108 protein-coding genes and 1 pseudogene (2 of these 109 only partly in view) are annotated in these 107817 nt (G+C 67.1%); 40 read left to right on the top strand and 69 right to left on the bottom strand.

Annotated elements, in window-relative coordinates:
• Positions 1-891 carry the 3' portion of a spermine/spermidine synthase domain-containing protein gene (locus tag ACYVB7_RS14590; protein WP_460508990.1) on the top strand. 579 nt of this gene lie to the left of the window's left edge, so the window shows 891 of its 1470 coding nt (coding positions 580-1470); its start codon lies off the left edge, out of view; it ends in the stop codon at positions 889-891.
• Here ACYVB7_RS14590 and ACYVB7_RS14595 read toward each other — a convergent pair.
• Together ACYVB7_RS14595 and ACYVB7_RS14600 are read right to left on the bottom strand one after the other, a co-directional pair.
• Positions 885-2885, bottom strand: coding sequence for an acyl-[ACP]--phospholipid O-acyltransferase (locus ACYVB7_RS14595; protein ID WP_460508992.1), 2001 nt, complete (start codon positions 2883-2885; stop codon positions 885-887). The two genes, ACYVB7_RS14590 and ACYVB7_RS14595, sit on opposite strands and share 7 nt — an antisense overlap.
• 25 nt (positions 2886-2910) lie before the next feature.
• Positions 2911-3714, bottom strand: a complete 804-nt coding sequence (locus ACYVB7_RS14600; RefSeq protein WP_460508994.1) for a hypothetical protein — start codon at positions 3712-3714, stop codon at positions 2911-2913.
• A 92-nt stretch (positions 3715-3806) separates the two neighbouring features.
• Between ACYVB7_RS14600 and ACYVB7_RS14605 the strand changes: the two genes are divergently transcribed.
• On the top strand, positions 3807-4553 hold the full coding sequence (locus ACYVB7_RS14605; protein ID WP_460508996.1) for a helix-turn-helix domain-containing protein: 747 nt from the start codon (positions 3807-3809) through the stop codon (positions 4551-4553).
• Here the strand turns inward: ACYVB7_RS14605 and ACYVB7_RS14610 are convergent.
• The 4 genes from ACYVB7_RS14610 to ACYVB7_RS14625 all read right to left on the bottom strand — a co-directional run bounded on the left by ACYVB7_RS14610 (position 4547) and on the right by ACYVB7_RS14625 (position 11202).
• On the bottom strand, positions 4547-8287 hold the full coding sequence (locus ACYVB7_RS14610) for an AAA family ATPase (RefSeq protein WP_460508998.1): 3741 nt from the start codon (positions 8285-8287) through the stop codon (positions 4547-4549). The two genes, ACYVB7_RS14605 and ACYVB7_RS14610, sit on opposite strands and share 7 nt — an antisense overlap.
• A gap of 111 nt (positions 8288-8398) precedes the next feature.
• Positions 8399-9655: an NAD(P)/FAD-dependent oxidoreductase gene (locus ACYVB7_RS14615; RefSeq protein WP_460509000.1), complete on the bottom strand. Its 1257-nt coding sequence runs from the start codon at positions 9653-9655 to the stop codon at positions 8399-8401.
• Positions 9656-9668: 13 nt separating this feature from the next.
• Positions 9669-9992 (bottom strand): 2Fe-2S iron-sulfur cluster-binding family protein, encoded by a 324-nt coding sequence (locus tag ACYVB7_RS14620; protein ID WP_460509002.1) that lies wholly within the window; start codon positions 9990-9992, stop codon positions 9669-9671.
• Positions 9993-10026: 34 nt separating this feature from the next.
• Complete coding sequence (locus ACYVB7_RS14625; RefSeq protein ID WP_460509004.1) at positions 10027-11202, bottom strand: cytochrome P450; 1176 nt, start codon at positions 11200-11202, stop codon at positions 10027-10029.
• A 210-nt stretch (positions 11203-11412) separates the two neighbouring features.
• On the opposite strand from ACYVB7_RS14625, the gene ACYVB7_RS14630 reads away from it, so the two are divergent.
• Positions 11413-12234: a helix-turn-helix domain-containing protein gene (locus tag ACYVB7_RS14630; protein WP_460509006.1), complete on the top strand. Its 822-nt coding sequence runs from the start codon at positions 11413-11415 to the stop codon at positions 12232-12234.
• A 141-nt stretch (positions 12235-12375) separates the two neighbouring features.
• Here the strand turns inward: ACYVB7_RS14630 and ACYVB7_RS14635 are convergent, their stop codons facing one another.
• Positions 12376-12999 carry a cation diffusion facilitator family transporter gene (locus tag ACYVB7_RS14635; protein WP_460509009.1) on the bottom strand — a complete coding sequence of 208 codons (624 nt, stop codon included), beginning with the start codon at positions 12997-12999 and terminating at the stop codon, positions 12376-12378.
• Positions 13000-13054: 55 nt separating this feature from the next.
• Between ACYVB7_RS14635 and ACYVB7_RS14640 the strand changes: the two genes are divergently transcribed.
• Entirely contained in the window at positions 13055-13495 is a 441-nt protein-coding gene (locus tag ACYVB7_RS14640; RefSeq protein ID WP_460509011.1) for a Cd(II)/Pb(II)-responsive transcriptional regulator, read from the top strand.
• Between the two features lie 15 nt (positions 13496-13510).
• On the opposite strand, the gene ACYVB7_RS14645 is transcribed toward ACYVB7_RS14640, so the two are convergent.
• Together ACYVB7_RS14645 and ACYVB7_RS14650 are read right to left on the bottom strand one after the other, a co-directional pair.
• Complete coding sequence (locus ACYVB7_RS14645; RefSeq protein ID WP_460509013.1) at positions 13511-14380, bottom strand: LysR family transcriptional regulator; 870 nt, start codon at positions 14378-14380, stop codon at positions 13511-13513.
• Between the two features lie 93 nt (positions 14381-14473).
• Entirely contained in the window at positions 14474-16129 is a 1656-nt protein-coding gene (locus tag ACYVB7_RS14650) for a DNA glycosylase AlkZ-like family protein (protein ID WP_460509015.1), read from the bottom strand.
• A 192-nt stretch (positions 16130-16321) separates the two neighbouring features.
• Here ACYVB7_RS14650 and ACYVB7_RS14655 point away from each other — a divergent pair, with 192 nt between their 5' ends.
• On the top strand, positions 16322-16696 hold the full coding sequence (locus ACYVB7_RS14655; RefSeq protein ID WP_460509018.1) for a protocatechuate 4,5-dioxygenase subunit alpha: 375 nt from the start codon (positions 16322-16324) through the stop codon (positions 16694-16696).
• A 22-nt stretch (positions 16697-16718) separates the two neighbouring features.
• The gene (locus ACYVB7_RS14660; RefSeq protein ID WP_460509020.1) at positions 16719-17567 is read left to right on the top strand and encodes a class III extradiol ring-cleavage dioxygenase family protein; all 849 of its coding nucleotides are present in this window, start codon (positions 16719-16721) and stop codon (positions 17565-17567) included.
• Positions 17568-17578: 11 nt separating this feature from the next.
• Here ACYVB7_RS14660 and ACYVB7_RS14665 read toward each other — a convergent pair whose 3' ends face one another.
• Together ACYVB7_RS14665 and ACYVB7_RS14670 are read right to left on the bottom strand one after the other, a co-directional pair.
• The gene (locus ACYVB7_RS14665) at positions 17579-18880 is read right to left on the bottom strand and encodes an NAD(P)/FAD-dependent oxidoreductase (RefSeq protein ID WP_460509022.1); all 1302 of its coding nucleotides are present in this window, start codon (positions 18878-18880) and stop codon (positions 17579-17581) included.
• Between the two features lie 94 nt (positions 18881-18974).
• Positions 18975-20090: an alkene reductase gene (locus ACYVB7_RS14670; protein WP_460509024.1), complete on the bottom strand. Its 1116-nt coding sequence runs from the start codon at positions 20088-20090 to the stop codon at positions 18975-18977.
• 215 nt (positions 20091-20305) lie between these two features.
• Here ACYVB7_RS14670 and ACYVB7_RS14675 point away from each other — a divergent pair, with 215 nt between their 5' ends.
• Genes ACYVB7_RS14675 through ACYVB7_RS14690 form a run of 4 tightly spaced genes read left to right on the top strand, consistent with a single transcriptional unit; the run spans position 20306 to position 23235 of the window.
• On the top strand, positions 20306-20770 hold the full coding sequence (locus tag ACYVB7_RS14675) for a Spy/CpxP family protein refolding chaperone (protein WP_460509026.1): 465 nt from the start codon (positions 20306-20308) through the stop codon (positions 20768-20770).
• 10 nt (positions 20771-20780) lie between these two features.
• Positions 20781-21101, top strand: a complete 321-nt coding sequence (locus ACYVB7_RS14680; RefSeq protein WP_460509028.1) for a hypothetical protein — start codon at positions 20781-20783, stop codon at positions 21099-21101.
• Positions 21098-21802 (top strand): response regulator transcription factor, encoded by a 705-nt coding sequence (locus ACYVB7_RS14685; RefSeq protein ID WP_460509030.1) that lies wholly within the window; start codon positions 21098-21100, stop codon positions 21800-21802. Before ACYVB7_RS14680 ends, ACYVB7_RS14685 begins: the two co-directional genes overlap by 4 nt.
• Positions 21799-23235 carry a sensor histidine kinase gene (locus ACYVB7_RS14690; RefSeq protein ID WP_460509032.1) on the top strand — a complete coding sequence of 479 codons (1437 nt, stop codon included), beginning with the start codon at positions 21799-21801 and terminating at the stop codon, positions 23233-23235. Before ACYVB7_RS14685 ends, ACYVB7_RS14690 begins: the two co-directional genes overlap by 4 nt.
• 48 nt (positions 23236-23283) lie before the next feature.
• Here the strand turns inward: ACYVB7_RS14690 and ACYVB7_RS14695 are convergent, their stop codons facing one another.
• The 42 genes from ACYVB7_RS14695 to ACYVB7_RS14900 form a co-directional block, all read right to left on the bottom strand.
• Entirely contained in the window at positions 23284-24141 is an 858-nt protein-coding gene (locus tag ACYVB7_RS14695) for a hypothetical protein (RefSeq protein WP_460509033.1), read from the bottom strand.
• Between the two features lie 343 nt (positions 24142-24484).
• Positions 24485-25933, bottom strand: coding sequence for an ATP-binding protein (locus ACYVB7_RS14700; protein WP_460509035.1), 1449 nt, complete (start codon positions 25931-25933; stop codon positions 24485-24487).
• Positions 25934-25948: 15 nt separating this feature from the next.
• The gene (locus ACYVB7_RS14705) at positions 25949-27397 is read right to left on the bottom strand and encodes a nickel-dependent hydrogenase large subunit (protein ID WP_460509316.1); all 1449 of its coding nucleotides are present in this window, start codon (positions 27395-27397) and stop codon (positions 25949-25951) included.
• Between the two features lie 82 nt (positions 27398-27479).
• Entirely contained in the window at positions 27480-28496 is a 1017-nt protein-coding gene (locus ACYVB7_RS14710) for a hydrogenase small subunit (RefSeq protein ID WP_460509037.1), read from the bottom strand.
• A complete protein-coding gene (locus tag ACYVB7_RS14715) occupies positions 28493-29989 on the bottom strand; it encodes a sigma-54-dependent transcriptional regulator (RefSeq protein ID WP_460509039.1) in 1497 nt (498 codons plus the stop codon). Before ACYVB7_RS14715 ends, ACYVB7_RS14710 begins: the two co-directional genes overlap by 4 nt.
• Before the next feature lie 10 nt (positions 29990-29999).
• Positions 30000-31070, bottom strand: coding sequence for a HypE family hydrogenase expression/formation protein (gene hypE, locus ACYVB7_RS14720; protein WP_460509041.1), 1071 nt, complete (start codon positions 31068-31070; stop codon positions 30000-30002).
• Positions 31071-31117: 47 nt separating this feature from the next.
• Positions 31118-31417, bottom strand: coding sequence for a helix-turn-helix domain-containing transcriptional regulator (locus tag ACYVB7_RS14725; RefSeq protein WP_460509043.1), 300 nt, complete (start codon positions 31415-31417; stop codon positions 31118-31120).
• A gap of 9 nt (positions 31418-31426) precedes the next feature.
• Entirely contained in the window at positions 31427-31717 is a 291-nt protein-coding gene (locus ACYVB7_RS14730) for a type II toxin-antitoxin system RelE/ParE family toxin (RefSeq protein ID WP_460509045.1), read from the bottom strand.
• Positions 31718-31759: 42 nt separating this feature from the next.
• The gene (hypD, locus tag ACYVB7_RS14735; protein WP_460509047.1) at positions 31760-32899 is read right to left on the bottom strand and encodes a HypD family hydrogenase formation protein; all 1140 of its coding nucleotides are present in this window, start codon (positions 32897-32899) and stop codon (positions 31760-31762) included.
• On the bottom strand, positions 32896-33144 hold the full coding sequence (locus ACYVB7_RS14740) for a HypC/HybG/HupF family hydrogenase formation chaperone (RefSeq protein ID WP_460509049.1): 249 nt from the start codon (positions 33142-33144) through the stop codon (positions 32896-32898). The genes hypD and ACYVB7_RS14740 overlap by 4 nt, the downstream gene beginning before the upstream one ends.
• Positions 33135-34445, bottom strand: coding sequence for a carbamoyltransferase HypF (locus ACYVB7_RS14745; RefSeq protein ID WP_460509051.1), 1311 nt, complete (start codon positions 34443-34445; stop codon positions 33135-33137). The genes ACYVB7_RS14740 and ACYVB7_RS14745 overlap by 10 nt, the downstream gene beginning before the upstream one ends.
• Positions 34442-35446: a P-loop NTPase family protein gene (hypB, locus tag ACYVB7_RS14750; RefSeq protein WP_460509053.1), complete on the bottom strand. Its 1005-nt coding sequence runs from the start codon at positions 35444-35446 to the stop codon at positions 34442-34444. The genes ACYVB7_RS14745 and hypB overlap by 4 nt, the downstream gene beginning before the upstream one ends.
• 22 nt (positions 35447-35468) lie before the next feature.
• Entirely contained in the window at positions 35469-35816 is a 348-nt protein-coding gene (locus ACYVB7_RS14755; protein WP_460509055.1) for a hydrogenase maturation nickel metallochaperone HypA/HybF, read from the bottom strand.
• Positions 35809-36951, bottom strand: a complete 1143-nt coding sequence (locus ACYVB7_RS14760) for a hypothetical protein (protein WP_460509057.1) — start codon at positions 36949-36951, stop codon at positions 35809-35811. Before ACYVB7_RS14760 ends, ACYVB7_RS14755 begins: the two co-directional genes overlap by 8 nt.
• Positions 36948-37559, bottom strand: coding sequence for a [NiFe]-hydrogenase assembly chaperone HybE (gene hybE, locus ACYVB7_RS14765; RefSeq protein WP_460509059.1), 612 nt, complete (start codon positions 37557-37559; stop codon positions 36948-36950). Before hybE ends, ACYVB7_RS14760 begins: the two co-directional genes overlap by 4 nt.
• Complete coding sequence (locus ACYVB7_RS14770) at positions 37549-37794, bottom strand: rubredoxin (protein WP_460509061.1); 246 nt, start codon at positions 37792-37794, stop codon at positions 37549-37551. Before ACYVB7_RS14770 ends, hybE begins: the two co-directional genes overlap by 11 nt.
• An 8-nt stretch (positions 37795-37802) precedes the next feature.
• Positions 37803-38690: a hydrogenase expression/formation protein gene (locus ACYVB7_RS14775; RefSeq protein ID WP_460509063.1), complete on the bottom strand. Its 888-nt coding sequence runs from the start codon at positions 38688-38690 to the stop codon at positions 37803-37805.
• Between the two features lie 22 nt (positions 38691-38712).
• Positions 38713-39189 (bottom strand): thioredoxin domain-containing protein, encoded by a 477-nt coding sequence (locus tag ACYVB7_RS14780; RefSeq protein ID WP_460509065.1) that lies wholly within the window; start codon positions 39187-39189, stop codon positions 38713-38715.
• 59 nt (positions 39190-39248) lie between these two features.
• Positions 39249-39572 carry a HypC/HybG/HupF family hydrogenase formation chaperone gene (locus ACYVB7_RS14785; protein WP_460509067.1) on the bottom strand — a complete coding sequence of 108 codons (324 nt, stop codon included), beginning with the start codon at positions 39570-39572 and terminating at the stop codon, positions 39249-39251.
• Between the two features lie 2 nt (positions 39573-39574).
• Positions 39575-40237 carry a HyaD/HybD family hydrogenase maturation endopeptidase gene (locus ACYVB7_RS14790; RefSeq protein ID WP_460509318.1) on the bottom strand — a complete coding sequence of 221 codons (663 nt, stop codon included), beginning with the start codon at positions 40235-40237 and terminating at the stop codon, positions 39575-39577.
• Between the two features lie 31 nt (positions 40238-40268).
• A complete protein-coding gene (locus tag ACYVB7_RS14795; RefSeq protein WP_460509069.1) occupies positions 40269-40634 on the bottom strand; it encodes a HigA family addiction module antitoxin in 366 nt (121 codons plus the stop codon).
• A gap of 8 nt (positions 40635-40642) precedes the next feature.
• On the bottom strand, positions 40643-41389 hold the full coding sequence (cybH, locus tag ACYVB7_RS14800; RefSeq protein WP_460509071.1) for a Ni/Fe-hydrogenase, b-type cytochrome subunit: 747 nt from the start codon (positions 41387-41389) through the stop codon (positions 40643-40645).
• A 16-nt stretch (positions 41390-41405) separates the two neighbouring features.
• Positions 41406-42020 (bottom strand): HupE/UreJ family protein, encoded by a 615-nt coding sequence (locus tag ACYVB7_RS14805; RefSeq protein WP_460509073.1) that lies wholly within the window; start codon positions 42018-42020, stop codon positions 41406-41408.
• 38 nt (positions 42021-42058) lie between these two features.
• Positions 42059-43918 carry a nickel-dependent hydrogenase large subunit gene (locus ACYVB7_RS14810; RefSeq protein ID WP_460509075.1) on the bottom strand — a complete coding sequence of 620 codons (1860 nt, stop codon included), beginning with the start codon at positions 43916-43918 and terminating at the stop codon, positions 42059-42061.
• An 88-nt stretch (positions 43919-44006) separates the two neighbouring features.
• Positions 44007-45080 carry a hydrogenase small subunit gene (locus tag ACYVB7_RS14815; RefSeq protein WP_460509077.1) on the bottom strand — a complete coding sequence of 358 codons (1074 nt, stop codon included), beginning with the start codon at positions 45078-45080 and terminating at the stop codon, positions 44007-44009.
• Positions 45081-45348: 268 nt separating this feature from the next.
• Complete coding sequence (locus ACYVB7_RS14820; RefSeq protein ID WP_460509079.1) at positions 45349-45672, bottom strand: DUF2834 domain-containing protein; 324 nt, start codon at positions 45670-45672, stop codon at positions 45349-45351.
• Between the two features lie 38 nt (positions 45673-45710).
• Positions 45711-47180 (bottom strand): c-type cytochrome, encoded by a 1470-nt coding sequence (locus ACYVB7_RS14825; RefSeq protein ID WP_460509081.1) that lies wholly within the window; start codon positions 47178-47180, stop codon positions 45711-45713.
• Complete coding sequence (locus tag ACYVB7_RS14830) at positions 47177-47878, bottom strand: c-type cytochrome (protein ID WP_460509083.1); 702 nt, start codon at positions 47876-47878, stop codon at positions 47177-47179. Before ACYVB7_RS14830 ends, ACYVB7_RS14825 begins: the two co-directional genes overlap by 4 nt.
• A gap of 141 nt (positions 47879-48019) precedes the next feature.
• Positions 48020-49135, bottom strand: a complete 1116-nt coding sequence (locus ACYVB7_RS14835; RefSeq protein ID WP_460509085.1) for an ATP-binding protein — start codon at positions 49133-49135, stop codon at positions 48020-48022.
• Positions 49136-49186: 51 nt separating this feature from the next.
• Positions 49187-50323 carry an FIST N-terminal domain-containing protein gene (locus ACYVB7_RS14840; RefSeq protein WP_460509087.1) on the bottom strand — a complete coding sequence of 379 codons (1137 nt, stop codon included), beginning with the start codon at positions 50321-50323 and terminating at the stop codon, positions 49187-49189.
• A gap of 100 nt (positions 50324-50423) precedes the next feature.
• Complete coding sequence (locus ACYVB7_RS14845; RefSeq protein WP_460509089.1) at positions 50424-51308, bottom strand: sugar phosphate isomerase/epimerase family protein; 885 nt, start codon at positions 51306-51308, stop codon at positions 50424-50426.
• Positions 51309-51318: 10 nt separating this feature from the next.
• Positions 51319-52221: a 4-hydroxyphenylpyruvate dioxygenase gene (locus ACYVB7_RS14850; protein WP_460509091.1), complete on the bottom strand. Its 903-nt coding sequence runs from the start codon at positions 52219-52221 to the stop codon at positions 51319-51321.
• A gap of 16 nt (positions 52222-52237) precedes the next feature.
• Positions 52238-53068 (bottom strand): shikimate dehydrogenase family protein, encoded by an 831-nt coding sequence (locus ACYVB7_RS14855; RefSeq protein ID WP_460509093.1) that lies wholly within the window; start codon positions 53066-53068, stop codon positions 52238-52240.
• A 19-nt stretch (positions 53069-53087) separates the two neighbouring features.
• Positions 53088-53567, bottom strand: a complete 480-nt coding sequence (gene aroQ, locus ACYVB7_RS14860) for a type II 3-dehydroquinate dehydratase (protein WP_460509095.1) — start codon at positions 53565-53567, stop codon at positions 53088-53090.
• Positions 53564-54574: a TRAP transporter substrate-binding protein gene (locus tag ACYVB7_RS14865; RefSeq protein WP_460509097.1), complete on the bottom strand. Its 1011-nt coding sequence runs from the start codon at positions 54572-54574 to the stop codon at positions 53564-53566. The genes aroQ and ACYVB7_RS14865 overlap by 4 nt, the downstream gene beginning before the upstream one ends.
• A gap of 72 nt (positions 54575-54646) precedes the next feature.
• A complete protein-coding gene (locus ACYVB7_RS14870; RefSeq protein ID WP_460509099.1) occupies positions 54647-55924 on the bottom strand; it encodes a transporter permease in 1278 nt (425 codons plus the stop codon).
• Between the two features lie 18 nt (positions 55925-55942).
• On the bottom strand, positions 55943-56476 hold the full coding sequence (locus ACYVB7_RS14875) for a TRAP transporter small permease (protein ID WP_460509102.1): 534 nt from the start codon (positions 56474-56476) through the stop codon (positions 55943-55945).
• Between the two features lie 95 nt (positions 56477-56571).
• Positions 56572-57246: a TetR/AcrR family transcriptional regulator gene (locus ACYVB7_RS14880; RefSeq protein WP_460509105.1), complete on the bottom strand. Its 675-nt coding sequence runs from the start codon at positions 57244-57246 to the stop codon at positions 56572-56574.
• A 55-nt stretch (positions 57247-57301) separates the two neighbouring features.
• Positions 57302-58270, bottom strand: a complete 969-nt coding sequence (locus ACYVB7_RS14885; protein WP_460509107.1) for a Gfo/Idh/MocA family oxidoreductase — start codon at positions 58268-58270, stop codon at positions 57302-57304.
• A 2-nt stretch (positions 58271-58272) separates the two neighbouring features.
• A complete protein-coding gene (locus tag ACYVB7_RS14890; RefSeq protein WP_460509109.1) occupies positions 58273-59142 on the bottom strand; it encodes a class III extradiol ring-cleavage dioxygenase family protein in 870 nt (289 codons plus the stop codon).
• A 2-nt stretch (positions 59143-59144) separates the two neighbouring features.
• Positions 59145-59612, bottom strand: a complete 468-nt coding sequence (gene ligA / locus ACYVB7_RS14895; protein WP_460509111.1) for a protocatechuate 4,5-dioxygenase subunit alpha — start codon at positions 59610-59612, stop codon at positions 59145-59147.
• 2 nt (positions 59613-59614) lie between these two features.
• The gene (locus ACYVB7_RS14900; protein ID WP_460509113.1) at positions 59615-60541 is read right to left on the bottom strand and encodes an amidohydrolase family protein; all 927 of its coding nucleotides are present in this window, start codon (positions 60539-60541) and stop codon (positions 59615-59617) included.
• 250 nt (positions 60542-60791) lie between these two features.
• Between ACYVB7_RS14900 and ACYVB7_RS14905 the strand changes: the two genes are divergently transcribed.
• Both ACYVB7_RS14905 and ACYVB7_RS14910 read left to right on the top strand, forming a co-directional pair.
• A complete protein-coding gene (locus ACYVB7_RS14905) occupies positions 60792-61094 on the top strand; it encodes a putative quinol monooxygenase (RefSeq protein ID WP_460509115.1) in 303 nt (100 codons plus the stop codon).
• Positions 61091-61621 carry a GNAT family N-acetyltransferase gene (locus ACYVB7_RS14910; RefSeq protein ID WP_460509117.1) on the top strand — a complete coding sequence of 177 codons (531 nt, stop codon included), beginning with the start codon at positions 61091-61093 and terminating at the stop codon, positions 61619-61621. The genes ACYVB7_RS14905 and ACYVB7_RS14910 overlap by 4 nt, the downstream gene beginning before the upstream one ends.
• Positions 61622-61660: 39 nt before the next feature.
• Here the strand turns inward: ACYVB7_RS14910 and ACYVB7_RS14915 are convergent, their stop codons facing one another.
• Entirely contained in the window at positions 61661-62185 is a 525-nt protein-coding gene (locus ACYVB7_RS14915; RefSeq protein WP_460509120.1) for a glutaredoxin family protein, read from the bottom strand.
• Positions 62186-62230: 45 nt separating this feature from the next.
• On the opposite strand from ACYVB7_RS14915, the gene ypfH reads away from it, so the two are divergent.
• The 4 genes from ypfH (at position 62231) to ACYVB7_RS14935 (ending at position 66318) form a co-directional block, all read left to right on the top strand.
• The gene (gene ypfH, locus ACYVB7_RS14920; protein ID WP_460509123.1) at positions 62231-62875 is read left to right on the top strand and encodes an alpha/beta hydrolase family protein; all 645 of its coding nucleotides are present in this window, start codon (positions 62231-62233) and stop codon (positions 62873-62875) included.
• Positions 62876-62946: 71 nt separating this feature from the next.
• Positions 62947-63201: a FitA-like ribbon-helix-helix domain-containing protein gene (locus ACYVB7_RS14925; protein WP_460509126.1), complete on the top strand. Its 255-nt coding sequence runs from the start codon at positions 62947-62949 to the stop codon at positions 63199-63201.
• Positions 63201-63617 carry a type II toxin-antitoxin system VapC family toxin gene (locus ACYVB7_RS14930; RefSeq protein ID WP_460509128.1) on the top strand — a complete coding sequence of 139 codons (417 nt, stop codon included), beginning with the start codon at positions 63201-63203 and terminating at the stop codon, positions 63615-63617. The genes ACYVB7_RS14925 and ACYVB7_RS14930 overlap by 1 nt, the downstream gene beginning before the upstream one ends.
• Positions 63618-63666: 49 nt before the next feature.
• Entirely contained in the window at positions 63667-66318 is a 2652-nt protein-coding gene (locus tag ACYVB7_RS14935) for an HD domain-containing protein (protein WP_460509130.1), read from the top strand.
• Between the two features lie 16 nt (positions 66319-66334).
• On the opposite strand, the gene ACYVB7_RS14940 is transcribed toward ACYVB7_RS14935, so the two are convergent.
• The 5 genes from ACYVB7_RS14940 to pobA all read right to left on the bottom strand — a co-directional run bounded on the left by ACYVB7_RS14940 (position 66335) and on the right by pobA (position 71355).
• Positions 66335-67312, bottom strand: coding sequence for an NAD(P)-dependent oxidoreductase (locus ACYVB7_RS14940; protein ID WP_460509132.1), 978 nt, complete (start codon positions 67310-67312; stop codon positions 66335-66337).
• Between the two features lie 44 nt (positions 67313-67356).
• The gene (ligK, locus tag ACYVB7_RS14945) at positions 67357-68040 is read right to left on the bottom strand and encodes a 4-hydroxy-4-methyl-2-oxoglutarate aldolase/4-carboxy-4-hydroxy-2-oxoadipate aldolase (RefSeq protein ID WP_460509134.1); all 684 of its coding nucleotides are present in this window, start codon (positions 68038-68040) and stop codon (positions 67357-67359) included.
• A gap of 299 nt (positions 68041-68339) precedes the next feature.
• Complete coding sequence (locus tag ACYVB7_RS14950) at positions 68340-69368, bottom strand: amidohydrolase family protein (RefSeq protein ID WP_460509319.1); 1029 nt, start codon at positions 69366-69368, stop codon at positions 68340-68342.
• 57 nt (positions 69369-69425) lie between these two features.
• Positions 69426-70130 carry a substrate-binding domain-containing protein gene (locus ACYVB7_RS14955; protein ID WP_460509136.1) on the bottom strand — a complete coding sequence of 235 codons (705 nt, stop codon included), beginning with the start codon at positions 70128-70130 and terminating at the stop codon, positions 69426-69428.
• A gap of 10 nt (positions 70131-70140) precedes the next feature.
• Complete coding sequence (pobA, locus tag ACYVB7_RS14960) at positions 70141-71355, bottom strand: 4-hydroxybenzoate 3-monooxygenase (protein WP_460509138.1); 1215 nt, start codon at positions 71353-71355, stop codon at positions 70141-70143.
• 143 nt (positions 71356-71498) lie between these two features.
• On the opposite strand from pobA, the gene ACYVB7_RS14965 reads away from it, so the two are divergent.
• Positions 71499-72401, top strand: coding sequence for a LysR substrate-binding domain-containing protein (locus tag ACYVB7_RS14965; protein ID WP_460509141.1), 903 nt, complete (start codon positions 71499-71501; stop codon positions 72399-72401).
• A gap of 59 nt (positions 72402-72460) precedes the next feature.
• Here the strand turns inward: ACYVB7_RS14965 and ACYVB7_RS14970 are convergent, their stop codons facing one another.
• Positions 72461-73456 (bottom strand): helix-turn-helix transcriptional regulator, encoded by a 996-nt coding sequence (locus ACYVB7_RS14970; RefSeq protein ID WP_460509143.1) that lies wholly within the window; start codon positions 73454-73456, stop codon positions 72461-72463.
• Positions 73457-73498: 42 nt separating this feature from the next.
• Here ACYVB7_RS14970 and ACYVB7_RS14975 point away from each other — a divergent pair, with 42 nt between their 5' ends.
• Positions 73499-73684: a hypothetical protein gene (locus ACYVB7_RS14975; protein ID WP_460509146.1), complete on the top strand. Its 186-nt coding sequence runs from the start codon at positions 73499-73501 to the stop codon at positions 73682-73684.
• Positions 73685-73690: 6 nt separating this feature from the next.
• On the opposite strand, the gene ACYVB7_RS14980 is transcribed toward ACYVB7_RS14975, so the two are convergent.
• Positions 73691-74230 carry a cytochrome b/b6 domain-containing protein gene (locus ACYVB7_RS14980; protein ID WP_460509148.1) on the bottom strand — a complete coding sequence of 180 codons (540 nt, stop codon included), beginning with the start codon at positions 74228-74230 and terminating at the stop codon, positions 73691-73693.
• 16 nt (positions 74231-74246) lie between these two features.
• Positions 74247-74498 carry a PepSY domain-containing protein gene (locus ACYVB7_RS14985; protein WP_460509150.1) on the bottom strand — a complete coding sequence of 84 codons (252 nt, stop codon included), beginning with the start codon at positions 74496-74498 and terminating at the stop codon, positions 74247-74249.
• Positions 74499-74612: 114 nt separating this feature from the next.
• On the opposite strand from ACYVB7_RS14985, the gene ACYVB7_RS14990 reads away from it, so the two are divergent.
• The 14 genes and pseudogenes from ACYVB7_RS14990 to ACYVB7_RS15055 all read left to right on the top strand — a co-directional run bounded on the left by ACYVB7_RS14990 (position 74613) and on the right by ACYVB7_RS15055 (position 91261).
• Entirely contained in the window at positions 74613-74915 is a 303-nt protein-coding gene (locus ACYVB7_RS14990) for an ATPase with chaperone activity (RefSeq protein WP_460509153.1), read from the top strand.
• Between the two features lie 68 nt (positions 74916-74983).
• Positions 74984-76414 (top strand): MFS transporter, encoded by a 1431-nt coding sequence (locus ACYVB7_RS14995; protein ID WP_460509320.1) that lies wholly within the window; start codon positions 74984-74986, stop codon positions 76412-76414.
• 191 nt (positions 76415-76605) lie between these two features.
• Complete coding sequence (locus ACYVB7_RS15000; RefSeq protein WP_460509155.1) at positions 76606-77382, top strand: crotonase/enoyl-CoA hydratase family protein; 777 nt, start codon at positions 76606-76608, stop codon at positions 77380-77382.
• 52 nt (positions 77383-77434) lie between these two features.
• Positions 77435-79378 (top strand): feruloyl-CoA synthase, encoded by a 1944-nt coding sequence (locus ACYVB7_RS15005; RefSeq protein WP_460509157.1) that lies wholly within the window; start codon positions 77435-77437, stop codon positions 79376-79378.
• 30 nt (positions 79379-79408) lie between these two features.
• The gene (locus ACYVB7_RS15010) at positions 79409-80674 is read left to right on the top strand and encodes a thiolase family protein (protein ID WP_460509159.1); all 1266 of its coding nucleotides are present in this window, start codon (positions 79409-79411) and stop codon (positions 80672-80674) included.
• A gap of 91 nt (positions 80675-80765) precedes the next feature.
• Positions 80766-81551 carry a Rossmann-fold NAD(P)-binding domain-containing protein gene (locus tag ACYVB7_RS15015; protein WP_460509162.1) on the top strand — a complete coding sequence of 262 codons (786 nt, stop codon included), beginning with the start codon at positions 80766-80768 and terminating at the stop codon, positions 81549-81551.
• Between the two features lie 38 nt (positions 81552-81589).
• Positions 81590-82009 carry an acyl-CoA thioesterase gene (locus ACYVB7_RS15020; RefSeq protein WP_460509164.1) on the top strand — a complete coding sequence of 140 codons (420 nt, stop codon included), beginning with the start codon at positions 81590-81592 and terminating at the stop codon, positions 82007-82009.
• Between the two features lie 61 nt (positions 82010-82070).
• Positions 82071-83204, top strand: coding sequence for an ABC transporter substrate-binding protein (locus ACYVB7_RS15025; protein WP_460509167.1), 1134 nt, complete (start codon positions 82071-82073; stop codon positions 83202-83204).
• Between the two features lie 23 nt (positions 83205-83227).
• Positions 83228-84268 carry a branched-chain amino acid ABC transporter permease gene (locus tag ACYVB7_RS15030; protein WP_460509169.1) on the top strand — a complete coding sequence of 347 codons (1041 nt, stop codon included), beginning with the start codon at positions 83228-83230 and terminating at the stop codon, positions 84266-84268.
• Position 84269: 1 nt separating this feature from the next.
• Entirely contained in the window at positions 84270-86054 is a 1785-nt protein-coding gene (locus ACYVB7_RS15035) for a branched-chain amino acid ABC transporter ATP-binding protein/permease (RefSeq protein WP_460509171.1), read from the top strand.
• Positions 86055-86067: 13 nt separating this feature from the next.
• Positions 86068-86583, top strand: a pseudogene (locus ACYVB7_RS15040) (ABC transporter ATP-binding protein); the annotation flags it as partial.
• A 582-nt stretch (positions 86584-87165) separates the two neighbouring features.
• Positions 87166-88947 (top strand): acyl-CoA dehydrogenase family protein, encoded by a 1782-nt coding sequence (locus tag ACYVB7_RS15045; RefSeq protein WP_460509173.1) that lies wholly within the window; start codon positions 87166-87168, stop codon positions 88945-88947.
• Positions 88948-89194: 247 nt separating this feature from the next.
• A complete protein-coding gene (gene boxB, locus ACYVB7_RS15050) occupies positions 89195-90631 on the top strand; it encodes a benzoyl-CoA 2,3-epoxidase subunit BoxB (protein ID WP_460509322.1) in 1437 nt (478 codons plus the stop codon).
• 75 nt (positions 90632-90706) lie between these two features.
• Positions 90707-91261 carry a MarR family winged helix-turn-helix transcriptional regulator gene (locus ACYVB7_RS15055; RefSeq protein WP_460509175.1) on the top strand — a complete coding sequence of 185 codons (555 nt, stop codon included), beginning with the start codon at positions 90707-90709 and terminating at the stop codon, positions 91259-91261.
• Between the two features lie 18 nt (positions 91262-91279).
• Here the strand turns inward: ACYVB7_RS15055 and ACYVB7_RS15060 are convergent, their stop codons facing one another.
• The 7 genes from ACYVB7_RS15060 to ACYVB7_RS15090 all read right to left on the bottom strand — a co-directional run bounded on the left by ACYVB7_RS15060 (position 91280) and on the right by ACYVB7_RS15090 (position 98532).
• Positions 91280-91975: an RNA ligase family protein gene (locus tag ACYVB7_RS15060; RefSeq protein ID WP_460509177.1), complete on the bottom strand. Its 696-nt coding sequence runs from the start codon at positions 91973-91975 to the stop codon at positions 91280-91282.
• 11 nt (positions 91976-91986) lie between these two features.
• Positions 91987-92523 carry a hypothetical protein gene (locus ACYVB7_RS15065; RefSeq protein WP_460509179.1) on the bottom strand — a complete coding sequence of 179 codons (537 nt, stop codon included), beginning with the start codon at positions 92521-92523 and terminating at the stop codon, positions 91987-91989.
• Positions 92520-93806: an AAA family ATPase gene (locus tag ACYVB7_RS15070; RefSeq protein WP_460509180.1), complete on the bottom strand. Its 1287-nt coding sequence runs from the start codon at positions 93804-93806 to the stop codon at positions 92520-92522. Before ACYVB7_RS15070 ends, ACYVB7_RS15065 begins: the two co-directional genes overlap by 4 nt.
• Positions 93807-93878: 72 nt before the next feature.
• On the bottom strand, positions 93879-94739 hold the full coding sequence (locus ACYVB7_RS15075; protein ID WP_460509182.1) for an alpha/beta fold hydrolase: 861 nt from the start codon (positions 94737-94739) through the stop codon (positions 93879-93881).
• A 39-nt stretch (positions 94740-94778) separates the two neighbouring features.
• Positions 94779-96362 (bottom strand): acyl-CoA synthetase family protein, encoded by a 1584-nt coding sequence (locus tag ACYVB7_RS15080; RefSeq protein ID WP_460509184.1) that lies wholly within the window; start codon positions 96360-96362, stop codon positions 94779-94781.
• Between the two features lie 79 nt (positions 96363-96441).
• On the bottom strand, positions 96442-97998 hold the full coding sequence (locus ACYVB7_RS15085; protein ID WP_460509186.1) for an aldehyde dehydrogenase family protein: 1557 nt from the start codon (positions 97996-97998) through the stop codon (positions 96442-96444).
• 66 nt (positions 97999-98064) lie between these two features.
• Entirely contained in the window at positions 98065-98532 is a 468-nt protein-coding gene (locus ACYVB7_RS15090) for a 4-hydroxylaminobenzoate lyase (RefSeq protein WP_460509324.1), read from the bottom strand.
• Positions 98533-98622: 90 nt separating this feature from the next.
• Between ACYVB7_RS15090 and ACYVB7_RS15095 the strand changes: the two genes are divergently transcribed.
• The 8 genes from ACYVB7_RS15095 to pcaF all read left to right on the top strand — a co-directional run.
• Positions 98623-99549, top strand: coding sequence for a helix-turn-helix transcriptional regulator (locus ACYVB7_RS15095; RefSeq protein ID WP_460509188.1), 927 nt, complete (start codon positions 98623-98625; stop codon positions 99547-99549).
• Positions 99550-99659: 110 nt separating this feature from the next.
• Positions 99660-101330 (top strand): 2,3-epoxybenzoyl-CoA dihydrolase, encoded by a 1671-nt coding sequence (boxC, locus tag ACYVB7_RS15100; RefSeq protein ID WP_460509190.1) that lies wholly within the window; start codon positions 99660-99662, stop codon positions 101328-101330.
• A gap of 64 nt (positions 101331-101394) precedes the next feature.
• On the top strand, positions 101395-102822 hold the full coding sequence (gene boxB / locus ACYVB7_RS15105; RefSeq protein ID WP_460509193.1) for a benzoyl-CoA 2,3-epoxidase subunit BoxB: 1428 nt from the start codon (positions 101395-101397) through the stop codon (positions 102820-102822).
• 22 nt (positions 102823-102844) lie between these two features.
• The gene (gene boxA, locus ACYVB7_RS15110) at positions 102845-104182 is read left to right on the top strand and encodes a benzoyl-CoA 2,3-epoxidase subunit BoxA (RefSeq protein WP_460509196.1); all 1338 of its coding nucleotides are present in this window, start codon (positions 102845-102847) and stop codon (positions 104180-104182) included.
• Entirely contained in the window at positions 104182-104997 is an 816-nt protein-coding gene (locus ACYVB7_RS15115; protein ID WP_460509198.1) for a Clp protease/crotonase-like domain-containing protein, read from the top strand. Before boxA ends, ACYVB7_RS15115 begins: the two co-directional genes overlap by 1 nt.
• Positions 104994-106568: a 3-hydroxyacyl-CoA dehydrogenase gene (locus ACYVB7_RS15120; protein ID WP_460509200.1), complete on the top strand. Its 1575-nt coding sequence runs from the start codon at positions 104994-104996 to the stop codon at positions 106566-106568. Before ACYVB7_RS15115 ends, ACYVB7_RS15120 begins: the two co-directional genes overlap by 4 nt.
• Before the next feature lie 52 nt (positions 106569-106620).
• A complete protein-coding gene (locus ACYVB7_RS15125; protein ID WP_460509203.1) occupies positions 106621-107058 on the top strand; it encodes a MaoC family dehydratase in 438 nt (145 codons plus the stop codon).
• A 44-nt stretch (positions 107059-107102) separates the two neighbouring features.
• On the top strand, positions 107103-107817 hold the 5' portion of the coding sequence (gene pcaF, locus ACYVB7_RS15130) for a thiolase family protein (protein ID WP_460509206.1). Its footprint extends 491 nt past the window's final position; only the first 715 of its 1206 coding nucleotides appear in the window; it begins with the start codon at positions 107103-107105; its stop codon lies beyond the right edge, outside the window.

Raw genomic sequence — 107817 nt, forward strand, 5'->3', positions numbered from 1 at the left:
TTGTTTAAGCATGATCCGCACGGGATGATGAAGGCGCTGACATACTCAACTGGTGAAGATGTAATTCTGTATTTTAATGAAAATAAGTATGGGGTTGTCCATACATTTCGTGATGAAGAGGGGGGGGATGTTGTATATGGTGGTAATGTGTATGATGGGCGTATAAATATTGATCCTGTATCAAATGCTAATCGCATAGATCGACTATTGCTGCTTTCAGGTATGCATAATTCTCCGCGTCGGGTGCTTGTAATTGGCTTGAGTGGGGGGGCTTGGCTAAGGGTTATTTCAGATTTTCCTGAGGTTGAGTCAATTGATGTGGTTGAGTTAAATTCTGCATATCTTGGATTGATTGGGCAATATCCTGATATACGCGCCGCCCTGAAAGATCCTAGGGTTCGCCTCTATTTTGATGATGGGCGCAGATGGTTAAGCCGCTCGAGCGAGTCTGGCTATGATCTTGTGATCATGAATACGACATTTCATTGGAGATCGTATGCGTCGGGTTTGTTGTCGTTTGAATTCTTTTCTATTGTAAAGTCGCATCTGCTGGAAGGTGGTATTCTTGCATTTAATGCAACAGGATCTCCGGATGCATTGTTTACTGCGTCAAAGGTATTTAATTTTTCATTTAGAAGAGATGATGCAAACTTCGTCTATGCGAGTGATAGGGATTATTCAAGCTTGCCAGTGAATTGGGGGGCGGTGGAAGCGGTAGCGCTCCGACTGACCGGTGGAGACCGTAAGCAGGATGTAAAAAGGCGTGTCAATTCGATTGCTGCACATCATTGGATTTCTGCCAATGAAGAGGCGATTATTGCCAAGAGGCCTCTCGAGCTCATCACAGATCAAAATATGCTTACCGAGTACAAACGGGGTAGGTCTCACTGATGTCGGTGTTTAGTGAAATTGGACACCGAGCTTGTCTCAATGCTGATGCATGCCAAAACCCGCCCCCTCAATCCCTCAGGCGTGACGTTTTCTCCGGCCACCGGCTCGCCCACATTCAGCCCCACGCGGTTGAACATCCCTCGCCGAAAGGGGCGAACCATGGCCACGGCTTCTCCGTTGCGGACTTCCGCCCGGCTGAAAAATGAGCCCCACAGTTGGGTGAGCGCCATGGGCACCACGGGTACTTGGAGTCCGTCGGCCTGAGCCTGTTCCAGCACTTTCATGATGCCGCCCTTGAAGGGTTGCAATTGCCCATCGCGGGTGATGCCGCCTTCGGGGAAGACGCCCAGCAAGTCGCCCTCGCGCAGCGTTTGAGCCGCGGCGGCAAAAGCGGCTTCGTAGGCCGCAGCATCTTCCTTTTGTGGGGCAATGGGAATGGCTTTGGCCAGTCGGAACAAGGCGCCCAGCACGGGCACCTTGAAAATGCGGTGGTCCATCAGGAAGCGGATGGGCCGGGGGCTGGCCGCCATCAGCAGCACGGCATCCACAAAACTCACATGGTTGCAGGCCAAGATGGCCGGTCCGGTGGTGGGGATGTGTTCATCCCCTTGCACCCGGTAGCGGTACACCAGCCGAGACAGCACCCAGGCCACAAAGCGCAGCAGGTATTCGGGCACCAGCATGAAGATGTAAAACGCCACCACGGCATTGGCCAGACCCATCAGCAAAAACAGCTGGGCAATGCTGAATCCTGCGTGCAGCAGCGCACCGGCCAGGACCGAGCTGGCAATCATGAACAGGGCGTTCAAGATGTTGTTGGCGGCAATGATGCGGGCCCGGTGAGTGGGTTGGCTGCGCATCTGGATCAGCGCATACATGGGCACGCTGTAGATGCCGGTGCACATGGACAGCAAAGTCAGGTCCGCCAGCACACGCCAGTGGGCAGGTTCTGCCAGAAAAGTGGCCAATGTGAATGCCTGAGTGGGAGGCAAGCCTTGCGTGGCCAGGTACAGGTCCACGGCAAACACCGTCATGCCGATGGCGCCCAGGGGAACCAAGCCAATTTCCACATGCCGGTGGCTCAGCAGTTCGCACAGCAGTGCACCCACGCCAATGCCCACCGAAAACACCACCAGCAACAGCGAGGCCACTTGCTCGTTGCCGTGCAGCACGTCGCGGGCAAAGCTGGGAAATTGGCTGAGGAACACAGCGCCAAAAAACCACATCCACGAAATACCCAGCAGCGAGCGGAACACCACCAGGTTGCCATGCGCCAATTGCAGGTTGCGCCAGGTTTCGGTGAAGGGGTTCCAGTTGATGTGCAGGCCTGGATCAGTGGCGGGAGATGTGGGGACCCATTGCGCCAGACCCCGGCCCAGCAGGGCCAGCCCCACGCAGGCCGCCGCCACATACATGGCCCCAATGTCTGGCACCGCAATCAGCAGCCCACCGGCGACGTTGCCGAGCAATATGGCCACAAAGGTGCCCATTTCCACCATGCCATTTCCGCCGGTGATTTCCCGTTCGTTCAGGTGTTGTGGCAGGTAAGCAAATTTGACGGGGCCAAACAGCGTGCTGTGCAGGCCCATGAGAAACACACAGCCCAGCAGCAGGGGCACGTTGTGTTGCACAAAGCCCCAACCGGCCAAGCCCATGATGGCGATCTCCAGGCTTTTGACAAAGCGGATCAGCACCTCTTTGGGGTATTTGTCGGCCAGTTGTCCCGAGGTGGCGGAAAAGAGCAGGTAGGGGGAAATGAACAGGGCACCAATCACCAACCCGGCCAGACTGGGGGGCAGCCAGCTCACCTGCAGTTGGTACGTGACCAGCACGGTGAAGGCGAACTTGAACACGTTGTCATTGCCCGCGCCTAAAAACTGTACCCAGAAAAACGGTGCAAACCGTCGCTGTGTGAGCAATGCAAACTGGCTGCTGTGTTCAGCGCCATGCGAGGGGGCTTGGGGGGTGTGGGTGGCCGTGTGAGGGGCGGTCATGGTGGAAAAGTCTCCAAGCGCAGGGTTAGCGGGGGATTCTGCCGCAGCCCTTCACGGCGCCAAGCACCGGCAGCACTGCGGCAGCGGCAACAACGTGTTTGAGGGTGTGGCCGGCCACACCCTGGTGGCTGAGTTGCCAGACATCGGCATCGTGCAGCTCCAGCAGTTTGGCGACACCGTAAGCCAGCACCACCCAGCCATAGGACACCGGCAGGATGGGTTGCAGTGTCCGAAGGGCAATGGCCACCCAGGCCAGCCACAGCACGCCCCCAAACTGCAGCACCAGCCACGGGGCCATGTTGCCGTTGACGAGGGGCAGCGTAGCCGATGCCAGCCCCACGCCACACAGCGCAAGCCGCGCCCCTTGGTGCCACACGTCGGTTTGTGATGCCGACCCGGTGAGGCTGAGCATGCCGGCAAAAGCAATGGCCATGCCCATGCGGTCTGCCACCAGCGTGGCCACCGATGGGGCCCAGTGGTAGCAGGCCGAACCCGCCCCCGTCAGAACCATGCCCCACCACAGCAGGCGAAGCGAGGCCTGGGTGGACGCTGGCATCAGGGCCTGCCGGGTGCGGGCCAAACCCCACAGCCCCAGCAGCACAAAGGGGATGTTGCTCAACACGTCCATGGCATTGGGCACCCCCCACAAGCGGCGATGGTCGGCAAACGGGTGCGCAGGGTCTGCGGGGTGCTCGGCGGGCAGGTTGTGGCCGTGGACATCCAGGTGGAGGCCCAGGTGGGGCAGGAGGTCGGCTCCGCAGACCCAGGCGAACAACCACAGTGCGACCCAAAGGCCCAGGAACGTGCGGAAATGGAAGAGGTGTTTCATGCCGCCAGTGTGGTCAGCAGGCGGTGTTGAGAGAGGCAAAAATCAGCACTTACTGCAAATTGAGCGCCATGAGGTATCAAAATACGGTACTTATGAGCACCTCCATGGAATTGGTCAAAGTCATCAAGCACGAGCTGAAGCTGGCGCACATGACCTATGCCGACTTGGCCGCGGCACTGGGTTTGGCCGAGTCCACCGTGAAGCGCCTGCTGGCCAAGGGCGACATGCCCTTGTCCCGTGTGGACGACATCTGCCGAGCCCTCAAGCTGGACTTTTCAGAGTTGGCCCGCCGTGTGGCAGATGCGCAGCCCCTGCTGCAATGCATGACGCTGGAGCAGGAGCGGGCGGTGGTGGCCGACCGCAAGCTGTTGCTGGTGGCCATCTGCGTGCTCAGCCAGTGGACGCTGGAGCAAATCACGCGCGCCTACCGACTCTCGGAGGCCGAGTGCGTGCAGCGTTTGGTGCAGTTGGACCGCATCGGCATCATTGAGCTGCGCCCGCTCAACCGCTACCGCCTCAAGCTGGCCAAGGCCTTTCGTTGGCAACCCCAAGGCCCGGTGATGCAGTTCTTTCGGGAGCACGCCCTCTTGGACTATTACGCCGACGGCTTTGACGGGGATGGAGAGGGCTTGATGCTGGTCCATGGCTCCATCAGTCGGGCGCTGGCCCCGTTGTTCGTGGAGCGCTTGCACAAGGTGGCGCAAGACTTTGCGCATCAACACCAAGCCGACCAGAAGCTGGCCGAGCAGGCGCGTGAGGGCTACACCCTGCTGCTCGCCATGCGTCGGTGGGAGTTTGAAGCGTTCGCACAGCTCCGCCGCAGCGGATCTGGTCAATGACCTGCCGAGCCCAGGTCCCGGTCAATTCGCTGCACCAGCAGCAATGCGCCTTGGGACATGGCCAAAGCCCGCGCTTGCTCCAATGTGGCGCAAGTCCGCAAACCGTCTGTCTGGCCCAACGAACGGTGGCACAGTGCCTGAACACGGAGGAACTCCGCTTCCAGGTAATGGTCCTCGTTGCGTTGGCAGGCTTGCAGCAGGTACTTGGCACATTCCAGTGCTTGAAGGTGCAAGCCCAAATGGTGCAAGGCGTCCAGCAGGAATGAGCCGTAGGTGGTTTCGATGGATCGGTGGGCAGAACTGCCCGCCCCGGCCCCTTGCTGCACCAGGGCCAGGGCATCGGCTTGCCCCAGGCGGACACGCGCCCAGCCTTCCAGCATGGTGGCACTGGCGGCCCACTGGCCCAGCCGGTGGCGTTGGGCCAACGAAACCACGGCCTGGGTGTGGGTCAGCACCTTGTGTGGTTCGTCAAGGTGGCGGTGCAACACCGCGGCGAAGGTGAGTGCAAAACAAAGGGTGTGGACGTGCTCATTGGCGTGTGCTTGTCTGAGCGCCTGCGCCATGTGGTCTTGCGCCGCATCCCCCTCCCCCAGGAAGCACAGCGTCCAGGCCAGGAACGAACGGGCCAGGACCTGGGTGTCTTCGCCGGTGATGGGCATCAACGACGCGGACGTCACCCCGGGATGGTCCGCCGCTGCCTGCTGCAAATGGTGGCGAGCCTGCTCGAAGCGCCCCAGCCAAAACAGGTTGTTGCCATAGGCGTAGTGGGTGACGATGCGGTGCTCTGCTCGCCCGGTGGCTTGCGCCAACTTGTCCAGCAACGCCACCATGTCCAACGATGCCAGCGCGTGTTGGTTGGACGCACCGCCCAACCAAAGGCCGTATTGCGCGGGAAACACCTCGGTGGGGCTGGTCGCCCAGTTGGCCAGCGCCATGGCTTGCACAAAGCACTGGTGGGCTGAGGCTGCGCCATATCCCTCCAAGGCGACCAGGGCCTGACCCTTGAGCTTGTGCACCGAAAACGCCAGGCGCTGGCGCACCGCCTCGTCGGCGATGTGGGGCAGCAACGCCGTGGCGGCGTTCAGGTGGCTGAGGGCTTCGGTGTGGGCACTTTGCTGCATCGCCTGGCGACCCGCCTGCAGCCACAGTTCCAGGCTGGGTTCCAGGTCGTCGGCTTCGCGCAGGTGGAGTGCCAAGACCTCGGGTGCTGCATGCGGCCCCTGGGGGCGAATGTCCGACAAGGCCTTGGCAATGGCTGCGTGAGCCACCTTGCGTTGGCTGCGCGTCTGGGTTTCGTAGGCAGCAGCCTGCACCAGCGCATGTTTGAACTGCCATTGGTGTGGGCCAAGGGGCTGCAGCAGCCCGTGCGCTTGCAACACGGACAAGTGTGTGCCAATGGTTTTCTCGGGGGCGTCAGCTGCGGCAACCAGCACGTCCTGGGCAAAGGTCCGTCCCAGCGTGGCGGCCAGCTGAGCCGTTCTTCGCGCCTCACCGACCGCGTCGAGCCGACTGTGCAGCAGGTCTTGCAGGCTCAGGGGCAACGAAGGCGCATATGCCGACGGGCGTGTTTGGGGCTGGTGGGCCATCAGCGCCAGCTCTTCCGCGAACAGGGCGATGCCATCGGCCCGGGACACGATTTGCTGCACCGTCTCCTCGGGCAGCGCGCCATGGGCTTGCACCAAGGTCGCCATGGCGTGTGTGTCCAGGGGGGCAATGTCCCACACCTGGGCGGGGGCCACGGCCTGCACCGTTTTCGTGACGGGACGGGAGGTCAGCAGCGTCATGGCCTGCCCGTGGGTTTGCGCAATGACGTGTTCCTGCAGCCACTCGCGGGTGGATGGGTCGCACCAGTGCAGGTCCTCCACCAACAGCAGCCCTCGACGTCCGGTGTGGTGGTGCAGCAATGCCGTCAGGGCTTCAAACACAGAGGTTCGGTCCCTGATGGCGGGGGGCGAGTGGGGGGGCTGGTCGGGGTTTTCATGCAGCCACTCGGCCAACGCTTGTGCCGAGTCGTGGCCTTGCAGGGCCGATGTTTGCAGGGCCTGCGCCAAGCGGCGGCCGGTGTCTTCCAGCGACCCAAGGGGATGCACGTCCAACCACCGTTGCAGCCAGGTCCGAACGGGGTGCAAGGGCGACTGGTCGTGTTCCGCGCTGCATTGCAGTTCCACCACCGGCACGCCAGCCACGGTGAGCGTGTGCGCAAATGCCCGAACGAGTCGGGACTTTCCAATGCCGGCCTCGCCTTGCAGCAGCAGGGTGCGGGGGCTGTCAGGGTTGGGGTCCTGCCAGAGCGCATGCAGGCGCACCAGATCTGCCTGACGCCCGATCAGGGGCGTGCTTTGCGGGACGGCGTCCAGCCGGGTTTGCGCCCCGCTGGCCCGCCGAACGCCATAGAGCCGGGGGACTTGATTTGCGCCTTGGGCGGGTGGAATGGGGTGGGGCATCACCTCAAAGTAGCCCCGGACAAGGTGTTCGGTGGCCTCGGTGATGAGCACAGACCCTGGCGGCGCATCCTGACGGATGCGGATGGCCACACCCGAGGTGACACCGGCCACATCAGGGCTTGGTGCATGCGGATGGACCACCATGAATCCACTGTGGATGCCGATGCGCAGGCCGAGGCCCGTGGGCAGCGAATCGCGAATCCGCAAGGCCGTGCCCACCGCCATGTGCGCGGCGTTTTCGCGGGCCAGGGGGTAGCCAAAGTACGCCAGCACCCCCCCGCCGTGGCGCTGGACCACATGCCCTCCCCGTTGTTGAATCAGGGATTCCGCGTGGGCTTGGGGGACATGCAGTGCTTCGGCAATGGTCTCCAGGTCGTCTTCGCCGGGCAGGCTGAGTTCGACATACACCACCGTCACCAGCCGCCGCTCCGCGACTTGAGCGGGCCAGGTGGCAGGGCTGGGCGCGGGCTCGGTGGCGAGGGCGTTCCATTCTCCCGCCTGGATGCGTTGACACAGCTGACGTGTGGCGTCTTGCGGATGGACGCCGAGGTCGTCGAGCAAGCGCTTGCGGAAGGCGTCGAATTGCGCCACGGCTGCGGCGGGTTGGCCCTGTCGGGCCAGCAACTGCATCAGGTGGCGCTGGCCCGTTTCGTTCCACGGGTCCAATGCCACCACCTGGCGGGCGTGCGTCAGCGCCTGCATCAGGTTGCCGGACTGTTCGTGCCCGCGGCACAGCTGCTCGTGCAAGCCCACGGCATGCAGCTTGAACGTTTCGCGTTGGCCCTGGCACCAGTCTTCAAAGTTGGGGGCCCCCGGAAGGTCCAGTCCGCTCAAGAACTCGCCTTGATGGCAAGCGGCTTGGGTGGCCAGCCGTTCCAGACAAGAAGGGCACCAGGCCTCGCGGGCGTGGTGAGGGCAAGGGGGGAGCGGGCAGGACAGCTCGTTCACATCGGCCCACAAGGCCGCATCGGGGTGGAGGCGGATGCGGGCGCCATCCACCTGCAGGAGTGGGGGGGCTCCAGGTGTGTCCAACGCCTGTCGCAGGCTGGACAACAACTGGCGCAGATGCCCCGCCGATCGGATGCCCAGCAAGTCGGCCAGGTGGGCGCGGGCATGCCACCCTTTTTCCACCAACAGGTAGGCGAGCAGCCCCCAGGCTTTGCGGTAGGCCAGCCCAGGCAAGGTGACGCCCTGGCGCTCCAGTCGAAGGCCCCCCAGCAGCCAGACCTCGGTCAAGGGTGGCGTTGCGGGGGCATCAACATCTGCAATCAGGGCGTTCGAACGACTCACAAGCCATTGCTTTCCGAAGGGGGGAGGCAATGGTAATTCGCCGTTCATGCACGCGGGGGCAACCCAGCATGCGGCCTTCGCGTTCGTCGCGCAGATGCCACGACAAGGCACTCAGCCCAGCAGGGTGCCCAGGTCAAATCCCAGGTCCTGGGCCTGCTCTGGGCTGGGGTGGCGGCCTGCGTCCAGCAGCTTGCGGGCCTGCAAATGGTCTTTGGCGGCGTTCACGCTGTCCACGGCCACCAGGCGGCCGCCGTTGAAGTGGTACACGCTGAACGACGGGCCGCCCAGTTCACCACGCACCACCCATTGGTCGGCCCCGGCACTCAAGCCCGCCATTTGCAGCTTGCGGTCGTACTGGTCGCTCCAGAACCAGGGCGTGGCGGTGAAGGGGCGCTCCTGCCCCAGGATGGCCGCCGCCACGCTTTTGCCTTGTTCGGTGGCGTTCTGAACCGACTCCAGCCGAAGCAGCGCGCCGTCGGGCAGCCGCCGTGCGGTGCAATCGCCCGCGGCAAACACGTGCGGGTCGGTGGTGCGGCCACAGGCATCGACCACGATGCCCCGTTCGCAGTCCAACCCGGCGGCCTGGGCCAGTTCGTCATTGGCCACCGCGCCCACGCCCATCAGCACCAGCCCGGCGGGGAGCACGGTGCCGTCGGCCAGTGCCACGCCGTTCACCCAGCCATCAGCGTTTGCGGTGAGGTGGGTGGTCTGCGCACCCAGCACCAGCTGGACGCCGTGGCCGCGGTGCAGTTGGGCGTACCAGTCGGACAGGGCCGGGGCCAGCACGCGCCCCAGCAGCCGGGGGGCGGCTTCCAGCACCGTGACCGCCAGGCCTTTTTTGCGGGCGGTGGCGGCCACTTCCAGGCCGATGAAGCCACCGCCCATCACCACCACGGGCAAACCGAGTGCGGCACAGCGGGCCAAGCCGTCGCTCAGGGCACTGGCGTCGTCCCGGGTGCGCAGGGTCAACACCCCGTGCGCGTCTGCGCCCGGCAGGGGCAGGCGGCGGGGGCGCGAGCCGGTGGCCAGCACCAGGGCGGTGTAGGGCAGGGTGCTGCCGTCGGCCAGTGTCACGCACCGTGCGGCGCGGTCCACGGCCGTCACCCGCGCATGGGTGCGCAGGTCGATGTGCTTGCGCGCCAGCATCTCGGGGGCGCGCATTTGCAACTGGCCCGCGTCCATCTCCCCCGACAGCCAGGCTTTGGACAGCGGCGGGCGGTGGTAAGGGCCGGTGGGCTCGTCACCCAGCAGGGTGATGGGGGCGGTGTACTGCGCGGTGCGCAAGGCCTCGGCCGTGGACAGGGCCGCCTGACCGGCCCCCACGATGACGGTGCCTGCGTCAGGCGTCTGGGGCGCGGTGGCGTTCATGGGGTCCCCAGCGTCACTCTTGGGTTTCGGGCAGGTGCACCACCAACCCCTCCAGCGCCGGGCTGGCCTTGATCTGGCACGCCAGGCGGCTGTTGGGGCGGCGTTCGGACGCCACGTTGTCCAGCATGGCCAGTTCGGCCTCGCTGGCGGGCAACACCTTGGCCAGGAAGTCGTCGGCCACGTAGCAGTGGCAGGTGGCGCAGGCGCACGAGCCACCGCATTCGCCCAGGATGCCGTCCACGCCATTGGCGGTGGCGCCCTGCATCAGGTTCCAGCCATCGGGCAGGTTGACGGTGGTGGCTTGTCCGTTGGCTTCGACGAAGGTGATGTTGGCCATGGGTGTCTGTCTCTTTCGGTGGTTTGCGTGTGCTTCAGGTGCGTGCCAGGGTCAGCACCAGCGGGCTGCGGAAGGTGGACGAGGGCATCCAGGGCAGTTGGTCGGCCACCCGGCGGTAGCTGGGCACCACCTTGTGGAATTCCTCGAACGCGATTTTGACCGCCAAACGGGCAATGGCCGTGCCCAGGCAGGCGTGCACGCCACCGCCAAAACCCAGGTGCCCGCGGGGCTTGCGGCCCAGGTCGTACACGTCTGGGTTGGGGTACTGGCGTTCGTCGCGGTTGCCGCTGCCGTAGGCCAGGCACACAAAGTCGCCTTCTTTCATGGTCTGGCCGTGCAGGGTCACGTCCTTCATGAGGCGGCGGCGGAAGCGTTGGGCCGAGGTGTTGAAACGCAGGCTTTCCTCCACGGCGTCGGGCAGCAGTGCGGGGTTGGCCACCACGGCGGCCTGGGCGTCGGTGAAGGTGGCCAGGTTGTAGGCCATCATCATCATGAAGCCGCCCAGGCTTTCCACTCCGGCCATGATGAGCGTGGTGGTGGTCAGCAGCACCTCGCGGTCGTCCAGTCGGTCGCCGTCGATTTCGGCCATGGCGAAGTGGCTGATCAGGTCGTTTTGCGGGTTGGCGCGGCGCAGGGCAATGACCTTGCTGGCGTAGTCCTGCATCCAGTTGTACGCGGCGATGTGCTCGGGGCCTTTGGCGCGGGTGCGGGCATCGCTTTGCACCATCAGCACGGCGTTGTCGCGCACCTCCTGCTCGGGCACCAGGGCGTCGGCCCCCATGGGCAGGCCCAGTGCGGCCATCAGCACTTTCACGGTGAACTGGGACGACACCTCCTTGAAGTCGAACTCGTCCACGCCGTTCAATTGGCCGAACACCTGCTTGGCCACGTCGCGGATGGGTTCTTCCAGCGCCAGCAGGTTGCGCTTCATGAAGGCGTGCTGGATCAGGCCACGCAGGCGGTCGTGCTTGGGTGGGTCGGAGCTGCCCAGCGTGGCCCCGGCGCGGCCTGGCAGTTCGGTCATGAGGTTGCCGCTGGCGCTGGAGTAGGTTTGCCAGTCGTTGAGCGCGGTCACGATGTCGCTGTAACGCGACAGCACCCACATCTGGGCTTCGGCGCTCCAGAAGCAGGGGAACTCGTCGCGCAGGCGCTTGTAAAACGGGAACGGATCGGCGTCCACCGCCGGGGAATACGGGTCGAAGGCGAACATGCTTGTCTCCTGTTGTGGTTTGGGGTGGGTGGACTTTAGGTTTCCAGCCCCTGCGTTGCACGGTACAAATGCCTGTTCAATCGGGTACTTTTGGTTCATTCTTGGGGCATGCGCCAAACGCCTTCACCTCGCCGTTCGGGTATACCCGCAGCCCCGCCCGCCATTCCGCGGTTTGACCTGTATGGAGAGGTCGCTGGTTCAGCGCCTGAATTGCTGCACGTTGAGGAGGTGCAGGCCCGCAGCAGCCAGTACCAGTGGGAAATCGCCCCCCACCTCCACCAGGGCCTGTACCAGGTGTTGTGGGTGCGGCAGGGCTCGGTCACCGTGGCCTTGGACGAACAGCGCACGGCGCTGCCCGGGCCGGTGGCCATCGTGGTGCCCCCGGCGGTGGTGCACGGGTTCCAGTTTGCGCCCGGGACCGACGGCTGGGTGCTGACGCTGTCGAGCCGCTTCCTGTCGGAAGGGGACTTTCAAACCGTGGGGGCCGCCTTCGAAACCCTGTTTGCCGCCCCGCGCGTGCTGGACATGCGCGACGATGCCGAGGGCGCCCAGCGCCTGGACGCCCTGATGCGCGAGCTGGCGGCGGAGTTCGCTTGGGGCGGCCTGGCGTCCAACCCTTCTCCCACGCCCACCTGGCTGGCCCGGGCCTTGTTGTGGCGTCTGGCCCATGTGCAGGACGCGCAAAGGCCGCACAAGGCCGGGCACCCGCGGCAGGCCTTGTTCACCCGGTTTCTGGCCCTGGTGGAAGCTCACCACCTGGCGCACTGGACGGTGGCGCAGTACGCCCAGCGCCTGGGGCTGAGCACCGCCCGCCTCAACCGCCTGGTGCGTGCCGCCAGCAACCGCAGCGCCCAGGCGCTGGTGCACGAGCGCCTCACCCGCGAAGCCTGCCGCCGCCTGCTGTACGTGGCCGCCCCCGCGGCCAGCCTGGCGCTGGAGCTGGGGTTTGACGACCCGGCCTACTTTTCGCGCTTCTTTCGTCGGCAAACCGGCCTGAGCCCGCAGCAGTGGCGTTTGGCGCAGCGCCGCTGAGGGTGTATAGGTTGCTATATTTGCGATAGCTGCTCACGCTTTATTCATAAGCGCTGAGTGCCATTTTTCTTTGATTTTTCTGCGCAAAGGGGCGACTGTCAGGTCACGGCTGGGGCAGGCACACGCGCCGTGGGGCGGGGCTTACATCTCTTGTCGCGCCTGCCGCCACACCGCCCAGCCGCCTTGCAGGGCCAAGGCGGCCATCAACCCGGCCACCAGCAGGTCGGGCCAGGCCGACCCGGTGCCGAACACGCCCAGCGCGGCCAGCATCACGGCCACATTGCCAATGGCGTCGTTGCGCGAGCACAGCCACACGCTGCGCATGTTGGCATCACCCTCGCGAAAGGCGTACAGCATCACCGCCACCCCCACGTTCACGGCCAGTGCCAGCAGGGCCACCACACCCATGGTCAGCGCGTTGGGGGGCGTGCCGTGCCACAGCGACCACAAGGCATTGCCCAGCACGTACACCCCAAACCCCATCATGGACAGGGCCTTGACCGCCGCGGCCTTGGCGCGAAAGGCCAAGGCCGAGGCCAGCACCGCCAGCGACACGCCGTAATTGAGGGCATCGCCCGCGAAGTCGATGGCATCGGCCAGCAACGACAGCGAGCCCGCCTGTGCACCCGCCAGCAGCTCCACAAAAAACATGGCCGCGTTGAGGGCCAGCGCCGTCCACAGCACGCGGCGATAGCGGTTGAGGTTGACGATGGATTCAGCGGGCGGCGCGTCGTGGCAGCACTGGCCGTGGCAGTGTTCGGACATGGGTTTCTCCTTCAATGCCGCCATTGAAAACCCTGGAGTCGCTACAGTGTCAAGCATGCAAATCAAAGACTTGGCGCGCCGCACCGGCGTGGACGTTGAAACCATCCGCTACTACGAAAAGCAGGGCCTGCTGCCCGCCCCCGCCCGCCGCGACAACGGCTACCGCGACTATGGCGACGCCCACCTGGAGCGCCTGTCCTTCATCCGCCATTGCCGGGCCTTGGACATGCCCCTGGCCGACGTGCGCCAGTTGCTCGGTTTTCTGGACCAACCCGCCGAGGGCTGCCTGGACGTGGAGGCGTTGGTGGACGACCAACTGGCCCGCGTGCGGGCGCGGCTGGCCAGCATGCAGGCGCTGGAGAAACAGCTGCTGCAGCTGCGCGCACGCTGCAACGGCGGCCATGTGGCGGCCAACGGGCAGCGCCACTGCGGCATCCTTGACGAGCTGGTGGCCGCGGCGCACGGCGAGGCTTGCGCTTGCCACGCCGATGCCTGAATCCCGGGCCGGAGGTCAGCCCGCCAGCAGCCCCCGCAGCCAGCGGTGCGCCTCGTCGTGCTGGTGGCGCAGGTGCCAGATCAGGTACATGGGCAGCGGCGGGGTGGGCAGCGGCGGCTCGGCGCTGGCCAGCTCGCGCAGCAGGTGCTGGCCCAGCAGGCTGGGCGCGGTCACCAGCAACGGGCTGTGGCGCAGAAAGGCCGCCACCCCACCAAAGCCGGGCACCGTGGCCACAAAGCGGCGCTGCACGCCCTGCTGGGCCAGCAGGGTGTCCAGGCTCAAGGGGCGCTGCGCCTCGTACAACACGGTGATGTGGTCGCTGGCCAGGTAGTCGGCCAGGTCGGCGGGAGCGCTGCGCTGCGCCGGGTCCCAGAACACGCGGTAGCGGTCCTCGAACAGGCGCTTTTGCACGATGTCGCTGCCCTCGGGCGGGCGCGGGCTGATGACCAGGTCGCACTGCCCACTGCGCAGCATGTCCACGCTGGGCACGTTGGACGGCAGCACCCGCAGCGTGACGCCCGGGGCCTCGGTGCGCAGCCGCGCCAGCAGCGGGGGAAGCAGCACGTCGCGCTGCAAATCGTTGGCGGCAATGGTGATGTGGGCCTGCCAGTGCGCCGGGTCGAACGCGCCCAGGTGGGCAAACGCCTGCAGGCGTTGCAGCAGCTCGCGGGCCTCGTCGGCCAGCCGCACCGCCCGCGCCGTGGGCACGATGCCGCGCCCGTTCTTGACAAACAACGGGTCGCCCGTCAGGCGGCGCAGCTTGTCCAGTTGGTGGCTCACCCCCGACTGCGTCACCCCCAGCGCCACCGCCGCGCCGGTGATGCTGCCCGCATCCACCACCGCCACCAGCAGGCGCAGGGCGTGGGTGTCGAGGTGGTCAGCCATGCGCGTGGATCCGATGATTCAATGGATGGGATGGATCAAAAACATCCAAAAACATCCAAAAACATCCATAACCGTTTCCCATGCTTTCCTCGGTTACTTATCCGCGGTGTAGTAGGCCGACCTGCGCTCACCATGCTGGATCAGGGCACCTCGGGCCTTGAGTTTCTTGATCAGTTCCTTGGCCTGTCCCTCGCTGAGCCTGCACAGACCCATCACGTCCGCCCGTTTGATTTGTCCGTGTTGGCGCACGTAGTTCAGCACCAGTTGCTCGTTTTGAAGAGCGGTAAAGCCCGCCTGACGGGTGTAGGCTGCCCGGTTGCCTTGCTGCTGGTACACGGAGGCTGACAACGTGTAGCTGCGCCCGCGTGCTGTGCCGTGTGCTTCCACCAGCCCGGCTTCGGCCAGGGCTTCCAGCGTGCGCTTGGCGTTGGCTGCGTCGCGCTGGATGCGTCCGGCCAGTTCATCGGTGGTCACGCGTTTGAGTTCGCGTACCGATGCCAGCGCAATCAGGCTGTCAATGGGCAACTCACCACTGCGACGGCGCTCTTCTTCCACCACCATGCGGCGAAAGTCCAGGTCTGCGGCATCGGTGGGCAGGCGCACCACGACATTGCCACTGTCGGTTCGGCCGTAGTCCGGTGCCGGTCGACCGAACTTGAGCATGCCTCGGTAAATGGTGTCTACTCCCCGGCCCGAGCGCTCCACCAAGCCCACGCGCTTCATGGCATCGGCCAGTGCACGGTTGCGTGGGCGTGGTTCGGTGGTCAGCAGGTTGGCCAGTGTGACGCCGTCGACCAGACCGCCGGGGTTGCTCACCGTCAGTCCCGTGTCGTCGAGTCTCACGTGCACGGCACCCAGACGGTGGTAGTCGCGGTGGATCAGTGCATTGGCCACCGCCTCGCGGTAGGCCCCCATGTCCACCATGGGCACTGGCACCCGGAACAGGCCCACCTGAAGCTCTTGTTCAGGGTTGTAGGGGCGAAAGTTGGTTTCCAGCCAGTCCAGCGCCTTGAGCAGCGGAAAACGCCTGAATTCGTTGAAACGGACCGCTTCCCGCTCCAGCACTTGAAAGGCAAACTCGTGCGTGGGAACCCGTTCGCGCAGCGCGGACTCGCGCCCCACCATCAACAGGCCGCACAGTGTGGGTACGCGGCTGCCGTCGGGTTGGCGTGTGGTGAAACCCAATGCTCCGTCCAGCGCCTCGTCGTCCAGTTCCAACAACACGCGATCGCCCCCGTATTGCTGCACTGCTTGGCGCAGGCGCTCGCGTTCCAGCGGGTCGAAATCGGCCAACGTGGCATCTGCAACAGGCTGAGCCGACGTGTCGGCCAGTCCCAGGTGGGCGCGTCGGCTGGCGCGGTCGTGCGGCAGCATGGGGGTGCACTCAGGCGTGCCGTCGTGCCTGAGGCGGCGGCGCAGGTACACGCCCGCGGCGGTGGACACCTCGGTTTGCGCCTTGGGTACGGCGATGCGGGCCACCCGAGTGGTGCCCAGATCCACAGGGGTCACCTTCACTGACACGGCGGGCGAGGTACGCGCGGCCACCAGCCCAGGCAGGCCAGCCAGCAACCGATGCTCGGCATGCAACCCCGTGGGGGTGCCGTCATCTTCCACCCCCAGCCAGATTTCGCCCCCTTCGGCGTTGGCCAGGCAGACCACCGCGTCAATCAACTCTGTGTCGGACAGGCGTTTGCGGTCGCTTTTGAACTCGACGGTCAGAGACTCAGAGGGCGGCAGGTGAGGGATCATGCGGCAGCGGTTTTGAAGGTATGGCGTTGCGGCCAGGGCCGACGCTGGGCTTCGGATGATTCTAGGTTTCTGGCTGAGCTCAATTCGAAAAACTTCATGCATCAAATGATGAATCCGCTGTTTATCAGATGCAAGCCTTTCGGAATACTCCGCGGCCAGTCCCCCATTCAAACGCCCACACAGGAGACAACCATGGCCTTGAAACCCCACTCAGACGGGCATGCCCCCATCCCCGGCACCGAACCGTTTGACGACACCTGGGCGCGCAAGGGTTATGCGCTCAACAAGATGTGCTTCTCGTTCAACGACGCCGCCAACCGCGAGGCCTTTGTGGCCGATGAAGAGGCCTACATGAGGAAGTACGGCCTGAGCGACGAGCAGGCCGCCGCCATCCGTGCCCGCAACGTGCTGCAACTGCTGGCGGCAGGGGGAAACGCTTACTACCTGGCCAAGTTCGCCGGCATCTTCAAGCTGGACATGCAGGACATCGGTGCCCAGCAGACTGGCATGACCAAGGACGAATTCAAGGCCAAGCTGGTGGCCGCCAACCAACAACCCGGCCTTTGAGCCATCCCACGGAGACAAGCACATGGCACAACTCATCGGCGGCCTCGGCACCTCGCACATCCCGGCCATTGGCGGCGCCATCCACCGCGGCGACCAGCAAACCCCGTACTGGAAGCCCTTTTTCGACGCCTTCCCGCCCATCCACCGCTGGCTGGGGGAGAAAAAGCCCGACGTGATCGTGATCTTCTACAACGACCACGGCCTCAACTTCTTCCTCGACAAGATGCCCACCTTTGCCGTGGGCGCGGCACCGCAGTACGTCAACAGCGACGAAGGCTGGGGCATCCCCTCGCTGGAGCCGCTGCGCGGCGAGGTGGACCTGTCGTGGCAAATCATCAACCACTTGGTGGACCAGGAGTTCGACGTGGTCACCTGCCAGGAGATGCTGGTGGACCACGCCTGCTCGCTGCCGCTCAAGCTGTTCTATCCCGAAGGCAACTACCCGGTGACGGTGGTGCCTGTGTGCATCAACACCGTGCTGTTCCCGCTGCCCAAGGCCAGCCGCTGCTACGCGCTGGGCAAGGCTGTGGGCGAGGCCATTGCCCAATGGGACAGCGACAAAAAGGTGGCCGTGCTGGCCTCCGGCGGCTTGTCGCACCAGTTGGAGGGCGAACGCGCCGGGTTCATCAACAAGCGCTTTGACTTGCAGTTCTTGCAGAGCCTGGAAACCAACCCCGAGTGGGCCACGCAGTTCAGCATCCACGAAATTGTGGAAAAGGCTGGCACCCAGGGCGTGGAACTGCTGATGTGGCTGGCCATGCGCGGGGCCCTCACGGCAGCGGGCTCGGGCGTGAAGAAGGTCTGCGCCAACTACCACATCCCCATTTCCAACACCGCCACCGCGGTGGCCGCGTTGGAGGTGGCGGACTGAGAGGTCGTGCCTCAGCGAAAACGCTGGGGCAGGTAGGGCGTGGGGTCCACCACCGTGGGTTGGCCGGTCAGCTGTTCGGCCAGCAGCCGCCCCGACACCGGGCCCAGCGTGAAGCCCTGGTGCCCATGCCCGAAGTTGAACCACAGGCCCGCTTGCCCGGGCACCGGGCCAATGGCGGGCAGCATGTCGGCCATGCAGGGGCGGTTGCCCAGCCAGGGGGCGTCGTCCACCGGGCGGCCCAGGTCCAGCAGCTCGCGGGCGCAGGCCTCAGTGCGGGCCAGTTGCACCGGGGTGGGCGGGCTGCCCAGCCGGGCCAGTTCGGCCCCGGTGGTCAGGCGCAGGCCGCGGCGCATGGGGGCCAGCACGTAGCCGCGTTCGGCGTCCAGCAGCGTCAGGTTCAGGCGCTGCGGGGTGTCGTAATGCTGGTGGTAGCCGCGCTTGACGAACAGCGGCACCGGCCAGCCCAGGCGCTGCGCCAGGTCGCCCGACCAGGGGCCCAGCGCCACCACGGCCTGCTCGGCCTCCAGCGGCCCTTGCGGGGTCTGCACCCGCCAGCCACTGCCGTGCTGGTGCAGGGTGGTGGCATCACCTTGCACCAGCAGGCCCCCCCGTTGTTGGAACAGGCGGGCGTAACGCGCCACCAGTTCGCCGGGGTCGCTCACGCTCCAGGGCTCGGTCCAATGGATGGCCCCGACCAGCGGGGCATGCAGCGCTGGTTCGGCGCGCTGAAGGGCGGGGCCATCCAGCACCTGGAAGGGCACCCCAAAACGTTCCCGGTTGGCCGTGGCCTCGCGCACCGCGTCGTCCAGCCCCCGGGCACTGCGGTAGCCAAAGCGAAAACCCTGGCGGCTGACCAGATCGTTGGCCCCGGCGGCCTCCACCCAGGGTTGGTGCTCTGACGTGGCGAGCGCCACCAGGCGGCTGTAGGCCTGGGCAATGACGGCGTGGTGCGCGGGCAGCGAGTGCCACACATAACGCAGCAGCCGCGGCAGCAGCGCGGGCAGGGCGGCGGCATGCCAGTGGATTTCGGGGGCGCGACGCAGTGCCACGCCCCACAGCAGACCCGCGTCGAACGGGAAGGCATAGGGCGCCACCGCCTCCTGCTGGATGATGCCCGCGTTGCCGTGTGAGGTTTCCTGCCCCGGCCCGCGCCGGTCCACCAGGGCCACCTGCACACCCCGCGCTTGCAGGTGCAGGGCGGTGCACACCCCCACCATGCCCGCCCCCAGCACCAGCACCTGCGGGGCGGATGCGACCCCCGGTGGGTTCGGGGTGGCGGAGGGCGGTGCGCCGGGTGTGGTGGGCTGGATCATGGTCACAATTTACAAGCTTTTTTGAACTCCTGCGCTTTTTCTGGTTGGCCTGTTTGCTAGCAATTCAGGACTGTGCAGCTCAGGGCGGTGCGACTCAGGACAGCGTGGGGTAATCGGTGTAACCCACCGCGCCGCCGCCGTAGTAGGTGGCGCGCTGGCCCTCGTTGTAGGGGCCGTTGCGGCGCAGGCGTTCCACCAGGTCGGGGTTGGCAATGAAGGGCCGCCCGAACGACACCAGGTCGGCCCCCGTGGGCAGCGCCGGGTCGGCCACCACGGCGTCGGCCAGCTCGCGGGTGTAGCCGTTGTTCACCATCCAGGCCGCAGCCCCGCCGGCGGCCCGGTAGGCGGCCTTGGCAGCGGCGTAGTCAAAGGGGCGGTCGGGCAGCTCGCGCGGGCCACCGGTGGAGCCCTCGATCACGTGCACAAACGCCAGTTTGTGGGTGGCCAACTGGCGCAGCACATGCTCGAACAGCGGCTGCGGGTCGGCGTCCACGATGTCGTTGGCCGGGGTGACGGGCGACAGGCGGATGCCGGTGCGTTCAGCCCCGATCTCGTCACACACCGCGGCCACCACCTCCAGCAACAGGCGGGCCCGGTGCTCGATGGGGCCGCCGTAGGCATCGGTGCGCTGGTTGGCACCGGTCTTGAGGAACTGGTCCAGCAGGTAGCCGTTGGCGGCGTGGATTTCCACACCGTCAAAACCGGCCTCCAGGGCGGCACGGGCGGCACGGCGGTAGTCGGCCACGATGCCCGGCAACTCGTCCAGCGCCAGGGCGCGGGGCACCGAGGTGGCCTCGAAGCGTGGCACGCCGTGGTCCAACAGCACCGTCTTGGTTTGGGCCGCAATGGCCGACGGGGCCACGGGCGCGCCACCCCCCGGTTGCAGCGAGGTGTGCGACACCCGGCCCACATGCCACAGCTGGGTGACGATCTTGCCGCCTGCCGCATGCACCGCCGCCGTCACGGCCTGCCAGGCCTGGACCTGCTCGGGCGTGTACAGGCCGGGCACGTCGGCATACCCCTGGGCCTGGTGGCTGATGGCCGTGCCCTCCGAAATCAGCAGGCCCGCCGTGGCCCGCTGCGCGTAGTAGGTGGCGGTGATGGTCTGGGGCACCGCGCCGGGCGAGCGGTTGCGGGTCAACGGGGCCATGGCGATGCGGTTGGCCAGCGACCAGGCGCCCACCTGGATGGGGTCGAACAGAGAAGACATGGTGAGGAGCACTCCACAGTGGAACAGTGGCGGGCATTGTGGGCACCCGGGCCGCGCCCGGCAGTCACCTGGGCGCATGCTGGGCGGTGGCATGGGGCTTTGAGGCTGGGGGTGAAACAAAACGAAAAAAACCGCTACAGCCTCGACACCCGCCCTGGGGTGGGGCTGGGCACCATGAAGCCCATGTTCAACACCGTTCCACAAGGAGCCACCCCATGAAACCCTGGATCAAGCGCAGCCTCATCGGCCTGACCTCCATCACCGTCGTCCTGGGCGGGCTCACCGCCTGCGGCACGCACCACGCCCGCGGTTGGAGCGACGAGCGTGTGGCCGAAGTGCGCGGCAAGGTGATCGACAAGATCACCGACAAACTGGACCTGACCGCGCCCCAGAAACAGAAGCTCGGCGTGCTGGCCGACGAGGTGATCGCCTCCCGCAAGGCCCTCAAGGGGGGGACCACCGACACCCGTGCCGACCTCCAGACCCTGATCGCCGGTGACACGTTCGACCGCGCCCAGGCCCAGGCCCTGCTGGACCAGAAGACCCAGGCCGTGCAGGCCAGCGGGCCCAAGGTGCTGGCCGCGTTTGGCGACTTTTACGACAGCCTCACGCAGGCACAGCAAAAACAGTTGCGCGACAAGCTGGGCCAGCGTGGCCACGGCTGGTGGGGCCGGGGCTGAGGGGCGCGTCATGAACCCCCAGCCCACCCGCCCTTTGACACAGGCCGGGCGCACCCACGCCCCGGCGCTGCTGCAAGGCTTGGACGACCCCCATGCCGAGCTGCTGTCCCTGGTGTGGGGCCCCCGGTTCGACCGCGAACATGCCCTGGGCCTGTGGGCCCGGCTGTCCCAGCAGCAGCCCACGCGGGCGGCCCCTCTGCTGCCCGTGCTGCTGTCGGCGGCCGACCATTTCGACGCCCTGGGCGGCCCCGGCCAGCACCGCGTGCGCCGCCTGATCCTGCGCCACCGGGCCCGGTGTCTGGAGGGTGGGCTGTCAGAATCCACGCCATGAACCGCATCCTGCTGATCGACGACGACGAGCAGCTGGGCCCGCCGCTGGCGGCCTACTTCCAGCGCTTCGAGCTGCAACTGGAGCACGCCACCCGGCCCAGCGAGGGGCTGGCGCAGTTGCGCCGCGGTGGGTTCGACGCCGCCATCCTGGACGTGATGCTGCCCGAGATGGACGGCTTCGCCCTGTGCCGCACCATCCGCAAGGACAGCGACATCCCCATCGTCATGCTCACCGCCCGTGGCGACGTGATGGACCGTGTGGTGGGCCTGGAGCTGGGGGCCGACGACTACCTGCCCAAACCCTTCGAGCCGCGTGAACTGGTGGCCCGGGTGCAGACCGTGCTGCGCCGCCGCCAACCGACCAGCGTCAACGGCACGGCGGCCACCGCATCGGTGGGAGACGCGCTGCGCTTTGAGGGCCTGACCGTGGACCCCACCCGCCGCAGCGTCACCCGGCAAGGGGAGACGGTGGAGCTGACGGGCACCGAGTTCGAACTGCTGCTGATGCTGGCGCGGGAGCCCGGCAAGGTGTTCAACCGCGACGACATCCTCAACCAGCTGCGGGGCCACGAGGCCGAGCTGTACACCCGCGCGGTGGACATCGTGGTCAGCCGCCTGCGCCGCAAACTGGAGCCACTGGACTGCATCAAGACGCTTCGCAACGCAGGCTACTCGCTGGCCTTGCGCCCGGTGGGCCCATGACGCGCGACACCGACCCCTACCCCCGGCATTCCCCGGCCCACCAGGCCCACCAGGCCCACCAGGCTCTTTACGCCCGCCATTCGGCATGGCGGCGTGCCCGCCACCGGCTGGCGCACTCCATCAAGCTGCGCATGGTCATCGTGTTCATGCTGCTGGCCGCGGGCATGACCTTCGTGCTGGTCTCGGGAGCGCAAAAAATGTTTTCGGTGGGCTGGCGCGAAGCCGCACGCCCGCTGCTGATGGACTATGTCGACCACCTGGCCGCCGAGATCAGCCCCGATGCCAACGCCCCCCCCAGCATCGCGGCCGCGCAGGCCATCACCCAGCGCCTGCCCATCACCATCGACATCCAAGGGCCGGTGGTCCACTGGCAGTCCCACCCTGGGCAGATCCGGCCCGACTGGCATGCCGACAACCCCAACGGTGCGCAATGGGCCGCTCTGCTGCAGCGGCGCACGGCCGATGGTCACACCGTGTCCTTTGGCTTGAGTGAAGAGGCGTTTCAGCGCCGCCCCCGCATGGTGGGTTATGTGTTGACGGCCCTGCTGTTCCTCACCCTGCTGGCCTGGCTGTATGTGCGCCGCCTGCTCAAGCCGCTGGACGCCATTGGCGAAGGGGCCCGGCGCTTTGGCTCCGGCGACTTCAGCCAGCCCATTCCCCAGCGCTGCCTGCACGGCCCCGACGAACTGGGCGAGCTGGCCGCCACCCTCAACACCATGGGCGACGACATCCGCCAGATGCTGGACGCCAAACGCGCCCTGCTGCTGGCCATCAGCCACGAGCTGCGCAGCCCCCTCACCCGCGCCCGCCTCAACACCGAACTGCTGCCCGAGACCGCCGAGGTGCTGCCCCAGCGCGAGGCCCTGCTGCGCGACCTGCAGGAAATGGCCCACCTCATCGCCGACCTGCTGGAAAGCGAGCGCCTGGCCGGACGCCACGCCGCCTTGCAGCGCGAACGGGTGGCGCTGCCCGCCCTGGCCCGCGAGGTGCTGGCGGACCTGCAATCCCGCCATGCCGGGGCCAGCGCGGTGGCGGTGGTGGCCGACCCCGCCCTGCCGGTGTTGTGGCTGGACGCGACCCGCATGCGCCTGCTGCTGCGCAACCTGGTGGACAACGCGCTGCGCCACAGCAGCCAGGCCAGCCAGCCGCCCGAGGTGCACCTGGCACGGGCCGCAGACGGCACGGCCCCGGGTGTGGCGCTGACCGTGCGCGACCACGGCCCCGGCGTGCCCGAGGACCAGCTGCACCGGCTCACCGAACCCTTCTTCCGCCCCGACACCGCCCGCACCCGCAGCCAGGGCGGCGTGGGGCTGGGGCTTCACCTGTGCAAGCTGGTGGCCCAGGCGCACGGCGGCACGCTGACCGTGCGCAACGCCCAGCCCGGGTTGTCGGTCACGGTGTGGTTGCCGACAGACGGGGCAACTTCAGCGTGAACTCCGCCCCGCCGTCCACGCGGTTGTGGGCGCAGGGGGCGTTGCCGTTCAATCCGCAGGGGCGGTTTTGCTCGTGTCGATTTTGGGGCTCTTGGGGTTGTCAAGCCATTGCCCATTTCGGTAAGCCGGGATGAGCAGGGCGGGGTCGTCTTGCATGCCAAACAGCTTGGTGCTGCTTTTGATTTGGGTGGCGATGTAACCCAGGCCCATGCTTGCGATTTGTGGGGTTCTGATGTCCCAGTTGTCATTGTCAGGGTCTTCCGCCCGGTATATTTTTTTTGCGATCTGGGAGACCATTTCTTTGACTTTGATGGCGCCATCCATTTGGCTTGCCACGTTGTAAAACGTTTTGTTGTATTCCCGCTCGGTGAACTCGTTTCTTACTTTTGAGCTGTAGTTGCCCGGTTTGGTCTCGAAATAGGCGCTGGCCGCTTGGTGGAGGGTGGTGACGGCGTTGACCAATTGGGTGTTTTGGTTGAGGACTGATTCCATCCATGCCTTGTCTTGGTCGGTCAGGTTGTCGCCTGTCACAACCAGTTTTCCGTCTTTCAGGGCGAAATCCCATTCGGAGGCGGGAATATCTGGTCGTGCGGCTGATATTTGTTTGGTTATCAACTCTGTTTGTTTTTTGATTTCCAGAAGTGACTCGCTTGTTTTGACTCGGGGTTGTCCGACGAATTCAATATCATCCTTCAATTGGTCTCGTGGATTGTCGAGATCCATCGAAATGAACTTATAGGCTTCATCCAAATATTGGGTGGTGGACGTGTCGAAGGGGTTGCGTTTGGGAATGGGCAGGTTTTCCGCGGAAAGGGCGGGGGCATTGACCTGACGGGCGGGTGCTCGGTTTTCGGGGGCGGCAACCTGCACCGTTGGGGTGCCCAGCGTGGAATTGAACAGTTTCATGATGGCTCCTTGGGGTGGGGGAGGGATGCCTGGGAGCAGGGTTGAATACCTTGTCGCCCAGGCGGTGTCATATGAGGGAAAGCCGTGGGGCGTGGCATGGCCATGGCGGTGGGCAAAAGCCTGCCGCCCCGGTGTGGGTGAATGTGGTGTGGTTGGCCAATGGCCAGATTCAATGCATTGAACCTTCCTCCCCGCATGAGCCGCATGCCCCTTGAACACGGGTGCTGCGGTCTGATTTATGTGAACAAAAACTAACTGCTGGGCACTCTAACGCATTCAAACAAGGCGTCAAGCCCAGGATGTTTCGGCAGCGTGCTTAAAGGTGCTATCGGCACTTGGCGCTTTAACTTGAAGTGTGGGCCGCTATCGAATTGATATTGCTCAATCGGGGCAACTCCAACGTGAACTCCGCCCCACCGTCCACGCGGTTGTGGGCGCTCAGACGGCCCTGGTGCTGCTCCACGATGCCGTAGCTGATGGACAGGCCCAGCCCCGTGCCCTTGCCCACGGGCTTGGTGGTGAAGAAGGGGTCGAACAGGCGGCCCAGGTGTTCGGGCGCAATGCCCGGCCCGTTGTCGCTGACGTGCACGCGCACGGTGTGGGCGTCGCCCGTCACCACCACCTGCACCTGAGGGTCTGCCGGGCTGCGGGGGGATGCGCCGGGCTGCACGGCGTCCAGCGCGTTTTGCAGCAGGTTCATCAGCACCTGCTGCAGCTGGCCTGCGCTGCCGCGCACCAGCGTCTCGGGCGGCGCCATGCAGTGGATGGGGATGGACTGGCCCGAGCCCTTTTGCACCCAGTGGATGGCCCGTTCCACCACGCCCACCAGGTTGACGGTGGTCTGGGCCTCGCTGTCGCGGGCTGAAAACCGTTTCAGCCCCTGCACGATGTCGGCGGTGCGCTGCGCGCCCTCCAGCGTGCCGTCCAGCAGCGAGGGCAGGTCGGCCAGCAGATGGGCAATGCGCAGTTGCTGGCCCAGCGCCTGTACCTGTTCGGGCGGCTGGCCCTGTTCGTGTGCGGCCAGGTACTGCTGCAGGCGGGTGCAGTACTTGCGCAAGGCGTGCACATTGCCCAGCACGAAGCTGATGGGGTTGTTCAGCTCGTGGGCCACCCCGGCCACCAGTTGGCCTAGCGAGGCCATTTTTTCCGAGTGCACCAGCTGCTGCTGGGTGCGTTTGAGGGCGTCGTGGGCGGTTTGCAGCTCGCGGTAGGCGCGTTTGAGTTCGCCCATGGGCCGCCCCACCCACACCGTGCCCATGCGCCGCCCTTGCGCGCCCACGCGGGGGGTGCAGTTGGCCTCCACCGGCACGGGTTGGCGCTGGGGGTCCAGCAGGTTCAGTTCCACCGCCTCGGCGGCGCGGCCGCTGCCAATGCGGGCCATGGTGTGGCCCACGCGACGGGCGCTGTCCTCGTCGGCCATCAGGCTGTGCAGCGAGCGCCCCCGCAGGGATTTTTCGTCCAGGCCCACCAGCTCGCACAGCGCGGCGTTGGCTTGCTCGATGTGGCCGTCCTCGTCGCACACCACCAGCACGTCGGACATGGACGACAGCACGCTGATGATGAACTGCTGCGACTGCTCCAGCTCGGTGTTCTTTTGCTCCAGCGCCACCTCGTCGTCGATCAGGCGGGAGTACACCTCGTCCATCTTGTGGATCACGTCCAGCCAAGTCGATTCGTCCACCCCGTCCAGTGTGTGCTGCCCACCCAGCAGCGCCGCCCCGGGCGGCACGGGGGTGGGCGCAGGCCCCTCGGTGCCGGGGGGCGGTGGCGGTGGGGCGGAACGCGGGGCCATGGCGGTGGGTTGGGCTCAGTGCACCGTGCAGACCATGCAGGGGTCGAACGAGCGCACCACATGCTGCACGGCCACGGGGTTGCGGTCGCCGTCGGCCACGGGCACGCCTTGCAGGGCCTGCTCCAGGGCGCCCGGGGTGCCCTCGGCGTCGCGCGGTGAGAAGTTCCAGCTGGTGGGCGCCACGATCTGGTAGTTGGCCAGCTTGCCCTGGTGCACCGTGAGCCAGTGGCCCAGCGCCCCCCGGGCGGCTTCGGACAGGCCCGCGCCCTGGCCCTCGTCGGGCAGGGGGGCGGGGTGGCAAAAGGGGTCGTCCGGGCGCAGCTCGGCCAGCCATTGCTCCATCAGCGGCACCACACGGGCCAGCTCCAGCAGGCGGGCCAGCACCCGGGTGTAGACGGTGCCACCGTGGCGGGCCACCGCATCCAGCACCAGCGGGTGGCCGCTGAGCAACTGGCGGGCAATGGCCCCGGTTTCCACCACCTGGCCACCCAGGCGGGGGGCCTTGTTCCAGGTGTAGGCGTCGGGCTTGTCGGGCTGCGGGTCGGTTTGTCCCTGCCAGGGGTGCAGGGCACCGGGGCCGTCGGCCAGCCAGGCGTGGGTGGCGTCTTCGGCAATGGCGCTGGCGTCCAGCGGCTGGGCCTGCCGCGTGGCGGCGTCCCACAGGCCGCGGCCCAGGGCAGGCGTGCCGTCGGCACCGGGGTAGGCCCCAAAGCTGAGGTAGCGGCCCGGCCCAGCCCCCAGGCGGTGCAGGCCGGTGTCGTGCGCCACGGTCAGGAACAGGCGCAAGGCCCCGCCGTGGTGGGCCGGGGCGCTGGCGTGCCAGGCCCACAGGGCGTCTTCGTTGTGCAGGGCGTTGATGGCCTCCAGCGGGGCGGCAAACAGCCGGTCTTCCAGGTAAGCGCGGAACTCGCGCACCCGGGCCAGCAGGCGGATGCGCTCGCCCGCGTCGATGGCGCGAGAGGTGCCCCCGGGCTCCAACGACTGGGTGTGGGGCCACTTGCCGCCCAGCGTGCCCATCAGCGTGAACCAGCGCTGGCGGGCGGCCAGCGCGGCGCGCACCTGTTCGCCCTGCTCGGGTTGCCACTGGCGCAGCACCTCGGCAAACCAGGGGCGTTGCGCGTAGTCGGCCCGGCAGAAGTCGGCCATGAAAAAGACGTGGAAATGCGTCAGGTGGTCGGCCATGTTTTCCACGGCCAGCATGAGGTTGGTGGCCCGCTGCCCGTTGGGGGGCGGCTGCACCCCGGCCAGGTCGGCCAGCGCCCGGGCCGCGGCCACCGACTGCGACACCGAGCAGATGCCGCAGATGCGCGGCACAAACACCAGCGCGTCGTGCGGGTGTTTGCCACGCAGGATCTGCTCGAACCCCCGGTACATGGGCGCATTGACGTGGGCGGTGGCCACCGCGCCGTCGCGCACGTCCAGGTGCACCTCCAGGTCGCCCTCCACGCGGTTGAACGGCCCCATCAGCACGCGGCGGCTGGCGCTGGGCGCAGGCGGCGTGGCGGGGGCTGGTGGTGGGGCGCGTCGGGAGGGCATGCGGAGGCGGTCAGCTCAGGCGGGTTTTGCGGATGGCGGGTTTGACCACCAGGTGGTCGGCCGCGGCATTGACTTTGACGCGTTTGGGCGTGGCGCTCTTGGACAGCGAGGCCAGCGCCACGAACCAGGCCTTGGGCATGTCGGTGGGCAGGCCGATGGGGATGCCGGCCAGCTTGGGCGTCTGGTGAAACGGGTGGCCAGGGCTCTGGAAGCCCGGTTCGGTGCAGGCAATGCAGGCGTAGCCGCCCTGGGTGCACGAGCCGTCGCCGTTCCATGAGCGGATGTTGCAGTCGGCATGCACCTGGGTGCCCTTGCAGCCCATGTGTTCCATCATGCAGCCCAGGTCAGAGGGCTTTTCGGAACTGGCCTTGAACTCGTAGTACTCGTTGCGGTTGCAGCCGTGGTGCACCAGCTGGTCGGCATACGAGCGGGGGCGGTGCAGGGCGTCCAGGTCGTCGGGGCCGAAGGTGTGGGCGGCCAGGGCCATCAGGGTGTCCAGCACCCACTGGGGGTGGGTGGGGCAACCGGCCACGTTGACCACAGGCAGCCCGCCCAGCGCCCGGAAGTGCGGGCCCAGCAGGCCGCCGGGCTGCTCGTCGTCGAACTGCAGGCCGCAGGCGTCGGTGGGGTTGCTGCCCCCGGCGGTGATGCCGCCCCAGGCCGCGCAACTGCCCACCGCCAGCACATGTTTGGCGCGGGGGACCAGGCGTTGCAGCCAGGACATCATGGGCACGCCGGTGCCCGCCAGCACGTGAAAGCGCCCGCTGCCATGCGGGCCGCGCAGCACAGCGCCTTCCACACACAGCACGTCCAGCGCCTGTTCGCCGCGTTCGATGCGGTCCAGCAGCTCCACCAGCTCGTCGCCACAGGCCATGGACAGCGAGGGGTGCCACAGCAGCTCAATGCCCGCGCTGCGCAGGTGGCGGAAGAAGTCGGGCGTGTCGGCGTTGAGCAGCGACATGCTGCAGCCCCCGCAACCGCCCGATTGCAGCCACAGCACGTTGAGCGTGGGGGTGGTGGTTGTCATGTGCCCTCCAGTCCCAGGCGTTGCATCTTGCTGCGCAGGCCCACGCGGGACAGGCCCAGCTCCTTGGCGGCGCGGGTCTTGTTCCAGCGGTGGCGCAGCAGGGTTTCGCGCAGCACCAGGGCTTCGACCACGTCCAGCCGTTCGGCCAGCGTGCCCTGGCCCAGGGCCGGGTTCCAGCCGGGCAGGCTGGGCCCTGTGGGTTTGCCGCCCCCGGCCCCCGCGCCTTGCAGCACCCGCGCCGACAGGGCGTTGGGCATGACGCGGGGCGTGCCGTCGCTGCCTTGGTGCAGCGCGTCGCTCAGCGCCAGGGCGCGGGCGATTTCGTTGCGCAGCTCGCGGATGTTGCCGGGCCAGGCATAGGCCATGAAGCAGGCCAGGGTGTCGTCGGACAGCGCGGCCCCGGGGTGGCCCAGTTCGGTGGCCACCTCCTGCACCAGTTGGCGGGCGATGGGCGGGATGTCGGCCACCCGTTCGCGCAGCGGCGGCATGGTGAGGGTCAGGCCCGCCAGGCGGTAGTACAGGTCTTCGCGGAACAGGCCGTCGGCCACGCGCTGCTCCAGCTGGCGGTGGGTGGCGGCCAGCACCCGCACATTGACGGGCACCGGGCGCGCCGCGCCCACGGGGCGCACCTCGCCCTCTTGCAGCACGCGCAGGAGCTTGACCTGGAAGGCGGGCGAGGTTTCGCCGATCTCGTCCAGGAACACCGTGCCACCGTGGGCGCGCTGGAACAGGCCGGTGTGGTCTTCGTAGGCACCGGTGAAGGCCCCGCGCTTGTGCCCGAACAGCTCGGACTCCAGCAGTGTGTCGGGGATGGCGGCGCAGTTTTCCACCTCGAACGGCCCTTGCTGGCGCGGCGAGGCGTAGTGGATGGCGCGGGCCAGCAGCTCCTTGCCGGTGCCCGATTCGCCCAGGATGAGCACGCTCAGGTCGTAGCGGGCGGCGCGGGCGGCCAGCTCGCACACGGTGTTGAGCGGGCTGTCGGGCGCGCGCACCAGGCGGTCAAAGCCAAAGCGGTGGCGCGCCTGATCCAGCTGCTGGGTGGTGCGCTGGCGCAGCACCGGGGTGCTGGTGCGCAGCTCCAGGTCCAGCCGCTGGGTCTGGCGTTGCAGGGCCTGGGCCTCCACGGCGTTGCGCACGCTCTCCAGCAGGTGCTCGGGCGACCAGGGCTTGAGGATGTACTGGTAGATGCCCGCGTCGTTGATGCCGGCAATGATGTCTTCGCTGTCGGTGTAGCCCGAGATGACGATGCGCACCGTCTCCGGCCAGCGCTGGCGCACCTCTTTCAGGAACTGCACGCCGCTGGTGCCGGGCATGCGCTGGTCGCACAGGATCACGGTCACGCCCAGGCGCTCCATCCGGTCGCGGGCCTCGTCGGCACTGCTGGCGCAGAAGACTTCAAAGTCCTCGTCCAGCGTGCGGCGAATGGCGTCTTGCGAGCGCACCTCGTCGTCCACCACCAGCACGGCGGGCAGACGGAGCGGGGGCAAGGGCATGTTCATCGGATCAGCAAATGCGCGGCAGCTGCTCGCCGCTGAGCCAGTCCACCACGCGCCTGCCGCCAAAGCGGGTGTCCATCTGCACAAAGTGGTGGGGGTCTTCGGTGACCACGCCGATGCGGGCCGCATCGCGCCCCAGCGGGTGGGCGCGCAGCGCGGCCAGCGCGGCCTCGGCGGCCTCGGGGGCGACGATGGCCAGCAGCTTGCCCTCGTTGGCCACGTACAGCGGGTCCAGCCCCAGCAGTTCGCAGGCAGCTTCCACCTGGGGTTTGATGGGGATGGCGGCCTCCTGCAAGCGCATGCCCACACCCGACTGGCGGGCGATTTCGTTGAGCGTGGTGGCCACCCCGCCGCGGGTGGGGTCGCGCAGGGTGCGCACCGCGCCCGGGGCGGCGTCCAGCAGCGCCTGCACCAGCGTGTGCAGGGCGGCGGTGTCGCTGACGATTTGCGTGTCGAAGGACAGCGACTCGCGCTGCGACATCACGGCCACGCCGTGGTCACCCACCGTCCCCGACAGCAGCACCACGTCGCCCACCCGGGCGTGGGCGCCGCTGATGTGCACACCCGGCGGCACCACACCCACGCCGGTGGTGCTGATGAACACCCCGTCGCCCTTGCCGCGCTCCACCACCTTGGTGTCGCCGGTGACCACGGGCACCCCGGCCTCGCGGGCGGCTTGGCCCAGGCTGCGCACCAGGCGTTGCAGGTCGGCCAGGGGGAAGCCTTCTTCCAGGATGAAGGCGGCGCTGAGGTACAGCACCCGGGCCCCCAGCATGGCCACGTCGTTCACGGTGCCGTGCACCGCCAGGCAGCCCAGGTCGCCACCCGGGAACCACAGCGGCGAGACCACATGGGCATCGGTTGCCATCACCAGTTGCCCCCCTGCCAACTCAGGCGGGATGGACAGGCGTGCGCCGTCGTCACCCTGGCGCAGGAAGGGGTTGTCCAGCTCGGGCAGGAACAGCTCTTCGATGAGCTGGGCCGAGGCCTTGCCCCCGGCCCCGTGGCTCATGTCCACCCGGCCGCGTTTGATGTCCAGCGGGCGGGTGTAGGAGGGGCGGGGTGTTTGAGTGCTCATGGTGCAACTCTTTCCTTGTTGCCGGTGGGCGATTTGGGATTTGGGGCTCAGTTCGAGGCCGCTTCCGCGTGCAATTTCAGTCCCAAGGCTGCCATGACCTTGAGGATGGTGTCGAAACCAGGGGCTCGTTCGCCAGACAGGGCCTTGTACAGGCTTTCGCGCGACAGCCCCGCATCGCGAGCGACTTGTGACATGCCTTGGGCGCGGGCGATGTCGCCCAGCGCCTTGGCGATGAAGGCGGCGTCGCCGGGTGCTTCCTCAAAGCAGGCCTCCAGATAGGCGGCCATTTCTTCGGGGGTGCGCAGATGTTCGGCAACGTCGTAGCGGGATGTGGTTGTTTTGGCCATGAGTGACTCCTACAGGTTGCGAGCGAGGCGCAGGGCGGTTTTGATGTCTGCGGCTTGGGATGATTTGTCGCCCCCGGCCAGAAGAACGATGACCTCCTGGCCTCGCTGCGTGAAATAGACGCGATAGCCAGGGCCAACGTCGATGCGCAACTCGGAAACGCCTTCGCCCACGGGTTTGACATCGCCAGGGTTGCCTGCCGCCAGCCGTTCGATCCGAATCATGATGCGGGCGCGCCCCCGGAGATCGCGAAGGGCATCGATCCACGTGGCATACGCATCGGTTTTGCGGATTTGAAACATGGGCAAATCGTAGCCATGTGGCTACATGCGGTCAAACGGATGTCAGGCGGATGCACTCTGTGCGTCTTGATCCCGATGCCGCCCATAGGTGTAGTGCGCGGCGCAGGCCCCCTCGCTGGAGACCATGCACGAGCCCACCGGGTTTTCGGGGGTGCAGACGGTGCCGAAGATGGCGCAGTCCTGCGGGCGTTTGACGCCGCGCAGGATGGCGCCGCACTCGCAGGCCTTGTTGTCGGGCACGGTGCGGTAGCTCAGGCCGAAGCGGTCTTCGGCGTCGAAGCTGCGGTAGCGCTCGCGGATGCGCAGCGCCGACAGCGGCATGGTGCCCAGGCCGCGCCACTCGAAGGCGTCGCGCAGCTCGAACACATCGTCCATCACCTGCTGGGCGTTCAGGTTGCCCTGCGGGGTGACGGCGCGGGTGAACTCGTTTTCCACCTCGGCCCGGCCTTCGTTGACCTGACGCACCAGCATCAGAATGGCCTGCAACACGTCCAGCGGTTCGAAGCCGGCAATCACCACCGGCTTGCGGTACTCGCGGGCAAAACGGGCGTAGGGGTCGGAGCCAATGACCACGCTCACATGCGCCGGGCCCACAAACCCGTCCAGCTCTGCGGTGGAGCCCGCGGGTGCACCGTCGAGGATGGCGCGGATGGCCGGGGGCGTGAGCACGTGGTTGCACATCACGCTGAAGTTGCTCAGGCCCAGCCGCGCCGCGTCGCGGATGACCAGCGCGGTGGGCGGTGTGGTGGTTTCGAAACCGATGGCAAAAAACACCACTTGGCGCTCAGGCTGCGCTTGCGCCAAGGCCAGTGCGTCGGCGGCGGAATACACCATGCGGATGTCGGCCCCACGCGCCTTGGCCTTGGTGAGCGACAGGCTGCCGCTGGCGGGCACGCGCATCGTGTCGCCGTAGGTGCACAGCGTGACGGGGTGGTTCAGCGCCAGGTCAATGGCCATGTCCACGCGCCCGATGGGCAGCACACACACCGGGCAGCCGGGGCCGTGGATCATGCGCAGGTTGGGCGGCAGCAGCTCCAGCACGCCATAGCGGCTGATGGCATGCGTGTGGCCGCCGCAGAACTCCATGAAGCGGTAGGCACGGTCGGGCTGCACCTCGGCGCGGATGCGTTCGGCAATGTGGCGGGCCAGGTCGCCGTTGCGGAACTCGTCGATGTACTTCATGGCGCGGCCCCGTTCTGTTCTGCGCTCTGCTGCTCGCTCAGCTCGGCAAACAGCGCCAGGGTGCGCTCGGCCTCCTCGGGGTCCAGCAGGCCGATGGCATGGCCCACGTGGACGATGACGTAGTCCCCCACCTGGGCCTCGGGCACCAGGGCCAGCGAGATGGTTTTGCGGATGCCGCCCAGGTCCACGGTGGCCTGGTCGCCCTCCAGTCGTTCGACCACACGGGCCGGAATGGCTAAACACATGACAACAACTCCTGGTGGGGTGAATGCACGCGGTGCTGCCACGCCACCCAGGCCTGGCCCAGGGCCAGACCGGCGTCGCCGCAGCCGCGGTGGGTGGGCAAGGCGGTGACCAGCCCGGCGGTGTGCAGGCCGTGCTGCACACGTTCGCGCAGCAGGCGGTTGAAGAAGCAGCCCCCGCTCAACGCCACGCGGTGGGGGGCCGGGCCGGGGCCGCGCCAGTGCTCGCGGGCGTGCAGCACCCCGGCCACCAGCGCATCGGCCAGCGCCCGGTGAAAGGCCGCCGCGGCGCGTCGCACGGCGGCGGTGTCGGTGGCGTCCACGGCGCACAGGGCCTGCACCAGCGGGGCCAGTTCCAGCACGCGGGGTGGGGCCTCGGTGTCTGCGTCGGCAGCGGGCGGGGCGGCTGAGTCGGTCCAGCGGGCGGTGGGCAGGGCTTGCTGGTCAGGCGGTGTGGCCTGCTCTGTGGGCGTAGCCTCGTTGGCCAGCGCGGCGGTGGCGGCGCGTTCCAGCGCCTGGGCGGCCTCGGCCTCGTCGTGCTGCCAGCCGCACAGGCCCAGCGCGGCGGCGGCGGCGTCGAACCAGCGCCCGGCGCTGGTGGTGGGCGGGCAGTTCAGGCCACGGGCCAGCATCTGCGCCACGGTGGCCACCTGGGTGTGGGACAGCTTTGAAGAGAATTTGGCCTCCAGCGCTTGTTCCAAAAGCGCAGGGTGCTCTGAAATATGTAGCGATGCGGCCAACATGCGCCAAGGCTCGCGGGCGGCCTTGTCGCCGCCGGGCAGCGCCAGGGTCTGCAGGTGGCCCAGGCGTTGCCAGCCGGGCGGCGTGCCCGCAGGGGCTCCCGTGGCGGCGCTGTGCACGGCCAGCAGTTCGCCGCCCCAGGCGGTGCCGTCGGTGCCCAGGCCCACGCCGTCCAGCGCCAGGCCCAGCCAGGCTTGGGGGTGCGCCGTGTCGGCAGGGTCTTTGAAGTCCCACTCGGCGGCCACCGCCGCCACATGGGCGTGGTGGTGCTGCACGCCCACGGCGGGCACGCCCAGTTGCTGGGCCAGGCGCACGGCCAGTTGGGTGCTGAAAAAGTCGGGGTGCAGGTCGTGGGCGATGGCGGCCACACCGCCAGGGCCGGCCTGGGCCAGCAGCGCCTGGGCCGAGGCCTCCAGCGCCCGGCAGGCGTCGGGGTCGGACAGGTCGCCGTGCGCGTCCGACCACGTCACCGACGGCTGCGCCCCCCAGCGGGCCAGGCAGGCGGTGTTCTTGAGCCAGGCCCCCAGGGCCAGAACAGGCAGGGTCATGCCGGGTGGGGTCATGCGGTGGATTTCAGGCGGGCCAGTTCGGCCTCCAGCTCGGCCACGCGCTGGCGCAGGGCGGCTTCGGTGGCCGGGGTGTCGTGGCTGTGGTCGTGGGCATGGCCGTGGTGGTGGTGACCGTGGGCCAGGGCGGGCACGCGGTGCTCCAGCCAGTGCAGCCAGTCGTCCATGCCCTGGCCGGTGGTGGCCGACACCTGGATGACCTGGATGGACGGGTTGACCTGCCGCGCCAGCGCGATGCAGCGGTCCACGTCAAAGCGCACATGCGGCAGCAGGTCGATCTTGTTGAGCACCATCAGCGTGGAGGCGGCGAACAGGTCGGGGTACTTCAGCGGTTTGTCCTCGCCCTCGGTGACCGAGAGGATGGCCACCATGGCGGCTTCGCCCAGGTCCCACAGCGCGGGGCACACCAGGTTGCCCACGTTCTCGATGAACAGCAACTGGGGCGACGCCGCATGGGTGTGGCCGTGGTCGTGGTCGTGCCCCTCAGGGCCGTGGCCGTGGTGCAGGCGCTCGAAGGCGGCGGCCACCATGGGCGCGTCGAGGTGGCAGCCCTTGCCGGTGTTGACCTGGATGGCCGGGGCGCCGGTGGCGCGGATGCGGTCGGCGTCGAAGCTGGTCTGCTGGTCGCCTTCGATCACCGCGGTGGCCAGTTGCGGGTGGCGGGCGCGCAGCGCCTCGATGGTGGCGCACAGCAGCGTGGTTTTGCCCGAGCCGGGGCTGCTGACCAGGTTGAGCGCGGTCACGCCGTGCGCGGCAAAGTGCTGGCGGTTGCGGGCGGCCACACGGTCGTTGGCGCCGAGGATGTCGGCCTCGATCTGCACGGTGCGCGTTTGGCTGAGGCCCGGCACCGACACCTTGGCTTCGCCCAGGCCGAAGTGCAGGTCTTGCGCCGACGGGGTGCCCACGCCGGTGCTGACGGCCCCGGCTGGCGCCGTGGCCGGGTTGGGGGTGGCTTCGAGGGTGGGGCCGTGCCCACTGCATCCACACACGACACACATGATGGGTTTCCTTCCAAGGTACTCAAGTGTCACTGACTTGCAGGTCCACCACGCGCAGCTCGGTGCCGCCCGTGGGTTGCAGCTGGTGGCCGCCACACTGGGGGCAGGCCATGCCCCGCTGTGGCAGGGCCACCTGGGTGCCGCAGGGCAGGCACCAGGCCTGTCCGGGCGGCTCGTCGATGTCGATTCTGGCCCCTTCCAGCAGCGTACCGGGGGCCAGGGCTTCCAGCGAAAAACGCAGGGCCTGGATGTCCACGCCCGAGAGCTGCCCCGCCTCCAGCCGCAGCGACAGCACGCGGGTGAACGGGTCGCGGGCGGCGGCCTGCTCCACCAATTGCAGCACGCCTCCGGCCAGGCTGGCTTCATGCATGGGGGGCCTCCGGGGCGGGGTGGTGGTTGTGGGTCATGGTGTCGTCCAGGCGGAAGGGCACACAGGGGTCGAAGGCCGCCATCAGCCGCTGCACCTGGCGGGTGCGCAGGGTGCCGGGTTCGGTGCAGGTGGCGAGGGCGTGGGCCACTTCGCCTTGCGGGTGAAGGTTGCAATCGGTGGGGGCGTGCACCTCGCCATGGTGCACCCGATGCGGCGTGGTGTCTGGCGCGTTGTCGGGTGTTTTGCCAACCACCACACGGTGCACCAGCAGGCCGCGGGCCATCTCCACCCAGGCCAGGGCGGAGGTGGATGCACCATCGTCCGCGGCCTGGGTGCCCCAGCGCAGCCGCCGGGGGCCGGTGGCGGGCGAGCCGTCGTCCAGGCACAGGGCCACCAGGTCGGCCACGCGGGCACCCAGCAAGGCCCATTCGTCCAGCGCACGCACGGGGCCGTCGGCCACGCGGGTCCAGCAGCCGGTGTGGGCGGCGGTGGCCGCGCCTGGGCCGGGTACCGCCAGGGCCTGTTCGGGGCGCAGCGTCCACACCGTGGGGGCGGCGGCGGCGCGGGCCAGCAGGCGGGGCAGCCAGCCGGGGGTGTGCCGGGTCCAGTGGTGCAGCCAGTCGGCGGCGTTGAGCCGCCAGGCGTCCCACCAGGTGCGCGGGGGCATGCCCAGCACATGGGCTTCCAGCCACGCTCGTTGGACTTGCCAGTCGGCGGCGCTGAGGGGGGCGGCGGGGCCTGCCGTGGCGGTGGCGTGGGCCAGCAGCGGGCTGGTGGCCAGTTGGCGCACCAGCCCTTCGGCGGCTTGGGCGTGGGCGGGGTCGAGCAGGCGCGGCCAGTCAATGGCGATGCGGCGCAGGTGCTCGGTGGCGGCCTCGCGCCGCAGGGACTCGGCCAGGGCCACGGGGTCGGGGGCGGGCAAGGCCCCGGCGGCGCTCAGGGCCAGCTGGCTGCACAGGCGGTGCGACTGCCCGCACAGGTTGAACACCGCGGCCAGCAGGCCGGGCACCTCGGTGGCCAGGCGTCCGCGGGTGAGGGGTTGCACCCAGGCGGGGCGCTGCAACTGCACGTTGTGGCCCACGGGCTGGCCCGGGCGCAGCAGCACCTCGCCCGCCGAAAGCGTGCCCAGGCTCATGCCGCGCCCCCGGTGGCCCGGCCACCCAGCAGCCAGCGCCGCCGGGAGGTGTTGACCGGGGCTTGGGCAGTGCCAGTGCCGGGGCGCCTGGCAGGGGCGGGTGCAGGGGCGGGTGCTGCGGGGTGGGCGGAGGCCGCGGGTGACGCCACGGGTGATGCTGCGGGCGCGGGGCGCAGCTGGGCCAGCACCGCTTCGGCGGTGGCCAGGGCCTGGGCGTGGTCGGCAAAGTCGGCCATGGGTGAGAACAGGCTGCAGGTTTCCATCCAGCCGCATCCTTCCACAGCGGCCCCGATGAAGTCAAAACGTTCGGTGCCGAAGGCGTGGGAGCGCCTGGCCCCCGGGGTGGCGCCGGGGGGCGCGGCGGCGTGCAGGCGCACCAGGTTCATGCACCAGGGGGTGATGAGCAGGCCTTCGGCCACCGGCGCGTCGGGGGGGGCACCGTCCACCCAGGTCCAGCCCACGGCCTGCACGCGCAGGTGGGGGTGGACCACGGGCAGACCGCGCATGGGGCCGTCCAGCACGGCCTGGTGGTGGGCGTGCAGGCGGGCCACCCAGTCGGACAGAAGTGGCGCAAGCGGCGCAAGCGGCTCAGGCGGTTCAAGCGGCATCGTCGGGCAGCAGCAGGAATTGCTCGGGGTCGCCGTCGCACTCGGGGCAGCGCCAGTGGGCGGGCAGGTCGGCAAAAGGGGTGCCGGGCGGGATTTGCCACTGCGGGTCGCCCTGCGCGGGGTCGTAGACCCACCAGCAGATTTTGCATTCCAGCCGCGAGCCGGGGCGCAGCGCGTTGCGGTCGCCCAGGTAGCTGCCTTCAAAGCCGCGTGGGGGGGAGGGGTTGGGGTCCATGGCGGGGGTCAGGCGGCTTCGTGCAGCCAGTTCAGCACGTCGGCCAGGCGTTCGTGCGAGTCGCTCAGGTCTTCGGGGGCGGCCAGGGCGGCTTCGGGCACGTCCACCACCTCGACCGAGTTGAGGATGACGGTGTCCATGCCGTTGTAGTACACCACCCGCCAGCCGTGGGGCAGCCGGGTGTTGGTGATGCGGCAGTTGCCGTAGCCGCGCGACAGCACGGTGATGCGGCCCGTGCCCAGCAGGTGGTCGAGGTAGGCGATGTCTTCGGGGGTGACGGGCAGCAGGCTGAGGTTGACCACCTGCGGCACCTGGCCGGGCTGCCAGCGGCGGCTGTGGTCGCGCACCTCGTCCACCAGCAGCGGGGCGTTCTGCACGCCGGGCGGCAGCGCGCCGCGCCAGGGGGCGGGCGGGTCCAGCGCGTCGGCGCGGGCCACGTCGCGCAGCACCTGGGGCACGGCGCCCACTTCCACCCGGTCGTCCAGGCAGGTGCTGCCTTGGGTGGTGACCACGCGCCACACCCCGGCGAACAGCGATTCCTGGATGTGCACTTCCACCCCGTCGGCATCGGGGGCCACGCGGGCGCTGGCTTCCCCTTCGCCCAGCACCTGGTGGATGAGGGCGCGGTCTTCGGCGGCCAGGTGGTTGAGGGGCACGGCCCGGGTGAAGGGGGTGGTGCCGGGCGCGGGGGTCTGTTCCGCCACGGCCTGCAGGGCGTCGAGCACCGCGGCCAGCGCGGCCTGGGCGGCGGGGCGCAGCTTCAGCGCCTCGGGCTCGGGCAGGGCGGGCGGCTGGTAGGTGTCCATGTCCTTGGGCAGGGGCAGGTAGTCCAGGGCTTCGTCGTCGGCAGGCGCGTCGGGGCCGAACGACACCACGGGGATGGGGAAGGCTTTCATGGGGTGGACCTTGGGGGGTGGTTCAGTGGCAGGAGGACGTGGAAGATGCCGAGGACGTGGCATTGCCGTTGACCACCGGGATGCCGACGGTGGGCGGGCGCGAGGGCGGCAGTTGCAGCGCCTCGTCCACGCGCTGCAGGTACACGTCCCAGTCGTGCATGCCGGGCAGGGCGGTGACGTACTGGCCGTCGCGGAAGAACAGCAGCGAGGGCCAGCGTTGCGAGCCGTAGCGGCGGGCCAGCGCGTCTTCGTGTTCGCGGGCCACCACGCCCACCTGCAGGCGACCGGGGAAGGCCTTGAGCAGCTCGGGCAGCACCACGGCCACGTCCTGCCCTTCGGGGAAGCGGACGGGGTCACCGGCCAGCAGCACCACGCGGTCGCCGCCCTGGGCCAGCCAGGGGGTGACGGTGGCTTCGTCCACCCAGGTGGCGGCGGTTTCGCGGGCCAGGCGTTGCACCAGCGGGGGCTGGTCGGCGAGGGTGGCGGGGGTGGTGCTCATGGTGGGTGTGGGTGGGTGTGGGGTTGGTTTTGCGGTGGGTTTTGCGAAGGGAAGAGGGGTCAGGCGTCGCCGCCGGTCAGGGCCTTGAGCTGTTCGGGGCTCCAGCGCGAGGGCAGGTCAAAGCCGGGGTCGGCAGCGGGCAGGTGTTGGGGGTGCTGCGGGTCCAGCCCCACCTGCTCCAGCAGTTGCAGGGCGGCGTCCACCTCGGCGGCGCGTTGGGGGTCCAGGCGCTCGCGGGCGTCGTCCAGGAACACCAGCAGCCAGTCGCCAGGGGCCACGGGGCCCACCAGGGTGGTGCGAACGCGGCGCACCGTGCCCCGGCGTTCACACACGGCGTGGCCGGGCTCGACCTGTTGCACTTGCATGGGCCATCCGATGCACATGGTCAGTGTTCTCCGGCGGTGGGCATGAAGCGCTCGTCGCCGATGCGGCAGGCGGCATCGGGGGCGGGGCGCTCGGCCTCGTAGGGGGTGAGGGCCAGCGGGGCGTCCACCACGCTGTGGTGGGCGGGCAGGGGCTGCTGGCGCAGGGTGGGGGCGGCCCCCCAGGCGGTCAGCTGGGCCACGGCGCGGGCCAGGGCGTCTTCCATCGCGGTCTTGACCACCGGGCGCAGGCTGCCGCCGTAGTCTTCCAGCTCCTCGGGCTGGCAGCCGATCAGCAGCACCTGCTCGGGGTAGTGGCCGGTGAGCTGGGCCAGGGCCAGCACCTCCTGGAAGCCGGTCTGGTGCAGGCTCATTTTCTTGGCACCCATGAAGCGGGGCACTTCGTCGTCGCGCACCTCTTTCAGGGTGCCGGGGGGCAGACCGTAGTCGATGGCGTCGAGGATGAGCAGGCGGTCGGCGTCCTGCACATGGTGGATGAGGTACAGCCCCTGGGTGCCGCCGTCCACCAGCGTGACGTGCGGCGGGCAGTCGTAGCGCTGTTGCAGGGCTTCGAGGCAGCGCACGCCAAAGCCTTCGTCGGCCCACAGCAGGTTGCCGATGCCCAGCACCACGATGCGGGGCGGGGGGGTGTCACCCCTGGGGTGACAGGCGGTTTCGGACGCCATGGGGCGCAGCGGGGTGTCGGGCATGGGGGCCTCAGCGGGGAAGCGGGGAGAAGGAGGGGGCGGCGGACGCGGTGGCCGCAGCGGATGCGCTCGTGGGCTCGGCCAAGCGCAGCCGACGCCAGGCCTGGTGGCTGTCCCAGGCGGCTTGCCGGGTGAGCCAGAACCCGGCGTCGATGCCGAACAGGGCCGCGCAGCGGATGGCGGTGTCCGGCGTCATGGTGCGCTGGCCGTGCACCAGCTCGTGCAGGCGGCGGCGCGACAGGCCCAGCAGGCGGGCGGCCTCGCTCTGGCTCAGGGCCAGCGGCCCCAGGCAGTAGCGCGCCAGCAGGCGGCCCGGGTGCGCGGGGGCACGCACGGGCACGCCAACGGGGCGCTGAAAGGCTGGGCGAAGCGCCATGGAGGCCATCAATCTTTAAACGTCCGGAAGCCCGAGATCATGGTGCTGACGATGCTCTGGCGGCCCATGATGTCTTCGCGGATGGCGGCGTAGATGTGGAACATGACAAAGCAGACCATGGCCCACATGCCCATGCGGTGCCAGGTGTGCACGTCCTGGCTCTGGCCGAACAGGGGGATGACCCAGCCAAACAGCCTGTCTTGCCACGAGCCCATGCCCGCGCCTTCGCTGTACAGCGCAAAGCCGGTGACCACCATGAACAGGCACAGCAGCAGGAAGCCGAAGAACATCATCAACCGGGCCAGGGGGTTGTGCCCCACGTACTGGCTGGGCCGGGGGATGAGGAACAGGTACCACTTGGCCATGATGAGCACCTCGTGCCAGTACGCCTTGCGCAGCAGCGGCAGGGTGAACAGCTCGCGGGCGTGGTGGTTGCCCACCAGCGCCCAGTAGGCGCGGCCCAGCAGGCCCACGGCCAGCACGTAACCGGCGGCAAAGTGGGTGAAGCGGATGTAGCCCATCAGGTAGTGGTCGCTGGCTTCGCCGGGGGTGGAGGGCAGCGGCACGCCGATGAAGTAGCCTGTGAGGGCCAGCACGGTGATGGCGAGGGCGTTGACCCAGTGCCAGACGCGCACCGGCGCTTCGTACACGTACACCGACTTGATGCTGCGGCCATGGGCCACGGCACTGGTGTCGATGCCGGTGACATCGGCAAACTTCTGCTCGGACAGGGGGGTGGACGGTGTGGCCGACATGGTGGGGCCTCCAGTCTCACGCGGCCAGTTGGCCGAACAGGTACAGGCCCGCAGCGCCCAGGCCCGCACCCAGGCCGCCCAGCACCACGCCGCTGCGCTGGGTCAGCCAGCGGCGGATGGCCAGGCCCGCGCCCACGCCGCTGATGTGCAGCGCGGCGGTGGTCAGCAAAAAGCCTGCGGCGTACCCGGCAAACCCGGTGGCAGGGGTTTCGGCCCCGTGGGCCAGGCCGTGCAGCGAGGCGGCGGCGGCCACCAGGCCCAGGCCCAGCGCCGCGGGCAGGCGGCGTTGGGCCACCACCAGCATCAGGCCGAACAGCACCACGCTGAGGGCGATGGCGTGTTCCAGGTGGGGCACGGTCAGCCCGGCGGCGCCCAGGGCGGCGCTGGCCGTCAGCGCGGCCATGAAGGCGGCCGGGCCCCACCAGGCCTTGCCTTGCGGCAGGGCCGACACCGACCACACGCCCACGGCCAGCATGGCCAGCAGGTGGTCGGCCCCGAAGGGGTGGACCAGCCCTTCCATCAGGCTGTGGGTGCCGTGGCCGGTGTGGGCCTGGGCGGAGGTGGCGAGGGCGGCCAGCAAGGCGGTCGCGCCGACACCACGCAGGGTTTGGCGAAGGGTTTTGGATTGCATGTGGGTCTCCTGTGGGGGGCCGAAACGGGGCGTGGGGCTCAGCGGACGGTGACGCGGGCCATTTCCTGGCCGTCGGGGCTCATCACGTGGGTGGAGCAGGCCAGGCAGGGGTCGAAGCTGTGCAGCGTGCGCAGGATTTCCAGCGGTTGCTCGGGGTTGACCATGGGGGTGTTGAGCAGGCTGGCTTCGAACGCGCCGATCTGGTTCTTGTGGTCGCGGGGCGAGCCGTTCCAGGTGGTGGGCACCACGCACTGGTAGTTTTCGATCTTGCCGTCCTTGATCTTGATCCAGTGCGCCAGCCCGCCGCGCGGCGCGGCCACGGTGCCCACGCCCTTGGCTTCCTTGGGCCAGGTGGCGGGGTCCCACTTCTCGACGTTGGCGGTGGCGGTGTCACCGGCCTTGATGTTGGCGATGAGTTCGGCGTAGTCGTCCAGCATCATCTCGGCGCAGTATTGGCCTTCCAGGCAGCGCGCCAGCGTGCGGCCTATTGTTGTGGGCAGCAGCTGCTTCAACGTGAACTGCGTTTCGGGCAGGCCCAGCGCCTTGGGGAGGGCGCTGTTGATCATCTGGGCCGAGAACTCCAGCTGCTCCTTGGGGCGCTGGGCGTATTTGTTGCCCTTGCTGGCGTGGGCGTAGGCCAGGATGTAGCGCGACAGCGGGCCCACCTCCACCGCATGGCCGCGCCAGCGCGGGGCCTTGATCCACGAGTACTTGGCGCTTTCGTCCACGTGCTCGATGGCGGTGCGGGTGCCCTTGAAGTTGGGGCCTTCGGGCTTGTAGTGGGGCACGGTCTCGCCGTCCCAGGGGTGCAGGCCCTTGGTCTCGTCGCCGTACTGGTACCAGCTGTGGGTGATGAACTCCTGCACCTGCTCGGGGTCGCGCGGGTCGATGGGGTGGATTTCGTCCCACTTGCCGTTCAGGATGACGCCGCCGGGCAGCTGGTCGGTGGACTTGTCGTAGTTGACCTTGGGGAACTCGCCGTAGTCCATCACGTTGGTGGCCGACAGGCCGCCGCCGTGCAGCCAGCCCGCGTGTTTGTACAGGGTGCCGATGGCCAGCACGTCGGGCAGGTAGACGTTTTTCACGAACTCGTTCATCGCGTCGATCTGCGACTTGATGAAGTTCAGCCGCTCCATGTTGATGGGCGCGCCCGAGGCCCCCACGCCGTCGAGGTTGATGGCGCAGGGCACGCCGCCCACCAGGAAGTTGGGGTGCGGGTTCTTGCCGCCGATGATGGTGTGCACCTTCACCCAGTCCTTTTGCAGGTCCAGGGCTTCCAGGTAGTGGGTCACGGCCATCAGGTTGGCTTCGGGCGGCAGCACATAGGCCTTGCTGCCCCAGTAGCCGTTCATGAAGGGCCCGAGCTGGCCGCTTTCCACGAACTTCTTCAGGCGGTTCTGCACGTCGCGGAAGTAGCCGGGGCTGGACAGCGGGTGGCTGGGCGATACCAGTTGTTGCAGCTCGCTGGTCTTCTTGGGGTCGGCCTTGAGGGCGCTGACCACGTCCACCCAGTCGAGCGCGTGCAGGTGGTAGAAGTGCACGGCGTGGTCGTGCACCTGCAGGGTCTTGTCGAACAGCTCGCGCAGCAGGTGGGCGTTTTTGGGGATCTTGATGCCCAGGGCGTCTTCCACCGCCCGCACGCTGGTCAGCGCATGGGTGCCGGTGCACACGCCGCAGATGCGCTCCACAAAGGCCCAGGCGTCGCGCGGGTCGCGGCCCTTGAGGATGACCTCCAGCCCGCGCCACATGGTGCCCGTGGAGACGGCGTTGCGGATGACGTTGTTGCTGTCCACGTTGACTTCACAACGCATGTGGCCTTCGATGCGCGTGACCGGATCGACCACCACGCGGCGGCCGGTGTTGTCGAGCTTGAAGCCCTGTGTTTCGTATGCACCCATGGCGGCAGTCCTTGTGCTATTTAATTTGTAGCTGCTTGCGCTTTATTCAAAAGCGCTAAGGCCGGATTTGTTTTGAGGTTTTGGGGCGTCAGGACGGGGTTTGTCCCGAGGTCTCGCGCACGCGCCGCGCCACCGAGATGGCCGCGTGTGCCGCCACGGCGGCGCCCACCACGGTCACGGCGGTGGTGCCGACCTGGTCGGCGTTGGCTTCGATGCCGAACGGGTGGATCTGCGTCAGCCGGTCGTAGAACGAGCCCTTGTCCCAGAAACCGTCTTCCGAGCAGCCGATGCAGCCATGCCCCGCCTTGATGGGGAAGCTGGTGCCCTCGTTCCACATGACGGTGGAGCAGGCGTTGTAGGTGGTGGGGCCCTTGCAGCCCACCTTGTAGAGGCAGTAACCCTTGCGGGCGGATTCGTCGTCAAACGCCTCGACGAACTGGCCGGCGTCGAAGTGCGGGCGGCGGTAGCACTTGTCGTGGATGCGCTGGCTGTAGAACATCTTGGGCCGACCCTGGCGGTCCAGCTCGGGGATCTTGTCGAAGGTCAGCATGTAGGTGATCACGCCCGTCATCACCTCGGGGATGGGCGGGCAGCCCGGCACCTTGATGATGGGTTTGTCGGTGATCACCTTGTGGATGGGCGTGGCCTGCGTGGGGTTGGGCTTGGCGGCCTGCACGCAGCCCCAGCTGGCGCAGGAACCCCAGGCGATCACGGCCTTGCAGTCCTTGGCCACGCGCTTGAGCTTGTCCAGGAAGGGTTTGCCGCCCTGGATGCAGAACATGCCGTCTTCGTTGAGCGGCGGGTTGCCCTCCACCGCCAGGATGTAGTTGCCCTTGTACTTGGTGATGATCTCGTCCAGGATGGCCTCGGCCTGGTGACCGGCGGCGGCCATCAGCGTGTCGTCGTAGTCCAGGCTGATCATGGACAGCACCACGTCCTTGGCCAGCGGGTGCGCGCTGCGGATGAAGCTCTCGGTGCAACAGGTGCACTCCAGCCCGTGCAGCCACAGCACCGGGGTGCGCGGCTTGGTTTCCATGGCGTGGACGATCTGCGGCACCACCGACGGGGCCAGCCCCAGCGACGTGGCCGTGAGCGAGCAGTACTTCATCAGGCTGCGGCGGGTGATGCCCTTGCGGCGCATGACCTCGTAAAAGGTTTCCATCGTGGCTTGTCTCCGTTGACGTGGGGGGCAGGCGTGAGCCCGGAGGGCCAGCCGTCCCACCGTGCAAGGGGCAGGACGAAGTGGCATGTGGCCTGCCGTTCGCAAGTCACGGGCCAGAATCGATGGGGCTAGGGTTAGTCCGGATGGGTGTCCGTAGGTGTTTGATTTCGATGGGAAAAAACTTTCAGCTCACTGCCCGTGGTGTGGGGTGTGGGTTTGGGTGTGGAAAGTTTGTTGCCGGATATTTGTCAATGTGGAAGGTGGTTGTTCATTGGGTGCTGGCTTCCAGGTGGCGTTGGCGCAACCACAGGAACCAGGGCAAGGCCAGCGACACCCCCACGCCCAGCCCCAGCAGGCACCAAGGCCCCTGGCGCAGGCCCAGGCGGCGGGACTCGCTCAGCGTGAACACCACGGTGACCAGCCCGGACACCAGCACGTCCATCGCGAAAAAGCCGCTGATCCGGGTGGCAAACAGCTGCGCAAAGAACAGCGGCACGTCCAAGCCGTGCGCGGCCACAAAAGGCACGAAGAACGACAGCGGGAGCGCGGCACCCAGGATTGACAGGACGAGGTAGACGGTGCTTGTTTTCATGGGGGATCAGCTTCAAGGGTTGTGGGAAAGGGGGTGATTCATCGCGCCGGGCTGCCGCGCAGGGCCTGCACTTGCAGCTCGGTCACCGGGGCGGCCTGGTGGCCCCACTGGGTGCGGATGTGGGTGAGCACCGCGGCCAGCTCGGCGTCGGACAGTTGCAGCACAAAGGGCGGCATGCCAAACGGGCGGGGGTGGCCCGCCGTGGCCGGGGCGTAGCCGCCGTTCATGACCATCTGCACCAGGTTGGCTGGGGATGCCAGCGTGACCGCGCGGTTGCCCGCCAGTGGCGGGTAGGCCCAGTCGGTCAACGGGGCTGAACCGTTGGCTGCCAGTCGGCGGCCCTCACCCTGCGCCCCGTGGCAGTCGGCGCAGCGGTCCTGGTACAGGCGTGCGCCCAGCGTGGCCTGGGCCGCCGGAACCGGCGGGGGGCTTGCGGGCACGGCGGTGGCCGTGGAGGGCGTGGACGGTTTGGTTGTGCGTGGCAGCTGGCGCAGGTAGGCGGCCAGGGCCTGCAGGTCGGCCTCGGGCCAGTGCTGGGTGCTGTGCTGCACCACCTCGGCCATGGGGCCGGTGACGGTGGACAGGCCCGTGGCGGTGGCGCTGCGCCCCGTGCGCAGCAGGGCCACCACTTGCTCGGGCGTCCAGTCCTGCACGCCGCCCTCGGACGGGTCGTGCAGTGAGGGAGCGTAGGCGTTCTGGCCCGGCATCAGCCCGCCCGTCAGCGCCAGCGGGTCGGCGCTGCCGCCCAGGGCATTGCGTGGGGCGTGGCAGGCGCTGCAATGGGCCAGCCCCTGCGCCAGGTAGGCCCCGCGTTGCACCGTTTGGGCGGCGGACTCGGGCGCGGACTCGGACGCTGGGGCGCTAGAGGTGGGTGCCGTGGAGGCGGCCACGGGCGGGGGGGCGTCTGCCGCCTCCGGGGCCGGGCGGAAGTACAGCGCCCGCCACACCTTGAGCGCGGCCTGGGTGTTGTAAGGCCAGTCCAGCGCCGCGGGGGGCACGGCGTGGTCCGACGGAGGCAGGCTTTGCAGGTAGGCCCACAGCGCGTCGCTGTCGGCCCGGGTGATGTGGGTGGTGTTGGGGAAGGGGAAGGCCGGGGTGAGCCAGCGCCCGTCACGCGACTGGCCATGGTGCAGGGCGCGCCAGAAGTCGCCAGCGGTCCAGCCCGCCAAGCCTTGGGCCGACGGCGTCAGGTTGCTGCTGTACACCACCCCGAACGGCGTGGTGATGGCCCGCCCGCCGGAGTAAGGGGCTTGCCCGCGCTCGGTGTGGCAGTGCTGGCAGTTGCCCAGGGTGGCCAGCAGGCGGCCCTGGTCCACGCGGGTGGCGTGCGCCGCGTCGGGCACGGCGGAGGAATCAGGCGTTGAAGGGGCCACGGGCAAGGGGGCACTGGGCCACAGCAGCCAGCCCAAGGCGGCGCACACCGCCCCCACCCATGCCAACGCCAAGACCAGGGGCAGGGTGAACGGTCGCTTCCCCGGGTGACCCCGGGAACCAAGCCGGGCGTTCATGGTTGACCTCCGGCGCAGCGCAGGGGCGGTGGCGTGGTGGAGGCCGGGGCCGGGGCCGGGTGGGTGTTGCGGGGCAGGGGCTGGGCGGCCAGCCAGGCGCTGACGGCGGCAATGTCGTCCAGCGTCAGCCCTTGGGCCATGTGGGCCATGCAGTCGGGGGCCTCGGTCTGGCGGCTGCCGGTGCGCCACGCGCCCAGCTGGGCGTTGACGTAGTCGCGGGGCAGGCCCAGCAGGCCGGGGGTATTGGGTTGCACGCCCGTCAGGGCAGCGCCATGGCAGGCGGTGCAGGCGGGCAGTTGGCGGGCGGGGTCACCTTCGCGGGCGAGGCGCTGGCCGTGGGTCAGCACGGCGGGTGGGGCGGTGGTGGGCAGGGGAGGCGGGTAGGGCAGGTCCAGCGCGGCAAAGTGCTGGGCCATTTCGCGCAGGTAGTCGGGGCTGAGCGGATCGACCAGATGGGCCATGAGCCGGTGGCTGCGCCGCCCTTGCTGGAAGTGGCGCAGCTGGTTGTACAGGTAACCCGCGGGTTTGCCCGCCAGGCGGGGGTAGAAGCCGTCGGGCCCGGCGCGCCCCTGGTCGCCGTGGCAGGTGGTGCACACCGCCACACGGGCGGCCAGGGTGTCGGGCACGGCTTGGGCGGCGGGTTGTGCTGGGGGTTGTGCGGCGGTTTGTGCCAGGGCCTGCGGGGTGGGGCCTGCCATGAACAGGGCGCACATCCACCCCATGGTGCGGGGGCGCAGCTTGTTTAAAAAAGAGAGCGGTATTCTCAAGTGGTGAAAGCGGTGAGTGGCAAAAAGCCCCATGCAGGAGGGGGCTGCGCGAGCGAGGGCCTGGTTGGGCGCTCAGCCCTCCGGGAAGGGGTCGGCGCTGTCTGGCGGGTTGATGGGCTGGCGCAGGGGCAGGCGCACGGTGAACGTGGTGCCTTGCCCGGGGAGGCTGTCGAGTTCGATGCGGCCGCTGTGTTTTTCCACAATGCCGTAGGTGACCGACAGCCCCAGCCCGGTGCCTTTGCCCACGGGCTTGGTGGTGAAGAAGGGGTCGAAGATGCGTTCGCGTATCTCGGCGGGGATGCCGCTACCGGTGTCCTGGATGCTGATCAACACCTGCTCGCCATCGACCCGGGTGCGCAGGGTGATGGTGCCGCGCTCGGGAATGGCCTGGGCGGCGTTGACCAGCAGGTTCAGGAACACCTGGTTCAACTGCTGGGGCAGGCATTCGATGGCGGGCAGGGTGCCGTAGTCGCGCACCACGTCGGCCTTGTATTTGATTTCGTTGGCCACCACGTTGAGCGTGCTTTCCAGGCCCTGGTGCACGTCGGCCAGTTGCCATTGGGCGTCTGCGGGACGGGAGAAGTCACGCAGGTCTTGCACGATGCGGCGCACACGCCCCGTGCCTTCAATGGATTCGGCAATCAAGGCCACCATGTCGTCGCGCACATAGGCCAGGTCGATCTGCGCTTTGGCCGCCGCCAAACGCTCGCGCGAGGCGGGCGAGAGTTCGGGCTCCAGCGCCTCGTACAGTTGCAGCAGGTTCAGCAGGTCGGCGGCGTAAGCCTGGAGGGTGCCCAGGTTGGAGTTGACGAACCCGATGGGGTTGTTGACCTCGTGGGCCACCCCAGCGGCCAGTTGGCCGATGGAGGCCAGTTTTTCCGATTGCAGCAGCTGGTTGTGGGCCTCTTCCAGCTTTTTGATGAGGGTGCGCTGCTCTTCGCGCTCGCGCGTCAGGTCGCGGTTGATGTGTTCGTTTTCATGCAGCGCGGCTTGCAGCTCGGCGGTGCGGCGCTGCACCTGGGTTTCCAGCCGGACGGCGTTTTGGAACAGGCCGAAATGGGAGCTTTTGGCGCTGGCTTCCCGCTCGGCGCGGTGCACGAGGGCATTGACGATTTTCTGCAGCCGCGTCACTTCGGCCTGCAAGGCGGCGGTCGCGGCCGCGGCTCCTGCGGTGTTGTTCTGGTTCATGGGATCCGTCCTCTCCTGGGGGCGCTGTCGTGGTCGGCAGGGCCTGTGGGGCTACCCCGAAGGGGGGCCGAAAGCAATGCCCGTCAGCGTCTGGTTGATGTGCACGCCTCCCAACTGTTCGCCATAGGTGCTGAAACCCACGGCGTTGTGTCGTTTGAACAATTCGGCCACCGCGGGTTTGCTGCCGTTGGCGGTGATTTCCAGGTTACGCAGGATGCAGTCGCACACCAGCATGCCTTCAATGCCGCCAAGCTCTTGCTCGACATCGGCCAGCGCGGCCTGGGTCTGCTCCAGCAGGTGCTGGCCGTGGGCCACGCGCAGCACCACGCCTTCGTCGATGGCGCAGTAGAAGGTCAGGCTGCCATCGGGGTTGGCGTGCTGGATGGACCGCACGTAGTCGGTGCCGTCGATCATGACCACCACGGGCCAACTGGCAAAGTGCTCGGGGGTGAGTTGCTCAGGCGCCACACCCACCAGCCGGGCGTACTCTGCCACCGCGGGCAGGCCGTTGATTTCGCGCACCACCCGCCGCGCCTCATCCACGTCGGTGACCACCAGCCGCTCGCCATCGGCCACAAAGTGCTGGGTGCGCAACAACCGCAGCGGCAAGGTGGTGGCCGCCAGCAACAGCACCGCGCTGTCGGCATGAAAACGCCCGTGGTGAAACACCCGGGTTTGCTGAAAGTTGAGGCCGTCGCCAGCCGACCCGCCCAGCAGCGGCACCGTGCCCAGGCCGTCTTGCAGCGCGTGGGCCACCGGTTCTTCGCGCAGCGACAGGCCGTCGATCAGCAGCAGGCCGAAGGTGTGGGGGCCGCCCTGGCGCTGCTCCAGCCGCTCGGCCCATGCGGTGGCAAAGGCTTGACCGGAGGCCATGTCAAACGTCTGGAGCGACGGGAACAGGGCGGTTTCCACCACAAAGGCCGATGCCGAAAACCCCATGCCGCACAGGCTGTGGTCCTGGTAGCCCAGCGGACCGATTTCGCCGGCCGTGGTGCAGCCCACCACAGGCACCCCGGCAAAGCGCCGGTTCATTTCGTCAGCCAGGGCGTCCAGGTCATGGCTGGGCGAGCAAAAAAACACCACGGCGGCCAAGTCGGGCAGGGCCAGTTGGGCGTGAAGCTGGGCCACGGCCTCGCGGGCCTCGGGGGCTTGGGTGTGCCCCCGGCGCAGGGGGGAAGCAGGGCTCATGGCATCTCCGTGGGCAGACGGCAGGACGATGGAGGTGCCACGGTATCGCCATCGCGCGGCAGGGTCAATACACCCGGCGCATGGCAGGGGCCTGCGCGGGTCAGTCCGTGGGGGCCATGGTCCAGGCGGGCAAGGGGGCGGGGCGGTGCAACACCGCCTCGCTCAGCCACAGGGCGCTGCGTCGGGCGCGTTGGGCCACCCGCTGCAGGGGCAGTTGCTGGTAGTCGTCGTTGAACACCTCAAAGCTGTAGTCGCCCCGGTAGCCCAGGCGCTCCAGCTGGATCACCAGCTCGGCCAGCTGCTCGCTGTGCACGCCCTCGCCGGGGAACACCCGGAAGGTGCGGGCGGTGGCCATGCGTTCTTCAAAACTGTGGGCGTCCTGCCACATGAAGTCGGACAGCTGCACCAGGAAGATCTTGTCCGGGTCCACGCTGTCCAGGGCGGTCAGCGGGGTGCGGGCGGCCAGCATGTGGAACGAGTCCAGTCCCAGCCCCAGGTTGGGAAAGTCGGCCCGGCAGACCACGTCCCAGGCGGTGGTGTATTCGTTGATGGTGCGGCCCCAGCTCAGGCCCTCGTAGGCCACCTGGATGCCCAGGGGCAGGGCCAGCATGGCCAGCTTGCGCAGGTCGCGGGCCAGGTCGTCGGGGTCTTGCGACGCATGCCGCGAGGTGGACGAGCAGGCCAGCAGCACCTTGGCTCCGGTGGCCACACACATCTGGAGCATGGCCTGGGCAATGTCCACCTTGTAGTCGTGCAGGTGGCCCGACAGGCCCTCGAAATCACGCAGCACCTGAAAACCCGTGGGCCGCAGGCCGCTGTCGCGCACCGCCTGGGTGGCGGCGGGCACGCCGCCGGGGTGGCCGACCAGGTCGCGGGCGCTGAGCATGACCTGGTCGAACCCGGCACCGCGCATGGCGGCCAGTTTGGCGTCCAGCGAGCCCGCGAGGGTGATGGTGTCCATGCCGAAGCGGTGCAGGCGGTTCATGGCGCGGCCCTCAGGCGTACAGGGGTTGGGTGGGTTGGTGCACCAGCTCGAACGACACCGAGCCCAGGGCGGCCCGGGTGAGCGCCCCGCGGTCTTCGGGGTGCAGGTGGGCGGAATCGACGAAGGCCATGCCCCGCTGGCTCAGCAGCGCCACGGCGGCATGCACGTCGGGCGTGCCCAGGCCGATGCGTTGCAGGCACTCGGGGCTGGCGTCGTCTTCCATGCGTGGATCGGGCTCCACCAGCTGCCACAAGAACTGGCCGCAGGGGCTGGCCAGCAGCGTGCCCGAGGGCAGGATGCCAAAGCGCCGATCGTCGGGGATGGTGATGAAGTTGAACAGCGTTTCCAGGTAGGCCACCCACTCGCGGGTGCGCGATGCCCCGATGTACTGCACGATGCCGAAGTACCCCAACCCCGCCAGCGCGGGAGGGTGCGCATCGACGCCGGGAATGGGCACAAAGTCCACGTCGTAAATGCTGAACTCGCGCCAGCGGTCCACAAAGTAGAAGCGGCTGCCCCCCGGCCCTTGGATGGCCGGGATGTGCAGCTCCATGGCCTGTGCGTGGCTGGCCACGTCCCAGGCACCCAGTTGCAGGCAGGCGCGGTGGGCGTGCAGCGCATCCCGCACGCGAAACGCCACTGCGGAGATGACGGGGGCCCCGTCGGTGGTGGCGGACACGCGGGCGTCGTCGGCGTGGGCGTTGACCACCAGGTTCATGCTGCCCTGGCGGTACAGCACCACCTCGCGCGAGCGGTGGCGGGCCACGGCGCGAAACCCCATGGCCTCCAGCACCTGGCCCAGCGCCTGCGGGCGGGTGGTGGCGTATTCGATGAACTCAATGCCCTCCAGCCCCAGGCGGTTGGGCATGTGGGGCACGGCTTCGCGGTCGATGGGGTTGGCGGTGTGGGGCATGGTGGGTGGGGGCGGTTCAATCCAGCCGCGCCACGGCGCGCAGCGTTTCGGCGGTGGTGGTGGGCAGGCCAAAAAACTCCAGGTAGGCGGGAATCTGCTCGAACAGCATGTCCGAGCCCACCTGCACCCGGCAGCCGCGGGCGCGGGCGGCCTGGAGGAAGGCGGTCATTTCGGTGCGCATCACCACCTCGCCCACAAAGGTGTCGGGGGCGATGCGGGCCATGTCCATGGGCAGGGGGTCGCCCTCGTTCATGCCCATGGGGGTGGCGTTGACCACCAGGTCGTACCCGGCAGGGTCGTTGCTGCCGGTGCGCACCTCAATGGCGGGGTGGTGCTGCTTCAGGCGCTGGGCCAGGTTGTCTGCGGCTTGCGGGTTGAGGTCAAACAGCGCCATGTGGCCCACCCCCTCGCCCGCCAGCGAGGCCGCAATGGCGCAGCCCACGCCGCCGGTGCCCACCACCAGCACCCGTGCGCCGCGCAGGTTCAGGCCCTTGCGCTGGACGCCGCGCACAAAGCCGGCGCCGTCGAACATGTCGCCCAGCAGGCGGCCATCGGGCAGGCGGCGCACCGCGTTGCATGCCCCGGCCACGCGCACGGCGGGCGTGACCTCGTCCAGCAGCCCCACCGTGGTCACCTTGTGGGGCATGGTGATGAGCGCCCCGCGGATGTTGGTGAGGCTGAACACGGCCTTGAGGTAAGCGGGGTAGTCGGCCGCCTGGCAGCCCATGGGCACCACCACCGCGTTGATGCCCGCATGTTCGAAATACGGGTTGTAGATCTGCGGCGACTTGAAGCTGTGCGTGGGGTAGCCGATGTGGGCAATCAGTTCGGTGTGACCGTTGATCATGGTGGGAGACAACACAGGTTCAGGCAGGGGAAGACGTTGTGCGGGCCAGGCCGTCCAGCGCCAGCAGGTAGCCGTCCACCCCGAAGCCGACGACGATGCCCGCGGCCACGGGCGACACCCACGAGTGGTGGCGGAAGGCTTCGCGGGCGTGCACGTTGGAGATGTGCACCTCGATCACCGGCAGCCCGCCCACGCCCTTGATGGCGTCGTGCAGGGCCACGCTGGTGTGGGTGAGGGCCCCGGGGTTGAGCACCACGCCCACGGCCTGGCCGTTGGCAAACAGGCGGCCGTACTCGTGGATCTTGTCCAGCAAGGTCCCTTCCCAGTTGCTTTGCACACACTCGGCTTCCCAGCCCCGCGCCTGGGCTGCGGCGCAGAAGCGGGCCTCCACGTCGGCCAGGGTGGTGTGGCCGTACTGGCCGGGCTCGCGGGTGCCCAGCAGGTTGAGGTTGGGCCCGTTGAGCAGCAGGACCTTGGGGGCGCTGGGCTGAGCACTCACTTGCGCACCTTGGCGATTTCGGCCTGGACGGCCTGCACCGTTTCCTGGCCCACCGACACGGCGTACTTGGCGGTGACGGGGCGCATCTTGTCGCGCAGGCGGCCCATGTCCTGGGCCGACAGCTGGGTGACCTGCATGCCGTTCTTCTTCAGGTTGTCCAGGATGCCGGCGGCTTGGGCGCGGGCCTGCTCACGCTGGAACTTGGCCGATTCGACGGCGGCGTCGGCCAGGATTTTTTGTTCCGCCGGGCTGAGCTTGTCCCAGAACTTCTTGCTGACGACCACCGACTGCGGGTTGTACTGGTGGTTGGACAGCACCATGTGCTTTTGCACCTCGTACAGCTTGGCCGAGTTGATGGTGGCAAAGGGGTTTTCCTGCCCGTCCACCGCGCCTTGTTCCAGGGCGGCGTACAGCTCGGGGAAGGGCAGGGGCGTGGGGTTGGCGCCCAGGGCCTTCACCCAATCGACGTTGATGGGGTTGGGGATGACGCGCAGCTTCAAGCCCTCCAGGTCTTCCAGCTTGGTGATGGGGCGCTTGCTGTTGGTGATGTTGCGAAAACCCAGCTCGTAATACGCCAGCCCCACCAGGCCCTTGTCTTCCAGCTTCTTGTGCAGGGCCTTGCCAAAGGCGCTGTCCATCACGGCGTCGGCCTCCTGGGTGTTGCCGAACATGAAGGGGAAGTCGAACACCGCGAACTCCTTCACCTGGCTGGCGAAGATGCCCGAGTTCATGGACGCCATTTCCAGCGTGCCGCCTTGCAGGGCCGACACGTTGGCCTGGTCCGACCCCAGCGTGCCGCCGGGGAACACGTTGACCTTGATCTTGCCGCCCGACTTGGCCGCCACCAGCTCGGCAAACTTCTCCATGCCCAGCACGATGGGGTGGCCCTTGCTGTTCTGGTTGGCGAACTTGAGGGTGCGCTCCTGCGCCAGGGCCTGGGTGGCCGTGGCGGTGAAGGCGGTGGCGGCCACAGCGGCCAGCAGGGTCTTGAGCATCAGGCGTTTCATGGGGTCTCCGGTTGAATTTGAGGGTAAAAATGGGCTATATCGCTTTTAGAAAAAGCGCAAGCAGCTATCAAATCAATAGAACCAGCGGGCGGGCACCATCACCAGTTGCGGGAACAGCACCATCAGGAACATGAGCGCAAACTGGGCCAGCATGAAGGGCCACACGCCCTTGGTGACCTCGTCCATGCTCACCTTGCCGACACCGGCCACGGTGTTGAGCACCGTGCCCACGGGCGGGGTGATGAGGCCAATGGCGTTGTTCATGATGAACAGCACGCCGAAGTACACCGGGTCGATGCCCGCGGCCTTGACGATGGGCATCAGCACCGGGGTGAGGATGAGCACCGTGGGCGTCATGTCCATGGCCGTGCCCACCACGATCACCAGCAGCATGATGGCGGCCATCAGCAGCTTGGGGCTGTCCAGCAGGGGCTCCAGCAGGCTCACCAGCTGGTCGGGCAGCTGCGCCACCGTGATCAGCCAGGCCGACACCATGGCCGCCGCCACCAGGAACATGATGACCGCCGTGGTCTTGGCCGCCGCCAGGAACAGGCCGTACAGCTGGCCCCACTTCAGTTCGCGGTAGACGAACATGGAAATCACCAGCGCATACATGGCGGCCACCACGGCGGCCTCGGTGGGGGTGAACACGCCCATCTTCAGGCCCACGATCACGATGACGGGCAGGCCCAGCGCAAACAGCGCCTGTTTGAAGGCATGCACCCGCTCAGCCGTGGTGGCCTTGGCCGGGGGCTGCACACGCTCCTTGCCCGACACGTACCACCAGGTGATGCACAGCGCCACCCCCAGCATCACGCCCGGGGCAATGCCAGCCATGAACAGCTTGGAAATGGACACGTTGGCGGCCACGCCAAAAATCACGAAACCGATGCTGGGCGGGATGATGGGCGCGATGATGGCCGCCGCCGACAGCAGACCGGCCGATTGCGCCCGGTCGTGCCCGGCGTGGGCCATCATGGGCAGCAGCAGGGCGGCCAGCGCGGCGGCATCGGCCACCGCCGAGCCCGACAGCGCCGCCATCAGCACCGCGGCCATGATGGCCACATACCCCAGCCCGCCCTGGATGTGCCCCACCAGCGACATGGCCAACAGCACGATGCGCTTGGACAGGCCGCCCGCGTTCATGATCTCGCCCGCCAGCATGAAAAACGGCACCGCCAGCAGCGGAAAGCTGTTGGAGCCCTCAATGAGGTTTTGCGCCAGGATCTGCGCGTCAAACATGTCCAGGTGCCACATCAGCGCGGCACCGCTCACCAGCAGCGAATACGAAATGGGCATGCCAATGGCCATGGCGGCCAGCAGTGAACCCAGGAAGATGGCAATGGTCATTCTGTGACTCCTTGGGGCTCAGGGGTGGGGGTCGCCGTGGGGCATGTCGTCGGACTCGCGGATGCCGATCAGGTCGGCATCGGCCATCTGCCCCGTGACCAGCAGCCACAGCTTGAGCAGCAGGATGGGGGTTCCCAGCACCGAGAACACCACCCCGCTGGCGTAGAAGTAGCCCATGGAGGTTTCCATCACGGCACTGGTGGAGTCCCAGTTGATGACCGTTTGCTGCCACGCCCCCTGGAACACCAGCCAGTTGATGTACAGCATGCCCACCAGGCTGGCACCCAGGCACAGCTTTTGCCCCGCCACCGGCAGCCGGGCCACCAGCGAGTCGGTGCCCAGGTGGGCGCGGTCTTGCAGGGCGATGACGGCCCCCAGGAAGGTCATCCACACAAACAGCCAGCGCGACAGCTCTTCAGACAGGGTGATGCCGGAGTTGAAGCCGTAACGCATCACCACGTTGCCAAACACCATGACGACCATGAGGGCCAGCGCAACCACCATCAGCCCCGAGAGCAGACGGCAGTAATGGCGGACAAGTTGCTGTATCAATCGATGTCTCCGTGTGTCAGGAGATCAAAATGTACGAAATGGTTAGTATTTTTTGATCTGGGACAAACCCTAGGGTGCACCGAGGGTGCGCGAGGTCAGGCGCGCACGTAGCGCACCACCATGTCCATCACGTTGGCCTTGCGCCGCGCCAGCACCTCAGGGTCTTGGACCTGGAGCTTGAAGATCTGGCCAAAGGTGTACTGGTTGGACACGTTGAAAAACGACAGTGCCGAGATGTGGGCGTGGATGTCCAGCGGGTCCAGCCCGGCGCGGAACACCCCCTCGGCCACGCCCCGGTCGTACAGGCGGCGGATGGACTGGATGGCTGGCACGTTCAGCGCCTGGATGCTGGCGCTTTGCGCGATGTACTGGCCGCGCAGGATGTTTTCGGACATCACCAGCCGCACATAGTCCTGGTTGCCGTTGTGGTGGTCGAAGGTGAAGGCCACCAGCGCCTCCAGCGCCTTGACGGGCGGCAGGTCGTCCAGGTGCAGCTCACCCTCGATGCTGCGCACGCGGCGGTAGGCGTCTTCCAGAACGGCGATGTACAGCCCTTCCTTGCTGCCAAAGTAGTAGTAAATCATGCGCTTGCTGGTGCGCGTGGCGGCGGCAATTTCGTCAATGCGCGCGCCCGCCAACCCCTTGTCGGCAAACTCGTGCGTGGCCACGGCCAGGATCTCGGCCATGGTGCGGGCGGGGTCGTTGGTCCGCCCGGTGGTGCCGGTGGCGGGAGCGCTTGTCTCGTCTGCTTTTTGTACTGGTTCGTTCATTGCGCCAGTATAGGAGCGGGTTGGGCGGGCAGGTGTTGCCCACACAGCAGCCCGCTTATTTGAGCTGCTGCTCCAGCTGGTGCAGCACCTGGTAGCAGCCCAGCACGCTGGCCACACTGGCGTTGGGCTGGCGGCCTTCGCGGATGGCGGCAAAGAACTCGCGGTCTTGCAGCTCGATGCCGTTCATGCTCACGTCCACCTGGCTCACGTCGATCTTTTCTTCCTTGCCATTCACCAGGTCGTCATAACGGGCGATGTAGGTGGCCGTGTCGCCGATGTAGCGGAAGAAGGTGCCCAGCGGGCCGTCGTTGTTGAAGCTCAGACTCAGCGTGCAGATGGCCCCGTTGGCCGCCTGAAGCTGGATGCTCATGTCCATGGCAATGCCCAGCGTGGGGTGGATGGGGCCTTGGATGGCGTTGGCCTTCACGATGGGGCTGCCCGCCTGGTAGGCGAACAGGTCCACCGTGTGCGCGGCGTGGTGCCACAGCAGGTGGTCGGTCCAGCTGCGGGGCTGGCCCAGCGCGTTCATGTTGGTGCGGCGGAAGAAGTAGGTCTGCACATCCATTTGCTGGATGTTGAATTCACCGGCCGCTATCTTCTTGTGCACGTACTGGTGGCTGGGGTTGAAGCGGCGGGTGTGGCCGCACATGGCCACCAGGCCGCTGGCCTCGGCCACGCGCACCACCTCTTCGCCTTCGGCCAGCACGTCGCACAGCGGGATTTCCACCTGCACGTGTTTGCCCGCCTTCAGGCAGGCCAGGGTCTGGCTGGCGTGCATCTGCGTGGGCGTGCACAGGATGACGGCGTCCACCTCGGGCAGGGCCAGGCTGTCGGCCAGCTCGGTGGTGACGTGGCCAATGCCGTACTTGGCGGCCACCTCGCGGGTCTTGTCCAGGTCGCGGCTGATGAGGCTGACGACTTCCACGCCCGGGATGTTCTTGATGCCGTCCAGGTGTTTGATGCCGAAGGCACCGGCGCCGGCCAATGCAACCTTGATGGTCCCGGCTTGGATGGTTTGGCTCATGGTCAGTTGTTCTCCAGAATGAGGTGACCCACCGCCGTGTTGCTGGCGGGTACATGATAAAAACGATGTTTTACGCTTACTGTATTTGACTTGTCTGCTACGTCGGCCATAGCGCCGCGGGCGATGAGCCACATCACCAGCTCAATGCCTTCACTGCCCGCTTCGCGCACGTAGTCGATGTGCGGGGTGGCGGCGCAGCCGGCGGGGTCGGTGATGAGTTTGTCCAGCCAGGCGTTGTCCCACTCGCGGTTGATGAGCCCGGCGCGTGCGCCTTGCAGCTGGTGGCTCATGCCGCCCGTGCCCCAGATGTGCACGTTCAGGTCGTCGTCGTAACTTTCCACCGCCTTGCGGATGGCCTGGCCCAGCGCAAAACAACGCTGGCCGCTGGGCACGGGGTACTGCACCACGTTGACGGCAAAGGGGATCACGGGGCAGGGCCACGCGCCGGTTTGGGGGTGTTGCTCGCCACACATGAGGCTGAGGGGTACGGTCAGGCCGTGGTCCACGTCCATCTTGTTGACGATGGTTAAGTCGAAGTCCTGCTGAATCACGCTTTGAGCGATGTGGCTGGCCAGCTCGGGGTGGCCCTGGACCACAGGCACCGGGCGCGGGCCCCAGCCTTCGTCGGCGGGCTGGTACTGGGCGGCGGTGCCAATGGCGAAGGTGGGGATCAGGTCCAGGCTGAAGGCGGTGGCGTGGTCGTTGTACACCAGAAAGATCACGTCGGGCTTGTGGTCCTTCATCCACTGCTTGGAGTACTCGTAGCCCTGGAACACGGGCTGCCAGTAGGGTTCGTGGGTTTTGCCCAGGTCCAGGGCGGCGCCTATGGCGGGCACGTGGCTGGTGTAGACGGAGGCGGTGATGCGGGCCATGGTCAGTGTGCTTTCGGGGGGGTGGAGCCCTGCGGCTGAAGGCGTGCAGCGGCACCCTGCGGTTGCCGGTGGGGTTGGGCGTCGCCGTCCTCGCCCAGGTAGCGGTTGCCGTCGATGCGGCGGCCGCCGTTGACCATCATGGTGCGGTACTCGTCTTCGGTCATGCCGGTCATGCTGCCCGCCATTTGCTGGAAGCTCTTGCCGTCGGTGGCACCGATCTTGGCCAGGAAGTAGATGTTGCCGCCGGTGCGCATGCACCAGTTCAGGTCGCGGGCCAGCACGGCCTGCTTCTGCTCTTCGGTCATGGCCCACTCGTCGAGGTAGGCCCGCTCGTCGGCCTTGAAGCGCTCGCGGTTCTCGGCCTTCATCAGGCTCATGCAGAACTGGTTGAGCCAGTAGCCTTTGCGCGATTGCTCGGCATCAAAAATGAGGGTGCCGGGCACGTCCAGGTAGGGTTTGTCGAGCGCCATGGTCAGACTTCCTCCGGCCAGTAAAGCTTCATGGGGTTGGTGACGAGCAGCTTTTGCTGCAGCTCTGCCGTGGGGGCGATGTGGGGGATGAAGTCCACCAGCAGGCCGTCGTCGGGCATGTGGTCCTTCAGGTTGGGGTGGGGCCAGTCGGTGCCCCACAACACGCGGTCGGGGAACTCCTGCACCACGCGGCGGGCAAAGGGCACCACGTCCTGGTAGGCGGCCTGTTCACCGTTCAGCGCCTTGGGGCCGGTGACCGAAAGCCGCTCGGGGCAACTCACCTTGCTCCACACGTTGGGGTGCTGGCGCATGAACTTCAGGAACAGCTCGAACTCCGGGCCGTCCACAGGTTTGCTCACGTCGGGGCGGCCCATGTGGTCCACCACCACGGTGGTGGGCAGGCTGGTGAAAAAGTCCCACAGCTCGGGCAGGTCCACCGCCTCGAAGTAGATGACCACATGCCAGCCCAGCTTGGCGATGCGGCCTGCAATCTCCATCAACTCGTCCTTGGGGGTGAAGTCCACCAGCCGCTTGACGAAGTTGAAGCGCACCCCGCGCACCCCGGCGGCGTGCATGGCCTGCAGTTCGTCGTCGGTGACGCTGCGGCGCACCGTGGCCACGCCGCGGGCCTTGCCACCGCTGCTGGCGCAGGCGTCCAGCATGGCGCGGTTGTCGGCCCCGTGGCAGGTGGCCTGCACCACCACGTTGCGGGCAAAGCCCAGGTGGTCGCGCAGGGCGTACAGCTGGTGTTTGCTGGCGTCGCCGGGGGTGTATTTGCGTTCCGTGGCGTAGGGAAACTCGGCCCCGGGCCCGAACACGTGGCAGTGGGCGTCCACCGCCCCGGCGGGCAACTGAAAGCGCGGCTGGCTGGGGCCGTTGAACCAATCCAGCCAGCCGGGGGTTTTGTCGAAGGGTCCAGTGGTGTGCATGACCAGAAAGGGTGTCGTTGGGAAGATGGCCGATTGTCAGAAGGCCAGCCCCTCTTGCCTATTGGCATGACACCACTAGCTGGTATGCGGATTTTGGATGGCTTGCGCTTGGGCTCAGGAGCCCTCCCGTGTCGCCAGGCGGGTGACTCGGGCGGGTCACTCGGGCAGGTGGCAGACCGCTTTTGTGCACAACGCGACATCGTTCTCCCATGACCGGTGCCATCATCCCCATCCCAAGAAAGAGGTCCCCATGATCATCGTGACAGGCCATGTCATCGCCCGCCCAGACACGGAACACGCCGTGGCACAGCTGGTGGTGGAACACGTCGAACGCTCCCGGGCCGAGCCCGGGTGCCTCTCCCACGAGGTGAGCCGCGACGTGCAACAACCGCTGCGCTTCGTGTTTGTGGAACGCTGGCGCGACATGGCCGCCTTGCAAGCCCACTTCCAGGTGGACGCCTCCCGGCAGTTTGCGCGTGCCATGGCCGAACTGGGCGAGGCCCCGCCGCAGATGAACCTCTATCAGGCCGAACCCATCCGGAGAACCCCATGACCCGCCCCCACCTGGTGGACTGCACGCACGAGCGGCACGCCCAAGCCATTTTGGACATCTTCAACGACGCCATCGTCCACTCCACCGCGCTGTACGACTACCAGCCGCGCCCCCTGGAGGGCATGGCCGCCTGGTTTGCCGCCAAGGAAAAAGGCCAGTACCCCGTGGTGGGCCTGGAGGACGACGCGGGCCAATTGCTGGCCTTTGGCAGCTTCGGGCCGTTTCGGGCGTTTCCCGCCTTCAAGTACACGGTGGAACACTCGGTGTACGTGCACAAGGACCACCGTGGCCGGGGCCTGGGCAAAACCATCTTGATGGAGCTGATCGACGCCGCCCGCCAGCGCGACCTGCATGCCCTGATGGGCGCCATCGACGCCACCAACACCGGCAGCCTGGCCCTGCACGAGCGCCTGGGTTTTCGGCATGTGGGCACGCTGCCGCAGGTGGGCTTCAAGTTCGGCCGCTGGCTGGATCTGGCGTTTTACCAACTGCTGCTGGACACGCCGGCGCAGCCAGTGGATGGGTGAAGGGGATGGGCTGAGGGCGCCCGGGCTCGCCTTCAGCCCTCAGCGCACCTTGCCGAGCAACGCGTCGTAGGCCGACGCCGAGTAACCCAGCACATGCTGGCCCCGGGCCACCAGGAAGGGCACGCCCGACTTGCCGCCCGCCTGTGCATATGCCGCCTTGCCCTGCGGGGTGTCGATGTTGAACTCACGGTACGCCACCTGCTGGCGTGCCAAATGGCTCTTGGCCTTTTTGCAGTGCCCGCACCACGGCGCGGAAAACAGCACCACATCACCCAGCGCGGCCTGCGCCTCACGCTGCTGCCCCGACTTTTGAAGCTGCTCGATGTAGGCCACGGTTTCTGCCGACAGCGGGCTGGCGGGCAGGTGGTTGAAGGACAGGGTCTGGCTCTTGGCCGCATGGGGGTCGGGGCGGTCGGTGTACGACACCTTGCCGTCTGGCCCCACGGTCTTGTACAGCGTGGTGGTGGTTTGGGCGCTGATCGTGCCCACCATGCCCATGGCGGTCAGCGCCACCCCCAGGGCCAGCGCCCGGGGCAGCATGAGGAGGACGGCAGCACAACGCATGCCGCCATGGTAGCTTCATGGGCCTCAGTGATCGCAGGAGCGCCCATGCAAGCCGATTTGATCCTCCAACGCCCCGCCGCGGCCAACGCCACCGCCCTCGATGCCGAGTTGCTGCTGCTGTTCCACGGTGTGGGCTCCAGCGCCGAAGACTTGGCCCCGCTGGGCCAGATGCTGGCGGCGCAAAGGCCCCAGGCCTGGGTGGTGAGCGTGCGCTCGCCGCACCGCAGCGACCTGGGGCAGGGCTGGCAGTGGTTCTCGGTGCAGGGGGTGACCGACATCAACCGCCCCGAGCGTGTGGCCACCGCCATGCCCCTGTTTGTGCAACGTGTGCGCGACTGGCAATGCCAAACCGGCGTGGGCTCACAAGGCACCACCCTCATCGGGTTTTCGCAGGGCGCCATCATGGCGTTGGAGTCCACACAGCAGACGGACGACACCCCACTGGCCCGCCGTGTGATCGCCATGGCCGGGCGGTTTGCCCAAGCGCCCCGCCGCGCCCCCCAAGGCACCACCGTGCACCTGATGCACGGCGAGCAGGATGGCGTGATGCCCATCACCCTGGCCGAAGCCGCCGAGCGAGAGCTGCGCACCCTGGGTGCAGACACCACCCTGGAACGCTTTGCGGGCCTGGGCCACGGCATTGATGCCCGGGTGGCTGCGGCCATGGCCCGCAGGTTGGGTGCGGAGTGAGCGTCGGTTGAATGTGGTGTTGATTGATGGCAATGCATACAATGCAATCATTGCCATCAATGGAGTTTGCCGTGGCCGCATTGACCATCCGCAACGTGGACGACGCCCTCAAAACCCAGCTTCGCATCCGTGCCGCACAACATGGGGTGTCCATGGAAGAAGAAGCCCGCCGCATCCTGCGCGATGCGCTGGCCCGTGCAGGTGCAGCCCCTGAGCCCATGGGGCAACGTTTGTTGACTCGGTTTGCCCAAGCGGCCACCGCCGACTTCGCACTGCCTGAGCGACAGACTGTGCGCACCCCGCCCCAATGGACCGAGGGTGCCTGATGCTGCTCGACACCAATGTGCTGTCGGAGTTCATGCGACCGCAGCCCGCCCCACAGGTGGTGGCGTGGTTGGATGCCCAAGACGCCAGCCGTTTGTGTACCAGCGCCGTGAGCCGGGCAGAAATCGAGCTGGGCTTGGCGCTGATGCCTGCGGGCAAACGTCAACAGGCATTGGCGCGGGCCGCGCAAGCCATGTTGGATGAAGACTTTGCAGGCCGATGCCTGCCGTTTGACGATGTGGCCGCCAGCCACTATGCCCGCATCGTCTCCAGCAGGACCCGAATGGGCCGCCCCATCAGCGTCGAAGATGCACAGATTGCCGCCGTGGCCTTGGCGCACGGGTTGCCGCTGGCCACGCGAAACACGGCGGACTTTGAGCAGATTGCCGGGCTGGCGGTGGTGAACCCGTGGGGGTGAGCGTTCGGCCCCCAGGGGCCATGAAGCTGACGTGAAGAGGGAGTGACAAGTGAGCCAGCACAACGAATATGAACAGTCATCCTTGTGGAAATCCGCCTTTGGGCCAAAGTCGGATGGCTTGGACGCCCCGCGCCACAAGCTGGCGGATGCCTACCGGGCTTTTCGAGAGCGGGTTGGCCTGCTGCTGACCCACATTCAGAGGGAGATCCCTGATCTCACGCTTCACGACATCACCCACGTGGACGCGCTGTGGCGGGTTGCCTCGGAGATTGCGGGCCCCGACCATCTCTTGAACCCCGCCGAGGCGTTTGTGTTGGGCGGCGCGTTCTTGCTGCATGACGCCGCGCATTGCCGGGCTGCTTTCCCTGGGGGAATTGCTGAACTGAGAGCGACACCCGAGTGGCGAGACACCGTTGCGCAACGCGGCTTGGTTGACGCAGCGTTGACGGAAGGGAGCAAGGCGTTCCAGCAACTGCTGTTCGATACCTTGCGTGTCCTTCACCCCAAGCAGGCGCGCAAGTTGCCATTTGCCCAATGGCCCGATGGCCAAGGCAACACCCTGCATTTGCTGCCGCACGACGAGTTGCGTGAAGCATTTGGGGCCGTGATGGGGCAGGTGGCGGAAAGCCATTGGTTCAGCCCTCACGAGCTGGAGGCTTTTGCAAACAACATCGTCACGGCACCCGCGTGCCTGTCGCCAGCCTCGTGGACGGTGAACTTGTTGAAGGTGGCCGTGTTGTTGCGCGTGGCAGATGCGGCGCACATCGACGCCAAACGGGCTCCCCGTTTCTTGTTGGCGTTGAACCAGCCTACGGGCGTTTCGTTGGAACACTGGCGGTTTCAAGCCCGTTTGCACCAGCCGCACTGCGACGCAGCCAGACAGGCGTTGGTGTTGTCCAGCAGCCCATTCCCCATGGCAGAGCAAGACGCTTGGTGGCTGGCCTACGACGCCGCCTGTTTGGCCGACAGGGAGTTGTCAGCAGCAGACCATTTGTTGAGGGACCACGGACTGGACCGGCTGGCGGCCAGAGAGGTGGCAGGGGCTCGCAGTCCGGAATCGTTTGCGCGAACCGTGCCGACAGAAGGGTGGCACCCCGTGGATGCATCTTTGCGCATCGGCGATGTCCGTTCGGTGGTGGAGCGTTTTGGGGGCGCGCAACTGTATGGCGATGACCCTCGGCTGGCGCTGCGCGAGTTGCTCCAAAACGCCCGGGACGCCGTGATGGCCAGCCGTGCACTGGAGATGCTGGAGCCCCATGAAGGTTCCATCACCGTCCAGTTGGAAGCGCGGGACGGCGAAGATTGGCTGCACGTCACCGACACCGGCATCGGCATGAGCCGTTACGTGTTGACTCACGTGCTGCTGGACTTTGGCCGCTCGCTTTGGCAGGACGCTGCGTTGCGCAAGGAATGGCCGGGTTTGGCCACCGCCGGATTTGAAGCGGTGGGGCGATTTGGCATCGGGTTCTTTTCGGTCTTCATGCTGGGAACGTCTGTCAAGGTGACAACCTACCGCCAGCAGGCTGAAACGGGAACAAACGCATCCCAGTGGGTTTTGGAGTTTCCACAGGGCTTGGCTTCACGCCCCAGCCTCAGGCCCCCGACCGACGCCGAAAGGCTCACACGGCCCGGCACGCGGGTTTCGGTGTGCCTGACGGACAAGGAGAGGCTGCTTCAAATCAAAACACACTACTTTCAGCTCAGACGAGGCCGCCACCAGAGAACCATGGCCTTGTCACTCGGCCAAGTGGTCGGAGCACTGGTGCCTGCGTTGGCTGTTGATGTCTATACCCAGGAGCCGGGTCAACCCAAGATCAAAACGGTGGCGGCGGACGATTGGCAAACCATACCCCCGGACCGTCTTCTTGAGCGGATAGCCCCAGGCTCACCGCTTTTGTTTTTGTCATTGGCGACCGATGATGCCGCCGTGGCCAGGAACAATCTGTCACTGATCACGGGACCGGATGGCGTCGTTTACGGACGGTGCGCGGTGGTAGAACACAGTGACAGCATCTTTGGCGTGCAGACTGGCGTTGTCACGGTGAAGGGGATCTACGGTGGCCCCATCGATGGTCTTGCGGGCATCGTTGTGGGGCAGCAAGTGGACCGTCTGGACAGAAGTGCTTCCATTCCAACCGTTGACGGCCTTGCATTGACTCAATGGGCCGAGGACCAGGCGAACAAGCTGTGCGTCTCAAATGAGGTGACCTGGAAACGAAGTGCCCGCTTGCTCGCGCTAGGAGCCACGTCGGGCGAGTTGCTGGTTGTCAAGCATGGCAAAGATGCTTGGTCCGCAAATCGACTGAGGTCGGAGCTCAACGACAGGAGTGAAATTTGGGTGCTGGATGAGGAGGGATGTTCTCATGACCCGGATGAGGATAACGTTCGACGGAGTGAGTTTCACGACTATCTGGAGCTGAATGACCACGTGTTTTCCGTCATCGTGGGCACTCCCATCAATGGTTTTATCCGTGACGCAGGCGTCGGTGTCGACGCTGCCTCCGATCATTGGCCGTGGTCGCTGCTGGGTGAGGGCGCTCGGCGACCGGATCAGATATTTGAAGATGTTGTGAATGCCGCCTGGCCCGACTGTGTGCTGGAGACAGGCCAGGAGAAGGTTATCGGGACCGTGCAGGGTGTGGACATCGTGCGGCACGTGGACGTCATTTACAAAGTGCCGCGAGGGGAGTCGGCCACATGAGGCCCAAGGTCCACGCTCAAGCTTTGGGCCGCTGAGCGTCTGCCTCCACCCACCCCAACACCCGATCCGCCTCAGTCCGCCAATCGGCACTTCGGGCAAACCCCGCCTCGCCCTTCGCGCCAAACACCCCGGCGTCGGCCAGGTCGGCCACCCAGGCTTGGCGCTGGGCGGTGCCGCTGGCGCTCCAGGGCGTCAGGCCCGCGTCGCGCACGGTTTCGGCCACCTCGCGCACTTCTTCGCTGCGGCGGCGGCCATGTTCGATCACGCGCTGGAAGAAGTAGGCGGCCTGCTTTTCCCAGTCCACGCCGGGGAAGGTTTCGTACAGGCTGGCGATGACGGCGTCTTCCACGCCGTAGTGGCGGGCGGTGGTCAGGCTTTCAATCACCATGGCCTCCAGCCCTTTGATCATGACGCTGCGGCACATCTTGGTGGCGCTGGCCACGCCCAGTTGTGGGCTGGCCACGCGGCTGGCAAAACCCAGGGCGTTGAGCCGTGGGCACAGCTCGGCGGCATGGGCACCGCCCAGCAGCAGCGGCACGCGGATGCGGTGGGGTGGTACGCTGGTCATGACCGCGCCTTCCACGTACCGCGCTCCTGTGGCGTTCACCACGGCAGCGGCGCGTTGCTTGGCCAGGGGCGAGGCGGAGTTGAAGTCCAGAAAAAACGCCCCGCGGCGCAACCCCGGCGCAGCGGCCTGGGCCACGGCTTCGGTCTGGCTGGCGGTGACGGCGCTCACCACCAGGTCGGCCCCGGCGGCCAGTTCGGCATGGCTGGCCGCCAGGGTCACGCCGTGGACGCTGGCGTGGGCGTGCAGCGCGGGGGCCTGGGCCGGATCGTCCAGCTTTAGGTCGAAGGCGGCCACGGCATGGCCCTGGGCGCGGAGGTCTTCGGCCAGGATGCGGCCCACTTCGCCGTAGCCGATGAGGCCGATGGTGCCGAAGGGGGTGAAGTGGGCGGCGGGATGGGCGGCAGGGTCAACGGCGCTGGCGTTCATGGTCAAAATGGCCTCTGGCGCTTTTGCTGCAAGCGCAGGCAGCTTCAATCAATGTAGCGGAACCCGGCTTTTTCCAGGCCGGGGCGCATGTTGTACATGTCCAGCCCCAGCACGCCGTCGGCCAGTTTGGCGCGTTTTTCGCCTTCGAAGCTTTCGCGCTTTTGCGCGGCGGCCAGGGTTTCGACGGCTCGTGCCGCGGGCACACAGACCACGCCGTCGTCGTCGGCCACGATCACGTCACCGGGGGTGACCAGCATGCCCGCGCACACCACGGGGATGTTGACCGAGCCCAGCGTGGCCTTGATGGTGCCTTTGCTGCTGATGGCCTTGCTCCACACGGGAAAGCCCATCTCTTGCAGGGTCTTGACGTCGCGCACCCCGGCGTCGATGACCAGGGCGCGTGCGCCGCGGGCCATGAAGCTGGTGGCCAGCAGGTCGCCAAAGTAGCCGTCGGTGCATTCGGCGGTGACGGCGGCCACCACGATGTCGCCGGGCTGAATCTGCTCGGCGGCCACGTGCATCATCCAGTTGTCGCCGGGTTGCAGCAGCACGGTCACCGCCGTGCCCGAGACCTGCTGGCCGGGGTAGATGGGGCGCATGTAGGGCTTGAGCAGGCCCACGCGGCCCATGGCTTCGTGCACGGTGGCGCTGCCCAAGGCGGCCAGACCATCGGCGGCAGCGCGGTCGGCGCGGGTGATGTTGCGGTAACAGACGCCCAGTTCAAACATGGCAATGCTCCTGAAGTGATAGCTGCTTGCGCTTTTATAAAAAGCGCTAGACGGTGATTTTGTCTAAGGAAAAGTGGCCCGCATGAGGCAGGGGCAAGGCCGGGGCCGGGTGTCTGCAGCGCTGAGAAGCGCAGGGCGGCAGGGTGTCCGCGCACTGCGCGGACAGGTCTGCTTGTTTGAGCGAAGCGAGTTCGCAGACCGTGCCCTGCCGACCGAGCATCGCAAGGGAGCCGCCGCAGGCGGTCGCTGCAGTCACCCGGCCCCGGCCTTGCCCCTGCCTCATGGTGCACACAAGCGAGTCAAACCCCGCGAGCCTTCAACCGCGCATCCAGGCGGCTGAACACGCGGCGGGTGTTGCCTTCGAAGATCTGGGCGCGGTCGGCGTCGCTCAACTGCGGGCAGGCTTGGATGTAGCGCTTGGTGTCGTCGTAGTAGTGGCCGGTTTGCGGGTCGATGCCGCGCACTGCGCCGATCATCTCGCTGGCAAACAGCACGTTCTTCACCGGAATGACGGTGTTGAGCAGGTTGATGCCGGGCTGGTGGTACACGCAGGTGTCGAAGAACACGTTGTTCATCAGGTGCTCTTCCAGCAGGGGTTTCTTCATCTCCTGTGCCAGGCCACGGAAGCGGCCCCAGTGGTAGGGCACGGCGCCGCCGCCGTGGGGGATGAGGAACTTCAGCGTGGGGAAGTCCTTGAACAAATCGCCCTGAATCAGCTGCATGAACGCCGTGGTGTCGGCGTTGAGGTAGTGCGCGCCGGTGGTGTGGAAGCAGGCGTTGCAGCTGGTGCTCACGTGGATCATGGCGGGCAGGTCGTGCTCCACCATTTTTTCGTAGATGGGGTACCAGTGCTTGTCGGTCAGCGGGGGGCTGGTCCAGTGGCCGCCGCTGGGGTCGGGGTTGAGGTTGATGCCCACCGCGCCGTATTCCTTCACGCACTTTTCCAGCTCGGGGATGCAGGTGGCGGGGTCCACGCCGGGGCTTTGCGGCAGCATGGCCACGGGCACGAAGTGCTCGGGGAACAGCTCGCTCACGCGAAAGCACAGCTCGTTGCAGATGGCGGCCCAGGTGCTGCTCACCTCAAAGTCGCCAATGTGGTGGGCCATGAAGCTGGCGCGGGGGCTGAACAGCGTCATGTCGTTGCCGCGTTCCTTCATCAACTTGAGCTGGTTGCCCAGGATGGTTTCGCGGATGTCGTCGTCGCTGATCTTCAGGTCGGCCACCTTGGGCTTGACCGAGGGGTCTTGGAGGCTGGCAATTTGCTGGTTGCGCCAGGCCTCCAGCGCCTTGGGCGCGGTGGTGTAGTGGCCGTGGCAGTCGATGACGATGGGGGAACCGTTGGCTTGGGGCATGGTGGGCTCGCTCAGAAAAAAGGAGGGAAAGGCTCAGGCCCCGACCGGGGTCATGCCGTGGCGTTGTTTGATGGCGGCGGTGTCGGGCGTGTTGAGGAAGGCCAGGAAGGCCCGGGCGGCGTCGGCCCGCACGCTGGTGCTGGCCACGCAGCCGCTGAAGGTGGTGATGAAGGCGCAGTCGGGCGGCAGCAGGCCCACCACGGTGATGCCGGGCAGGTCTTTGAGTTCGCTCAGTTGCTGAAAGCCCAGCGCCACTTCGCCGTTGGCCACCTGGCGGCCCACGGGCACGCCGGGTTGGGCCTGCACGGTGCGGCTGGCCAGTTCGGAGGCCAGGCCCCAGCGTTCGAACAGGCGCATGAGGTGGCCGCCGCTGGGGCCGGTGCTGTAGCCGATGGTGGGGGCGGCCTGCACGGCGGCCTTCAGCGCGGCTTCGCTGCCGATGTCGGGCAGCGGGGCCCCGGCGGGCACGGCCACGGCCACGGGGGAGTGCACATAGTCCACCCGGCCCGGCTGCACGTGGCCCGCGGCCATGAGCTTGTCCAGCGCGTCGCTGGCCAGCAGCACGAGGTCCAGCGCCTCGCCTGCGGCCACGCGTTGGGCGGCGTCCACGCCCCCCACCGATTCAATGGCCACTTTCGCGCCGGTCTGGGCTTCGAAGGCCGCCGTCAGGTCGGCCAGCAAGGCCCGGGTGGCCATGGAGGAAATGCCTTTGAGCAGGGGGGGCAGGGCGGTGTTCATGGGGTGGTGTTCAGGTGGCGTCCAGGTCGGCGGTGCCAAAGTCCAGCGGCAGGCCCACGTAGTTTTCGGCAATGCTGCGGGAGCCGGATTCGGAGTGGATCAGGTATTCCAGCTCGGCGATCTGGAATTTTTGCGTGATGCGCTCGTCACCCGGGAATTGGTGCATGAGCGAGGTGAACCACCACGAAAAGCGCTCGGCCTTCCACACCCGGCGCAGGCAGCGCTCGGAGTAGGTGTCAATGCCAGCCTGGCTGCGTTCCTTGTAGAACTCGATGAGGGCGCTGCTGAGGTATTTCACGTCGGTGGCGGCCAGGTTCAGGCCCTTGGCCCCGGTGGGCGGCACGATGTGGGCGGCGTCGCCCGCCAGGAACATGCGGCCAAAACGCATGGGCTCGGTCACGAAGCTGCGCAGCGGGGCAATGCTTTTCTCGATGGAGGGGCCGGTCACCAGCGCCTCGGCGGCCTCGGGGTCCAGGCGGTGCTTCAGTTCTTGCCAGAAGGCGTCGTCGGTCCACTCTTCCACGCGGTCGGTCAGCGGCACTTGCAGGTAGTAGCGGCTGCGGGTTTTGCTGCGCTGGCTGCACAGGGCAAAGCCGCGGGGGCTGTTCACGTAAATCAGTTCTTCGTGCACCGGCGGGGTGTCGGACAGCAGGCCCAGCCAGCCGAAGGGGTAGACCTTTTCAAACTCCTGGATGGCGCTGCGCGGGGCGCTGGCGCGGCACACGCCGTGGAAGCCGTCGCACCCGGCGATGAAGTCGGCGTGGATCTCCACCGCCTGGCCGTTGTGGGTGCAGGTCACGCGGGGGTGGTCGGTGTCGAAGTCGTGCACCGCCACGTCGCTGGCGCTGTACAGCGTGGGCAGGCCCGCGGCGGCACGGGCGTCCATCAGGTCGCGGGTCACCTCGGTCTGGCCGTACACCATGACGTTTTTGCCGCCGGTGAGCGCGTTCATGTCGATGCGGTGGCGCTGGCCGTTGAACAGCATGTCAAAACCACCGTGCACCAGGCCCTCGCGGTGCATGCGTTCGCCCACACCGGCTTCGTCCATCAGGTCGATGCACACCTGCTCCAGCACCCCGGCGCGGATGCGGCTGAGCACGTACTCGCCGGTCTGGCGCTCGACGATGACGGCATCAATGCCAGCCTTGTACAGCAGTTGGCCGAGCAGCAGGCCGGAGGGGCCCGCGCCCACGATGGCGACTTGGGTGCGAATGGTTTGGGTCATGACGGCAAAGGGGAAGAGCTGGGGTTGGCGGCGATTGTGGGCAGCGGCCAGTCATGCGTAAAGCCGATGGCGTGGATAGCTGTTAGCATGCTTTTGCATAACTCAAGCCCCGCGGACCCTGGGGCCAGCCCCCGGAGACCCCCATGGACTTCAAGCAGATCGAAGGTTTTGTGCGCGTGGCCGAGCTGGGCAGCTTCACCCGGGCGGCGCAGTTGCTGGGCACCACGCAGCCCGCGCTGTCGCGCCTGGTGCGCATGCTGGAGGTGGACCTGCGCCAAAGCCTGCTGGTGCGCAACGGGCGCGGGGCGGTGCCCACCGAGGCGGGGCTGCGCCTGCTGGACCATGGGCGCGGCATCCTGCACCAGGTGGCCCGGGCGCGGGAAGACATGGCCAGCGCCCGTGGCGGGCTGGCGGGGCGCGTGGCCATTGGCCTGCCGCCCAGCCTGGCTCGGGTGCTCACCGTGCCGTTGACGCGGGCCTTTCGCGTCCAGTTGCCCGAGGCGCAGCTGTCCATCAGCGAGGGGCTGTCGGTGCAGATGCAAAGCTGGCTGGCCGAAGGGCGGCTGGACCTGGCCGTGCTGTACAACGCCGGCACCACGGCGGAGCTGGACATCCGCCCGCTGTGCGAGGAAGAGCTGTTCCTGGTGCAGCGCCGCCAGCCCGGCTTGGCCGAAGACCCGCCTCCGGGGCCGTTGTCACTGGCCGAGGTGGCGGCGCTGCCGCTGGTCATCCCCACCCGGCCCAACGCCATGCGCGCCCACATCGAGACCGAGATGGCCGCCGTCGGCTGCCGCATGAACGTGGCGCTGGAAATCGACGGTGTGCAGGCCATCCTGGACCTGGTGGCCGACGGCCTGGGGGCCGCCCTGCTGCCGCGCAACGCGGTGGAGAGCTGCGTGCGCCCCTCGGCCTACCAGCTGCGCTCCATCGTCAGCCCGGGGCTGCACACCCGGTTGTGCCTGGCCGTCAGCTCGGTGCGCCCGGCCACGCTCACGCAGCAGACCACGGCGGAGTTGATTCGGCAGACGTTACTACAAAAAATGTAGCTGCTTGCGCTTTTATATAAAGCGCTGGGTGCCAAAAAAGTGTTGAATTCTCAGCGGGTTCAGGCCGCATCGCCCGCTTCACCTGCAGGGCCCACATACGCCACCAGTGCCTGTGCCAGCGCGGCGCGGGCCTTGTCGCGCAGTGCCGGGGGCGAGGCCACCACGCAGTGCGGGCCGTGGCGCAGGATGTCGCCCAGCAGTTCGCGGTCGTCGCTGTAGGGCACGCTGAGCTGGTAGCGGCCATCGGCCAGCCAGGTGCTGGTCTGCTCGGGGTGCCACACCTCGCCGCTGACCCAGCGCGCCCGCGCTGCGCTGAAGTGCAGCACCGCCACCGCCTGCGGCGCACCGCTGAAGATGCCGTAGCTGGCCTGGGTGGCCTGTTGCAGGGTGGCGGGGTCCATGTCCAGCGCGGGTTCGTCGGGCAACACGCGGGCGTGGGTCATGGCGTCCACCGCAAAGCTGCGAAAGCCCTCGCGCAGGTGGCACCAGGCGTCCAGGTACCAGTTGTCGCGGTAGTGCACCAGTTGCTGGGGTGACAGCACGCGCTCCAGCGTCTGGTCGGTTTCGCGGTTGTGGTGGGTCACGCGCAGCTTCAGCCGCCCCAGGGTGGCGGTGGCCGCGGCCTCGAAGGCGGCGGGTGGCAGGCGGCGCTGCCCGGCCTGCACCAGGCGGATGCGTTCGGCCAGGCGGGCGCTGTCCACGTCCACGTCGTGCAGCAGGTGGGCCAGGCGCGACTTCAGCGGTCCCAGTTTGTCGGCCAGCACACCGGGGGCAAAACCGCTGAGCACATGCTGCAAGGTGGCCAGGGCCACCAGTTCGTCGGGCGTGAGCCACAGGCCAGGCAACTCCTTGCGCCCGTGGTCGGGGGCCAGGCGGTAGCCGCCCAGTGCCCGGTCGTACACCACGGGCAGGTTGAGGCGCTCGCGCAGCTGCGCCATGTCGCGCTTGAGGGTGGCGATGGAAATGCCCAGGCGGTCCATCAGCTCCGCCGTGGGCACGGCGTGGCGGCTGGTGAGCAGGCTTTTGTAGCGGTAGAGGCGGTCGATGTCGGTCATGGCGTATCGGATTTTGATACGCAAGCACCTTAACGTCGGTCCATGGCCTCACGCAAGGAGCAAGACATGGTCAAGCAGTGGATTCAGAAATGGGTGTCGGGCTGGCGCACCACACCTGGGGTGGCTCCGTCGGGGGCGGGGCGGCCCACGGTGTCGGGGCCGGTGCCCAGCTGGCAGGTGCCTGCCTACCAGCGGCGGCAACGGTCGGGCGACCGCTGCGGGCGTTGAGGCCGCTCAGTACCGTTCCTTCACGCCGGTGACCATGGCCTTGATGAGGCGGGTGCGCTCGATGCGGCCCATGACCAGTGCGGCCATGGCGTGCAAGCCCGCCGACAGCACCAGGGTGTTGGCCAGCAGTTCATGCAGTTCCTGCAACCACTCTTCGCCAAAGTAGGCGTCGGTGCCTTGCATCCAGCCGGTGACGCCGAGCGACAGCACCAGCGACATCAGCAGCAGCATCATCATCGCGCCCAGGGGGTTGTGGCCCCAGTGGTGGTCGGGCTGGCGGGTGAGCATGGCGCGCACGTGGTGTTTCAGGCGCGAGGGCGTTGGAAAGAAGTCGGAAAAGCGGGCATGGCGTGAGCCGATGAACCCCCAGACGATCCGTGCCATCACCAGGGTCGAGGCCAGATAGCCGACCCACTGGTGGGGTGTTTCCCCCTCTTCCAGGACGACGTAGTTGAGCAGCACACAACCGACCAGCGTCCAATGGAAGATGCGGACAAACAGGTCCCAGACGGGGCGCTGGGTGTCATTCAGATCTTTTGGGTTCATCGCTCAGTGGGGCGGGTTATTGGGTCACGCGGGCGCCGGTGGCGGGGTCAAAGAAGTGCTCGACTTTCTTGCCGTCTTTCACGCCGTAGATTTCGTAGCACTGGCCTTTGTTGATCTTGAAGGTCTTGATCTGGTAGCCCTGGTCTTCGGCTGTTTTCTTGAACTGGGCTTCGGGAATCCACTTGTCCTTGGGGGCATTGCAAGCGGGTTCAGCGAAGGCCATGCCGGCAACGGCGAGCAAAGCAGCGGAGACAACAATCGATTTCATGACAAGCTTCCTTGTGGAGTGTTCCCAGCAACTGCTGGTGGAGGGATTGAACGGAATGAAGCTGAAGCACCCATTAAGCCCGGGGGACATCGTTTCAACGGCATGATGACGGCCATGCACACCCCCCATCCCGACAGTCAAGTGCGGGTGCCCGAATCGTTCGTGGCGCTGTTCACCCCGCCCGGGCGGCTCAAGCCCACCGAACCCTGGGCCCACATCCTGGCCCGCTACGAGCTGTGTGAAGACACCGCACAGATGCTGGTGGAGCCCGCCTGCATGCACCGCGACCGCCTGGGCGTGGCCCACAGCGACGTGGTGCACAGCCTGTCGCAAGGGCTGCAAAGCCCCGACAGCGGCCTGACCCCGGACGAGGCCACCTGGGTGGCGCGCCGCCTGGCCGAGTTGCTGGAAGGGTGAGCGTGGCAACGACGGACGACGGATCGCTGGCCGCGCTGTCGGCCCGCCATGGCCCGCGCTACCGCTGGATGCTGCTGTTCGCGGTGATGGTGGGCACCATGGCCTCGGTCATGTCGTCCACCATCGTGAACGTGGCCATCCCGGACCTGAGCCGCCATTTCACGCTGGGGCAGGACCGGGCGCAGTGGGTCACCTCGGGCTTCATGGCGGCCATGACCGTGTCCATGCTGACCACGCCGTGGCTGCTGGGCCGCTTTGGCTACCGCCGCACCTATGCCGCCTGCATGCTGTTGCTGCTGGCCGGTGGCGTGGTGGGCGGGTTGGCCCAGGCCTACCCGCTGGTGCTGGCCGCGCGCGTGGCCGAGGGCCTGGCGGCGGGCGTGGTGCAGCCCATCCCGGCCATCATCATCCTGCGGGCCTTCGGGCCCGACGAGCGGGGGCGGGCCAGTGGCATTTTTGGCATGGGCGTGGTGTTGGCCCCGGCCATCGGCCCCAGCGTGGGCGGCTTGCTGGTGGACTGGTTCGGGTGGCGCTCCATCTTCTTCATGGTGGTGCCGTTCTGTGTGGCCTCGCTGTGGCTGGGGCAGCGGTATGTACCGGTTTCGGCCCCGGGCGGGGTGGCGGCGGGGCGTGACGCCGGGCACCTGGACGTGAAGGGCTTGGTGCTGGTCACGCTGGGGTCGCTGGGGCTCCTCAATGCGCTGGTGCATGTGCGCCAGGGCGGGCCTGCCGAGGCCCTGGTGCTGGGCGGGATGGCGGCGGCCTGTCTGGCGGTGTTTGTGTGGTGGCAGCACCGGCTGGCGCGGCGGGCCAACGCCCATCAGGGCCTGGTGCAGCCGCTGATTCCGCCCGCCCTGTTTGCGGTGCGGGCGTTTGCCATGGGCAATGTGGTGGCCGTCATCTACGGCACCGCGCTGTTCGGCTCCACCTACCTCATTCCGGTGTACCTGCAAATGGGGTTGCGCATGTCGGCGTCGTCGGTGGGCTTGATCCTGTTGCCCGCCGGGTTGGTGCTGGCCGCCACGCTGGCGCTGTCGGGCCGACTGGCCGACCGCTTGCCCGAGCGCATGGTGACCCTGGGCCTGCTGCTGCTGGCGGCGTCGTTCGCGTTGATGATCACCCTGGCCCCCCCGGCCAACGGCTGGGTGGTGGCGGAGCTGGTGGCCTGGTCGGTGCTGGGGCGCGTGGGGCTGGGGATGATCCTGTCCTCCCTCAACCTGGTGGCCTTGCGTGACCTGCACAAGGGCGACATCCCAGCGGGGGCCAGCGTGGTCAGCTTCACCCGCATGCTGGGCGGGGCGGTGGGCGTGAGCCTGTGCGGCATTGTGCTGGAGTGGCGGCTGGCGGCCCACGGGGCCACGCTGGTGAGCCCGGCCGCCGCGGGCCTGCCGGGCGAAGGGCGCATGGCCGCCTTCCACGAGACGTTTCTGATGCTGGCCCTGTTGTGCGTGCTGGCCATGGGGGCCGCGCACCGCATGCGGGCGCCGCGCCAGGGCTGAGCGGCGGCGCCGTCGCGCCATGCGCGCCCATCGGCGGGGCGAAGATCGTCCACGCCCCACGGTGTTTTGCCGCCTGTTTCGCCCACATGGGTGCCGACCGGGTACAGGGAAAACACCGATGAAATCCACTTCATGAAGTCTTGTTTTGGTTATGAGTCATAACCATAATTTGTTCCAACACGAGGAGCAACATGAACCCGACACAAGACATTCAGATGGAGATGGTGGGCGCCGTCGCCGTGGTCCGCATCACCCGTCCGGCCAAGCGCAACGCCATCAGCGACGCCTTGGTGCAAGGCCTGCGCGACACCTTTGCCAACCTGCCGCCCGAGGCCCGTGCCGCCGTGATCGACGGCGAGGGCGAGCACTTCTGTGCCGGCCTGGACCTGTCGGAGCTGAAAGAGCGCGACGCCGGTCAGGGCATGCACCACTCGCGCATGTGGCATGCGGCGCTGGACCTGGTGCAACACGGCCCGGTGCCCGTGGTGGCGGCCTTGCACGGTGCGGTGGTGGGCGGCGGGCTGGAGCTGGCCAGCGCCTGCCACATCCGCGTGGCCGATGCCACCACTTTCTACGGCCTGCCCGAGGGCACCCGCGGCATTTTTGTGGGCGGCGGCGGTTCGGTGCGCATCCCCAAGCTGATTGGCGTGGCCCGCATGACCGACATGATGCTGACCGGCCGCGTGTACGACGCCGAGGCGGGCGAGCGCATCGGCCTGTCGCAGTACGTGGTGCCCGCGGGCGAAGCCTTTGCCAAGGCTTTGGAACTGGCCCAGCGCATCGCCACCAACGCCCCGCTGACCAACTATGCGCTGATGCACGCGCTGCCGCGCATTGCCGACCAGCCCGCAGACCACGGCTTCTTCACCGAGGCCCTGATTTCCGCCATCACCCAGTCCGCCCCCGAGGCCAAGGCCCGCGTCCAGGCCTTCCTGGACGGCAAGGCCGCCAAGGTGCAAAAGGGCTGAAGGCCCGGGCCAACCCCGCCCGCCCCACAAAAAACAGAGACAGGAGACACGCATGAGCCCGACCCTTGCCACCGCCATGGCCGCCCCCGCGGCGTCCGCAGCCGAGCCTGCGCCCCAGCCCGCACCCGCGCCTTCTCCGTTTCGCCCGCTGGCCTTTGGCGTCAAGCGGGTCACGCTGCGCGACGGGCAAAACGGCGTCCACTACCTGCAGGCCGAGCAGGCCCTCAAACCCTACCCCGAGCGCCTGACCGACCGCTTCTGCCAGTGGGTGCAGACCGACCCCGACCGGGTGTGGATCGCCCGCCGGGAGCCGCTGCCCCAAGGCGGCACGGGCGATTGGCGCAAGCTCACCTACGGCCAGGCATGGCCCCTGGTGCGCCGCCTGGCGCAGGGCCTGATCGACCGCGGGCTGAACGTGGAGCGCCCGGTGGTCATCCTCAGCGAAAACAGCATTGAACACGCGCTGCTGGCCGTGGCCTGTCTGGTGGCCGGGGTGCCGTATGTGTCCACCTCGCCCGCGTACTCGCTGGTGTCCACCGACTACGACAAGCTGCGCCATGTGTTGCGCACCGTCACGCCGGGCATGGTGTTCGCCTCCGACGCCGACCGCTACGGCAAGGCCATTGCCGCCACCCAGCAGGCCGGGGTGGAGGTGGTGCTGGTCAACGGCACGGTGGACGGCGTGGCCAGCACCGCGTTTGCCGACCTGGCCGCCACCCCCGACACCCCCCAGGTGGACGCGGCCATGGCCGCCACCGGGCCGGACACGGTGGCCAAGTTCCTGTTCACCAGCGGCTCCACCAAGCTGCCCAAGGCCGTCATCAACACCCAGCGCATGTGGTGCGCCAACCAGCAGCAGATGGCCCAGTCCATGCCCGTGCTGGCCGAACAGCCCCTGGTGCTGGTGGACTGGCTGCCCTGGAACCACACCTTTGGCGGCAACCACAACTTCGGCATGGTGATCTACCACGGCGGCACGCTGTACATCGACGACGGCAAGCCCACGCCCGCCGCGGTGGGCGAGACGCTGCGCAACCTGCGCGAGGTGGCGCCCACGGTGTACTTCAACGTGCCCACCGGCTTCGAGGCCATTGCCAACGCCATGAAGGCCGACACCGACGAAGGCCGCACCCTGCGGCGCACGCTGTTGTCGCGGGTGAAGATGTTCTTCTACGCCGGGGCCGCCTTGTCCCAGCCCATCTGGGACAGCCTGTACGAGAGCGAGGAGCAGGAGATTGGCCAGCGCATCGTCATGACCTCGGGCCTGGGCATGACCGAAACCGGCCCCTTCGGCCTGTACGTCACCAACCCCAACGTGCGTGCGGGTGACCTGGGCGTGCCCTGCGCGGGCCTGCAGATCAAGCTGGTGGACGTGGACGGCAAGACCGAGCTGCGCTACCGCGGCCCCAACGTCACCCCCGGCTACTGGCGTGCCCCCAAGGACACGGCCGAGGCGTTTGACGAGGAAGGCTTCTTCTGCTCGGGCGACGCGGTCAAGTGGATCGACGAGACCGACGTGCACCTGGGCCTGAAGTTCGATGGCCGCATTGCCGAAGACTTCAAGCTGGCCACCGGCACCTTTGTCAGCGTGGGTCCGTTGCGCGCCAAGGTCATTGCCGCGGGCGCCCCCTACGTGCAGGACGTGGTGCTCACCGGCCTGAACCTGAAAGAGGTGGGCGCCATGGTGTTCCCCACGCCGCTGGTGCGCCAGCTCAGCGGCCTGGGGGCGGACGCCTCCATCCACGACGTGCTGGAAAGCGCCCCGGTGCTGGCCCACTTCCAGACCGTGGTGGACGAACTGGCCCGCACCGCCACCGGCAGTGCCAACCGCATTGCCCGCCTGTGCCTGCTGGGCGACCCGCCCACCATCGACCGCGGCGAGATCACCGACAAGGGCTCCATCAACCAGCGCGCCGTGCTGGCGCACAGGGCCGACACGGTGGAACGCCTGCACGCCGATGCGCTGCACCACATCCTCAAGCCCCGTGCGGCCTGAGTTTGTTCCCTCTTCGAAAGACCCGCTGACATGACCGCTCCCGCCGCCCCCCGCAAAGGCCACTTCAACGCCTTTGACGACATCTGGATGCTCGACGGCTACCGCACCCCCATGGTGGACTACTGCGGTGCGCTGGGCCACATTTCGCCCACCGACCTGGGCATCAAGGTGGCCCGCGCCGCCCTCAGCCGCAACGCCGTGCCGGGCGAGCACATCGGCACCGTGCTGGCGGGCAACATGGCCCCCGGCGACTACGAGCAGTACATGCTGCCGCGCCACATCGGGCTGTACGCCGGGGTGCCCATCGAGGTGCCGGCCCTCATGTCGCAGCGCATCTGCGGCACCGGGTTCGAGCTGTTCCGCCAGGCGGGCGAGCAAATCCAGGCCGGGCTGGCCGACGCCGCCCTGGTGGTGGGCGCCGAGAGCATGACGCGCAACCCCATTTGCGCCTTCGAGCACCGCACCGGCTTCAAGCTGGGGGCGCCCGTGGGCTTCAAGGACTACCTGTGGGAGGCGCTGTTCGATTCCACCGCGGGCATCGACATGATCCAGACCGCCGAGAACCTGGCCAAGAAGTACGGCATCACCCGCGAGGAGGTGGACCAGTTCGCCAGCGCCTCGTTCGCCAAGGCCGTGGCCGCCCAGGCCGCGGGCCACTTTGCCGAGGAAATCGTGCCCGTGGTCACCGAGTCGTTCGAGCTGGCGGGCTACCACACCCGTGGCATCAAGCTGGCGGGCAAGGTTGCCGAGGTGGCCGCCGACACCCACCCGCGCGTGTCGCCGGTGGAGGTGCTGGCCAAGCTGCGCCCGGTCAACGCCGGGGGCGTGCAGACGGCGGGCAACAGCTCCGCCCTGGTGGACGGGGCTGCCGCCAGCGTGGTGGTGTCCGGGGCCTACCTGCGGGCCGAAGGCAAGACCGCTGCCGCCCGCGTGGTGGGCGCGGCGGTGGCCGGTGTGCCGCCGGAAATCATGGGCATCGGCCCGGCACCGGCCATCCGCCTGCTGCTGGAGCGCACGGGGCTGACGATGGACGACATTGGCCGCTTCGAAATCAACGAAGCCCAGGGTGCCCAGACCCTGTCGGTGGGCCGCGAACTGGGCATGGACCTCAGCCGCCTGAACGTCAACGGCGGGGCCATTGCCATCGGCCACCCGCTGGCCTGCACCGGCGTGCGCCTGACGCTGACGCTGGCGCGCGAGCTGCGCCGCAGCGGCCAGCGCTACGGCATCTGCGGGGCCTGCATCGGCGGCGGCCAGGGCATTGCCCTGCTGCTGGAAAACCCGTCCGCAGTTTGATGGTGGGGCGGAAATTCAAAGCTTTTTTGGCATCTTGCGCTTTATTTGAAAGCGCAAGCAGCTACGTAAACCATAGCATTCGAGACGCAACATGAACATTCAAGGACAAGCCGCCATCGTCACCGGCGGGGCATCGGGCCTGGGCGAGGCCACCGCCCGCGAACTGGCCCGCCTGGGGGCCAAGGTGGCGGTGTTCGACGTGAACGCCGAGCTGGCCGCCAAAGTGGCCGCCGACATCGGCGCACAACATGGAGACGGCTGCGCCGTGGCCTGTGTGTGCGACATCACCAACCCCGACAGCGCCGCCGCCGCGCTGGCCCAGGCCGTGGAGGCGCTGGGGCCGGTGCGCATCCTCATGAACATTGCCGGCATTGGCACCGCCAAACGGGTGGTGGGCAAGGACGGCAACGCCGCCCCGCTGGAGGACTTTGCCCGCGTGGTCAACGTCAACCTCATCGGGGCCTACAACATCAGCCGCCTGTTTGCCGCCCAGTGCGCCAAGTTGGCACCCATGGAAGACGGCGAGCGTGGCGTGATGCTGTTCACCGCCTCGGTGGCCGCGTTCGACGGCCAGGTGGGCCAGCAGGCCTACAGCGCCTCCAAGGGCGGGCTGGTCAGCATGACGCTGCCCATGGCGCGTGACCTGGCGCAGCACGGCATCCGCGTCAACACCATTGCCCCCGGCCTGTTCGCCACGCCGCTCATGAAAACCCTGCCCGAAGCGGTGCAGCAGTCGCTGGCGGCCAGCATCCCGTTTCCGCCGCGCCTGGGTAAACCCGATGAGTTCGCAGCCCTGGCTTGCCATACCGTCACCAACACGCACCTCAACGGCGAATGCATCCGCCTGGACGGTGCCCTGCGCATGGCCCCGCGCTGAGTGTTTGGCCGCTGGACCTTGGAGCAGAAAGACCCCCCATGAGCAAAACCGTTGTGTACGAGGTGGAAGTGATGTTCGGCGATTGCGATCCCGCCGGCATCGTCTTCTTCCCCAATTTCCACAAGTGGATGGACGCCTCCTCGCTGAACTTCTTTGTGCAGTGCGGCGTGCCGCCCTGGCGCGAGCTGATCAAGACCCGCGGCATCGTGGGCACGCCGCTGCTGGAAAACCACGTCAAGTTCTCGCGCCCCGCCACCTATGGCGAGCGCCTGCAGGTGCACACCAGCGTCATCGAGTGGCGCGACAAGGTGTTCATCCACAAGCATGTGGTCAAGCGCGGTGACGAGGTGTTGTGCGAGGGCGAGGAAACCCGCGCCTTTGTCATCCACCCGCCCGAGAACCCCGACCGCATCAAGGCCATTCCGGTGCCGGAGGACATCAAGGCCCTGTGCCAGTGATCCTTTTGCCCCCGGACCGGGCTCGTTTTTCCGTCCGTCAACCACACCCAGGAGACAAACCATGACTTTCAAGAAAACCGTGTTGACCGCCGCCACCCTGCTCAGCCTGTCGGGCTGGGCGCTGGCCGACATCACCATTGGCGTGAGCCTGCCGCTGACCGGACCCGCCTCCGGCCTGGGCATCCCCATGAACAACTACATCAAGCTGTGGCCCACCGCCATTGCCGGTGAAAAGCTCAAGGTGGTGGTGCTGGACGATGCGACCGATCCCACCAACGGCGTGAAGAACGCCAAACGCTTCGTGACCGAAGACAAGGCCGACATCATCATGGGCTCGGCGGCCACGCCGGTGGCCATCCCCATGGCCGACGTGGCCGCCGAGGCCAGCACCCCGCACCTGGCGTTCTCGCCCGCCGTGCTGCCCCCCGGCAAGGACGGCTGGACCTTCCGCATGCCGCAGTCCAACGCCGTCATGGCCCACGCCATCGTGGAACACATGAAAAAGCAGGGCGTGAAATCGGTGGGCTTCCTGGGCTACACCGACGCCTATGGCGAGAGCTGGCTGAAGTCCTTCACCCCCGAGGCCGAGAAGGCCGGCATCAAGATCGTCGCCACCGAGCGTTTTGCCCGCAGCGACACCAGCGTGACGGCCCAGGCCCTCAAGCTGGTGTCGGCCAACCCCGACGCCATGCTGGTGGTGGCCTCGGGCTCGGGCGCGGCCATGCCGCAAAAGGGCCTGGTGGAGCGCGGCTACAAGGGCAAGGTGTACCAGACCCACGCCGCCGCCACCATGGACCTGATGCGCATTGGCGGCAAGGACGTGGAGGGCACCTACGTGGTCTCCGGCCCGGCGGTGGTGGGCGACATCATTCCCGACAGCCACCCCTCCAAGCCTGTGGCCAAGGACTTTGTGGCCACCTACGAAAAGGCCTACGGCAACAACAGCGCCAACCAGTTTGCGGGCCATGCCTACGACGCCATCATCGTGCTCAACAAGGTGGTGCCCGTGGCGCTGAAGAAGGGCAAGCCCGGCACGCCCGAGTTCCGCGCCGCGCTGCGTGAGGCCATGGAAACCATGGGCCGCACCGTGCTGGCCCACGGCGTCCTCAACTGGACCAAGGACGACCACTGGGGCTACACCAACGAAACGGGTGTGATGCTCAAGGTGGTGGGCGGCGACTGGAAGGTCGAGTAAGTTTTTCACCCGGGGCAAACACCATGGACTTTTCGATTGCCAGCATCCTGATGCTGGACGGCGTCACCAATGGCGCCGTGTATGCCTTGCTGGGTCTGGCCACCGTGCTGGTGTTTGCCGTGACCCGGGTGATCTTCATCCCCCAGGGGGAGTTCGTCGCCTATGGCGCGCTCACCCTGGCCATTCTGCAGACCGGGCAGGTGCCCGGCACCGTGTGGCTGCTGCTCATCCTGGCGGGTGTGGCGGCGCTGATGGACGGCTGGGCGGGTTTCCTGCGGCACCACTCGCCGCTGGAGGGCCTGAAGGCCGCCGTGCGCACCGCGGCCCTGCCCGTGGCCATTGCGTTGGTGACCCGCTGGGCCGCGCCGCAGCAGTTTCCGCTGCTGGTGCAGGCGGCGCTCACGCTGGTCATCGTCACCGCCTTCGGGCCGCTGGTGTACCGGGTGGCCTACCAGTCGCTGGCCGATGCTTCCTCGCTGGTGCTGCTCATCGTGTCGGTGGGCGTGCACTTCGCCATGACCGGGCTGGGCCTGCTGTTCTTCGGGGCCGAGGGCTTTCGCAACCCCTCGTTCTGGGACGAGCGTTTTGCCGTGGGGCCGCTCAACATCGCGGGCCAGGCCATCATCATCGGCGCGACCACGGTGGCGCTGATCGTGCTGCTGTGGCTGTTCTTCGAGCGCACGCTGTACGGCAAGGCCCTGCGGGCCACCGCCATCAACCGGCTGGGGGCGCGGCTCATGGGCATTTCCACCCACGGCGCGGGCCAGCTCACGTTTGCCATGGCCGCGCTCATCGGGGCGTTGTCGGGCCTGCTGATCGGGCCCACCACCACGGTGTTCTACGACTCGGGCTTTTTGCTGGGCCTCAAGGGCTTTGTGGCCGCGGTGATGGGGGGGCTGTCCAGCTACCCCGTGGCCCTGGTGGGTGCACTGTTTGTGGGGCTGGTGGAGGCGTTTGGCTCGTTCTGGGCCAGCGCGTTCAAGGAAGTGATTGTGTTCACCCTGATCCTGCCCATTTTGCTGTGGCGCTCGCTGACCGACAAACACGTCGGGGAGGACCACTGACATGACAAAACTATTCCCTCATTTTCCGCACCACCTGTGGCGCTACACCGCGCTGCTGGCCATTCCGCTGCTGGCGCTGCTGCCGTTGCCTGATTTCTGGATCACCCAGCTCAACTACATCGGGTTGTACAGCCTGGTGGCCATGGGCCTGGTGCTGCTCACCGGCGTGGGCGGGCTCACCTCCTTCGGGCAGGCGGCGTTTGTGGGCATTGGGGCCTACACCAGCGCCTACCTGTGCGTGAACGCGGGCCTGTCGCCGTGGATCACGGTGTGGGTCGGGCTGGCCATCACCGCGGTCAGCGCCTTGCTGGTGGCGTGGCTCACGCTGCGCATGTCGGGCCACTACCTGCCGTTGGCCACCATCGCCTGGGGCCTGTCGCTGTACTACCTGATGGGCAACCTCGACGCCCTGGGCAAGTACGACGGCATCCTGGGCGTGCCCTCCCTCACCCTGATGGGCTGGGACCTGGGCTCGGGCCGCCCGTTTTTTGTGCTGGTGTGGCTGATGGTGCTGTTCGGCGCCTACGCGCTGCTCAACCTGCTGGATTCGCGCACGGGCCGGGCCATCCGCGCTTTGAAGGGTGCGGGCCAGATGGCCGAGGCCATGGGCGTCAACACCCTGCAGCACAAGGTGGGCATCTTCCTCATTGCGGCGCTGTTCGCCAGCCTGTCGGGGTGGTTGTTTGCGCACTTCCAGCGCACGGTCAACCCCTCGCCCTTCAGCCTGAAGTTCGGCATTGAATACCTGTTCATGGCCGTGCTGGGTGGTGTGGGCCATGTGTGGGGGGCCGTCACCGGGGCGCTGTTCACCAAGATCATGGAAGACCAGCTGCAGGTGCTGCTGCCCAAGCTGATTGGCACCAGCGGCAGCTACGAGGTGATTGTGTTCGGCATCGTGCTGGTGCTGGTGCTCAAGTACCTGCCCGACGGCCTGTGGAGCCTGGTGGGTCGGCACTTTCCCACGCCGCAGCGGCGCAACACCTGGTTCCATGCCGCGCCCCTGCCCGAAAAGAGCAAGCCCACCCCTGGCGAGGTGGTGCTGGACGTGAACAAGATCCGCAAGCAGTTTGGCGGCCTGGTGGCGGTGAACGACATCAGCTTCCAGATCAAGGCCGGGCAGATCGTGGGCCTGATCGGCCCCAACGGCGCGGGCAAGTCCACCACCTTCAACCTGGTCACCGGTGTGCTGGGGCTCACCTCCGGCACCGTCAAGTTCCGGGGCGAGGTCATCAGCGGGCGGCCCTCGCGCGAGATTGCCGAGCGCGGCATGTCGCGCACCTTCCAGCACGTGAAGATGATCCCCGACATGACCGTGCTCGAAAACGTGGCCCTGGGCGGCCACCTGCGCGGCAGCAAGGGGGCGCTGTCGGCCATGCTGCGCCTGGACCGCGAGGAGGAGAACCGCCTCATCAAGGAAGCCGCCCGCCAGCTGGAGCGCATTGGCATGGCCGAGCACATGCACGACCTGGCCGGCAACCTGGCCATGGGGCCGCAGCGCTTGATGGAAATCGCCCGCGCCCTGTGCTCCGACCCCGCGCTGCTGCTGCTGGACGAGCCCGCCGCCGGGCTGCGCCACAAGGAAAAGCTGGCGCTGGGCGCGGTGCTGCGCCAGCTGCGCAGCGAGGGCGTGAGCATCCTGCTGGTCGAGCACGACATGGACCTGGTGATGGACGTGACCGACCACATCGTGGTCATGGAGTTCGGCACCCACCTCATGGAGGGCACGCCCGCCGAAGTCCAGGCCAGCGAAAAAGTCCGTGCCGCCTACCTGGGCACCGAGCATTGAACCCGAGGTCCCCATGAACACCCCAAACAACGGCACCCCCCTCCTCGAAGTCAACGACCTCAAGGCCGGTTATGGCCGCGCCGAGGTGCTGCACGGCCTCAGCCTGAAGGCCGATGCCCGCAGCGTCATCACCGTCATCGGCCCCAACGGGGCGGGCAAGTCCACCCTGCTCAACGCGCTCATGGGCGTGTTGCCCGCCAAGGGCCAGGTGTTCTTCAAGGGCGAGGACATCAGCCGCCTGAGCCTGGAAGACCGCGTGATGCTGGGCATGGCCCTGGTGCCCGAAAAGCGCGAGCTGTTTGGCTCCATGCCGGTGGAAGACAACCTGGTGCTGGGCGGCTACCGCCAGCTGCGCCTGCGCAACCCGCGCTGGGAAGACCAGCTCGACGCCGTGTACCAGCGCTTTCCGCGCCTGAAGGAGCGGCGCACCCAGGCCGCGGGCACGCTGTCGGGCGGCGAACGCCAGATGCTGGCCGTGGGCCGCGCGCTGATGTCCGGCCCCGAGCTGCTGATGCTGGACGAACCCAGCCTGGGCCTGGCCCCGCTGATCGTCAAGGAAATCCTGAACGCGGTGGACGAGCTGCGCAGCACCGGCGTGACCATCCTGCTGGTGGAGCAGAACGCCCGCGCCGCCCTGGGCGTGGCCGACCACGGCTACGTGCTGGAGATGGGCACCATCGCCTTGCACGGCCCGGCGGCCGAGCTGGCCAACGATTCGCGTGTGATCGACACCTACCTGGGCGCGGCCAAGAAGGCGGCTTGAGGTTTGGGCCTGCCATGTCCTTGGGTGGCGGGCGAGCGAAGCGGGGGCCACGGGCGGTGCGCTCATGGCGTGCGCTGACCGCTGCGATGCTCGCCTGCGGGTTGGGCTGCGGAACTCACTGCACGTTGCGGCGCAACGTTCCGTTCAGACAACCGCAGCCAGTCAGAGGACGAGGCGCACGGGGTGCGCCAACCCGCAGGCTGTGCGTCTCGCTGCGCCCGCAATGAGCGCCCCGCCCGTGGCCCCCGCTTCGCTCGCCAGTCCCGTGGGGGTGTGCAGGGTTTCAAGGAAAAAAGCCACCTGGCGCTTTTTCTGAAAGCGCAAGCAGCTATCAAAAAAGGAGTAATCATGGTCCACCAACCCCAGACCGACGACATCCGCTTCGTCCTGTTCAACGTGCTGGACGCCGCCGGGCAGCTGAGTGCTCTGGCCCCCCATGCCCACACCGACGCCGACCTGATGCAGCAGGTGCTGGAAGAGGCCGCCCGCTTCGTCGCCGACAAGGTGGCCCCGCTGCGGCGCGAGGGTGACGAAATCGGTTGCCACTTTGAGCAGGGCACCGTCACCACCCCGCCAGGCTCCAAGGAGGCGTATCAGGACTTCTGGCAAAGCGGCTGGGCCAGCCTGTCGTGTGCCGAGGAAGACGGCGGCCAGGCCCTGCCCGAGGTGCTCAACCAGGTGCTGTACGAAATGCTCAGCGCCGCCAACCACGGCTGGACCATGGCCCCCGGCCTGCTGCACGGGGCCTACGAGTGCATCAAACACCACGCCAGCCCCCCGCTGAAAGACGCCTACCTGGGCAAGGTGGCCACGGGCGAGTGGCTGGCCACCATGTGCCTGACCGAAGCCCACGCGGGCTCCGACCTGGGCCTGGTGCGCACCAAGGCCGTTCCCGCGCCCCAGGCACCTGCCAGCCTGACCGCGCTGGGCGAGGTGTTCCAGCTCGAAGGCACCAAGATCTTCATTTCCGGCGGTGAACACGACCTGACCGACAACATCGTTCACCTGGTGCTGGCCCGCTTGCATGGACCCGGCATTGAGGCCCCGCCCGGCCCCAAGGGCCTGAGCCTGTTCCTGGCCCCCAAGTGGCTGCCCGACGGCAGCCGCAACGCCGTGGTGTGTGAGCGGATTGAAGAAAAAATGGGCATTCACGCCAGCCCCACCTGCGTCATGCGCTTCGAAAATGCGAGCGGCTGGCTGGTGGGCGAACCCGGCAAGGGCCTGGGGGCCATGTTCGTGATGATGAACGCCGCCCGCCTGCACGTGGGCCTGCAAGGCGTGGGGCTGCTGGAGGCCGCCTGGCAAATGGCCGATGCCTATGCCAAGGAGCGGCGGCAGATGCGCGCACCCTCTGCCGATGGGTCGCGCCCCGCCGATTCCGCCGGGCAGGCCGCCGACCTCATCGTGCACCACCCCGCGGTGCGCCGCATCCTGGACACCCAGCGCGCCTGGGTGGACGGTGGCCGTGTCATCGCCTACCAGACGGCGCTGGAGCTGGACGTGGCCCGCCACCACCCCGATCCCGCCCGCCAGGCCCGCGCCCAGCGCTGGTGTGCGCTGGTCACCCCGGTGCTCAAGGCCGCGTTCACGCACCAGGCCTTCCACGGCGGCAGCGACTGCCTGCAGGTGTTCGGTGGCCACGGCTATGTGCGCGAATGGGGCATTGAACAGGTGCTGCGCGACGCCCGCATTGCCATGATTTACGAGGGCACCAACGAGATTCAGGGCATCGACCTGCTGGTGCGCAAGGTGGTGGGCGACCAAGGGCAGGCGCTGTACGCCCTGCTGGACGACCTGGCCGCCGACCTGACGACAGGCGCAGGCACGGCATCCGGCCCACAGGTTGACCCCGTGGCCGCCCCCTTGGCCGACCGTGCCTTGGCGCTCATGGCCCGCTTGCGCGAGGCCACCGCCACCGTGCTGGCCCGCCACGCCGCGCAGCCCGAGCAGGTGTACTGGGTGGCCGACGACTTCCTGCCCTGCCTGGCCCGCGTGCTGCTGGCCTGGGCCTGGGTGCGCATTGCCCGCACCGCTGGGGCCGACGCGGCCCGCTGGCAGGCCCCCCGGGCAGCGCTGTCGCGCTGGGTGCTGGACGAATTTGACCTGCACCTGGGCCGCGTGCTTGCCTGAGCCGTGACAACCAGTGACAGGCATTAAAGTGCATTATTTGGAAGGGGTTGTGTGAAGTGTTTCCGGTTTTGACTTGATTCAGATCAAATTCACCGGCAAAACAGAGCAACATAATGCGTTTAATTGATGGGTCTATAGAACAATAGTTCATCAATTCCCGCATCCGCACCCCCCTTGCACTGGAGACACCATGAGCCTGGACGACACCCTGGTTGAAGCCAAAGAATCCATCGACAGCGATCGTTTTGTGGAGGTCAGCTACGACGACGCCATTCCCAACAACGTGGACCTGTCGTCCGACCGCCAGTTGCTCAAGGCGCTGGAGAGCTGGCACCCCAACTACATCGACTGGTGGAAGGACATGGGCCCCGAGGGCTTCCAGGAGTCCGACGTGTACCTGCGCACCGCGGTGGGCGTGGACCCCGCCGGGTGGGCCAAGTTCGGCTACGTGAAGATGCCCGAATACCGCTGGGGCATCCTGCTGGCGCCCAAGGTGGAGGGGCGCACCATTCCCCATGGCAAACACAAGGGCGAACCTGCCTGGCAGGAGGTGCCCGGTGAGTACCGCGCCCTGCTCAAGCGCCTGATCGTGGTGCAGGGCGACACCGAGCCCGCCAGCGTGGAGCAGCAGCGCCAGCTGGGTGCCACCGCCCCCAGCCTGTACGACATGCGCAACCTGTTCCAGGTGAACGTGGAAGAAGGCCGCCACCTGTGGGCCATGGTCTACCTGCTGGTCAAGTACTTTGGCAAGGATGGCCGCGAGGAAGCCCAGGCCCTGCTGGAGCGCCGCAGCGGCCAGCAGGACAACCCGCGCATCCTGGGCGCCTTCAACGAGAAGACGCCCGACTGGCTGAGCTTCTTCATGTTCACCTACTTCACCGACCGCGACGGCAAGATGCAGCTGGCCGCGCTGGCCGAGAGCGGCTTTGACCCCCTGAGCCGCAGCTGCCGCTTCATGCTGACCGAGGAAGCCCACCACCTGTTCGTGGGCGAAACCGGCGTGGGCCGCACCATCGAGGCCACCTGCGCCGCCATGGTCAAGGCCGGCATCACCGACCCGTACGACACCGAAGCCATCCGCCAACTGGGCGTGGTGGACCTGCCGCTGCTGCAACGCAAGGCCAACTTCCACATGTCGGTCACCCGCGACCTGTTCGGTTCGGAAATCTCCTCCAACGGGGCCGAAGCCTTCAGCGCCGGTCTGAAAGGCCGCTTCAACGAAGCCCACCTCAAGGGCGACGACCATGTGCTGGCCGATGCCACCTACAAGGTGACCCGCGTGGTGGAAGGCCAGTTGGTGGACGAAGACGTGCCCGCACTGCGCGCCATCAACGGCCGCCTGCTGGACGACTACATCGCCGACTGCCAGGGCGGCATCGACCGGTGGAACAAAATCATCGAAAAAGCAGGCATTCAGTTCCGCATGAAGCAGCCCCACAAGGGCTTCAACCGCAGAATCGGCGAGTTTGGCGGCCACCGCATCCACCCCGACGGCCAGTTGCTCACCGACGCCCAATGGCAAGCCGGTGTGAAAGACTGGCTGCCCAACGACGACGACAACCGCTTCATCCACTCGCTGATGAAACCCAGCCACCAACCCGGAGAGTACGCTTCCTGGATTGCCCCGCCCCGCATGGGCATCAACCAGCAACCCATCGACTACGAATACGTCAAGATCGACTGACGTTCCCGGCGCAATGCGAAGGGGCGGGGTCGGTCTGGCAAAACCGCGTCACACGCGCTTTTTGTTGCAGCACCCATGGCCCGCCCCCGCAAAACCGCATCTCATTCCCTTTCCCCGACCGACGACGCCCTGGCCACCGACCTGGGCGAGGGCCTCACGCCCGACACCTGCGCCCCCTGCGGGCCGCCCACTGCGATCAACACCGATTACCTGCAATCCCTGGTGGGCTACAACGCCCGGCGGGCGGCGTTGGCGGTCATCAGCACCTTCCTGGAGCGCATGGCCCCCTACGGCGTGAGGCCGGTGGACTTTTCGGTGTTGTCGGTCATCCGCCACAACCCGGGCGTGACCTCGCGCCAGCTGTGCGCCAGCCTGGGCCTGCTGCCGCCCAACCTGGTCACGCTGCTCAACCAGTTTGAAAAACGCGCCCTCATCGTGCGCCGCCCCCACCCGCACGACGGTCGCGCCGTGGCCCTCTACCTCAGCGCCCAGGGCGAAGCCATGATGGCCGAGGCCGAGCAGGAAGCCCACGCCCTGGAGCGCGACGTGACCGCCAACCTCACCGACAAACAGCGCGAAACGTTGATGCAGCTGCTGCGCAAGGTGTATCAGCCTTCACGCCGGGGGTGAAAGCGGCGGCTGGAACGGTCAGGGGGCCAATTCGGGCCATTGCACCCGGTTCCACTGTATGGCGCGGTTGCGCCAGTGGGTGTCGATGGCCTGGGTGAAATCCCCGCGGACCAGCTTGGCACGCGCTTCGCACCACTGCGCCGACTCACGGCGGACCACCACGCCTTCCAGTGGGCCTTGTCGGTAGTGGCTGGGGGTGCTGGCCACCAGATGCTTCAAGTCCCTCAGGGTGAAAGTTCCGCAGGTGACTTGAGGGACGGTCATCAGCCCTGCATCGTGTGCCAAAGCGTTGCGCCGGACGGTGCTCCAGAACCGCCCCTGCGTGCAGTCGTACACGTCAAACAACATCCACCAGTCGGGCAGGGTGCCGTAGTCAAGGGAATGGCGGGCTGCGCACCATTCACCAAACAAGATGGTGTCGGGCGTCAACGCCTGGCGCAGCGCGTCGCCGTGCATGGCCAGCCATGCGGGGAGTCGGGCAAATTGGCCCGTGTGGGGTGACGCCAGATACTGCCCGCGGTTTTGCGCCCTCACATGACCATCCGGTGCCAGCGAAAATCCCAGGTTGGCTCCATCCAGTTTTTCTTCCACCACCACGGCATGCGCCAACAGGGCTTGCACTTCGTCCGGACGCAGCACCTTGTCGTCACGAGGCTCGCCAGACCCCAGCCACGTGAGGTGTGGGGTGTGGGGGAAGCGGAAGAAATTGTCCATGGTGTTGGTGGTCAGCGCTTCTTCTTGGCGTGTTTTTCCGCATGTTTTTGGCGCGACCATGTCTCGATGATGGGTTCCAGCACGACACGGTGTTTGGCGAGAGCCTTCTCCCAGTCATGCCAATCTGTGTCGCCAGCAAATGCAATGCATCCTTCCCCGAACCGTTTGTGAGAGGCCAAGGCTGCGGCCACCATTTTCTTGTCAGCCTTGTCGTGAATCACCGGAGACAGCACTGGGGGCAGCACGCCATTCCCATGCTCGTCGTAATCCACGGAAACGTCATCCACCGCGGCAGTGCTCCATTTGTGCATGACCACCTGGATGCCGAAATCACCGAAACCCAGTTTGTTCAGGTACTCGTCGTAGATCTTGCGGGCTTCGTCCAGCACCAAGCGCGAATCACTTTGCTGGAATTCATCCAGCCAAGCCCATACCTTCAAGCGTTCGGCGGGGTCCGTTGGTGTGGCATCCATGTCTTTGGGATGTTGCGGATCGGCGGCACTGGCGGCGATCAACACGTTGGTGTCCACCACGTAACGGGGCTTCATGACTTGGCTGCCTGTTGGCGTTCGAACATCAGGCGAGCTTGCTCACGGGTTTCACCCAGCGCGTCACCAAAGAACTCGGGGGGCCAGTTTTTCACTCGGCCATATTCATCCAACTCCAACGCTCGGAGTTTGGCTGCTTGGCGGCTGCGTTCGACGAAGTACATGCCCACGCCATCGGGGTTGACCTTTTGTTTGGCCATCAGCGTTTGCATGCGGCGGAACAGATGCTCAGAGTGCGTTTCGACGATGAACTGAACCTTGCGTTGCCGACTGACCGAAACAAACATCTCGGCCAAAACGGATTGGGCCAGCGGATGAAGGTGGATTTCTGGCTCTTCCAGGATGATGGTGCTGCCGGCAGGGGCAAAGTGAGCAACCACCAAGACGGGCAACACTTGCGACACGCCAATGCCCACGTCTCTCAGATTGCAGGCAACGCCATCACGGTGAATGATGAGCTCGTATCGGTTGGATCGCCCTTGCTGGCGAACTTCCAGGCTGTCAGCCACTTTCATGCGCTTCAGCCATTCCGAGACACCATTGACGATGTGGTTCTGGTCCTCGCCTTTGAGCAGGGCACTGGCCAGCAGCGCATCAATGGCGCTTCGCCCGTCAATGCCCACGTCACCGGGTTTGGTTTTGTTCCAAGGGTAGTCTCTTTCAGGTTTGCGCCGCAGCGGCCCGAGGTAAATGATGGACTCCAGCTCCCGACGGATGGCCAAACTGAGGTCTTCGACCAAGGGGCCGTCCTGGGCCAGGTCTGCGATGGCATCTGCGGAAAAAGCGATGGAGCGTTCGGGTGTGTAGTTGCGGCCTTTGAAGCGAGGTTGGGCGTCGTCATCGACCAGGATGGAAAAGGCACCCTTGTCTCGACGTATGGCGCGGAAACTGCGGGCGGCAGTCCTGAGTTCCAGTGCCTGGATCGCGACACTGCCCGAGGACGTTTGTCCATAGGTGCAGTCAAATTGCCCTTCGCTGACTCGGGTGCTGCCGTCTCGCTGAAAATCGAAGCCAATGGAAAACTGCCGAGGGCTCTGCGCCGCTTGGTTCAGTACGTTTTCAAAACCGCCGAAGTTGAACAAATCGTTGACCTCGTCTCCCCCCAGGTTCAGGTGCACGGTGCGGTCAGGCGATTGGACGGTCTGCTTGAGCAGCAGCAGGCTTTGAATCAGTGTTGACTTGCCGGATGAGTTCGTGCCCAGCAGCATCGTTACGGGCTTCAGTGCGATGGGGCCGGTGTTTTTCCAGGCCTTGAAATTGGTCAGGCGCAGTTGATTGAACATGGGTCATATTCTCCGAGGGAAGATGCAATCATGCCGCATCACTGTCCGGTGATGCGGCATGATTGCACCCCCTCACCGCACCTCCCCCACCCAAGCCCGCACCGCCCGCACCACCGCCTCGGCCTGATCCTTGTGCGGGGAATGGCCGCAGTCGGGCAGTTCACGCAATCGGGTTTGCGGGGCGTGTTGCTGGATGTCGCGGATCTGGGTCAGGGTGCCGTATTCGTCGTCCAGCCCCTGGATGGCCAGCACCGGGCAGGTGATGCGGCTCAGCACCGGGCGGATGTCCCAGCGTCGGAAGGCGGGCGACAGCCACACGTCGTTCCAGCCCCAGAAGGCCGAATCCGGGTCCGCGTGGTGGCGGGCCAGGCGTTGTTTGAGCGTGGGTTGCGTGCTGGTGTCCAGGTAGGCCTGCCGGGCGGCTTGGATGCTGGTGACGGACACGTCTTCCACCATCACATGCGGGGCCAGTACCACGATGCCCGCCGGGGGCGTGGCCCCCACCGAGGGGGCCAGCGCCGCATGCAGCAGGGCGATGCTGCCTCCGTCGCTGTGGCCGAACAGCCAGGGCGGTGTGGCGGGGTCGTCCAGCCCCAGCGCCGTCAGCAGCGCGGGCAGCACCTCCAGCGCCTGCTGGTGCATGAAGTCGGGCTGCCAATGCTCGTGCGCCGGGCGCGGGGTGGACTGGCCGTAGCCCGGGCGTGAATACACCAGCCCGCGCCAGCCCAGCGCGGTGCACAGCTGGTGCGGAAAGTCGCGCCACATGCTCACCGAGCCCAGCCCTTCGTGCAGGAACACCAGGCACGGGGCCGCCGCGTCGGTGCGGCCCACCCAGGCGCACTCCACCTCGATGGCGCGGCCCCGCCACGTGAGGGGGCAGCGCGTGGTCTCGCCGGGGTGGGGCACGGGGGCAGGGTGGGCGGTGGTGTGCATGGGCCTGGCTCGGCGTTGGGCGCGGGTTCAGGAGCGGATTCAGCCGCCGGTGTTTTCGCGTTCGCGCAGCTTGAAGCGCTGGATCTTGCCGGTGGCGGTCTTGGGCAGGTCGGGCACAAACTCGATCTGGCGCGGGTACTTGTAGGGGGCCAGCTTGTCTTTCACGAAGGCTTTCAGCTCGGCCTCGGTGGCGGTGTCGCCGTTTTTCAGCACCACAAACGCCTTGGTCTTGGTGAGGCCGTCGGCGTCGGTCACGCCGATCACCGCCGCTTCCAGCACCGCCGGGTGCTGCACCAGCGTGGCCTCCACCTCGAAGGGGCTGACGTAGATGCCGCTGACCTTCAGCATGTCGTCGCTGCGCCCGCCGTAGGTGTAGGTGCCGTCGATGTTGCGGATGTACTTGTCGCCGCTCTTGGTCCAGCCGCCCTGGAAGGTGTCGCGGGTTTTTTCGCGGTTGCCCCAGTACATCATGGCCGCCGTGGGGCCTTGGATGTACAGGTCGCCCGGCTCGCCGTCGGGCACGGGCTCGCCATCGTCGCCTCGCAGCTGGATGGTGTAGCCCGGCACCGGCCAGCCGGTGGTGCCGTAGCGCACATGGCCGGGGCGGTTGGACAGGAAGATGTGCAGCATTTCGGTGGAGCCGATGCCGTCCACGATGTCCACGCCAAAGTGGCGCTGGAAGCGCTCGCCCAGCTCGGCGGGCAGCGCCTCGCCCGCGGACGACACCAGGCGCAGCGCCACATCGGTGCGGGCGGGCAGGGCGGGGTGGGCCAGCATGCCGGCAAAGCCGGTGGGCGCGCCGTAGAACACCGTGGGTTTGAGACCGCCCACGCCACCGGTCCAACGCTTGAAGGTGGCCTCGGGGGTGGGGCGCTCGCCCATCAGCAGGGTGGTGGCGCCCACGCTCAGGGGGAAGCTGAGCGCATTGCCCAGGCCGTAGGCGAAGAACAGCTTGGCGGCGGAGAAACACACGTCGTCTTCACTCAGCTTGAGCACGCGCTTGCCGTACAGCTCCGCCGTCCAGTAGGGGTTGCCATGTGAATGCACCGTGCCCTTGGGCCGCCCGGTGGAGCCGGACGAGTACAGCCAGAAACCGGGTTCATCGGCGCTGGTGGGCGCGGGTCGTGCGGCGGCGGGGTGGGCCGACACAAAGGTGTCAAACGCCACCTCGGACGGGTGCAGCGGGGCCACGGGGTGGGAGACGATGACCTTTTTCACCTCGTGGTCGCTTTTCACCAGCGCGGCGGTGAGGGTGGGCAGCAACGCGCCCGACACCAGCACGGCCTGCGCCCGCGAGTGTTCCAGCATGTAGGCGTAGTCGTCGGCGGTCAGCAGGGTGTTGACGGCCACCGGCACCAGGCCCGCGTACATCGCCCCCAAAAAGCTCACCGGCCAGTCGTTGCCGTCCAGCATGAGCAGCAGCACCCGTTCCTCGCGCCGCAGGCCCAGGCTTTGCAGGCCGGTGGCCAGCTGGCGCACCCGTTGCGACAGGCCGCCGTAGCTCAGGGTGCCGTGGTCGTCGATGAAGGCGGCCTTGCCCGCCCGGGTGGCGTTCAGGTCCAGCAGGTGCGCGGCGAAGTTGAAGTGGTCGCCGGGGGGCAGGATGTCGTCAGGCAGGGTCATGGTTGTCTCCGTTTGCTATTGTTTTGGTTGCTGCTTTCGCTTGTTCATAAAGCGCCAGAGCACTTTTTTGTTGTGAATGTCAGGCCAGGTGGTCCAGCACCGCGGTGCTGGCTTGGATGGCGCTGCGGCGGTGGTAGAAGTTGAGTGCGCGTGCGCCGCCCAGCTCTTCCCCGCCCCCGGCGCGGCCCGGCCCGCCGTGCAGCGACTGCGGCATGACGTTGCCGTGGCCGGTGTGCAGTGCGGCCACGTCGGGGCTGATGACGTGCACGCGGCCATGGCTGTCGGCCAGTTCCAGCGCGGCGGCAGACAGGGCGGTGGCGTCGTGCCCATACAGGGACGCCACCAGCGAGCCCTGGCCGCGGCGGATCAGGGCGTAGGCGTGCTCCAGGTCTCGCCCATCGGTGCGGTAGGGCATGAGCGTGGCCACGGGGCCGAACACCTCCACGTCGTGGACTTGTGTTGAGCCATCGGGGTCTGTGGTGCCCAGCAGCGTGGGCGCGATGACGCAGGCTTTGGCCGGGTCCACGTCCACCAGGGTGGCCTTGGACCCGTCGTGCAGCACCGTGGTGTGGCGTTTGAGTTGTTCCAGCCCCGCCTGGATGGCGTTGAACTGGGCGCGGCTCACCAGCGAGCCCATGCGCACTCCTTCCGTGCGCGGGTTGCCCGCCGTGGTTTTGGCCAGGCGGGCGCTGATGGCCTGGGCCACGGCCTCGTACTGCGCCTGGGGAACGAGCACGCGGCGGATGGCGGTGCACTTCTGGCCCGATTTCACCGTCATTTCCCGGGCCACTTCTTTCACCAGCAGGTCCACCGCTTCAGGCGATGAATCGGGCAGCAGCAGGGCGGAATTGACGCTGTCGGCCTCGATGTTGACGCGCACCGAACGCTGGGCCACGGCGGGGTGGCTGCGGATGACGGCGGCGGTGTCCGCCGAGCCGGTGAAGGACACCACGTCAAACGGCTGCAGCTGGTCCATCAAACCCGCCGAGCTGCCGCAGATGACCGACAAGGCCCCCGCGGGCAGGATGTTGGTGTTCACCACGTCCTGCACCATGCGCTGGGTGAGCCAGGCCGTGGCGGTGGCGGGTTTGACGATGACGGGCACGCCCGACAGCAGCGCAGGCGCTGCCTTTTCCCACAGCCCCCACGACGGGAAGTTGAAGGCGTTGATGAACAGCGCCACGCCCCGGGTGGGGGTGAGCACATGGCGGCTTTGGAACAGCGGGTCCTTGCCCAGGCGGGCCAGGTCGCCGTCGGTCAGGAACTTGCGTTCGCCCAGCTCGCTGCCCAGCTTGGCATACACCCCCAGGGTGTAGATGCCGCCGTCCACGTCCACCGAGGTGTCGGCCTTCACCGTGCCGCTGTTGGCCACGGAAATGGCCTCATACGCCTCGCGGTGGGATTGCAGCACCTTGACCGTTTGCGACAGCAGCGCACCGCGCTGGGCGTAGGTGAGGGCACGCAGGGCGCGGCCCCCTTCTTCGCGGGCAAAGCGGAAGGCCTCGGGCAGGTCCAGCCCGGTGGCGTCCACGCGCACCAGTTCGTCGCCCAGCACGGGGTCGAACAACGGGGTGCCCGCGCCCGTGCCCGCTTGCCAGCGACCGGCGACAAAGTTATCCAACAGGGGAGTGCTCATGGTGTCTCTTTCAAAAGGTGTAGCTGCTTGCGCTGGTGAATCAAGCGCTGGGTGCCAATTTCTTGATCAATTCTTGGTGAACTCAATGCGCCCTTGCGGCAGCAGGTACAGCACCAGGGCGCGGCCCTGGCTCACGGTGGGCGGGTGGGCACTGCCGGGCGGGTACACCCACCAGCCTGCGCCGTGGGCGTCGAACTGGGCGGTGGGGTCCAGCGGCATGATCAGGTCGATCTCGCCCGTGGGGTGCACGTGGTGCGGGCCGGCGATGTTGCACATGTCCACCACGTCCACCGAAAAACCGTCCAGCCCGTCGTCGGGCTTGAAAATGCGGCCATGGCGGATGCCACCTCCCTCCCGCTGGCACAGCCAGCCCTGTTCGACACCGGCCTGGCAGCAGGCCATCAGGTCGCGGAAGGTGGCGCTGTCGGGGCCCAGGTGGGTGTTGAGCCAGTGGCCCAGCAAGGTGTCCACGGGGCGTCCGGCCAGCTGGGTGGTGACGGCCTTGAGGTGGGCCTTGAACACGTCGGGGGTGATGGATGGGGTCACGCGGTCTCCTCAGCACCCTTGATTTTGGATGCGATATGAAATATCGTGCATGGATGAAGCGTAACGAAAAATAGATCTATGTCAAGCAATATATTGCATGAGTCAGCATTGGCCGCTGGGAGCGGTCTGGAGGAAGGGAAGAACCCCTTCCTGTCGGCGTTGGGAGAGCGGGTGCGTGCCTTGCGGGCGCGCCGGGGCATGACCCGCAAGGCCGTGGCCCAGGCGGCCGAGGTGTCCGAGCGGCACCTGGCCAACCTGGAATATGGCGAGGGCAACGTGTCCATCCTGCTGTTGTTGCAGGTGGCGCAGGCCCTGCAAAGTTCGCTGGCCGAGCTGCTGGGCGACGTCACCACGCGATCGCCCGAGTGGCTGCTGCTGCGCGAACTGCTGGAGCACCGCGACGAGGCCACGCTGCGCCGCGTGCGGGTGGCGGTGTCGGAGTTGCTGGGGGCGTCGGGTGGGCCGCAGCCGGGCAAAAGCAACTGCATAGCCCTCATTGGCTTGCGGGGGGCGGGCAAGTCCACCCTGGGGCAAATGCTGGCCGACGACCTGGGTTACCCCTTTGTAGAGTTGAGCCGCGAGATCGAAAAATTTGCCGGGTGCAGCGTGTCGGAAATCCAGGCCCTGTATGGGCAAAACGCCTACCGCCGCTACGAGCGCCGGGCGGTGGAAGAGGCCATCCAGATCTACCCCGAGGCGGTGCTGGCCACCCCGGGCGGGCTGGTGTCGGACGCGGCCACCTTCAACCTGCTGCTGGCGCATTGCACCACGGTGTGGCTGCAGGCCGACCCCGAAGACCACATGAACCGCGTGCGCGCCCAGGGCGATTTGCGCCCCATGGCCGCCAGCGCCGAGGCCATGGAAGACCTCAAGACCATCCTGGCCGGGCGCTCGGCCTTCTATTCCAAGGCGCAGTTCCGCATCAACACCAGCGACCAGGCGCTGGCCGACACCTTTGTGAAGCTGCGGGGGGTGGTGCGTCAGGCCCTGGGTTTGTCCGTGTGAGTGCAGGGGGCTTTGAAAGATGCAGAAAATTGCTTGACTGCATTGGAATGCATGCAATATGATGCATTTCAACAGGAAGCAGCATCCTGCACTTTCTTTCAGGAGACCCCATGACCCCCGCCGCCAACGCCCCTGCCCCCGTCAACTACCAGACCCATCCGTCGCAATACCGCCACTGGAAGCTGAGCTTCAACGGCCCTGTGGCCACCCTGGGGGCCGACTTTGACGAAAACGCCGGCCTGCGCCCCGGCTACAAACTCAAGCTCAACAGCTACGACCTGGGTGTGGACGTGGAGTTGAACGACGCCATCAACCGCATCCGTTTCGAACACCCCGAGGTGCGCACCGTGGTGGTCACCAGCCTGAAGGACCGCGTGTTCTGCTCCGGCGCCAACATCTTCATGCTGGGCGTGTCCAGCCACGCCTGGAAGGTGAACTTCTGCAAGTTCACCAACGAAACCCGCAACGGCCTGGAAGACAGCTCCCGGCACAGCGGCCTGAAGTTCCTGGCCGCCGTCAACGGCGCCTGTGCAGGCGGCGGTTACGAGCTGGCCCTGGCCTGTGACGAAATCATTCTGGTGGACGACCGCTCCAGCGCCGTCAGCCTGCCCGAGGTGCCACTGCTGGGCGTGCTGCCCGGCACCGGCGGCCTGACCCGCGTGACCGACAAGCGCAAGGTGCGCCACGACCTGGCTGACATCTTCTGCACCACCAACGAAGGCGTGCGCGGCAAGAGGGCCAAGGAATGGCGTCTGGTGGACGACATCGCCAAGCCCGCCGAATTTGCCGCCAAGGTGCAGCAGCGTGCGCTGGAACTGGCCGCGCAGAGCGACCGTCCCGCCAACGCCAAGGGTGTGGAGCTGAAGCCCCTGAACCGCAGCATCGAAGCCGACGCCGTGCGTTACGGCAACGTCACGGTGGAGATCGACCGCGCCAAGCGCACCGCCACCTTCACGGTGAAGGCGCCCACCGGGGCGCAGCCCACCGATGTGGCCGGCATCGAAGCCGCGGGCGCCGACTGGTACCCCCTGGTGCTGGCCCGCGAGCTGGAAGACGCCATCCTGCACATGCGCACCAACGAGCTGGACATTGGCATGTGGCTGATCAAGACCCAGGGCGACACCGCCGCCGTGCTGGCCATGGACGCCGTGCTGGCCGCCCACCAGAACCACTGGTTCGTGCGTGAAACCATCGGCCTGCTGCGCCGCACCTTCAGCCGCCTGGACGTGAGCAGCCGCAGCCTGTTCGCACTGGTGGAAGCCGGTTCCTGCTTTGCCGGCAGCTTCCTGGAGCTGGCCCTGGCCTGCGACCGCATCTACCACCTGGCCCTGCCCGACGACGAAGCCAACGCCCCCAAGATCACCGTGGGTGAACTCAATTTCGGTGTCTACCCCATGGCCACCGACGAAAGCCGCCTGCAGCGCCGCTTCTACAACGAAGCCCCGGCCATGGACGCCGTGCGCACCAAGGTCGGCCAGCCGCTGGACGCCGACGCCGCCTTTGAACTGGGCCTGGTCACCAGCAACCCCGACGACATCGACTGGGACGACGAAGTGCGCATCGCCATCGAAGAACGTGTGGCCATGAGCCCCGACGCCCTGACCGGCATGGAAGCCAACCTGCGTTTCAACGGCCAGGAAAACATGGTGACCCGCGTGTTTGGCCGCCTGACCGCCTGGCAGAACTGGATCTTCCAGCGCCCCAACGCCGTGGGCGAGAAGGGGGCGCTCAAGGTCTACGGCAAGGGCGACAAGGCCGCTTTCGACTGGAATCGGGTCTGACGCTTTCAGAACAAGCGCAAGCAGCTACACATTTAATAGCAAACCAACACCCCGGAGACGCAGCATGTCCACCATCGACTACAGCGAAAAAATCCCCAACAACGTCAACCTGGCCGAAGACCGCACCCTGAAGCGCGCCCTGGAGCAGTGGCAGCCCAACTACCTGGACTGGTGGCAGGACATGGGGCCCAACGGCAGCCACCACTTCGACGTGTACCTGCGCACCGCCGTCAGCGTGGACCCGCAAGGCTGGGCCCAGTTCGGCCACGTGAAGATGCCCGACTACCGTTGGGGCATCTTCCTCAACCCCGCCGAGAAGGACCGCAAGATCCACTTCGGTGACCACAAGGGTGAAGACGCCTGGCAAGACGTGCCCGGCGAATACCGCGCCAACCTGCGCCGCATCATCGTCACCCAGGGAGACACCGAGCCCGCCAGCGTGGAGCAGCAGCGCCACCTGGGCCTGACCTGCCCCAGCCAGTACGACCTGCGCAACCTGTTCCAGGTGAACGTGGAAGAAGGCCGCCACCTGTGGGCCATGGTCTACCTGCTGCACAAGTACTTCGGCAAGGACGGACGCGAAGAAGGCGAAGCCCTGCTGGAGCGCCGCAGCGGCCAGACCGACAACCCCCGCATCCTCGAAGCCTTCAACGAAGAAACGCCCGACTGGCTGAGTTTCTTCATGTTCACCTACTTCACCGACCGCGACGGCAAGTTCCAGCTGTGCGCACTGGCCGAGAGCAGCTTCGACCCCCTGGCCCGCACCACCAAGTTCATGCTGACCGAAGAGGCGCACCACATGTTCGTGGGCGAGTCGGGCGTGGGCCGCGTCATCAACCGAACCTGCCAGGTGATGAACGAGCTGAAAACCGACGACCCCGCCAAGCTGCGTGCCGCCGGGGTGATCGACCTGCCCACCCTGCAGCGTTACCTGAACTTCCACTTCAGCGTCACCATCGACCTGTTCGGGGCCGATGAATCGTCCAATGCCGCCACCTTCTACAGCACCGGCCTCAAGGGCCGTTTCGAAGAAGGCAAGCGCACCGACGACCACCAGCTGCGCGGCCAGAGCTACCGCGTGCTGGAGGTGAAGAACGGCCAGCTGGGCGAGAAGGAAGTGCCCATGCTCAACGCCCTGAACGAGGTGCTGCGCGACGACTACATCAAGGACAGCATTGGCGGCGTGGAGCGCTGGAACAAGATCATCGAGAAGGCGGGCATCCCCTTCCGCCTGAGCGTGCCGCACAAGGCCTTCCACCGCAACATCGGCAGCCTGAAGGGCGTGAAGGTGTCGCCCGATGGCCGCGTGGTGAGCGAGGCCGAGTGGAACGCCCACCGCGACCAGTGGCTGCCCTCCGAGGCCGACCGCGCCTTTGTGGCCAGCCTCATGGGCCGCGTGGTCGAGCCCGGCAAATTCGCCAACTGGATCGCGCCGCCGGTGCTGGGCATCAACCGCCAGCCGGTCGAGTTCGAGTACGTGCGCTTCAACTGATTCCGCCTCCACAGGAACCGCCATGGACATGAGCGAAGCCCAGGTCGTCAAGCAACACCTGATCGACCCCGAAATCTGCATCCGCTGCAACACCTGCGAATCCATCTGCCCGGTGGGGGCCATCACCCACGATTCGCGCAACTACGTGGTGGATGTGGACAAATGCAACTGGTGCAACGACTGCATCTCGCCGTGTCCGACGGGCAGCATCGACAACTACCGCCGCGTGCCCAAGGCCCGCGCCTACACGCTGGACGAACAGCTGGGCTGGGACGTGCTGCCGCCGGAGTTGTCTGCCGCTGAACTGGCCGCGCTGGGCGCTGCTGCAGCCGACGCCCCGGAGGCCGCGACCGAACAGGCCGTGGCTGCACCGGCAACCGGCATGGATGCCGGGGCTGAGGCCCCCTTCAACAGCGCGCAGTACGGGGCCACGGTGCCGCCGTGGTCGGCTGCCCACGCCTACACCAACCTGTACGGCCCCAAGGCCGCCCAGAAGACGGTCGAGGCCACGGTGGTCGGCAACCTGCGCGTGACCGAGGTGGGCAAACAGGCGGGCATGGACTACGACACCCACCACGTCGTGCTGGATTTCGGGGCCATGCCGTTTCCCGTGCTGGAGGGGCAGAGCATCGGCATCATCCCGCCCGGGGTGGACGCCAGCGGCAAGCCCCACCATGCGCGGCAATACTCCATTGCCAGCCCGCGCAACGGCGAGCGCCCGGGGCACAACAACCTGTCGCTCACCATCAAGCGTGTGCTGGAAGACCACCAGGGCCAGCCGGTGCGCGGCGTGGCCAGCAACTACATGTGTGACCTCAAGGTGGGTGACAAGGTGCAGGTGATCGGCCCGTTCGGCGCCAGCTTCCTGATGCCCAACCACCCCAAGAGCCACATCGTGATGATCTGCACCGGCACCGGCAGCGCCCCCATGCGCGCCATGACCGAGTGGCGGCGGCGCTTGCGCCAAAAGGCGCTGCAAAGCGCCGACCGAAGCGCCGCGGCGTGTGGCCCCGAGTCCGGCAAGCTCATGCTGTTCTTCGGGGCCCGCACCCCGGCAGAGTTGCCGTACTTCGGCCCGCTGCAGAACCTGCCCAAGGACTTCATCGACATCAACTTTGCCTTCTCGCGCGAGGCGGGCAAACCCAAGCGGTATGTGCAGGACGCCCTGCGCGAACGCGCTGCCGACCTGGCCGCGCTGCTGGCCGACCCCAACGCCTGCTTCTACGTCTGCGGCTTGAAGGCCATGGAAGAAGGCGTGGTGCTGGCCCTGCGCGACATTGCCACCCAGGCCGGGCTGGACTGGGACACCGTGGGCGCGGCCCTCAAGCGCGAGGGACGGCTGCACCTGGAAACCTATTGATGCTGTACTCCACCCTCACCCTCACCGCCCGCGCCCCCGGCGTGGCGCAAATCACCATGAACCGCCCGGCGGTGTTCAACGCCTTTGACGAGGCCATGATCGCCGAGCTGGACCTGGCCTTTGCCTCGCTGGAGGCCGATGCCGCGGTGCGCGTCATCGTGCTGGCCGGGGCGGGCAAACACTTCAGCGCCGGGGCCGATTTGCAGTGGATGCAGCGCGCCTCGCAGGCCGACCGCGAGTGGAACGAGGCCGACGCCCGCAAGTTCGCGGGCATGTTGTCGCGCATTGCCCAATGCCCCAAGCCCACCGTGGCCCGGGTGCAGGGCGCTGCGCTGGGCGGTGGCGTGGGCCTGACGGTGGCGTGTGACATCGCCGTGGCGGCCGACAACGCCAGCTTTTCCGTCAGCGAGGCCCGGTTCGGCATCCTGCCCTCGGTCATTGGGCCTTACGTGGTCAACGCCGTGGGCAAGCGCCAGGCCCTGCGCCTGGCCCTCACCGCCACCCGCGTGGGCACCGCCGAGGCGCTGGCCATGGGGCTGGTGCAGCAGGTGGTGCCCACTTCCCCCGATCTGCCCGAGTTGACCGAGCTGGATGCCGCGGTGGACACCGTGGTGGCCGAACTGCTGGCCTGCGGCCCGCAGGCTCAGGTGGAAATCAAGCGCCTGTTTGCCCAACTGGCCGTGGGGCCCGTCACGCCCGACGTGCGCGACCTCACCGCCCGCACCATTGCCCGCGTGCGCGGCACCGACGAGGCCCGCGAGGGTTTTGCCGCCTTCCTGGCCAAACGGCCTGCCCCCTGGACGCCCAACGCATGACCGCCTCTTTGCAACACACCCCGGTGCTCGTGGTGGGCGCCGGCATCATGGGCGCGGGCATTGCCCAGGTGGCTGCCCAGGCCAAGCACCCCGTGTGCCTGTTCGACGCCCGCCCGGGCGCCGCCGCCCAGGCCAAGGCCCAGCTGCACACCACGCTCAACGGCTTGGTGGCCAAGGGCAAGTTGGGGGCTGACGCCGCGGCGGATGCGCTGGCGCGCATCACCCCGGTGGACACCCTGAGCCAGGCCACCGCCCTGTGGCCCATCGGGCTGGTGGTCGAGGCCATCGTGGAACAGCTGGACGCCAAGCGCGGCCTGTTCCGCGAGCTGGAGGCCCTGGTGTCGCCCGACTGCGTGCTGGCCACCAACACCTCGTCCATTTCGGTCACCGCCATCGCCAACGGCCTGGCGCGACCGCAGCGGCTGGTGGGCATGCACTTCTTCAACCCCGTGCCGCTGATGAAGCTGGTGGAGGTGGTGTCGGGCCTGCAAACCGCGCCCGAGGTGGCCCAGGCCATCTTCGAGCTGTCCACGCTGTGGGGCAAGACGCCGGTGCACGCCCGGTCCACGCCGGGCTTCATCGTCAACCGCATTGCGCGCCCCTACTACGCCGAAACCCTGGCGCTGCTGCAAGAGCAGGCGGCCCCGCCCGCCGTGCTGGACGCCTGCCTGCGCGCCGCGGGTTTTCGCATGGGGCCGTGCGAGCTGATGGACCTGATCGGGCACGACACCAACTTCTCGGTCACCCAATCGGTGTACGAGGCCAACTTCTTCGACAAGCGTTTTGTGCCCTCGCTGGTGCAGCGCGAGCTGGTGGACGGCGGCCTGCTGGGCCGCAAGAGTGGGCAGGGCTTTTACCGCCACGGCCCCGGGGCACCCAACCCGGCGGACGCGCTGCCCGCATTCCAGCCCGCACCGTGGCCCGACACCGCCACCGTGGCCCAGGTCGTGCTGGCCGGGCAGGGGCCGGTGGCCGAGTGGTTGGCCGCCCGGCTGGACGCGGCCCTGGCCACGCGGGGCGAAAGCGGTCAGCCCGGCCTGGCCATCAGCCGCGACCCGTCGGCCAACGGGGTGGGGTTGGACCTGATCGGCCCGCACGGCAGCCTGCGCCTGTGCATGACCGATGGCCGCCCGGCCACCCTGCATCCGCATGCCAACACCGTGGTGTTCGACCTGCCGCTGTGGGCCAAGGCCCCCGGGGCGGTGCTGGCCTGCGCCGCCTCGCGCCGGGCCTCGGCCCCGGCTCAGGCGCTGGCCCTGCAGGTGCTGCGAGCCCTGGGCTGCAACCCGGTGGCGCTGTCGGCCACCGCCGAGGTGGCTGCGTTGCCGGTGGCCCGCACCGTGGCCATGCTGATCAACGAAGCCGCCGACGCCGTGCACCAAGGCGTGTGCACCGAGGCCGGGGCCGACACCGCCATGAAGCTGGGCGTGAACTACCCCGCCGGGCCGTTCGAGTGGCTGGCCGCGTGGGACGCGGGCGCGGTGGTGCGCCTGCTGGACGCGCTGGACGCCCACCACCGCGGCGAACGCTACCGCGTCAGCCCGGGGCTGCGCTGGCGTGCGGTGGTGTGATTTTTGCAAGCTTTTTTGGCATCTACCGCTTTATTTAAAAGCGCAAGCAGCTATGAAATTTGAAGAATTTGCCGCAGGCCAGGTCATCGAAGCCGGGCCGTATGTGCTGACCGAACCCGAGCTGCTGGCCTTTGCCCGCGACTGGGACCCGCAGTGGTTCCACACCGACCCCGAAGCCGCCGCCCAAGGCCCCCACGGCGGCCTGATCGCCAGCGGCTGGCAGACCTGCGGCATCGCCATGAAGCTGGCGGTGCAGGCGGCGCTGGAGGGCTCCGAGTCCTTCGCCTCGCCCGGCCTGGCCTACGTGAAATGGACGCACCCCGTGCGTGCGGGCGACGCACTGCGGCTGAAAGCCACCGTGCTGGACACCCGCCGCTCGGCCCGCCAGCCCACGCTGGGCATCCTGCGCTGGCGCTGGCAGCTGTTCAACCAGGCCGACACCCAGGTGCTGGACCTGGAAGCCACCAGCCTGTTCAAGCTGCCAGCCTGAATTTGCCCGGTAGCCCCCATCCCCCCCCCCGGAGACGTTTGTCCATGTCCACCCAAGCCTTCATCTGCGACGCCATCCGCACCCCCTTTGGCCGCTACGGCGGTGCCCTCAGCAGCGTGCGCACCGACGACCTGGGGGCCATCCCCCTCAAGGCGCTGATGGCCCGCAACCCCCAGGTGGACTGGGCCGTGCTGACCGACGTGCTGTACGGCTGCGCCAACCAGGCCGGAGAAGACAACCGCAACGTGGCCCGCATGAGCAGCCTGCTGGCCGGGCTGCCGCTGGAGGTGCCGGGGGCCACCCTCAACCGCCTGTGCGGCTCGGGGCTGGACGCGGTGGGCACGGCGGCCCGGGCCATCAAGGCCGGGGAGGCGGGGCTGATGATCGCGGGCGGCGTGGAGAGCATGAGCCGCGCCCCCTTCGTCATGCCCAAAGCAGATGCCGCCTTCAGCCGCAACAACGCGGTGTACGACACCACCATCGGCTGGCGCTTCGTCAACAAGCTGATGAAGGCGCAGTACGGCGTCGATTCCATGCCCGAAACCGCCGAGAACGTGGCCGTGGATTTCCACATCGAGCGCGAGGCGCAAGACCTCATGGCCCTGAACAGCCAGCTGCGCGCCGTGGCGGCCATCGAGGCCGGGCACCTGGCCCGCGAAATCTGCCCCGTCACCCTCCCGCAAAAGAAGGGTGACCCGCTGGTGGTGGACACCGACGAACACCCCCGCACCACCAGCCTGGAGGCCCTGGCCAAGCTCA

It is taken from the genome of Hydrogenophaga soli, from assembly GCF_054777695.1.

What these genes read in the sequence shown, in the direction of transcription:
- ACYVB7_RS14665 (WP_460509022.1), bottom strand. Translation starts at nt 18,880, where the DNA reads ATGATCCAGCCCACCACACCCGGCGCACCGCCCTCCGCCACCCCGAAC.
- ACYVB7_RS14600 (WP_460508994.1), bottom strand. Translation starts at nt 3,714, where the DNA reads ATGAAACACCTCTTCCATTTCCGCACGTTCCTGGGCCTTTGGGTCGCA.
- ACYVB7_RS14835 (WP_460509085.1), bottom strand. Translation starts at nt 49,135, where the DNA reads ATGAACCAGAACAACACCGCAGGAGCCGCGGCCGCGACCGCCGCCTTG.
- ACYVB7_RS14885 (WP_460509107.1), bottom strand. Translation starts at nt 58,270, where the DNA reads ATGAGCCAAACCATCCAAGCCGGGACCATCAAGGTTGCATTGGCCGGC.
- ACYVB7_RS15030 (WP_460509169.1), top strand. Translation starts at nt 83,228, where the DNA reads ATGGACTTTTCGATTGCCAGCATCCTGATGCTGGACGGCGTCACCAAT.
- ACYVB7_RS14880 (WP_460509105.1), bottom strand. Translation starts at nt 57,246, where the DNA reads ATGAACGAACCAGTACAAAAAGCAGACGAGACAAGCGCTCCCGCCACC.
- ACYVB7_RS14830 (WP_460509083.1), bottom strand. Translation starts at nt 47,878, where the DNA reads ATGGCAGGCCCCACCCCGCAGGCCCTGGCACAAACCGCCGCACAACCC.
- hypD (WP_460509047.1), bottom strand. Translation starts at nt 32,899, where the DNA reads ATGAAGTACATCGACGAGTTCCGCAACGGCGACCTGGCCCGCCACATT.
- ACYVB7_RS15115 (WP_460509198.1), top strand. Translation starts at nt 104,182, where the DNA reads ATGCTGTACTCCACCCTCACCCTCACCGCCCGCGCCCCCGGCGTGGCG.
- ACYVB7_RS14775 (WP_460509063.1), bottom strand. Translation starts at nt 38,690, where the DNA reads ATGAAAGCCTTCCCCATCCCCGTGGTGTCGTTCGGCCCCGACGCGCCT.
- ACYVB7_RS14640 (WP_460509011.1), top strand. Translation starts at nt 13,055, where the DNA reads ATGCAAATCAAAGACTTGGCGCGCCGCACCGGCGTGGACGTTGAAACC.
- ACYVB7_RS15095 (WP_460509188.1), top strand. Translation starts at nt 98,623, where the DNA reads ATGTCAAGCAATATATTGCATGAGTCAGCATTGGCCGCTGGGAGCGGT.
- ACYVB7_RS14910 (WP_460509117.1), top strand. Translation starts at nt 61,091, where the DNA reads ATGACCCGCCCCCACCTGGTGGACTGCACGCACGAGCGGCACGCCCAA.
- ACYVB7_RS14990 (WP_460509153.1), top strand. Translation starts at nt 74,613, where the DNA reads ATGCACACCCCCCATCCCGACAGTCAAGTGCGGGTGCCCGAATCGTTC.
- ACYVB7_RS15120 (WP_460509200.1), top strand. Translation starts at nt 104,994, where the DNA reads ATGACCGCCTCTTTGCAACACACCCCGGTGCTCGTGGTGGGCGCCGGC.
- ACYVB7_RS15125 (WP_460509203.1), top strand. Translation starts at nt 106,621, where the DNA reads ATGAAATTTGAAGAATTTGCCGCAGGCCAGGTCATCGAAGCCGGGCCG.
- ACYVB7_RS14700 (WP_460509035.1), bottom strand. Translation starts at nt 25,933, where the DNA reads ATGGCCCCGCGTTCCGCCCCACCGCCACCGCCCCCCGGCACCGAGGGG.
- ACYVB7_RS14980 (WP_460509148.1), bottom strand. Translation starts at nt 74,230, where the DNA reads ATGAACCCAAAAGATCTGAATGACACCCAGCGCCCCGTCTGGGACCTG.
- ACYVB7_RS14655 (WP_460509018.1), top strand. Translation starts at nt 16,322, where the DNA reads ATGGCCTTGAAACCCCACTCAGACGGGCATGCCCCCATCCCCGGCACC.
- ACYVB7_RS14905 (WP_460509115.1), top strand. Translation starts at nt 60,792, where the DNA reads ATGATCATCGTGACAGGCCATGTCATCGCCCGCCCAGACACGGAACAC.
- ACYVB7_RS14850 (WP_460509091.1), bottom strand. Translation starts at nt 52,221, where the DNA reads ATGCCCCACACCGCCAACCCCATCGACCGCGAAGCCGTGCCCCACATG.
- ACYVB7_RS14930 (WP_460509128.1), top strand. Translation starts at nt 63,201, where the DNA reads ATGCTGCTCGACACCAATGTGCTGTCGGAGTTCATGCGACCGCAGCCC.
- ACYVB7_RS14955 (WP_460509136.1), bottom strand. Translation starts at nt 70,130, where the DNA reads ATGAACACCGCCCTGCCCCCCCTGCTCAAAGGCATTTCCTCCATGGCC.
- ACYVB7_RS14995 (WP_460509320.1), top strand. Translation starts at nt 74,984, where the DNA reads ATGCTGCTGTTCGCGGTGATGGTGGGCACCATGGCCTCGGTCATGTCG.
- ACYVB7_RS14755 (WP_460509055.1), bottom strand. Translation starts at nt 35,816, where the DNA reads ATGCATGAAGCCAGCCTGGCCGGAGGCGTGCTGCAATTGGTGGAGCAG.
- hypE (WP_460509041.1), bottom strand. Translation starts at nt 31,070, where the DNA reads ATGAGCACTCAAACACCCCGCCCCTCCTACACCCGCCCGCTGGACATC.
- ACYVB7_RS14825 (WP_460509081.1), bottom strand. Translation starts at nt 47,180, where the DNA reads ATGAACGCCCGGCTTGGTTCCCGGGGTCACCCGGGGAAGCGACCGTTC.
- cybH (WP_460509071.1), bottom strand. Translation starts at nt 41,389, where the DNA reads ATGTCGGCCACACCGTCCACCCCCCTGTCCGAGCAGAAGTTTGCCGAT.
- ACYVB7_RS14645 (WP_460509013.1), bottom strand. Translation starts at nt 14,380, where the DNA reads ATGGCTGACCACCTCGACACCCACGCCCTGCGCCTGCTGGTGGCGGTG.
- ACYVB7_RS14620 (WP_460509002.1), bottom strand. Translation starts at nt 9,992, where the DNA reads ATGGCCAACATCACCTTCGTCGAAGCCAACGGACAAGCCACCACCGTC.
- ACYVB7_RS14595 (WP_460508992.1), bottom strand. Translation starts at nt 2,885, where the DNA reads ATGACCGCCCCTCACACGGCCACCCACACCCCCCAAGCCCCCTCGCAT.
- ACYVB7_RS14710 (WP_460509037.1), bottom strand. Translation starts at nt 28,496, where the DNA reads ATGACAACCACCACCCCCACGCTCAACGTGCTGTGGCTGCAATCGGGC.
- ACYVB7_RS14660 (WP_460509020.1), top strand. Translation starts at nt 16,719, where the DNA reads ATGGCACAACTCATCGGCGGCCTCGGCACCTCGCACATCCCGGCCATT.
- ACYVB7_RS14680 (WP_460509028.1), top strand. Translation starts at nt 20,781, where the DNA reads ATGAACCCCCAGCCCACCCGCCCTTTGACACAGGCCGGGCGCACCCAC.
- ACYVB7_RS14740 (WP_460509049.1), bottom strand. Translation starts at nt 33,144, where the DNA reads ATGTGTTTAGCCATTCCGGCCCGTGTGGTCGAACGACTGGAGGGCGAC.
- ACYVB7_RS15015 (WP_460509162.1), top strand. Translation starts at nt 80,766, where the DNA reads ATGAACATTCAAGGACAAGCCGCCATCGTCACCGGCGGGGCATCGGGC.
- ACYVB7_RS14795 (WP_460509069.1), bottom strand. Translation starts at nt 40,634, where the DNA reads ATGGCGCTTCGCCCAGCCTTTCAGCGCCCCGTTGGCGTGCCCGTGCGT.
- ACYVB7_RS14855 (WP_460509093.1), bottom strand. Translation starts at nt 53,068, where the DNA reads ATGATCAACGGTCACACCGAACTGATTGCCCACATCGGCTACCCCACG.
- ACYVB7_RS15085 (WP_460509186.1), bottom strand. Translation starts at nt 97,998, where the DNA reads ATGAGCACTCCCCTGTTGGATAACTTTGTCGCCGGTCGCTGGCAAGCG.
- ligK (WP_460509134.1), bottom strand. Translation starts at nt 68,040, where the DNA reads ATGTTTGAACTGGGCGTCTGTTACCGCAACATCACCCGCGCCGACCGC.
- ACYVB7_RS14635 (WP_460509009.1), bottom strand. Translation starts at nt 12,999, where the DNA reads ATGTCCGAACACTGCCACGGCCAGTGCTGCCACGACGCGCCGCCCGCT.
- ACYVB7_RS14845 (WP_460509089.1), bottom strand. Translation starts at nt 51,308, where the DNA reads ATGAACCGCCTGCACCGCTTCGGCATGGACACCATCACCCTCGCGGGC.
- ligA (WP_460509111.1), bottom strand. Translation starts at nt 59,612, where the DNA reads ATGGCGCTCGACAAACCCTACCTGGACGTGCCCGGCACCCTCATTTTT.
- ACYVB7_RS14730 (WP_460509045.1), bottom strand. Translation starts at nt 31,717, where the DNA reads ATGTTTCAAATCCGCAAAACCGATGCGTATGCCACGTGGATCGATGCC.
- ACYVB7_RS14695 (WP_460509033.1), bottom strand. Translation starts at nt 24,141, where the DNA reads ATGAAACTGTTCAATTCCACGCTGGGCACCCCAACGGTGCAGGTTGCC.
- ACYVB7_RS14820 (WP_460509079.1), bottom strand. Translation starts at nt 45,672, where the DNA reads ATGAAAACAAGCACCGTCTACCTCGTCCTGTCAATCCTGGGTGCCGCG.
- ACYVB7_RS14815 (WP_460509077.1), bottom strand. Translation starts at nt 45,080, where the DNA reads ATGGAAACCTTTTACGAGGTCATGCGCCGCAAGGGCATCACCCGCCGC.
- boxA (WP_460509196.1), top strand. Translation starts at nt 102,845, where the DNA reads ATGGACATGAGCGAAGCCCAGGTCGTCAAGCAACACCTGATCGACCCC.
- ACYVB7_RS14975 (WP_460509146.1), top strand. Translation starts at nt 73,499, where the DNA reads ATGGCCTCACGCAAGGAGCAAGACATGGTCAAGCAGTGGATTCAGAAA.
- ACYVB7_RS15065 (WP_460509179.1), bottom strand. Translation starts at nt 92,523, where the DNA reads ATGAAGCCCCGTTACGTGGTGGACACCAACGTGTTGATCGCCGCCAGT.
- ACYVB7_RS14940 (WP_460509132.1), bottom strand. Translation starts at nt 67,312, where the DNA reads ATGAACGCCAGCGCCGTTGACCCTGCCGCCCATCCCGCCGCCCACTTC.
- ACYVB7_RS15000 (WP_460509155.1), top strand. Translation starts at nt 76,606, where the DNA reads ATGAACCCGACACAAGACATTCAGATGGAGATGGTGGGCGCCGTCGCC.
- ACYVB7_RS14760 (WP_460509057.1), bottom strand. Translation starts at nt 36,951, where the DNA reads ATGAGCCTGGGCACGCTTTCGGCGGGCGAGGTGCTGCTGCGCCCGGGC.
- ACYVB7_RS14675 (WP_460509026.1), top strand. Translation starts at nt 20,306, where the DNA reads ATGAAACCCTGGATCAAGCGCAGCCTCATCGGCCTGACCTCCATCACC.
- ACYVB7_RS14685 (WP_460509030.1), top strand. Translation starts at nt 21,098, where the DNA reads ATGAACCGCATCCTGCTGATCGACGACGACGAGCAGCTGGGCCCGCCG.
- ACYVB7_RS14770 (WP_460509061.1), bottom strand. Translation starts at nt 37,794, where the DNA reads ATGGACCCCAACCCCTCCCCCCCACGCGGCTTTGAAGGCAGCTACCTG.
- ACYVB7_RS14605 (WP_460508996.1), top strand. Translation starts at nt 3,807, where the DNA reads ATGAGCACCTCCATGGAATTGGTCAAAGTCATCAAGCACGAGCTGAAG.
- ACYVB7_RS14670 (WP_460509024.1), bottom strand. Translation starts at nt 20,090, where the DNA reads ATGTCTTCTCTGTTCGACCCCATCCAGGTGGGCGCCTGGTCGCTGGCC.
- ACYVB7_RS14615 (WP_460509000.1), bottom strand. Translation starts at nt 9,655, where the DNA reads ATGAACGCCACCGCGCCCCAGACGCCTGACGCAGGCACCGTCATCGTG.
- ACYVB7_RS15035 (WP_460509171.1), top strand. Translation starts at nt 84,270, where the DNA reads ATGACAAAACTATTCCCTCATTTTCCGCACCACCTGTGGCGCTACACC.
- hybE (WP_460509059.1), bottom strand. Translation starts at nt 37,559, where the DNA reads ATGCCGCTTGAACCGCCTGAGCCGCTTGCGCCGCTTGCGCCACTTCTG.
- ACYVB7_RS14790 (WP_460509318.1), bottom strand. Translation starts at nt 40,237, where the DNA reads ATGGCGTCCGAAACCGCCTGTCACCCCAGGGGTGACACCCCCCCGCCC.
- ACYVB7_RS14965 (WP_460509141.1), top strand. Translation starts at nt 71,499, where the DNA reads ATGGACTTCAAGCAGATCGAAGGTTTTGTGCGCGTGGCCGAGCTGGGC.
- ACYVB7_RS14970 (WP_460509143.1), bottom strand. Translation starts at nt 73,456, where the DNA reads ATGACCGACATCGACCGCCTCTACCGCTACAAAAGCCTGCTCACCAGC.
- ACYVB7_RS15025 (WP_460509167.1), top strand. Translation starts at nt 82,071, where the DNA reads ATGACTTTCAAGAAAACCGTGTTGACCGCCGCCACCCTGCTCAGCCTG.
- ACYVB7_RS14625 (WP_460509004.1), bottom strand. Translation starts at nt 11,202, where the DNA reads ATGTTCGCCTTCGACCCGTATTCCCCGGCGGTGGACGCCGATCCGTTC.
- ACYVB7_RS14715 (WP_460509039.1), bottom strand. Translation starts at nt 29,989, where the DNA reads ATGCCCTTGCCCCCGCTCCGTCTGCCCGCCGTGCTGGTGGTGGACGAC.
- ACYVB7_RS14810 (WP_460509075.1), bottom strand. Translation starts at nt 43,918, where the DNA reads ATGGGTGCATACGAAACACAGGGCTTCAAGCTCGACAACACCGGCCGC.
- boxC (WP_460509190.1), top strand. Translation starts at nt 99,660, where the DNA reads ATGACCCCCGCCGCCAACGCCCCTGCCCCCGTCAACTACCAGACCCAT.
- ACYVB7_RS14840 (WP_460509087.1), bottom strand. Translation starts at nt 50,323, where the DNA reads ATGAGCCCTGCTTCCCCCCTGCGCCGGGGGCACACCCAAGCCCCCGAG.
- ACYVB7_RS15070 (WP_460509180.1), bottom strand. Translation starts at nt 93,806, where the DNA reads ATGTTCAATCAACTGCGCCTGACCAATTTCAAGGCCTGGAAAAACACC.
- ACYVB7_RS14805 (WP_460509073.1), bottom strand. Translation starts at nt 42,020, where the DNA reads ATGCAATCCAAAACCCTTCGCCAAACCCTGCGTGGTGTCGGCGCGACC.
- ACYVB7_RS15055 (WP_460509175.1), top strand. Translation starts at nt 90,707, where the DNA reads ATGGCCCGCCCCCGCAAAACCGCATCTCATTCCCTTTCCCCGACCGAC.
- ACYVB7_RS14690 (WP_460509032.1), top strand. Translation starts at nt 21,799, where the DNA reads ATGACGCGCGACACCGACCCCTACCCCCGGCATTCCCCGGCCCACCAG.
- ACYVB7_RS14890 (WP_460509109.1), bottom strand. Translation starts at nt 59,142, where the DNA reads ATGGCCCGCATCACCGCCTCCGTCTACACCAGCCACGTGCCCGCCATA.
- ACYVB7_RS15005 (WP_460509157.1), top strand. Translation starts at nt 77,435, where the DNA reads ATGAGCCCGACCCTTGCCACCGCCATGGCCGCCCCCGCGGCGTCCGCA.
- ACYVB7_RS15020 (WP_460509164.1), top strand. Translation starts at nt 81,590, where the DNA reads ATGAGCAAAACCGTTGTGTACGAGGTGGAAGTGATGTTCGGCGATTGC.
- pobA (WP_460509138.1), bottom strand. Translation starts at nt 71,355, where the DNA reads ATGACCCAAACCATTCGCACCCAAGTCGCCATCGTGGGCGCGGGCCCC.
- ACYVB7_RS14900 (WP_460509113.1), bottom strand. Translation starts at nt 60,541, where the DNA reads ATGCACACCACTGGACCCTTCGACAAAACCCCCGGCTGGCTGGATTGG.
- ACYVB7_RS14650 (WP_460509015.1), bottom strand. Translation starts at nt 16,129, where the DNA reads ATGATCCCTCACCTGCCGCCCTCTGAGTCTCTGACCGTCGAGTTCAAA.
- hypB (WP_460509053.1), bottom strand. Translation starts at nt 35,446, where the DNA reads ATGTGTGTCGTGTGTGGATGCAGTGGGCACGGCCCCACCCTCGAAGCC.
- ACYVB7_RS15010 (WP_460509159.1), top strand. Translation starts at nt 79,409, where the DNA reads ATGACCGCTCCCGCCGCCCCCCGCAAAGGCCACTTCAACGCCTTTGAC.
- ACYVB7_RS14870 (WP_460509099.1), bottom strand. Translation starts at nt 55,924, where the DNA reads ATGACCATTGCCATCTTCCTGGGTTCACTGCTGGCCGCCATGGCCATT.
- boxB (WP_460509193.1), top strand. Translation starts at nt 101,395, where the DNA reads ATGTCCACCATCGACTACAGCGAAAAAATCCCCAACAACGTCAACCTG.
- ACYVB7_RS14705 (WP_460509316.1), bottom strand. Translation starts at nt 27,397, where the DNA reads ATGGGGCCGTTCAACCGCGTGGAGGGCGACCTGGAGGTGCACCTGGAC.
- ACYVB7_RS15080 (WP_460509184.1), bottom strand. Translation starts at nt 96,362, where the DNA reads ATGACCCTGCCTGACGACATCCTGCCCCCCGGCGACCACTTCAACTTC.
- ACYVB7_RS15045 (WP_460509173.1), top strand. Translation starts at nt 87,166, where the DNA reads ATGGTCCACCAACCCCAGACCGACGACATCCGCTTCGTCCTGTTCAAC.
- ACYVB7_RS14785 (WP_460509067.1), bottom strand. Translation starts at nt 39,572, where the DNA reads ATGTGCATCGGATGGCCCATGCAAGTGCAACAGGTCGAGCCCGGCCAC.
- ACYVB7_RS14865 (WP_460509097.1), bottom strand. Translation starts at nt 54,574, where the DNA reads ATGAAACGCCTGATGCTCAAGACCCTGCTGGCCGCTGTGGCCGCCACC.
- ACYVB7_RS14985 (WP_460509150.1), bottom strand. Translation starts at nt 74,498, where the DNA reads ATGAAATCGATTGTTGTCTCCGCTGCTTTGCTCGCCGTTGCCGGCATG.
- ypfH (WP_460509123.1), top strand. Translation starts at nt 62,231, where the DNA reads ATGCAAGCCGATTTGATCCTCCAACGCCCCGCCGCGGCCAACGCCACC.
- ACYVB7_RS14725 (WP_460509043.1), bottom strand. Translation starts at nt 31,417, where the DNA reads ATGGCCAAAACAACCACATCCCGCTACGACGTTGCCGAACATCTGCGC.
- ACYVB7_RS15060 (WP_460509177.1), bottom strand. Translation starts at nt 91,975, where the DNA reads ATGGACAATTTCTTCCGCTTCCCCCACACCCCACACCTCACGTGGCTG.
- ACYVB7_RS14745 (WP_460509051.1), bottom strand. Translation starts at nt 34,445, where the DNA reads ATGACCCCACCCGGCATGACCCTGCCTGTTCTGGCCCTGGGGGCCTGG.
- ACYVB7_RS14780 (WP_460509065.1), bottom strand. Translation starts at nt 39,189, where the DNA reads ATGAGCACCACCCCCGCCACCCTCGCCGACCAGCCCCCGCTGGTGCAA.
- ACYVB7_RS14915 (WP_460509120.1), bottom strand. Translation starts at nt 62,185, where the DNA reads ATGCGTTGTGCTGCCGTCCTCCTCATGCTGCCCCGGGCGCTGGCCCTG.
- ACYVB7_RS15075 (WP_460509182.1), bottom strand. Translation starts at nt 94,739, where the DNA reads ATGCACACCACCGCCCACCCTGCCCCCGTGCCCCACCCCGGCGAGACC.